General features: G+C 46.7%; 64 protein-coding genes, 2 tRNA genes and 2 pseudogenes. 39 read left to right on the top strand and 29 right to left on the bottom strand.

Features of this window, described 5'->3' with window-relative positions:
* Positions 1 to 695 precede the first annotated feature (695 nt).
* A complete protein-coding gene (locus tag ACQ4M4_RS12570) occupies positions 696 to 866 on the bottom strand; it encodes a hypothetical protein (protein ID WP_430684823.1) in 171 nt (56 codons plus the stop codon).
* Entirely contained in the window at positions 866 to 1,099 is a 234-nt protein-coding gene (locus ACQ4M4_RS12565; protein WP_430684822.1) for a hypothetical protein, read from the bottom strand. Before ACQ4M4_RS12565 ends, ACQ4M4_RS12570 begins: the two co-directional genes overlap by 1 nt.
* A 470-nt stretch (positions 1,100 to 1,569) precedes the next feature.
* Here ACQ4M4_RS12565 and ACQ4M4_RS12560 point away from each other — a divergent pair, with 470 nt between their 5' ends.
* The gene (locus ACQ4M4_RS12560) at positions 1,570 to 1,875 is read left to right on the top strand and encodes a hypothetical protein (RefSeq protein WP_430684821.1); all 306 of its coding nucleotides are present in this window, start codon (positions 1,570 to 1,572) and stop codon (positions 1,873 to 1,875) included.
* Positions 1,876 to 2,107: 232 nt separating this feature from the next.
* Here the strand turns inward: ACQ4M4_RS12560 and ACQ4M4_RS12555 are convergent, their stop codons facing one another.
* The gene (locus tag ACQ4M4_RS12555) at positions 2,108 to 2,254 is read right to left on the bottom strand and encodes a hypothetical protein (RefSeq protein ID WP_430684825.1); all 147 of its coding nucleotides are present in this window, start codon (positions 2,252 to 2,254) and stop codon (positions 2,108 to 2,110) included.
* Between the two features lie 706 nt (positions 2,255 to 2,960).
* Here ACQ4M4_RS12555 and ACQ4M4_RS12550 point away from each other — a divergent pair.
* The 4 genes and pseudogenes from ACQ4M4_RS12550 to lepB all read left to right on the top strand — a co-directional run.
* Positions 2,961 to 3,575: a hypothetical protein gene (locus ACQ4M4_RS12550; RefSeq protein ID WP_430684820.1), complete on the top strand. Its 615-nt coding sequence runs from the start codon at positions 2,961 to 2,963 to the stop codon at positions 3,573 to 3,575.
* A 28-nt stretch (positions 3,576 to 3,603) separates the two neighbouring features.
* Complete coding sequence (locus ACQ4M4_RS12545) at positions 3,604 to 4,524, top strand: hypothetical protein (protein WP_430684819.1); 921 nt, start codon at positions 3,604 to 3,606, stop codon at positions 4,522 to 4,524.
* Positions 4,525 to 4,538: 14 nt separating this feature from the next.
* Complete coding sequence (locus ACQ4M4_RS12540; protein ID WP_430684818.1) at positions 4,539 to 4,817, top strand: helix-turn-helix transcriptional regulator; 279 nt, start codon at positions 4,539 to 4,541, stop codon at positions 4,815 to 4,817.
* A 427-nt stretch (positions 4,818 to 5,244) separates the two neighbouring features.
* Positions 5,245 to 5,730, top strand: a pseudogene (lepB, locus tag ACQ4M4_RS12535) (signal peptidase I); the annotation flags it as partial.
* Between the two features lie 123 nt (positions 5,731 to 5,853).
* Here lepB and ACQ4M4_RS12530 read toward each other — a convergent pair.
* Positions 5,854 to 6,927, bottom strand: a complete 1,074-nt coding sequence (locus tag ACQ4M4_RS12530; protein WP_430684817.1) for an AlbA family DNA-binding domain-containing protein — start codon at positions 6,925 to 6,927, stop codon at positions 5,854 to 5,856.
* A complete protein-coding gene (locus ACQ4M4_RS12525) occupies positions 6,928 to 7,611 on the bottom strand; it encodes a hypothetical protein (RefSeq protein ID WP_430684816.1) in 684 nt (227 codons plus the stop codon).
* A 206-nt stretch (positions 7,612 to 7,817) separates the two neighbouring features.
* Here ACQ4M4_RS12525 and ACQ4M4_RS12520 point away from each other — a divergent pair.
* Positions 7,818 to 8,539 (top strand): IS1 family transposase gene (locus tag ACQ4M4_RS12520; protein ID WP_430684714.1). Its coding sequence is split into 2 segments (ribosomal slippage): positions 7,818 to 8,115 and positions 8,115 to 8,539, totalling 723 coding nucleotides; the frame shifts between segments, so codons are not numbered across the junction.
* A 2-nt stretch (positions 8,540 to 8,541) separates the two neighbouring features.
* Here the strand turns inward: ACQ4M4_RS12520 and ACQ4M4_RS12515 are convergent.
* Together ACQ4M4_RS12515 and ACQ4M4_RS12510 are read right to left on the bottom strand one after the other, a co-directional pair.
* Positions 8,542 to 10,347 (bottom strand): sacsin N-terminal ATP-binding-like domain-containing protein, encoded by a 1,806-nt coding sequence (locus ACQ4M4_RS12515; RefSeq protein WP_430684815.1) that lies wholly within the window; start codon positions 10,345 to 10,347, stop codon positions 8,542 to 8,544.
* Between the two features lie 362 nt (positions 10,348 to 10,709).
* Positions 10,710 to 10,982, bottom strand: a complete 273-nt coding sequence (locus ACQ4M4_RS12510; protein WP_430684814.1) for a sensor histidine kinase — start codon at positions 10,980 to 10,982, stop codon at positions 10,710 to 10,712.
* A gap of 234 nt (positions 10,983 to 11,216) precedes the next feature.
* On the opposite strand from ACQ4M4_RS12510, the gene drmD reads away from it, so the two are divergent.
* Genes drmD through ACQ4M4_RS12485 form a run of 5 tightly spaced genes read left to right on the top strand, consistent with a single transcriptional unit; the run spans position 11,217 to position 22,118 of the window.
* Positions 11,217 to 14,360, top strand: a complete 3,144-nt coding sequence (gene drmD / locus ACQ4M4_RS12505; RefSeq protein WP_430684813.1) for a DISARM system SNF2-like helicase DrmD — start codon at positions 11,217 to 11,219, stop codon at positions 14,358 to 14,360.
* Between the two features lie 37 nt (positions 14,361 to 14,397).
* Positions 14,398 to 15,762, top strand: a complete 1,365-nt coding sequence (locus ACQ4M4_RS12500; RefSeq protein ID WP_430684812.1) for an AAA family ATPase — start codon at positions 14,398 to 14,400, stop codon at positions 15,760 to 15,762.
* Positions 15,759 to 16,478: a hypothetical protein gene (locus ACQ4M4_RS12495; protein ID WP_430684811.1), complete on the top strand. Its 720-nt coding sequence runs from the start codon at positions 15,759 to 15,761 to the stop codon at positions 16,476 to 16,478. Before ACQ4M4_RS12500 ends, ACQ4M4_RS12495 begins: the two co-directional genes overlap by 4 nt.
* Positions 16,479 to 16,484: 6 nt before the next feature.
* Positions 16,485 to 20,681 carry an Eco57I restriction-modification methylase domain-containing protein gene (locus ACQ4M4_RS12490; RefSeq protein WP_430684810.1) on the top strand — a complete coding sequence of 1,399 codons (4,197 nt, stop codon included), beginning with the start codon at positions 16,485 to 16,487 and terminating at the stop codon, positions 20,679 to 20,681.
* Positions 20,682 to 20,717: 36 nt separating this feature from the next.
* Entirely contained in the window at positions 20,718 to 22,118 is a 1,401-nt protein-coding gene (locus ACQ4M4_RS12485; protein WP_430684809.1) for a HEPN domain-containing protein, read from the top strand.
* Between the two features lie 38 nt (positions 22,119 to 22,156).
* On the opposite strand, the gene ACQ4M4_RS12480 is transcribed toward ACQ4M4_RS12485, so the two are convergent.
* The 3 genes from ACQ4M4_RS12480 to ACQ4M4_RS12470 all read right to left on the bottom strand — a co-directional run bounded on the left by ACQ4M4_RS12480 (position 22,157) and on the right by ACQ4M4_RS12470 (position 27,161).
* Positions 22,157 to 23,551, bottom strand: coding sequence for an N-6 DNA methylase (locus ACQ4M4_RS12480; protein ID WP_430684808.1), 1,395 nt, complete (start codon positions 23,549 to 23,551; stop codon positions 22,157 to 22,159).
* Positions 23,552 to 23,624: 73 nt separating this feature from the next.
* Complete coding sequence (locus tag ACQ4M4_RS12475) at positions 23,625 to 26,126, bottom strand: S8 family peptidase (RefSeq protein WP_430684807.1); 2,502 nt, start codon at positions 26,124 to 26,126, stop codon at positions 23,625 to 23,627.
* A 9-nt stretch (positions 26,127 to 26,135) separates the two neighbouring features.
* Entirely contained in the window at positions 26,136 to 27,161 is a 1,026-nt protein-coding gene (locus ACQ4M4_RS12470; protein WP_430684806.1) for an AAA family ATPase, read from the bottom strand.
* A gap of 193 nt (positions 27,162 to 27,354) precedes the next feature.
* Between ACQ4M4_RS12470 and ACQ4M4_RS12465 the strand changes: the two genes are divergently transcribed.
* The 9 genes and pseudogenes from ACQ4M4_RS12465 (at position 27,355) to ACQ4M4_RS12425 (ending at position 49,251) form a co-directional block, all read left to right on the top strand.
* Positions 27,355 to 29,445: a UvrD-helicase domain-containing protein gene (locus ACQ4M4_RS12465; protein WP_430684805.1), complete on the top strand. Its 2,091-nt coding sequence runs from the start codon at positions 27,355 to 27,357 to the stop codon at positions 29,443 to 29,445.
* Complete coding sequence (drmA, locus tag ACQ4M4_RS12460; RefSeq protein WP_430684804.1) at positions 29,442 to 33,437, top strand: DISARM system helicase DrmA; 3,996 nt, start codon at positions 29,442 to 29,444, stop codon at positions 33,435 to 33,437. Before ACQ4M4_RS12465 ends, drmA begins: the two co-directional genes overlap by 4 nt.
* 8 nt (positions 33,438 to 33,445) lie before the next feature.
* A complete protein-coding gene (gene drmB, locus ACQ4M4_RS12455; protein WP_430684803.1) occupies positions 33,446 to 35,317 on the top strand; it encodes a DrmB family protein in 1,872 nt (623 codons plus the stop codon).
* Positions 35,314 to 36,156, top strand: a complete 843-nt coding sequence (gene drmC / locus ACQ4M4_RS12450) for a DISARM system phospholipase D-like protein DrmC (RefSeq protein ID WP_430684802.1) — start codon at positions 35,314 to 35,316, stop codon at positions 36,154 to 36,156. Before drmB ends, drmC begins: the two co-directional genes overlap by 4 nt.
* Positions 36,157 to 36,537: 381 nt before the next feature.
* Entirely contained in the window at positions 36,538 to 41,913 is a 5,376-nt protein-coding gene (locus ACQ4M4_RS12445; protein ID WP_430684801.1) for a hypothetical protein, read from the top strand.
* A 275-nt stretch (positions 41,914 to 42,188) separates the two neighbouring features.
* A pseudogene (locus ACQ4M4_RS12440) lies at positions 42,189 to 42,620 on the top strand (hypothetical protein); the annotation flags it as partial.
* Positions 42,621 to 42,626: 6 nt separating this feature from the next.
* Positions 42,627 to 43,307, top strand: coding sequence for a hypothetical protein (locus tag ACQ4M4_RS12435; protein WP_430684824.1), 681 nt, complete (start codon positions 42,627 to 42,629; stop codon positions 43,305 to 43,307).
* Positions 43,300 to 46,416, top strand: a complete 3,117-nt coding sequence (locus ACQ4M4_RS12430) for a hypothetical protein (RefSeq protein ID WP_430684800.1) — start codon at positions 43,300 to 43,302, stop codon at positions 46,414 to 46,416. Before ACQ4M4_RS12435 ends, ACQ4M4_RS12430 begins: the two co-directional genes overlap by 8 nt.
* A gap of 3 nt (positions 46,417 to 46,419) precedes the next feature.
* The gene (locus ACQ4M4_RS12425) at positions 46,420 to 49,251 is read left to right on the top strand and encodes an RNaseH domain-containing protein (RefSeq protein WP_430684799.1); all 2,832 of its coding nucleotides are present in this window, start codon (positions 46,420 to 46,422) and stop codon (positions 49,249 to 49,251) included.
* Between the two features lie 93 nt (positions 49,252 to 49,344).
* On the opposite strand, the gene ACQ4M4_RS12420 is transcribed toward ACQ4M4_RS12425, so the two are convergent.
* Both ACQ4M4_RS12420 and ACQ4M4_RS12415 read right to left on the bottom strand, forming a co-directional pair.
* Positions 49,345 to 51,954 carry an AAA-like domain-containing protein gene (locus ACQ4M4_RS12420; protein ID WP_430684798.1) on the bottom strand — a complete coding sequence of 870 codons (2,610 nt, stop codon included), beginning with the start codon at positions 51,952 to 51,954 and terminating at the stop codon, positions 49,345 to 49,347.
* The gene (locus ACQ4M4_RS12415) at positions 51,955 to 53,253 is read right to left on the bottom strand and encodes an AAA-like domain-containing protein (RefSeq protein ID WP_430684797.1); all 1,299 of its coding nucleotides are present in this window, start codon (positions 53,251 to 53,253) and stop codon (positions 51,955 to 51,957) included.
* A gap of 552 nt (positions 53,254 to 53,805) precedes the next feature.
* Here ACQ4M4_RS12415 and ACQ4M4_RS12410 point away from each other — a divergent pair.
* The 10 genes from ACQ4M4_RS12410 to ACQ4M4_RS12365 all read left to right on the top strand — a co-directional run bounded on the left by ACQ4M4_RS12410 (position 53,806) and on the right by ACQ4M4_RS12365 (position 64,007).
* A complete protein-coding gene (locus ACQ4M4_RS12410) occupies positions 53,806 to 54,216 on the top strand; it encodes an integrase catalytic domain-containing protein (RefSeq protein ID WP_430684796.1) in 411 nt (136 codons plus the stop codon).
* Between the two features lie 40 nt (positions 54,217 to 54,256).
* Complete coding sequence (locus tag ACQ4M4_RS12405; protein ID WP_430684795.1) at positions 54,257 to 54,805, top strand: Mu transposase C-terminal domain-containing protein; 549 nt, start codon at positions 54,257 to 54,259, stop codon at positions 54,803 to 54,805.
* Between the two features lie 24 nt (positions 54,806 to 54,829).
* Positions 54,830 to 55,258, top strand: a complete 429-nt coding sequence (locus ACQ4M4_RS12400; protein ID WP_430684794.1) for a Tn7 transposase TnsA N-terminal domain-containing protein — start codon at positions 54,830 to 54,832, stop codon at positions 55,256 to 55,258.
* A 3-nt stretch (positions 55,259 to 55,261) separates the two neighbouring features.
* Positions 55,262 to 55,939, top strand: coding sequence for a hypothetical protein (locus ACQ4M4_RS12395; protein ID WP_430684793.1), 678 nt, complete (start codon positions 55,262 to 55,264; stop codon positions 55,937 to 55,939).
* Between the two features lie 182 nt (positions 55,940 to 56,121).
* Positions 56,122 to 57,684, top strand: coding sequence for a Mu transposase C-terminal domain-containing protein (locus ACQ4M4_RS12390; RefSeq protein ID WP_430684792.1), 1,563 nt, complete (start codon positions 56,122 to 56,124; stop codon positions 57,682 to 57,684).
* Positions 57,684 to 58,739 (top strand): AAA family ATPase, encoded by a 1,056-nt coding sequence (locus ACQ4M4_RS12385; RefSeq protein ID WP_430684791.1) that lies wholly within the window; start codon positions 57,684 to 57,686, stop codon positions 58,737 to 58,739. Before ACQ4M4_RS12390 ends, ACQ4M4_RS12385 begins: the two co-directional genes overlap by 1 nt.
* A 55-nt stretch (positions 58,740 to 58,794) precedes the next feature.
* Entirely contained in the window at positions 58,795 to 59,964 is a 1,170-nt protein-coding gene (locus ACQ4M4_RS12380; protein ID WP_430684790.1) for an AAA family ATPase, read from the top strand.
* 36 nt (positions 59,965 to 60,000) lie between these two features.
* Entirely contained in the window at positions 60,001 to 62,307 is a 2,307-nt protein-coding gene (locus ACQ4M4_RS12375; protein WP_430684789.1) for a TniQ family protein, read from the top strand.
* 14 nt (positions 62,308 to 62,321) lie between these two features.
* A complete protein-coding gene (locus tag ACQ4M4_RS12370; protein WP_430684788.1) occupies positions 62,322 to 63,710 on the top strand; it encodes a TniQ family protein in 1,389 nt (462 codons plus the stop codon).
* Positions 63,711 to 63,722: 12 nt separating this feature from the next.
* On the top strand, positions 63,723 to 64,007 hold the full coding sequence (locus ACQ4M4_RS12365) for a hypothetical protein (protein ID WP_430684787.1): 285 nt from the start codon (positions 63,723 to 63,725) through the stop codon (positions 64,005 to 64,007).
* Between the two features lie 272 nt (positions 64,008 to 64,279).
* Here the strand turns inward: ACQ4M4_RS12365 and ACQ4M4_RS12360 are convergent.
* A tRNA-Ala gene (locus ACQ4M4_RS12360) sits at positions 64,280 to 64,352 on the bottom strand.
* Between the two features lie 118 nt (positions 64,353 to 64,470).
* Here ACQ4M4_RS12360 and ACQ4M4_RS12355 point away from each other — a divergent pair.
* Positions 64,471 to 65,550: a RuBisCO accumulation factor 1 gene (locus ACQ4M4_RS12355; RefSeq protein WP_430684786.1), complete on the top strand. Its 1,080-nt coding sequence runs from the start codon at positions 64,471 to 64,473 to the stop codon at positions 65,548 to 65,550.
* A 49-nt stretch (positions 65,551 to 65,599) separates the two neighbouring features.
* Here ACQ4M4_RS12355 and ACQ4M4_RS12350 read toward each other — a convergent pair whose 3' ends face one another.
* From ACQ4M4_RS12350 to ACQ4M4_RS12340, 3 genes are all read right to left on the bottom strand, one after another.
* Positions 65,600 to 66,160, bottom strand: coding sequence for a pyridoxamine 5'-phosphate oxidase family protein (locus ACQ4M4_RS12350; protein WP_430684785.1), 561 nt, complete (start codon positions 66,158 to 66,160; stop codon positions 65,600 to 65,602).
* 42 nt (positions 66,161 to 66,202) lie between these two features.
* Entirely contained in the window at positions 66,203 to 67,354 is a 1,152-nt protein-coding gene (locus ACQ4M4_RS12345; protein ID WP_430684784.1) for an MFS transporter, read from the bottom strand.
* Between the two features lie 254 nt (positions 67,355 to 67,608).
* Positions 67,609 to 67,965, bottom strand: coding sequence for a DUF4870 domain-containing protein (locus tag ACQ4M4_RS12340; RefSeq protein ID WP_430684783.1), 357 nt, complete (start codon positions 67,963 to 67,965; stop codon positions 67,609 to 67,611).
* 665 nt (positions 67,966 to 68,630) lie between these two features.
* Here ACQ4M4_RS12340 and ACQ4M4_RS12335 point away from each other — a divergent pair.
* The gene (locus ACQ4M4_RS12335) at positions 68,631 to 69,314 is read left to right on the top strand and encodes a hypothetical protein (protein ID WP_430684782.1); all 684 of its coding nucleotides are present in this window, start codon (positions 68,631 to 68,633) and stop codon (positions 69,312 to 69,314) included.
* Positions 69,315 to 69,334: 20 nt separating this feature from the next.
* Positions 69,335 to 69,937, top strand: a complete 603-nt coding sequence (locus ACQ4M4_RS12330) for a hypothetical protein (RefSeq protein ID WP_430684781.1) — start codon at positions 69,335 to 69,337, stop codon at positions 69,935 to 69,937.
* Positions 69,938 to 70,203: 266 nt separating this feature from the next.
* Here the strand turns inward: ACQ4M4_RS12330 and ACQ4M4_RS12325 are convergent.
* Positions 70,204 to 70,285: transfer RNA gene (locus ACQ4M4_RS12325), tRNA-Leu, on the bottom strand.
* A gap of 302 nt (positions 70,286 to 70,587) precedes the next feature.
* Here ACQ4M4_RS12325 and crtH point away from each other — a divergent pair.
* Positions 70,588 to 72,135, top strand: coding sequence for a carotenoid isomerase (crtH, locus tag ACQ4M4_RS12320; protein WP_430684780.1), 1,548 nt, complete (start codon positions 70,588 to 70,590; stop codon positions 72,133 to 72,135).
* Positions 72,136 to 72,612: 477 nt separating this feature from the next.
* Here the strand turns inward: crtH and ACQ4M4_RS12315 are convergent, their stop codons facing one another.
* Positions 72,613 to 73,446, bottom strand: a complete 834-nt coding sequence (locus tag ACQ4M4_RS12315) for a peptidoglycan-binding domain-containing protein (RefSeq protein ID WP_430684779.1) — start codon at positions 73,444 to 73,446, stop codon at positions 72,613 to 72,615.
* Positions 73,447 to 73,712: 266 nt separating this feature from the next.
* Between ACQ4M4_RS12315 and ACQ4M4_RS12310 the strand changes: the two genes are divergently transcribed.
* The 3 genes from ACQ4M4_RS12310 (at position 73,713) to ACQ4M4_RS12300 (ending at position 77,163) form a co-directional block, all read left to right on the top strand.
* Complete coding sequence (locus ACQ4M4_RS12310; protein WP_430684778.1) at positions 73,713 to 75,662, top strand: FAD-dependent oxidoreductase; 1,950 nt, start codon at positions 73,713 to 73,715, stop codon at positions 75,660 to 75,662.
* Positions 75,663 to 75,706: 44 nt separating this feature from the next.
* A complete protein-coding gene (dtd, locus tag ACQ4M4_RS12305; protein WP_430684777.1) occupies positions 75,707 to 76,189 on the top strand; it encodes a D-aminoacyl-tRNA deacylase in 483 nt (160 codons plus the stop codon).
* A gap of 113 nt (positions 76,190 to 76,302) precedes the next feature.
* The gene (locus tag ACQ4M4_RS12300; RefSeq protein WP_430684776.1) at positions 76,303 to 77,163 is read left to right on the top strand and encodes an HAD family hydrolase; all 861 of its coding nucleotides are present in this window, start codon (positions 76,303 to 76,305) and stop codon (positions 77,161 to 77,163) included.
* Positions 77,164 to 77,376: 213 nt separating this feature from the next.
* Here ACQ4M4_RS12300 and mreD read toward each other — a convergent pair whose 3' ends face one another.
* The 3 genes from mreD to ACQ4M4_RS12285 form a co-directional block, all read right to left on the bottom strand.
* On the bottom strand, positions 77,377 to 77,979 hold the full coding sequence (mreD, locus tag ACQ4M4_RS12295; protein WP_430684775.1) for a rod shape-determining protein MreD: 603 nt from the start codon (positions 77,977 to 77,979) through the stop codon (positions 77,377 to 77,379).
* A 22-nt stretch (positions 77,980 to 78,001) separates the two neighbouring features.
* Complete coding sequence (mreC, locus tag ACQ4M4_RS12290) at positions 78,002 to 78,760, bottom strand: rod shape-determining protein MreC (RefSeq protein WP_430684774.1); 759 nt, start codon at positions 78,758 to 78,760, stop codon at positions 78,002 to 78,004.
* A 169-nt stretch (positions 78,761 to 78,929) separates the two neighbouring features.
* On the bottom strand, positions 78,930 to 79,973 hold the full coding sequence (locus tag ACQ4M4_RS12285) for a rod shape-determining protein (RefSeq protein ID WP_430684773.1): 1,044 nt from the start codon (positions 79,971 to 79,973) through the stop codon (positions 78,930 to 78,932).
* Positions 79,974 to 80,935: 962 nt separating this feature from the next.
* On the opposite strand from ACQ4M4_RS12285, the gene ACQ4M4_RS12280 reads away from it, so the two are divergent.
* Positions 80,936 to 81,298, top strand: a complete 363-nt coding sequence (locus tag ACQ4M4_RS12280) for a single-stranded DNA-binding protein (RefSeq protein ID WP_430684772.1) — start codon at positions 80,936 to 80,938, stop codon at positions 81,296 to 81,298.
* Positions 81,299 to 81,454: 156 nt separating this feature from the next.
* Here the strand turns inward: ACQ4M4_RS12280 and ACQ4M4_RS12275 are convergent, their stop codons facing one another.
* The 8 genes from ACQ4M4_RS12275 to ACQ4M4_RS12240 form a co-directional block, all read right to left on the bottom strand.
* Complete coding sequence (locus tag ACQ4M4_RS12275; protein WP_430684771.1) at positions 81,455 to 82,240, bottom strand: intradiol ring-cleavage dioxygenase; 786 nt, start codon at positions 82,238 to 82,240, stop codon at positions 81,455 to 81,457.
* Positions 82,241 to 82,296: 56 nt separating this feature from the next.
* Positions 82,297 to 82,944, bottom strand: coding sequence for a TraX family protein (locus ACQ4M4_RS12270; protein WP_430684770.1), 648 nt, complete (start codon positions 82,942 to 82,944; stop codon positions 82,297 to 82,299).
* Positions 82,941 to 85,457: an ATP-dependent DNA helicase RecG gene (gene recG / locus ACQ4M4_RS12265; RefSeq protein WP_430684769.1), complete on the bottom strand. Its 2,517-nt coding sequence runs from the start codon at positions 85,455 to 85,457 to the stop codon at positions 82,941 to 82,943. The genes ACQ4M4_RS12270 and recG overlap by 4 nt, the downstream gene beginning before the upstream one ends.
* Positions 85,458 to 85,466: 9 nt before the next feature.
* The gene (locus ACQ4M4_RS12260; protein WP_430684768.1) at positions 85,467 to 86,594 is read right to left on the bottom strand and encodes a hypothetical protein; all 1,128 of its coding nucleotides are present in this window, start codon (positions 86,592 to 86,594) and stop codon (positions 85,467 to 85,469) included.
* A 94-nt stretch (positions 86,595 to 86,688) separates the two neighbouring features.
* On the bottom strand, positions 86,689 to 87,351 hold the full coding sequence (tsf, locus tag ACQ4M4_RS12255) for a translation elongation factor Ts (RefSeq protein WP_430684767.1): 663 nt from the start codon (positions 87,349 to 87,351) through the stop codon (positions 86,689 to 86,691).
* Positions 87,352 to 87,470: 119 nt separating this feature from the next.
* Entirely contained in the window at positions 87,471 to 88,250 is a 780-nt protein-coding gene (gene rpsB, locus ACQ4M4_RS12250) for a 30S ribosomal protein S2 (RefSeq protein WP_430684766.1), read from the bottom strand.
* A gap of 279 nt (positions 88,251 to 88,529) precedes the next feature.
* Positions 88,530 to 89,195: a Pr6Pr family membrane protein gene (locus tag ACQ4M4_RS12245; protein ID WP_430684765.1), complete on the bottom strand. Its 666-nt coding sequence runs from the start codon at positions 89,193 to 89,195 to the stop codon at positions 88,530 to 88,532.
* Positions 89,196 to 89,288: 93 nt separating this feature from the next.
* Positions 89,289 to 91,355 (bottom strand): sensor histidine kinase, encoded by a 2,067-nt coding sequence (locus tag ACQ4M4_RS12240; RefSeq protein ID WP_430684764.1) that lies wholly within the window; start codon positions 91,353 to 91,355, stop codon positions 89,289 to 89,291.
* Positions 91,356 to 91,555: 200 nt separating this feature from the next.
* Between ACQ4M4_RS12240 and ACQ4M4_RS12235 the strand changes: the two genes are divergently transcribed.
* On the top strand, positions 91,556 to 92,266 hold the full coding sequence (locus ACQ4M4_RS12235) for a RibD family protein (RefSeq protein ID WP_430684763.1): 711 nt from the start codon (positions 91,556 to 91,558) through the stop codon (positions 92,264 to 92,266).
* The last annotated feature ends 148 nt before the right edge of the window (positions 92,267 to 92,414 follow it).

Raw genomic sequence — 92,414 nt, 5'->3', positions numbered from 1 at the left:
ACAATCGGGCAAGCTCAGCAGGTCAGTAATCTGATGGATGAGCGCTCTAAAATCATCCAACTTTTGGGCCTACCTTACTGCCGTTACTACCTGCTTAATTAATTCCCAGCAACCTGCGGAATATCGGCTGGAAGATTGCTTCGTGACCGTTGGACTAATCACGTTCGCTTGAGCTTATTGATAACCCAGCACTGGTAAACCCTATTCAGGATAGACTCGAAATTGTCCTTGGAGCGCATTCGTAACTTAATGACAGTTACAACATGCGGGGCAACAATCTTAAAGCAATAAATTTGACAACTTACCTATTGCCCAAAGTGATCGCTTAGATCGTTATCTGACCTTGAGCACACAACCATAAGTTGAGCAGGCTACAAGGCATAAGTTGAGCATAATCCAGAGAACTGGGAGCCTGAAATCCCTATCTCTCCGATCTCAAATTCTAGTCAGTTTCGCCCAAAACAAGCATAAAGTGAGCATAATTCAAAATACAAGCCATAAAGTGAGCATAATTTGAGAACCTCTGAAAAGCTTGCTGCTACTGGATTGTAGCAATCAAACTTCCGACATAGAAAAATAATCGGCAGAATTAGATGTGGCACAAGCCTATGTAGCCTCCCCAATCGCCCAGTAAACAGTCCCTAAGCCTCTTACCCTATAGCTGGCTTTATAAGGTGAATCAGTTGAGCTATCCACTATTCCAGCTTCTGTAGGATCTGCTGCCATTGCTCAATTTGCCGCTGTAACCCAATGGCACGCTCGTTAAGGGGGGATGCAGGAGAATCGCCCTCTGCTGATTGGTCTTCCAACAAACCTGCTTCAGTTGATTCAGTCAATTCAGCTTCGGCTTGAGCGATCGCCTGCATCAGAATTTTCCCAGGCTAAGTCTCTCCTCTATAGATAAGGGCACTGTTCCGGGAGGCGCAATCAGTCCACGAGCAAGACGTTCTACAACTTCGCTGCGGCTGATGCCGATTGATTTAGCCTGCTGATCCAGGCTTTCTCTTGCTGTTGGTGTCAAGGACAGCAGAGTGTCTACCTTGACCTCATCATAAAATTCGCCAACCCCTTTACGGCTCTTATGCCCCTTCTTTGCCATAGCTTCGTCCGCTAACGTCAATAGGTGACATATGCCACCTATTGACGGAGCCAGAGAATTGACTTATAAGGTGGTATATGCCACCTGAATTCCAGGTGGATGTTCATTTTGTTTAAGCCAGTGTTTAGATTTGCCGTCTCACACTGGCTTAATTTCTCCCGCCCTTTCGGGGTTGGAGTTCTTACCCATCATGCGGCACAAGAGACTTTCTGGCAAAGGTTTAATCGCTGGGTAGTGTTTTGTGTGTCAAGTTGGATGCCTGGCTCTAGCCTGGCTCTGGTGCTTCCTGCTGAACAAAACGGTAGAAGTACCACAAAAACAAGTTCTTACTTGACTCTGCTATTGAGCAGGTAATTTTTCTCTGCCTAATTCAGGGAATGTTTTGGTGCAGCAAGTTGGATAGTGGATCGTTTTGCGGTAGAGGCGATCGCTCACTAACCCAAATCAATAGGAGGAATTTTCCCGGCTCAATGTCCGAAATATCATCCCATCTCCATCGCCTGGATCAGCTACGCTACCTTCCAATGGAGCCTACTGATTATTGCGAACGTTGGGTGACCGCTGAGTCAGGGAAGGGCTATCTGAAGGTTTGCATCAACGTCCTTGCCGAAGCAACAGGGTTAAGTCCTGGCACCATTAAAAATTGGGGAACTGACTTTCATCGCCGACCACAGTACGTGTTGCGATTATTGCGGCAAGCAGACCTATTGAACCAAATTAAAGCACTTGAACAGGCAGGACATCTGACCATTTCTGAGGACTCACTACGAGACTAAACAAATTGGTCATAGATCGTGAGTAAGTCGCTCTAAAACCCCTTGTATCTCTTCTATGACTTGTTTATTCTCCTGAATGCATTAGTGCGGGCGATGCCTTCAACAATTTGAGGGCGATCGCACCTGCCACCTCCAAAACTAAATCAGGAGCAGTATCCAGACTGGTGTTACTTCCGGCTATGCCTCAGTTTTGGTAAGGGAATGTTCTTAGCCCTTCTCCATCCAGGCAGTCTTAGGCTGAAATGCCAGACTTCTGAATGCTGCTTATGAATTGATCACGCTCTGTACAGTAGTGTTCAGAATATGTCCCACCCTCTATTTGGAATCTATCAATCTTTTCTGCGAGCTTCTGTTGTTCGCCTCCATCCTGAACTGGAATTGCTATGGCAACTGAACGACAACCTACAGGATGCCCCGTTACCTCCCCTGTCGTCCATTGTGACTAAACTCTCCCTTTGCAATGAGGTGATTGAAACGGATACCACTCGTGTGCTCGCGATGCCCGACTTTCATCTCTTTTTTCAAACCTGTCTGAAAAACTTCCGTGGAGCCTCCCAAGCCAAACTACTTTCCATTGACCCTGATCCAGACAACTGGGGTCTTCACGATTTCAGCGGGCAGATGGAACTCTTTGACTTTGAGCTATCGACCCAGCGTAGTGTGGATGGGAGTGGCAGGGCGTGCGTTATTTATTTTTATGCACTATCCGTTCGCCTGCATGAGTTTACCGCAGATCTCGAAGCCATTCAGATGGGGCGGTTGTATGAGTCCCCGTTCAGTTTTGTCAGCCAAGACTTTAAGTATCAGCAAGAAGAGATTGCTCGACAATTAGAAACTCAGTTTTCCCAACAGGATGTCATCCTACCCCAACTATTGGAGGAAGCTAGTTGCATTATTTGCTATGCTGCGCTTGCTTTTACTTTGGAGGCAAGAGTTGAGGCGTTTTGGCAGCACAAAGATGCCCCTCTGGAACAACTCCTCTCCGCGTTTACCCAAGTGCATACTTGATCCTGATTGTGCCCCTTAGTCTGTTGGTCAAAATGGTGTCTGAATCTCTCGCTCATCTCCTTACGGTTCACCATGCTATGCAAGTTCAGTGTGATGCTGTGGTTGATGAACAATTGATGGAACTTTATAGCCGCATTGCTCAACAAATAATGCAAATACGACAGATTGAAGCTCCCTACTTGGAGCAGCGATCGCAGTTATTGGAGCAAATTCGTCCTTACTTGGAGGATGATGCACGCTCTATACTGCCATTACCTGAATTTCAGATTTTCGTAGAGCAATTCTTGGCTACCTGCAACTCTAGCCTTAGAGTGGCTGATCATCCACCGATTATTTCGGTTAATCCTTCCACTTGGCTCTTAAACGGCATCCCATTTCCATTGCAGTTAAGCCACTACCGCTCGATTCAACAACCCAGATTTTATGCTTTTCAACTGACGGCGAGATTAGAAACTTGGCAACAGACATTTGCTGTAACGATCGCCCGCCCAACTGCTGATGGAAGTGAACTTGATTTTTTTGGAGTCGATAGACAATGGGCGGAAATTCTCGCTCAAATCCGGTTAGATACTGCAAGCCTTCATGTCTTTGAGCAGGACGCTCGGCTGGCGCAAGAGGTCGGATGCTTAATTTGTTTTGTTGGTTCGATATTTGAATTAATTTCTCCAACTGTTTGGTTCACGTTCCCTTAGACCATTCCTATATTTGATTGCTAGACAAATGTTAATTGCTCAAGTGCCCCTCAACTTAGATCAATTTCTTCAGAAGTATCCTATCCTTTTCAAAAAACTCTGTTTTTGGGCGCGTAGACGCGGTGTTGAAAATCCGGCAGCACAGGTACAGGAATATTTGACCGAATTGATTATTGAGGCAGACGAGGATGGAGACAATACCCTTCTGCTAAAAAAATGGTTCAGTGTGCTTTCCCCACAAGAACGAGTTGAATTAGTTCACCGCAGCCCTATTACAATTTCAGACTATCCAAATGGTGATTCCTGGTATTCCTTTAATTTAGGAGAGTACAGCGTTGTTACTGAACCTGTTCTACAGGAGATTTATTACAAAGGTCAATTGCAAGGTTTTATCACCCGTAATCGGTACAACTGTGAAGTGCTTAACTGCGATCGCATGTTAATTATCGACGTAGATATCTGCTCACCCTGGAATGATGAAATTCAAGACTGTGCTAAAAGCTCTCAAATTGCGATGACACAGCGACAAGCGATCGCAGCAGTGAAAAGCCTTACAGAACAGTTTCCTAAGTTAGGATTTAGAGTTTACAGGACACGAAACGGGTTGCGCCATATTTGTACAACACAACCTTTTGATCCACTTGATCCTGCGACCCATCGATTAATGCAGAGCTTCTACGTCGATCCACTATATGCTCGGTTATGCAAGTTTCAATCTACCTTTCGTGCTCGATTGACTCCTAAACCTTGGCGAGTCGATGAAGATTACGCAGAAAGATTTGTGTACGATCGCGTGACTAGACTAGTTCTCCCAGAGCCGAGCAATTACGCAGTTTGCTATTTGATTGACATTATTGGAAACCAAAAGATTATTTGTGAATTTGAGCCATTAATTCAGACCCATGACTCCTACTGCCATGTAAGTCATTTGAGTTTGGAACTGGCTTAGAGAGATGATTACCAATGCACGATGAAATCCAAGAAAACTCCATTATGAATCAAGAACTAACAGCGGATTTACTACCGTGGAGAGGTGGTTCTAAACTTCGTCAAGCCAGGATAAGAATGGGATACACACAAGCTGAATTTGCTCAGAAGATTAACTCAGCAGAAAGTACTGTGCGTTACTGGGAAAAGAATAAGCGCGTTCCGAAGTGGAATCGAACCAGAAGAGAAGCTATTGCACAAATCTTGAACCTGCCCATAGAGGAGATCTTGACCTGGTTTGAAACGGAAATATAAGAAACTGGCGATCGCCATGCTGAGTTCTCATTGTGGTACGTGACTCTAACCAAAAGGATTTGCCCACTGATGTTTTCCATACCTTGTAGCAAGCCCAACTAACTGCCCAGCAGCAACGCAAAAATTTTTTGGAATTGCCATAAGCAGGATGGATGGTTTCGCCCACTTTGCAGGGTGGCTAGAGTGGCTTATGAATGATTTGCTGACGATCACAGGTGGATTAGAACTCTGGCAGATTCTCCTGCTCGGCATTGTCCATTTGGGTTCGCAATTCTGTTATGCCCTAAAACTAAAATCCGCTGGACTTACAAAGCACTTTTTGTTGTTCTTGTATTGATGAGTACATTGCTGTAATGGTCTTACACTCAACTCGACCCCAGAAAGAACTTCCCAACCCGTGAATTAATTCCACAATACGGTTGCTGTTGGCTTGCTGATGGCATTGAGCATTCACACCTTCATTGCTGAGTTGCGCTACATTCCTTCTGAGTCAATGGAGCCAACTCTGGAAGTGAGCGATCGCCTTTGGTTGAGAAACTGAATTTCCGTTTTCGTCTCCCTCAACGAAACGATTTAGTAGTATTCAAAGCCCCTCCTTAATTAGAGACAATTAGAGACACAAAACCTGCATGATGACCTGATTAAACGTGTGGTTGGTTTACCAGAGGAGGAGGTGCAAATTCATAATGAGCAGATACTCGTTAATGGTAAGCCCGTTGCAGAACCTTTGAAGGAAAAACCAGCTTACAACTACAAACCTGTAACTGTTTCCATCACCAGTACTTTATTCTTGGAGATAACCGAAATCACAGTTATAGCAACTATCTTTGGGGAACTTGTACAAGAGCGAAACATAATTAGTCGGGCGGCTCTAAGAATACATCCTCTGCTTCAGTTTGAAGTATTACTGTAAAGATGGCTCAAGGCAATAAAAGCAATTCAAAAATATTTGTCTTAGTTCAAAATCCCTTGTTAGGAGTGAAGTATCTGCTTACAGAACTAAAGCCTTTAAGAAATAATTGTCAAAAGACTAGAATCATTTATCAATTTGCGCTAATTTGTATTTAGCTATTGCTGCTAAATCAACAGCATCGATAATCTCAGCCAAGTAACACAACGTGTCGCAAACTTCACTAATAGACATTTGATGTTCTGAGTTTATGGTAAATTTACCAGCAAAATATTGAAGAAACTTTTCATCTACAGATCCATTTCTGTGGGAGTATAGATGTCTTATTTGAAGTATTTTCTCTATCTCATTCTGCTTTGTTTCATCAAGTACACCCAAATCATTTATTTGTCTATTCTCTTTGATGAAGCCCTTCACGCTTCCTTTTTGTAGTTTACCAATTTTCTCCTTTGACCAATACTTTATAAATTCTTGTAAGTCTGAACAATTCAGAACCTCTTCAAGAGTAACCTGTTGTTTAGATTTTAATGTAGCTGGATTTGCAAGAAATATTTCGTACAACAAGTCAGAAAGGTATGTTTCAAAATTATCTACAAAAGACGAGAACAATATTCTTGTTAGGATTTTTCCCTCTTGGTTAGTTGTGGGTACATCCGCATCCACTGGGTAAAGAATCTGACTGAGATCGTCTAATATCTTTAGAATACTTTGATAATGACCAACTACTCTTATCTTGGAGTTTGTAGCTTTTTTCTTGTATTCTTCGAGTTTCTGATATATATCTTTTATCTTTAAGTATCCATCAGGCTTGAGCTTAACTTCGGTAGGATTTAGAAGTCTAACTGTAGAGCCAGCCCTTTGATAAATTTTATCTTCTACAGCAACTAACTCATCTGATTTCTCAACTTTGATCGCATAAAGTTTTTTCCCCTCATACACAACGTACTGGTAGTATACTTTGGGCTGAGGTGAAAGAAGATCTAAAGCTTTGTGAGTAATTGCATTGGCATGAAAATCTTCACTTAAACCATTTATCTCAAGGTTTTCTGATACCCCTAAAATAATATATCCGCCGTTAGCATTGGCAAACGAACTTATTAATTGAGCAATATTCCTTGAAGGTGGCAAAACTGCTTTATATTCAAGTATAGAACTTTCCGCTTGCCCAATAATTTGAGCTACTTCGTTTGTAATATCCATTTAATTAACGGGAATTCTATTAATACCTGTTGTCTTAAGGATTTTACCTAAAGTTAGTCTTTTAGGTTTATCAACTCCATTATCAGTCCACAACTCTGCATTAGAGGTATCTAGTGCATCTTTTTCAGAACTGTAGTAAATAATAACTTCTCCGTTATCTGATGGTCTCACAACAACATAAATAGGCAAGCCATCTTTCTTAATACCTCCAATCACAGTAGTGGCTAATTCTTCTAACTCACTGCAATCATAGGCTGAGAGAGATTTCAAATAACTTATTACATTAGCTTTTGATCTCTCGATCAATCTTTGAACAGCAAGAAACATTTCAACAGTTGGTGTAGATTTATGTGTGAATTGGGCTGCAATACCTTTATCTCGTAAGGCTTCCTCTAATTCTTCAATAGAAGTTACCCCTAAACTCAGTAAGGTTTCTTGAGTAATTTCTATTTTATTAGAGTCGTCAGCAAGAACATTTTGAGCCAACTTAAGCATACTCTTCAAAGCTGATATGTTCTCAGCTTTGAATTCTTCTAAGAGACTGGTTAACTCTTTTGCCTCTTGAATTCTTTCAATGATTGAAGAGTCATCTTCAATAATCTTTGCAACGTCAACAAGCTTAGACAAGTCTGTACAAGTTCGCATCACCTTGTAAAGGCTTTCCTTATCTCGTATCGTGTTCATAAAGATTTCAGCACGTCTACGATATATTTCTGGAAACAGTTCTTGCCCTTGCTCAGGATTCTTTTCAAACCATTCAGATAACAGACTAATGGATTTTACAAGGTTGGTAGTCCTAAACGTGTAAGGATGACTAATTTCTAGCTTGAGTAGGGTACAGCGGTAGCTGCTGAAATGCTATGTCTAATCTGCTGCGCTCTAACTTAGCCATGCCCTTAACAGTCCCCTGCTGCCCTAGTTGCCGCTCAGAGCACGTGGTCAAAAACGGCAGAATCCATAACGGCAAGCAAAACCACAAATGCAGCGACTGCGGTCGCCAGTTCGTCCAAGACCCGCAAAACAAGGTCATCGACGAAGGCACTAAACGCCTCATTGACAAGCTGCTGCTCGAGAAGATCCCACTCGCCGGGATTGCGAGAGTCACCGACGTTTCCGAACTATGGCTTCAGCAATACGTCAATGCCAAATACGAGCAGGTGCCCCGCCAAGTCACGGTGAGCACCAAAAAAAGGGGCGCTTGACCCTGGAATGTGACGAGGCGTGGTCGTTTGTGGGTCACAAAGGGAATAAACAGTGGATCTGGTTGGCGCTTGACCGCAGTACACGTGAGATCGTAGGCGTACATATTGGTGACCGGAGCCAGGAAGGTGCTCAAGCCCTTTGGGAGTCTTTGCCAGCGGTCTATCGCCAGTGTGCCCTCTGTTATACCGACTTTTGGCAGGCATACCGTGCGGTCTTACCGCCCCAGCGGCACCGTTCTGTTGGCAAAGAAAGCGGACAGACCAATCACATTGAGCGCTTTAACTGTACGTTACGGCAACGCGTCTCACGCTTGGTTCGCAAGACCCTTTCGTTTTCCAAGAAACTGGAGAATCACATTGGAGCAATTTGGTTTTTCATTCATTACTACAATGCATCCTTACCTCTTTAGCACTACCCAAGGTTTTCATTATTTTCATAGAAAGGTTTCTTTAGCTCTCTATTCAAAGTTTCTGTTATTCTGACTGCAATATCGCTTTTCTTTTTTTCCTTAATATGTTCTCTTATAAAACTTACATTTTTATGAAGTAGAATTTCCTTCCAGTCATCACCTAGTAAGGCTAAAACATAAATTAGCTCATCATCTTGTACAGCATCAATGTACAGGTTTATTTTCTTCTCAAAAGCTCCATTTTGATTAGGAATAGCCAGAGTTTTTTCAAAGAGTATGAGGTTACTCTCATTATTAAGAACAAATTCACCGAATGAGTTTAGCCATTCAAAAGTATCTTGCTCGTTTTTTCTTAAAACCAGACCAAGCTTACTAATATTTTCTTGTTTTGCTAAACCATTTACTAGCACTCGGTAATCTACTATCTTCCACCCATCCCACGATATATTACACCAATCATGAATGTGAGCTTTTCTACATACTGCATGTGGAGCTAAATCAAAAACAAACCCCCAAATTTTCTCTCTTATGGCTTCCGAGAAATCTTTCTCTGGAAAGCATAAATCCTTAATTGCGCTTTTTTCAGAGGTATCATCTTCAAGCTCAACAATTTTGACACTATAAATAAAGTCTCTAACTGGTTCTTGGATAGATGCCTTATACCATTGCTCATCAAAATATCTACTGTCTGTAGAAGGTACTCTAGTTTCTACAATATTATGTAAATCAAAAAAATCCTCCTCTGCAATTTTAGAAACTAGTTCTTGATATAATTCAATAGCACTTTCTAAAAGCTTTTGATTTTCTTCTACTTCATCATCAATACCTTTTAACCAAATTCCATCTCTCTCTGTTTGAGGATTGAAAAAGAAGCTATTGACAACTACAGGAAAATGAAAATTCTCAGTTCCGATAAGAGGGAAGTCACAAAACAGTTTTGGGAACCCTTTTATGCTCTTGATTAAGTAGCCTTTTTCAACTTTCTCAACATTAGAAGCAATTGCAACTTTTTCATTAGAGAGACACAAAATTAAAATATCAGCTTCTTTGCCATTTTTTATTTGTGAAATATGCACTATGGAATCATCACCTGATTCCCTTCTATTTTCAAATGAAGTAGTGCTTTTACTAATATTGTCTCTAATTTCAATTTTTTCTATCTTGGGAACAAACGCTAAAACGAAAGGGATTAGTTTTGAAAATTCTTCTACTCCAATTTTGGCAATTCTTTTTTGTTCTTCTGTTTCTAAATGGTAACAAAAAGACGTATTAAATCCGTTTTTATTGTAATCAGTGTTTATTTCTTTAATGGATTCACGAAAATGTTTCCAGGAATCTGCAATTCGAGGCATAAGTTGCGTTGTTGTTCTGCCTCGCCGATCTAATAAAAATTCAAACTCATAAAAACTTCTATCGGGTGCTTCTAAAATTCCCTTAATGTTAATTACCCTTGAAAGCAGGTGTGTTGTAAGAAAACCTGTTCCAAACCTACCTGTTTTTTTAGTTTGTTGTCCTTCTTCAACTTCTTTAGAAGAAATTTGGCTGATTAGCCCTACTACATCTGCATCTGTGAAATGGGTTCCATTATGCCTAAATTCAACACTTTCTTCATCAAGCTGTATCTGGACAGATACAGTTCTGCTATCATCCTCCGCTATACTGTCCTTCGCATTTTGCAAGAGTTCCCAAGCCCAACGCCCTTGGTTATTCTCAACAGTTTTTTCTAAATCATGTAAGCGTTTTACTATTTTGTCAGCAATTGACCGATCTCCAGCTTCTCTCCTGCCATCTTCAATTGATTGAATCATAATCACTTCTGACGATTTGCAAAATCAGGGCTACCTACAAATGGCTTAGATTTCACCACAAAATCTGATAGCAGCCAATAAATACTTCACATTCTACTGTGGTCTTTAAAGCTACCTTAATTTCTTCAATGTTTCTTCAGACCACTCCACCTTACATTTCACAAGTACAATCGAGACTGGAGTAAGTTTTTCCTTGTCGGTTTCCATTAAGCATTAATACTTGGCTTGTGGCAGAGAAAATCGAAATGTACTCGCCCCAAATCGCTTTCTATCTCAATTCGACCAGACTGAGATTCTACTAACCGTTTGGTGAGTATCAACCCAATCCCTAATCCTTCCTGCCGCAGTTCCCTCGATCGCCCTCAACGCCGAAAGCGATCGAATTCACGCGATAAATCCGCAGCAGAGATGCCAATCCCCGTATCCGTGATACTAACCCAAAGGTACTTCGGGTCATAACTCACCGAAACCGTGACGCTAGTCTCCAGCGTACAGTTCAACGCATTCGTCACCAGATTGACCAGAATTTGCTGGGTGCGATCGGGGTCAGCAAAGATCGGGGGAAGAAAATCAGGGCAATCGAGGGTTAAACGACAAACTTCCTGACGTTCCTGAATGGCTAAGGAACGGACCACCTCTGTATTAAGGGTTGAGGTTGAACAACCAGAAAGTTTAAGTGGAGGAGTTCAAACTCCAGCGTGGTTAGCTCAATCGACTCGACTGGTGTACCAAGAGTCTTCTGAGCCACCACCTAGCGGAGATCGTGTACAGAGCGCGACCAACATGGCTTCATTAAGTTTTAACGAAGTCTGCTGAGTATTTACGCGGAGTGGGAACTATATATAAGGACTCTGAAAATTAGGCGTATCATGTCTCCCCCTGATCAAGGTCAACTCGTTGATGTCCGGCAGCGTCGCTATGTCGTTACAGGAGTCCAGAAGGCAACTTTACCGAGTAGTCCTCTCATTCAAGGAATTCAGTCAGCCCACCACCTCGTCACTCTGACTTCAGTTGAAGATGATGCTTTAGGAGAGGAGTTGCAGGTCATCTGGGAACTGGAGCCAGGGGTTTACGTTCACGAGAAAACGGAACTTCCTAAGCCAACCGGATTTGATTCTCCTGAACGCCTTGATGCGTTTCTGGATGCAGTACGGTGGGGTGCTGCCTCTTCTGCGGATATCCGCACGCTTCAGGCTCCATTCCGTAGTGGCATCGATATTGAGGACTATCAGCTTGATCCAGTTGTACGGGCAATTCAAATGCCCCGTGTGAACTTGCTGATTGCTGATGATGTGGGATTGGGCAAGACGATCGAAGCTGGATTAGTTGCCCAAGAACTGATTATTCGCCATCGCTGTCGCCGAATTCTAATCGTCTGCCCATCTGCCTTGCAAATCCAGTGGCGGGATCAGATGCGGGACAAGTTCGGTCTGGATTTCCGCATTGTCGATAGCGCGTTGATGAAGGACTTACGGCGGCAGCGGGGGATTCACGTTAATCCCTGGGTTCACTTTCCCCGGCTCATTACCTCGATCGATTTCCTCAAGCGCGATCGCCCCCTCCGCCTGTTCCGGGAAGTCCTACCCGCTGAAGGTGAGTCCCTCTACCCTCGCCGATTTGACTTGCTGATTGTGGATGAAGCCCATAACGTGGCTCCCTCTGGCAGTGGGCAGTACGCGATCGACTCCCAGCGAACTGCCACGATTCGGTTGCTGGTTCCCCATTTTGAACACAAACTGTTTTTAACGGCAACTCCCCACAATGGCTACCCAGAGAGCTTTACGGCACTGTTGGAACTACTGGATGCCCAACGGTTTGCCAGAGGCGTTGAACCGGATCGAAACCAGCTTCAAGTGGTCATGGTGCGGCGATTGAAGCAGGAGATGCAGAACTGGGACGGTTCTCCCATGTTTCCTGGTCGCAAACTGGAGGCGATTGCCGTTGATTATCCCCAGGCGGAGCGAAAGGCTCACGCCGCGTTGAAACGGTACACGGAACTGCGGACGAAGGGAGTTGACGACAACGTTGAGAAATACGCCACAGAGTTTGTCTTGAAACTGCTGAAGAAGCGGTTGTTTTCCTCACCTCAAGCCTTTCTGACGACGCTGACTCAACACCAAGAGTCATTATCAACTGCCCGTCGTCGTCAAACCAGCAGCCTGAGTGCTAAACCCACTGAGGGTATTTTGCGGCGACAGCTAGAGCAGGTGGAGGAAGAATTTGCTGACGATGAGGTGTACGAATCAGCAACGGATGAGTCGGTTGGTAACACCAGTCGGTTGTTTCGGACATTGACCCCGGAAGAACAGAGCTTACTGAAGGAAATGCTGGATTGGGCGGAATCCGCTTCCCGGCAACCTGATGCGAAGGCAACCCAACTGCTCAATTGGATCAACGAGACGATTCGCCCCAATGGGCAGTGGTCAAACGAGCGGGTGATTATCTTTACTGAGTACCGAGCAACTCAGAAGTGGCTCTATAACCTGATGGCATCAGAGGGGTTAGTGCAGGGCGATCGCCTCATGACTCTGTATGGCGGGATGAATTCAGACGATCGCGAAGCGGTGAAGGCAGCGTTTCAGGCACATCCGGATGTTTCGCCTGTACGAATTCTGCTGGCGACTGATGCGGCTTCTGAAGGTTTGGACCTGCAAAACTTCTGTTCAAGGCTGATTCACTACGAAATTCCCTGGAACCCCAATCGGATGGAGCAGCGGAACGGGCGGGTTGATCGTCATGGACAGCGAGCAACCGAGGTCAAAATTTACCACTTCGTCGGTAAGGACTACCAGGAGCAGGCAACCAGCGGTGCTCGTCCCGGTGATTTGGAAGGGGACTTAGAGTTCCTGATGCGGGCGGCGCTGAAGGTAAACAATATCCGTGAGGATCTGGGGAAAGTAGGTCCGGTGATTGCCGCGCAGGTTGAGGAGGCAATGCTAGGGCGACGGATGACGCTGGATACCTCCAGGGCAGAGCGGGAGTCAGAACCTGTGCGACGGATGCTGAAGTTTGAGCGTAAGGTACGGGAGCAAATTGAAAAGCTCCGCGAGCAACTGCATGAAACACAGCAAAATTTACGCCTGACTCCAGACAATATTGAGTCAGTGGTACGGATTGGGTTGGAGTTAGCAGATCAACCCCCCTTGATTGAGACAGAAGTTGAAGAGATGAAAGGGCGTGCCTTTCATCTGCCTCAATTAAAGAGTAGTTGGGCAGCTTGTGCTGAAGGGTTGGAGCATCCCCACACCAAAGAAATTCGTCCGATCGTGTTTGATCCCGATGCGGCTCACGGACGCGATGATGTGGTGCTGGCTCACCTGAATCATCGGTTGGTGCAGATGTGTCTGCGGCTCTTGCGGGCTGAGGTCTGGTCTACCGAGAACCGGAAGAATCTCCATCGGGTTACTGCCAGAGTTGTGACATCCAAGGCAGGGATAGAAACCCCGGCTGTGGTGGCATATGGACGGCTCGTGATTTTAGGGAGTGACCAACAACGGCTCCACGAAGAGGTGATTACGGCAGGTGGGGTGTTGAAGGAAGGGCGATTTAGCCGTTTGGGAGTGATGCAACTGCAAGCCGCATTAGGGGCAATCACCTCTGGCTCTATTCCCGACACGATGCAGCAGAAGTTGGCAGAGATGTGGGACAAGTATGCCGACCCATTGATGCAGGCATTAGAGGTACGCAGGGGCGAACGCAGCACGAGCCTGCAACGGGATTTGCAGAATCGGGCAGAAAAGGAGATTGCTGATATCACTGCTGTTCTGACGGAATTGCAGAAGAGCATCCTGAAGGAGTTGGAGGAACCGCAGGTCGAGCAATTGACCCTATTCAGTACACCGGAGCGGGAGCAGTTTGAGCGCAATATGAATAGCCTCAAAGCCAGGGCAGAACAAATTCCCAGGGAGATTGAACAGGAGACCAACCTGATCCGTAAGCGGTTTGAGAACCCGTCAGCACGACTGTTCCCATTGGCAGTTATGTTCCTAGTTCCGCAGAAACTGGCAAGATAGATGCGTATTATGAGAAATCTACCGAATAGGTTCAAATATGTGGGTTGAAAACATCACGCTCGAAAACATCAAGTGCTTTCAGGCGCAAGAGATTTCCTTTACGAGGAATGATACAAATCGCCGTGATAGAGCTAAACCCTATAAGTGGATTACCTTACTGGGAGAAAATGGAGTTGGGAAGAGTACTTTACTTCAAGCCTTAGCATTGCTTCTAGCTGGTCCTGAAGCTGCAAAGGAACTTCTCCCTCGCCCTACAGGTTGGGTGCGTAACTCTGCTACTCCAGGAAAGCTAAGTGCAACTTTGCACCAAGAGGACGGGGATTTAGGAGTGTTTGGAGATAAAAAAATCCGTAGATCATTCTCCTACTCATATTTTGTTACTGGTACACAAGCCGTTCAAGTTGGCACTGGCAAAGAAAAGGAAACTTATACTGAGCCTGCTCTAATCGAAGAAACCTCAAAGATTCTTAGTTGGCTAAGGACAAACGCTTTTGCTTCCAACAGTCAAGGCTGGTTTGCTGTTGGCTACGGAGCTTTTCGCCGATTAACACGAGTGAGTCAAGTTCTTATCCCCAGCCTTGATCAACCAAAGCGTTCTAGTAATTTCATCACTCAATTTAATGAGGATAGTGCATTGAACTCCTTTGAGAGATGGATGGTTTACTTAGACTACCGATTAGCAAAAAACCCAACAGACTCACGAGCCAGTCAAATGCGCGAGGTGGGTGAAAAAGCAATTACAAGACTGTTGCCAGGAGATGTGAAAATTACTGAGGTAACAGCAGATGGACTTATTCAGTTCAGTGTCGATGGTCGGAAAGTACCAACTGTTAGTTTGTCCGATGGCTTTAGAAGTGTGATTGCTTTGGCTGGTGATTTAATTTGGCGACTAATTCAAGCATTTCCAGATTTGGATGATCCAACACAAGCATCGGGAGTTGTCTTAATTGATGAGCTAGATATTCATTTACATCCTTCTTGGCAAAGGCAAATTGCAGGATGGTTACAAGAAGCTTTTCCAAAACTACAGTTTTTTGTGGCAACTCATAGCCCACTAGTTGCTGCTGGCGGTGGAGAAGATGCTCTCACACTTCGTTTAGATATTGAAAGCGGGGAAATAAGAATTACTCAAATTGACGATTTATCGGCTCTTGATGCCGATCGTATCTTGCGGAGTCCAGCATTTGGTCTTGAATCCACTCATTCGCCCGCAACTGACAGAAAGATTAAGCGTTACCACCAGTTAAGAAGAAAGCGGGATCATCTCACACCCGAAGAGCAGCAAGATTATGAACAGCTATCTCTTTTTATGAAAGAAGCCCAACCTCTTAGCATTGAACCTGAGCCAGGAACCTTAGAAGCAAGGATTAATGCTTTTCTTGAGGAGACGTTACCTCAATGATTCCTGTGCCAAGAACACCTCAACCTAGCGCAATCACGAGGAATAGTGCTAAGTGGTTGAGAAAGGTAGGAGAAGCAAGAGCCAACTTAAATGCCACACTCGCTGATCCTTCCAAAACTGAGAGTGATATCAAACAAGCTCAGGGTAAGCTCAAACAAGCCCTAGAAAAATACAGACATGATGATATAAAAAATGCTCTTATAGAAATGTTTTCAGGTAAGTGTGCATATTGTGAGAGTAAAATCAACCACATAACTTATGGTGCTATTGAACACTTTCGTCCCAAAGGCGATCCAGCGTTTGAACACTTAGCTTTTGAGTGGACAAATCTTCTTCTCTCTTGTGATATTTGCAACGATGCTGGACATAAAGGAACGAACTTTCCTGTTGATTCTGCTGGCAATCCATTACTAATTGATCCAACAGATGGAATAACAGATCCCAATACTCATCTCGACTTTTCCTGGGATAAGGTTGCTGGGCTAGCAAGTGTTTATGGTCGCGATATTAGAGGGCAAGAGGTCGAACGGATTTTTGAGTTGAACCGTAAAGAACTACTGAAGATTCGTAGTCTGCATGTTAAATCGCTAATTGCTCTACTTGAGCTTGCTAAGACCGGACATATAGAAGCAGTAGCCCTTTTGAAAGAATCTTGTGAACCAGACGCTGAGTATAGTGCTTTTGCTCTCATTCACATTCAACCTCATATTCCTTAACCTTCTATGTCTACTGCACGTCATCACGCTGAATGGTTGTCGCTGGTTGAAGCATCGGGTCCATTTTTGAGTCTGCCCGTACTGCTCAAGACGTTTCCTGCTGGATTGGATGCCCATGACCCGGAGCATTTAAAGCTGTTGCGATCGGCGTATGAGGAGTGGCAAGATAATCAGCTTGGGCTAAAGCCAGAGCCAGCCATTCATAGAGCGTGGGTAGAGTTTGTCTTGAAGCAAACCCTGGAACTACCAGAGGAAGTGTTGCGGAGTGGGCAGCAGATTCCATCAGGGTTGAATGTGGCGATCGCTGAACAAAACGAAACGCTGCGTCCAGATTGGGTGGTTGTGAATCCAACAGGGACAGCGGATGCAGGAAAGCCTCGATTATTGGTGCAGATTGTTCCAGCCGAGCAGGGGTTAGAGAAGCCGTTGAAGGGGTCGCGGTGGGCAGCGAGTCCAGCGACACGGATGATGGAATTGCTGCACGCCTGCAATGTGCGGTTGGGGCTGGTGACGAACGGCGAACACTGGATGCTGGTGAATGCGCCAAAAGGAGAAACCACCGGGTTTATTTCCTGGTACAGCACGCTTTGGGTGGAAGAGCATCTGACGCTACGAGCGTTTCGGAGTTTGCTGGGGGTGCGGCGGTTCTTTGGGGTGGATGACTCCGAGACGCTGGAGGCACTGCTGACCCAGAGCTTGACGGATCAGCAGGAAGTCACTGACCAGTTGGGCTATCAGGTGCGACGGGCAGTGGAGGTGCTGGTGCAGGCGATCGCCCGCCTCGACCAAGACCAGAACGGAACTTTGCTGAAGAACATCCCTGAATCGCAGCTTTACGAGGCGGCATTGACGGTGATGATGCGACTGGTGTTTCTTTTTTGTGCCGAAGAACGGGGACTGCTGCTGTTAGGCGATCCGATTTATGACCAGCACTATGCGGTGTCTACGTTGCGGGAACAGTTGCGATCGCACGCGGATCAGCATGGGGAGGAAGTATTGGAGCGGCGATCGGATGCCTGGTGTCGGTTACTGGCGACGTTTCGGGCGGTGTATGGTGGCATCTTTCACGATACGTTGCAGCTTCCAGCCTATGGGGGAAGTTTGTTTGACCCCGATCGCTTTCCGTTTCTAGAGGGGCGAGTCAAAGGGACGGAGTGGCAGACGAGTGGGGCTGACCCACTGCGGATTAATAACCGGATTGTGTTGCACTTGCTGGAAGCGTTGCAGATTCTGCAAATTCGGGTGCAGGGTGCAGGGGTGGAGCCGCGTCGGTTGTCGTTTCGGGCGTTGGATATTGAGCAGATTGGGCACGTCTATGAAGGCTTGCTGGATCACACGGCGGTGCGAGCGACTGCAACAGTGTTGGGGTTAGTAGGAACTCGCTATGAGGAGCCAGAGGTTGAACTGAGTGAGCTAGAGCGGTTTCAGGCGCAGGGTGAAGCGGCGTTGCTAACCTGGTTGAAGGAGCAGACGGGGCGATCGCCTGCTGCGTTGAAGAAAGCGTTGAGTGCAGAGATTGAACCACGCGACCAGCAGCGATTGCGGACAGCTTGCAACAATGACCCGCAACTGTTCGATCGCGTCCTTCCCTTTGCGGGGTTGATCCGGCAAGATACGCTGGGCTATCCGGTGGTGATTCTGGAGGGGTCGGTGTATGTGACGGAGGGGGTCGATCGCCGTCAGACTGGGACGCACTACACACCGCGTAATCTAACGGAAGAGATTGTGCAGTACACGCTGGAGCCGTTGGTGTTTGAGGGGGTGGCAGAGGGTAAGCCGAAGGAACAGTGGCGGTTGCGATCGGCGGCGGAATTGCTGCAACTGAAGATTTGCGATATGGCGATGGGGAGTGGCGCGTTTTTGGTGCAGACCTGTCGCTATCTGGCTGGAAAGCTGGTGGAGGCGTGGCAACAGGCGGAGGCAGAGCATCCGGGGCAGGTGGTGATTGCGCCAGAGGGAACGCTGTCGGGGGCACGTCCAGAGGAATGCCCGATTCCAAAAGATTTGGATGAGCGGTTGCTGGTGGCGCGACGGATTGTAGCCGATCGCTGCCTCTATGGAGTAGACAAAAACCCGTTAGCCGTTGAAATGGCAAAGCTGTCGCTGTGGCTGGTGACGTTGGCGAAGGGGCGACCATTTACGTTTCTGAATCATTCGTTGAAGTGGGGTGATTCGCTGTTGGGGATTACTCGTGCTGAACAGATTGAGTATTTGAATCTGAATCCAGACAATGAAGTGGTGCAGTATCCGATCGCTTCCCAAATTTGGCGACCGATTTTGCAGGATGCGATCGCCAAACGCCGCAAGTTGGAAAGTTTTAGCGTCAATGGCATTGAAGATTTACAGGAAAAGGAACGGCTGTTTCAGGAGGCAGAACGGGCGATCGATCGGCTTCGGTTTGTGGGGGATTATTTGATTGGTAGAGCGTTGGCAGATGCCGGGAAAACGTCTGATTTGACGACGGAAGATTTGATGGTGGTGTCGCAGCGAATTGAACAGGAATTAGCAGGAAAAGCAACAGAAGAACAAACGCGAGACATTACGGCACTGAAGGCAAGTGCAGAACGAATGTTAAACCTGGGAAATCCAGTAAATCAACCGCCACGAAAACCATTTCATTGGTTGTTGGAGTTTCCTGAAGTGTTTTTGGAAGGTGGAACGAAGGGATTTAGTGCGATCGTTGGGAATCCACCATTTCAAGGTGGTTCTAAGATTACAGGTGTCTTGGGTACAGACTATCGAGATTTCATCGTTAAATTTATTGCATTTGAGAAGCGAGGTAGTGCAGATTTATGTGCCTACTTCTTTTTACAAGCAAGCTCCCTACTTAACGACTCTGGAGGATTTGGCTTAGTTGCAACAAATACGATCGCTCAGGGAGACACCCGTGAAGTTGGATTAGATCAGCTAGTTGAGAATGGAAACGTGATTACTCGCGCTGTATCGAGTCGTCCCTGGACTGGAAGCGCAAGTTTAGAGGTATCTTACGTTTGGATACAGAAACAGAAATGGCACAGTGAATACATTTTAGATTCAACTTCTGTCACTGGAATCACATCTCTCTTAACGAAAGTAGGTAAGGCGACAGGTAGCCCCTATAAACTAATTATTAATCAGGGAAAATCCTTTTTAGGAAGCAAGCCATCTGGAATGGGATTTGTCTTAACGCCTGAAGAAGCGCAAGCTCTCATTGAGAAAGACCAACGAAATAAGGATGTGTTATTTCCCTATCTTAACGGTGAAGATTTGAACTCACGCCCCGATCAATCTGCAAGTCGTTGGATCATTAACTTTAAGAACTACCCTTTGAGCGTAGAACATGATGATCTAGAAAAGCCAAAAGGTGAGCCTTATGCAACAAATTATCCTGACTGTTTATCAATCATAGAGGAAAGAGTAAAGCCTGAAAGAGATAAAAAAGCCACAGGTAACGCAACAGACCGAGATGAAGCAGAGCGATGGTGGCAGTTCAAAAGACCAACAACAGTACTTTATGAGTCAATTGCACCTCTGAGTCAATTCTTAATTCGTGCGCGTGTTAGCAATATCAATTCAATTGCTTTTGTTTCAACTAATATGGTTATTTCGGAAGCAACTGTAGCTTTCGCTTTTGAAGAATTCGCCGCCTTTGCAGTCTTACAAGGAGCAGTACATACAGAGTGGTTGAAATATTATGCATCTAGTATGAGGACTGACATTCGTTATACTCCCTCAGACTGCTTTGAAACCTTTCCCTTCCCCACATTCGATCCCTCAGACCTCAGCACCCAATTCCCAACCCTCAACACGATTGGCGAAACCTACTACACCCATCGTCAGGCAGTCATGCGCGATCGGCAGGAAGGGCTGACCAAAACCTACAATCGCTTCCATGATCCCAACGAGACAGCAGAGGATATTCATAAATTGCGAGACTTGCACATTGAGATGGATCGGGAGGTGGCGATCGCCTACGGTTGGCAAGACCTCGACTTAGGGCACGATTTCCACACCACCAAACAAGGCATCCGCTTCACCATCAGCGAAACGGCAAGGCGCGAAGTGCTCGATCGGCTGTTGGAGTTGAACCATCAACGGTATGCCGAAGAGGTTGCCCAGGGTTTGCACGATAGGAAGGCAAAAGGCAAGGGGAAAAAGGCAGCAAGCAAAGCAAAGCCTTCTAAAGCAGACTCAGAGGAGCCAATGCAGGGTAGGTTGTTCTGATAAAAAACTTCTGAGGTTATGAGATGAGGTTATGAAATGCAAGAATTAGAAGAAGTAGGCATTTGGTGGATTCCGTCTGATCCAGACTTTCAAGTATCTGGTCTATTGAAATTTTCTAGTTCAACTGGTATCCGACTAGAACTAATAGGCTCTTTTCAAGAATACCGCAAGGTAGATTGTCCAATTATTTTGGGTGTAACTCAAGGTAAATTAGTTACGCTTTGTGGAAATAAGCCCATTCATTCACGTTCATCTTCTCCTGGATTTGAGAGCGAGAAATACTCTGTAAAGACCGCTTTTATTGGTGCTCATTTTTCTAATCTTGATGAAATGAAGTTTCATCGAATAGCAGTTGAGTATAGTTACTTAGCTGATTGGGCTAATCTTCCTTTAATTAGAAGACAGGAAGAACTTGAAGAAGATAACTATAACATTCGAGGATTTGATTTTTCATATACTCGCCCTGAACCTATTCGAGGCAATACAAGTCAGGGTGTTCTCTCACTGGTTTATACTTGGCATAATTCTGGGTTGCCATTTCAAATAAACTTTAGTCAGTCTGCAACATTTGAAATTAAATCGCAGGAACACTTATCTTTTGAAGAGTGGATGTCAAAGCTTATCTTCACACTTCAAAATTTTATTACTTTAGCAACTGATAGACCCAACTCTGTGACACGAGTTCTAGGATTTTCTCCCTATGGAGATCGAGCAATTGAGGAGACTCCCCATTTCACCAAACAAGATGTTTCCATTGAAATTATCTACCGCAGTGTATATACCGAAACAAGACAGAAGGATCGTTTATTGCGAGATGATCTTCTGTTTGAACTAAAGGATATTCAAGAAACCTTTGGAGATACGATGGCGCAATGGCTTACAATTGCGGCTGAACTAGATAGTGTATGCAACCTTTTCTTTAGCACTCGATACAGCCAAAGAATGTATCAGGAGAACCACTTTCTTAATATCGTTCAAGCAGTAGAGTCATATCATCGGAGAAGGCGATCCAATCGCATATTACCTAAGCAAGAGCATGAGAAACGCATCAACAGAATAGTCAATAATGCATCTGAAGGGGATAAAGAATGGCTAAAACAGAAACTAGCCTTTAGCAACGAACCGAGTTTAAAGGAACGCCTTGTATATCTGGTGAAAGAGACACGAGAGATTATTGCACCACTAGTGAATGACGAAGAACCGTTTATTAAACAGGTGCGAGATACTCGTAATTATTTAACTCATTATGATAAATCACTTCAGAAGAAAGCTGTGAAAGGGGGAGCTTTGTATTGGCTTACCTATACTTTAGAAATTCTTCTGCAAACCTGTTTTCTCAAGGAATTGGGCTTCTCCTCTGAACAATGTGTTGCTTTATTCGACAAAAATGAGCGGTATCAGTTTGCAATACGAGAGACAAAAGGAACTAACAATTAAGTAGATGGCGATTAAACTTCTACTTTAGAGTAATTGAATTATGAAATTGAGATCTGGACAGGTAAAGTCTGCATAGTAATGCGAAGAACTTCTTCCCTATCGGAAAGACCAAAACTTTGAATTATCTTCCAAAGGCTTTCAGGATTCCATACTTCGATCTCAATGCCAAGCTTATTGGCACGTTCCTTAATCTCCAGTAGAACTTTAGTGCATTTGGGAGGTAAATCTTCATTTGAGTTGTGGACAAAGATCCATTTCTTAATTAAGAGATGACCCCATTTTTCTAAAGCCCGGTCAAAATTCTCCTCCATCTTTTTTGCAAACACGGAATCTTTAATAGAGTGGGGAGCATAACATTGGAAAAAAGTGTTGTCTCTGTAAGAGATTCCATCACAAGCCCAGTCACCTTGCTTGCCACCAAGTTTGATTTTCTGAAAACTGTCATCGTATTTCTTCATGATTCTCTCAAACCATGACTGAAATTCTGAAGCTCTAATTTCGTAGCAGAGCAATCTAAATCGTGCGTAATGGAAGTAATCAGTTGCAATTAAGCAGTACAGATCAAGTTCCATTCTACTCAGTGAGCCGCTTACGTCGATTAAGCGAATTTCCTGACTGGAGTTGTAGAAATTCAATATCTCTTGATCTGTAAATCTCCTCAAGTGCAGTAACCAAACATCTGTTTGAATTCCACACAAGTTCAAGGGATAAATCTTAGAATCTAAAATTGCTGAGTTGGCTTGGCAGTACTTCAAGATTGTTTGGTTATCAGACAAATGGGGTTGTAGTATCAGTCCAAGCCTTCCACCGTCTTTAGTCCAGCCTAGACGCTTTCTAATCTCAGATATTGCTGCGGCTGGGGGAGTCAGCGTTTTCGGATAAATTAGTTGCCAGGGAGGATTCCCAATAACAACGTCGAACTCTGAATGCTCCTCCCTCACTTTAATATTGTTGAGTAAGAAACGGCTTTTAGCTAAAAGTGAAGGATTAGTTGTTGAGAATGTCTCGTAACGAAGTTTTGTGCGTTCCTCGCTGTTTCTGCACTTTCCCATTAAGTGGTTGTACGCCTCAAGAATAAATTCACCGCTGCCGCAGCAAGGATCGTAAATCTCATCCCCAATTTGTGGATCTACAGCACGGATCAACCATTTATTCAATTCACGGCTTGCAAGTAACTCTCTTGCGGAACCAATCGCAGGTATGGACTTGTCTACAGGGGGGCGCAAATAGAAGTCGAAAGAATCAAAATCGTCTACGTGCTCTTCCTTACCTAAAAGATTGTCAATCCAACCCTCAGTTCCTTGCAGCAATGCTGCTGGTAAGACTTTCGTTTCGATGAGTAATCTGAGGAGTTGATTGACGGCAAGTTTCCCCGAAGCCATAACTATCTGGTGCGTTTGTACTTCTTTATTTGTGAGATCAGAGTTTAACACGAAACGAATTGCTTGAAACCATAACCTTTGGAGAAGACAGGGTATCTAAAGCTACGATGAGGATAAATACTTATCAGGCTCTTATCCGAACACGAGTAGCTCTCAAAGCAACCCGATTTTGCAATGCTTGGTAAAGCTCAATCTGTTCTGACTCATGCCAAAACACAATAACTAAGCCATACCTTTGCAGAGAGTCGTCTGCTGGGAAACGTTGTTGGCATCGCACCACAAAATGAAGAACAGATTCAGATTCACCATTGGGAAGCGATAATGATGGTCTCCTTTGCCAAGTCTTGCTGCGAACTTGAAGCGTTGACCATTGAAGCTTACTCTTCGTTGGGCGCAGATCTATTTCTGCACTAGAAGGTAATGAGGAGGGTAGCGAAGATTCATCCTGCTCCTCCTGCCTTGCCCGGTAAAGCTCTACCTCCTCAGTAGTCAAACCCTGAAGCACTTCGACCAACATCGTGCGTGCCAAATATTCACGACGACTAGCACGTACTGGTGGATCATACGCCAAAGCAACAGTAACCCCCCGCTTACCCCGCGTAGCCAGAAAAATCTCAGGAACTTCAATCCGATAAACGTGCAGTTTATTATCTTCGATCGCATCCTCAGCAATGAGCCTCACTCGATTCTTGCGAGACCAAATTAAGTCTTCAGTTGAGCAAACCCCATAGCCAACCAGACGCAAAATGTCGTTCTCGTCACCCAACCACCCCTCTGGGCAAGACGGTAAGGTTGCTGCACTGGCGACCAATGCTCGGATTAAGTTGGCTGAGGGCATTCGCCCCAGGGAGGATTGCAGGCTTGCCATTGCGATCGCGGCTGCATGAGCGCCATGAGGAGCCGCAAACGAAGTACCAACACTTGTCCCAATAAAACGTCCATTTTGTCCTAAACAAAGCGTTGGTTCCCCCAAGTTCAGGTGAACTCGTGTCCATCTTGGATCACCCCCAGCAATAGTTTGCAGTGCATAATTGCCCCCGTAATCTACTAAATCTGGCTTTACTGGTGGAGAACTGGAATTCGACGCATAGCCAGGTCCAACACGAGTAAACGGAGGCGGGGCAGCCAGTGGTGCGGCTGCGAAAGCATCGCGCAACCTTACTCCACTTTCCGAATCATCCCGCCCCAGTGCATCTGAACTGGCGATCGCTCCCACTGTCAAAGCTAATGCTGCCGTTGCCGGGTTACACAGCCGTTGTTCTGCATCATTAAGAAGGCGATCGCGCACCACTTCCTGAAATTGCTCACGAGTCAACGCACCGTCTGGAATAGGAGGATTACGGCGATTTCCAGAAGAGACAACAATCACAATATCAAGTTCTCTTGCTAACTCATCTAACTTCTCTGCCCACGCAAACTGTCGTCCATCTGCATAGACCTCGCATTCCGTACCCAACGAAAGATTAAATATCTTGCACTGTCGCTCTTGAACGAAATAGCGAATTGCTTCTTCAGTAATTGCTTCAACCCGCCGCTCGTCAGGAAAAACTGGATTGTTGAACTCATCGTTCCGCAAGACTTTGGCACTACAAATCCTGACCCTTGGCTCCCACGTTTGCGTTTCTAAACACTCCGCAATACTGCCATAAACTACCAATCCAGCAACCGCTGTACCATGCCCGTTTAGGTCTGTTGGGGTTTCTTCACCTGTACCAAAATCATTCTCCTCAATGACCCAATTAATCAGAAACGGATGCCCAGACAAGACACCACTATCAACCACACAAACCATTGGATCATCTTCAGTAGGCAAAGGCAGATTTGGTGGAGGAACTGTGTTGAGAATCTCCGTGTAAGCAGGTGCAAGGCGTGGAGGCAAGTCTACCCGTGCGACAAGATCTAGATCGAGCAATGCTTCAGCCAACTCTCGATTCGCTCGAATCTTTGCCAACAAAAGGCTTGAGGTACGCACATCCTCAAGTACGCTGCCGTTTAAGCTGCGACAAAGCGTCCGAACCTGATTTCTCAATTCCTGTGTTTCCTCGTTACTGGGAGGATGCCAAAAATCAACGTCAAGATAAAACGGCTCTTGTTCAGGAAATCCTTCTTGTCGTAAGCGAATACCAGTGCGCTCATCACGGGAGGGCGGGCGGATTGGCAGTTGCAGTGCATCAAAAAAATTCCGCCTCATCCCTGGCGGTAACGTTACACTCTCTTCTGATTCGGTTGAGTAAAGTCGCAGATCATCAAGAAAGAGTTGACGCGACGTTTCTGTTGGAAACTGAACGAGAAAACGGTAGTTTTCATCCTCTCCATCTTTCGCAGAATACTCCTCAACTACCCAGGCTTGATAACGCTCAATGATTTCCCGTAGGTCAAGGTTGACACTATTAAACTCCAGCACAAAGAGCCGACTAGGATCAATACCAACCCGCATTCGAGTGGCAGCAACTTGCTCATTTGCCTCAACAAACCCAACATTAACCTCCTGAGCATGGGTTACGCGATCGCTTGGGGTTGGAGGTCTACGAGGGGTAAAGCCACGAGTTCTGCGATTGGGTTGTAAATCCGGTACTCGTTCAAACCGTATATGAGAGAATTCTCCCTGGCTCGGCTCAATAGGCATTGCAATTAATTACTCCTTATCAATCGTTGGCGTAGCCCCTGTAATTGAGTGGTTGAGAGTGTTCCGTCGATAGGCATACCGGGAGATTGCATCTGCGACATCCTGTTTTTGAACCTTGCGTATTCCTTGCATAGCACAGGATTTACGAATATCGAGACAAGCTCGCTCTGCATCGGCGTAGGTTGCCCCATTGAGTCCATCAGTTAACTCATTGATATGAGCATTATCAAACTGTAAAGGTTGTAACCGTTTTTTAATCAGAAGCTTAAGCTCCTCTGAAGACGGTTTTTCAAAGCGAATGATGTCATCAAATCGCCGCCACACAGCCGGGTCAATAGCCTGCTCAAAATTTGTTGCTGCTATGACGAGAGACCTCCCCCGGAAGTTGTCTAGGATTTGCAGAAAAGAGTTAACGACTCGTTTAATCTCACCATGCTCAGTGGGATCATCACGAGATCGTCCAATGGCATCAAATTCGTCAAAGAACATGACCCATTGCCCACGTTGAGCATAGTCAAACACCTTTCTCAGGTTGGTAGCGGTCTCACCGAGTAGGGACGATACAACCGAATCAAAGCGGACATATAGCATTGGTAAACCAAGCTCTGAAGCGATCGCTTCGGCGGTTGCTGTTTTACCACATCCCGACGGTCCACAGAATAGAATGCGCTGTGTGGGCTTTAAGCCATTTGCCTCCAAAATCTCCCACGATCGAAATTCCTCTACTAAGCGGTCAATTGCTTTACGAATCGGCAATTCTAAAACTAGCTCTTCCAAGTAACGCTCTGGATTCCTCACCTCAAGCAAGGGAATTCCTTTATCGGAATCCTGGGGAGGGCGCTCAAGGGCATGAAGACCATTTGAACCGTTTACAGCCGAACCATTATTCAAAAGTTGCTCTAGCTCATTAGCTAGTACAGGGTGATGCTTCTTCCGCTCCTCCTCAATAATTTGAACCACAATTTCTCGAAAGGCACGTTCGTCACCCTTCTTGTGGCTCAAAATTAATTTTTTAAGGACATCGGCTCTAGTCATGACTTACGATGATTAGCACATACCTATACAGTCAGCAAAAGAAATAGTTTTTATTTATGGTTCAATTGTACTATTTTTGAGGCAATGGTCTCTCCTTCATTAGCACACCCATGAACATTGTCAACTATTTGCTGGGCATCCTAATAGCTGGTGAATAAATTAACAGTGCTAAATTTTGCCAGAAGTAGCCCAAATGCCCTTCGAGATCATCCACAAGCCCACCTTCACCAACCAACTCCTCGCCATTCCCAAAGAGCGAGTCGTTCAGATATTAGAGAAGATCGAAGTTCTGCGGGATGATCCCAAGCCCCACGGTAGCCTGAAGAAGAAGCTACACGGCTACAAGGGCGATATTTACCGCCTGCGCTCTGGTGATTTTCGGATCATCTACACCTATGGCGGTGGTTGGGTTGCTCTGCTTGGGGTCGATGCTCGTAAGGATATTTACAAAGGCGATAAATTGGTCGCCGAGGACACTGAGGTTGATGTCACTCCTTTTTCTAAGCTTGACGACCTCCTGACCCCTGAAAAAACGTCTGTCCCTCCCCCAAAACCCTCTCAAACCGAGAACCTACTTCCGGTTAAGCTAACCGAAGACCTCTTGGATCGCCTGCTCATCCCCAAAGCTTGCTTCCCTACACTCCTCGCCTGCCGCACCTTCGATGATTTGCTCGAAGCCGATGTTCCTGACGGTGTGCGCGATCGCCTCTTTGACTGCATTACGGCTCCCAACTTCGATCAAGTCCTAAGCCAACCCAGCTTTGTTACAGGCACCCCAGATGAGCTACTGCGCTTCAAAGAAGGAGACTTACTCGGTTTCCTGCTCAAACTCAATCCCGAACAGGAAAAATTTGTGACCTGGGCAGTCAATGCAACGGGTCCTACTCTACTAAAAGGCAGTCCCGGCACGGGCAAAAGCACTGTTGCACTTTACCGTACCCGTGAGATTCTAAAACAGCTTCAGGCGAACGGCACTCGTCAACCCCGAATCCTCTTCACCACCTATACCAACGCCCTGGTCACTTTTTCTGAGCAACTGCTGCAACAGCTTTTGGGTCAAGAGGCTCAGTTTGTGGAGGTGAAGACTGCTGATGCTCTCATGTCCTCACTGGTTCGCCAATCCACAGGTCAGCCAAAAATCGGAACGACTAAGGAACTGCTCAAGTTCATTCAACAAGCTGTACCCAAGGCGATCGCCACCTTGGAGGGAAACGTCCTGCAACAGCAAGCCCAACGGCTCATCCTGCAACGACTCCAACCAGAGTATCTTCTGGAGGAACTGACCGAAGTTATTGATGCTAGAGGTATTGAAACCTTAGAGGATTACCAAGCCACCCCTCGCACGGGTCGCAGCATTCCACTCAATAAAACCCAGCGACAGGCAATTTGGAAGCTCCGACATTATTTCAATGAGCTTTTGGCGACTCAGGGCATTGAAACCTGGGCGCAAATGCGAAACCGTGCCTTAGCTCTCCTTCAGTCAACACCCCAGCCCCCGCTTTACGATGCCGTCATCATCGATGAAGCTCAGGACCTCAGCCCCACCATCCTAAGATTCCTGATTCAACTATGCCGGGAATCCAACCGCTTCTTTATCACTGCTGATGCCAATCAGTCTATCTATGGCAGCAGCTTCCGCTGGAGTGACGTTCATGAGTCGCTCAAGTTTGTGGGGCGTACTGGCATTCTCAAAGTGAACCATCGCACCACTCAAGAGATCGGGGAGGCTGCTTACTCCTACCTGCAAGAAGGCAAACTGGACGAGGATGACAGCGATCGGCTTTATATCCACACGGGTCCACCGCCTGCCGTTCGTGCCGTTGCCGATCGCAATTCTGAAGGCAACCTCCTAGCTCAGTTTTGCCGTACTGCTGCCCATGAATTTCGACTGGGGCTAGGAGCTTGTGCCATCCTGGTTCCAACCGAGAAAGTTGGGAAGAATATCACAGGACAGCTTAACTACCTGGGGATTGAGGCTCAGTTCATGACGAGCAAGGATCTAGACCTGAACAGCAAAGGCGTAAAAGTGCTGCCCCTTAAGGCTGCAAAAGGGCTGGAATTTCCCATCGTGGCGATCGCAGGTTTCCTGGAAGGTGCCTATCCCACCATCCCCAAAGGGACTGCCCCGGAAGCTGCCACTGAAATTCTGAATCGGGAACGACGCACTCTATACGTCGCCATGACCAGAGCCATGCGTGCCCTTCTGGTTCTCGTGCCTGCCAAGAAGCTTTCCCCACTTCTCCAAACCTTCGATCCTCACCTCTGGAACCTCGGCAACTCATGAAGATCATCAAGCTCCCACCCATCCTCCCCGGTGACTTAGACTTGGCAGCCGTCAACCAGCAATTGCGCGATCGCACCGCCCAGTTGGATTGGAGTTCTGTCGTTTCAGCTTCTGAGCAACATCTTGCTATCTTGTTCGCAGGACTTGACCTCTCCAATGATGCCGATGTTCTGGGAGACAGCACCTTGTCAGAAACGATCGCCGCCAAAGTGGTACAGGCGCTTGAGGCATTACCAGAACAGCCTAAAGTCTCTCAATCAAAATCTACTGCACCCAAAGTTACCCCTGCGATTTGGGAGCAATCGAGCTTAATCGAATCTCAGTACGTTGCAACCTCCGAGAACAAGGGCGAAGGGCAGGGCAAATTGGTTGAGATCCAGTTTGTTCCGGTTAATCCCTCAGCAGATCAACCCTCTACAGCCCAGGCTAAGGCTCCACCGTCTCCTTCGGAACCAGTCATTCTCACCCCCCCTTCTCACTACCAAATTCGAGCCGAGCTAGAACAAGCCGTTCTTGCTGACCTTCTGGGTCCAGCCGGGGGAGAGTACGAAGAAGTCGATGAAGCACGAGTGAGCGATCGCTATTTGGTTGGCTTACTCGCCCCGTTACACCGCCGTAACAGTCCTGACCAACCGGATGACCAGCTAGAAAAGACCGATGAACTGGCAGCCGCCAAAACAGGAACAGTTGAGGAAGGGACAGAACAACTGGATGACCTGGCGATTGGTGGGACAGGCACGATCGATGACGGCGCGACTGAAACGACCAATCCGGCGATCGAGACTATGTTTCCCTCGTCGCTGGGTATGAGTTTTTGTGTGAGCGGGACTGCCAAAGCCATTCGCATCAAAGCGGGCTGGGGACAATACGAGCGTACAAAGAGTGAATATCTAGAAACACCGACGGGCGCACCGAAAACGGTTTGGCGCAGATATCCAGTTGTGGGACAATCCCCCGTGATTCCCCTTGAAACAGGTGGAATTGATCCCTGGCGCGTTGACCCAGATCGAGACGTGTGCGTGCGTGGGCAGGTTCGCCCGTGCGGAGATGATTGGATCATCAGTTTGTTCTTAGTGAACGAACAGCGGGAACCCGATCGCTCTCCTGACCAGGCATGGCTGTTTCAACCTGAATTGAGTGTCGCATCCGCTGATCCCAATCAACCGGATATTTTCTTGCGGAAAGCTCAACAGCGATCGCTCGGCAAACTTGACCCAGTGCAGTATGCCGAAGAACAAGCGATGGAAATGCTCTATCGGCATCAGGTGGAATTTGCCGTTGGACATGGAACAGGAGTTCATGCCGAATTAGCCCAAGGCAGTACCGACCGGGCAATTCGTCTTCGGACCTGTGTTGTACCGACCTACGAAGTCCCCAAGACCGATGCTCCTACCCCCGATGAAATTCCAGGACTGACAGGACTAGTTTTGGATATGAAGGAGTTAGCCGAGTCTCCGGCAACTGACCTGATTGGTAAACTTACTCCCTTGGTCACAGCTTATGCTGACTGGATTACCCACCAATCGACTCGTATCACTGATTCAACGGCTAAGTTGCAGGGGTATGAGGCGATCGCCCACGACACCTTAGCCAACTGCACCCGTGCGTTGGAGCGAATTAGAACAGGGTTAGACCTCCTGCGATCTAATCCACAAGCCTTAGAATCGTTCCAATTCATGAACCGGGCAATGTGGCAGCAGCGGGTTCATTCAATCCTTTCTGAGCAAAAGCGTCGGGGCGAGGAGGTTGAACTAGACACGGTTGATATTCCAAAAAACCGTTCCTGGCGACCATTCCAACTTGCTTTCATTCTGCTGAACTTACCCAGCATCACTGACCTAAACCATCCCGATCGCAGCCATGAAACTGGGGCGATCGCTGACCTGCTCTGGTTCCCGACAGGCGGTGGTAAGACAGAAGCTTATCTGGGATTAACCGCTTACACGATTGGACTTAGGCGATTACAGGGAGTCATTGCCGGACGCTCTGGAGAATCGGGTGTTGCCGTTCTGATGCGCTACACGCTACGACTCTTAACCCTCCAGCAGTTCCAACGGGCAACCGCACTCATCTGCGCCTGTGAAGCCATCCGCCGAGAGAACCCCGTCAAGTGGGGTAAAGAGCCGTTTCGTATTGGCTTGTGGGTGGGTCAGAAAACCACGCCCAACCGCACAGAGCAGAGTGAGGAGTTCCTTAAACAAAAGCTGGGACAGTATCAACCCACTAGTAGTGGTTCTCCTCACCAACTGACGAATTGCCCCTGGTGTGGCTCCAAGATTGACCTTGGTAAACAGCATATTAAGGTAGAGTCGTTTGCCAAAGGACAGGCACGCACTTTGATCTACTGTGGTGATGCGCTGGGTCGCTGTCTATTTACTCAAAAACAATCACCCACTGAAGGTTTACCAATTCTGGTGGTGGATGAGGAGATTTATCGTCGTTTGCCAACGCTCCTGATCGCAACCGTCGATAAATTCGCTCAGATGCCCTGGAACGGGGCTGTTCAAATGCTGTTTGGACAGGTCGAAGGCTACTGTCAGCGACACGGGTTTGTCTCACCTGAAGTTGAGGATTCTCCGAGTCACCCTGCCAAATACGGTCAACCCCTTGCGAAGACTCTCCCCCACAATCCTTTACGTCCACCCGATTTGATTATCCAGGACGAGTTACACCTCATTAGTGGACCGCTGGGAACACTGGTCGGTCTGTACGAAACTGCCGTCGATAAACTTTGCTCTTGGACAGTAGACGGCAAAACTGTACGTCCTAAAGTGATTGCTTCAACCGCCACCATTCGCCAAGCTCGCGAACAAATTCATCACCTTTTCCTGCGTCAGGTACAGGTCTTTCCACCGCAGGGCTTGGATGTCACCGATAATTTCTTCTCCCTTCAGCGCGAACCGAGCGAGGAGTACCCCGGACGGCGCTACCTGGGCATCTGCGCCACAGGACGCAGGCTCAAAGCGGCACTGATTCGGGTTTATACCGCTGTACTTGCCGCATCCCAGGCACTCTACGAGAAATATGGAGAAGCCGTTGACCCTTGGATGACGACCGTGGGCTACTTCAACTCCATGCGAGAGTTAGGCGGAACCCGACGACTCGTGGATGACGACATCCAATCGCGCCTGGGCAAGATGGATCAACGGGGCTTGGCACGGCGATCGCGCATTGAAGTCAAAGAACTCACCTCCCGTATCGCCTCCACCGATATTCCAATTGTCCTAGATGCCCTGGAAGTCCCCTTCAACCCAAACCGAGATAAGAAAACTGATCCTCGTAAACCCATCGACGTTTTGCTGGCAACCAACATGATTTCGGTGGGTGTAGACGTAAGGCGGCTAGGGGCAATGGTTGTGACAGGTCAACCAAAGACAACGGCGGAGTACATTCAGGCGACTTCCCGTGTCGGACGAACCTTTCCTGGCATCGTGTTCACCGTTTACAACTGGGCACGACCAAGGGATTTGTCCCACTACGAGCAGTTTGAACATTATCACGCCACGTTCTATAAACACGTTGAGGCGCTTTCCGTCACACCATTTGCCCCCCGTGCGATCGATCGGGGTCTAGCTGCACTACTCGTCTCGTTGGTGCGATTGAAGGGTGTTGAACTCAACAAGAACGACAAGGCTGGACGAATCGATCGCAACCATCCTTTCATTCAAGAAGCGATTGAAACGATCGTGACTCGTGCTGCCAATGTGGATGGACTTAAAACCAGAGATCTCGTCAAGCAGGAATTAGAAGCCAAGCTGGACTACTGGTTGGAGCAAGCGGACAACCTGGTTGGTGGAGCCGTACTGGGCTATCAACCCCAGAGGGACGGCATTACTCAGGGATTGCTGGAACAGCCAGGGCAGGGGGATTGGCAACCCTTCACCTGTCTCAACTCCCTGCGAAATGTGGAACCGACGATCGGACTCATTCTTGACGATCGCATTCCCGACGATGACTTTCGTTCTCCCCAACCCATGCCCAGTTCACCCTAAGAGGTTTTATGGCACAAGCACAAACTCGCAACAAAGTCGGTGAACTGCGTCCCAGCCAAATTCTCTTTTCGGCTGGTATTGGCTCTGTCATCGATCTACCCAACCTTTCCACAATGGTGATGGGGCTGGATGACTGGGATATTACCCATGCCACAGAATTAGGCGAAGAACGGTTACTCGCAGCCGTGAAGCGATCGCTCAGTCATTCGGTCAAACGCCTGCTGTCACCACCCCTGCCACCTGAGTCCGATAGCGTTCCTAATTTACTAGACGAAAGCCAGCGGGTTGGTATCCCAGTGTCTCCTTTTCCCACCTGGATGCTCTGCCCAAACTGTCGCTTGCTGGCTCCACTTCAGTCAGGACTGTTTGATCTAAAGACCGATCGCTTCCGCCCCGACCAAAACCGCTATATCCACACCAACTGTCCGAGAGGCAAATTTCCACCCACCGTGATTCCTGCCCGATTTTTGGTGGCATGTAAGCACGGGCATTTGGACGATTTCCCTTGGCGGTATTTCGTTCATCGCGGGGGTGATTGTGGAAGCGGTACATTGCGACTGAACGAGTATGGTGTGTCTGGTTCTGCGGCAGATATTGAAGTGAAATGCGACGGTTGTGGTGCAAATCGCCGCATGTCCGATGCCTTTGGTGAACCAGGCAAGAAGTTTATGCCTCAGTGTCGCGGTCGCCACGTTCACTTGCGGAATTTTGATGAGGGCGGCTGCGACCAGCAGATGGTGGGTATTTTGCTGGGTGCGTCTAATAGCTGGTTCCCGATAACCCTCTCTGCCCTCTCGATTCCAACCGCCGTGGATAAGCTGGCGCAGTTGGTTGAGAAGCACTGGACGGTGTTGGAGAAAGCCTTCAGTCTGGAAGTTCTAGCAGCTTTTCGGCTGATTGGGCAGTTAAAGGAGTTTGCCAAGTATTCGGATGCAGAGCTTTGGGCACAGGTGCAACAAAAGCGATCCGCACCCTCAGATGATGGGGACGATGAAGCAAAGGATATTAAAACTCCAGAGTGGCAAGTGTTCTCCAATGCCGATACGAGCCTCAATTCAGCAGATTTTTGGCTCACACCCGTTGCCCCACCTAAAGGCTATGAATCCTATTTCAATAAAGTGGTGTTGGTTGAACGGTTGCGAGAAGTTCGCGCCCTGGTTGGATTCACCCGCATCGAATCTCCTGGAGATTTTGTGGAAACGGGTGAGATTCCTGAGGACTACTGGGCACCGTTAAGTCGCCAGGAACCAAAATGGGTGCCAGCCACAGAAGTGCGGGGTGAAGGACTGTTTATTCAGTTCAGTGAACAGGCGATCGCCCAATGGGAAGCGTTGCCACAATTGAAGGAATACAAAAAGCAGAGCGTAGAGGCACATCAGCGTTGGCGGACAGCACGATCCCTTGATCCCAATGCCAATTATCCCGGTGTCCGCTACATCCTGCTGCATTCCTTTGCCCATGCCCTGATGCGACAGCTAGCGATCGAGTGTGGCTATACCGCAGCTAGCCTCCGAGAGCGGATTTACTCGAAATCTCCTCAAGATGATAACGGACCAATGGCAGGGATTCTCATCTACACTGCCGCGCCTGATAGTGAGGGAACACTGGGTGGCTTGGTGAGTTTAGGTGAACCTGCTACCCTGGGTCGCCATATTGATCAGGCATTGGATCAAATGCGGCTATGTGCCTCTGATCCGTTGTGTGCAGAGCATAGTCCTTTACAGAACCCGAATGTTCTCCACTGGGCTGCTTGCCATGCTTGTCTCTTCAGCCCAGAAACGTCCTGCGAACGGGGTAACAAGTATCTCGATCGCACGCTGCTCATTCCGACAGTCAAGACCGAACTATCCTCGATCGCCTTCTTCAAGGATCTGATGTGACCACCTTTTCACCCAAGCTGCTGGAACAAGTTCGCCAAGTCACTCAGGAGGTGCCCACCTCAACCCTGGACTCCCTAATTAAAGTGCTAATGGGAGTGGAGCGGTGTGAGCCATCCCAGATGAAACCCAAACTCCTGCAACTTCTACCCAGAGGATCATGGCGACAGGCGGTGAGCAACCTGGTTGATGTGTGGCAGACGGAAGCCAGTGAATTGGATGGGAAGGTAATGGCGATCGCGCTCTCCACTGCTGCTCATTGCCAAACCAAATTGCACCAAGAATTATCAGCAGAGTTAGTTTGGACAGGACCGAATCCCGCATCACTTCCAATGCGGCGAACGGATCAAGCGTTGCTGCAACTGATTCGAGCCGCACAACAGGATCTCCTGATTGTCAGCTTTGCCATTTACAACATTCCTGAGATTGTTAAGGCATTAATGGCTGCGATCGATCGAGGTGTTAAGGTTCGCATCGTTGCTGAAACACCAGAAGCGAGCAATGGCAAGATTGCTTATGGTATGGCAGCCAGCTTTGGTTCTCAACTTCTAGAACGTACTCAGGTCTATATCTGGCATAAAGACAAGCGCCCAGTAGATGAGCAAGGACGATACGGTTCCCTTCATGCCAAATGTGCAGTTTGTGATGGTCAACACCTGTTCATTTCTAGCGCGAATCTTACTCAGTATGCGATGTCACTCAATATCGAGATGGGTATTTTGATCCATAATTATGGGCTTGCAGAACAAGTGATACAGCAAATGGATCAACTTATTGCATATGGAGATTTAGCTCTTTTGAGAAGCAACTCTTCGCTGCTCAAGGAATTTGAAGAGCATTAGCTTCAGAAGAATTGTTGTTGCAGCCGTCTCGAAGGAAACTCTCGAAAGCTGTACATCACTTCGCCTTCTCATTAATATGACGGCAGAGTTTTGCAATATGCGAGATTGTGCATTCATTTAGTATGCGGTTATTCATCCCGTCATTCGAGCCGTGGATGTCTATCGGCTGCAAGACAAGCTAAAGCTACAGTGGTTGGTGATCGAGAATGAACTGGATGGAGAGAATATTATCTAAAGCCCTAACACCTTCTATTATTCAGAAGTATAATATAGTTCAATTGAACTGCTATAGGTACTGAAGGATTGCTAGTGCTCCAGTAGCAGCATCAGTGAAGGATTAAAATCTCCAACTCTAGTACCTGCAAGCGAAATCAATCACAAATGATGAACTCAGCAACAGAAGAACTTGAATTATCTATTCTCTCTCAGCTCGATAAATTGAGAAATGAATGGGAGCAGCAATATCCTGCGCGAGCAGAAGGTGGTCAAGTTGCTTTAACTGGGTTTAATCATCAATTTCTTCTAACCTTATGGAAAATTGTTGTTAAGTGGAAGGCATCAGACGAAGCGAATCGCCAGAATCTGAGCAAAGCTCACGAAGTTCTAGCTGAAGCAATTTCAGACATCACGGAGGCAGGAAAAGTAGTTACCTTTACCCAGGTAAAGAGAACTCTTTCAGAAGAAGCACTCAGGAAAGGACTTGAAGAACTTTGGTTAATTTTTAATCTTGCATTTGATTGCACACCTGAACTTGCAGAACATCTTCAATTTGTAATTTCAGGTCAGTATGAGGGTGAAGAAAACCCTGAACAAGTTATTCGAGGTTGGAGAACTCGATCCCCAGAATACCCCCAGGAAAAACTAGAGATATTTAAAGATCGTGTTTACTATCAGATAGTTGCTAACCCGAAAGAAGATTTGGCTGCTGAGTTGCAGGCTCTTGCACGGGATGAAGGCTCTGAGACAACGATCGCTCGGTGGCTAGGTTACCTACTTCAGATTGGTTCGGGTTTTTCTCCTGAAAGTATAAGCACTTTTATCTGGAAAGAGCTTGCTAATGATGGAAGTATAGAGGCGTTTCGAGCGACACTTGCAAGATTATTTAGCCTATCTCACAACCGACTTTGTGCTATTAGAGAGACGCTCGGTGATCACATCACTTTTCCGAGAGCAAAGCTTTTAGATTTACGAGCATCTTTACTAGAGAAGAGTATTACGCTTCTCATCGGTCCATCTGGCTCAGGAAAATCAGCACTTTGCAGGATAGGTATTCAGCAAGATTTTAAGAAAAATTTTGACTGCTTATTTCTTCATGCGTCTGATATTGCCTCTTTCACAGAATCTTCTGATGTAATTGCTAATCGAGGGCTAAGAAGGCTTGATGAGCTTTTAATTGCTCGAATTACTCAAAAACCAATTCTCGTCGTCATTGATGATTTGAGTGATGTAGAGGATCAGCATTTCGATGCTGTTTTGAATTTACTTCATAATACGTTAACTGCTAGTACATCATCTAATGTGCGTTTTGTTCTTGTGGCACATATAGATGCTAAGCACCGTATCTGTGAAAAGATTTCTGCTCAATTTGGCAATAACTTTGTATATGCTGACGTTGAGTTACCACAACTTCCTATTGAGGAACTTGAGTCTTCTGAGGAATTGCCAGACAGTATTATTGGTTTGATTCAACGGCATCGCGAATTTGGTCCTGCTCTAAACTTGAAGTTGATCGATTGGTTAGTTCGTAGTGTTCAGAGGGATCAGGTTGATGTCTCTGCTTTCAGGAATGACTTAGATTTACTAACTTGGTTTTGGTGTAGCCATGTTCAAGATGGTCAAGATTTCAATGCTCTAGGTCAAGCATTGACTAAAATCGCTGAGGAATTGGCAAATAGGTTTACACCTGACCTTCCATGTTATTTTGACTCGTTAATTGAAAATGAAACCTTACGCGCACTTGTGCGGCGAGACTGCCTTCGGATTGTTGATGGGCGGATTGCTACTACCCATCGATTTGTTGGAGATTGTGCAAGGTTCTATTATCTTCGAGCGAACTGTCGAGAGATTGAGAGTGAACATTTAGTGGAATGGTTGCAAAATCCATTTTGGGTTCAACCTATTCGCTGGTTTGCACTACAGCTTGCACTGGAATCAAGCGCAGGCGAAACTTGGCAAGAATTATTATGCGAAGCTTTAGAAGGTGACCATCTGCAACTGTTGGATTTACTTCTGGACGGCGCAATTCTCAGTAAGCAACCAGGCTCTGTTCTTCAGGGATGTCCTGATGAAAATTTGCCATTTGTAATTGAGCGTCTCATTACTCGCCTTTTGGCGATCGCAACAGAGCCATATCCTTTTCATGCAGACGGTTTTCAATCCACCCCTCTCCGAACACGCATTGCTATTCAAGAACAAATAACAGGAATTCCAAAACCCGATTTGTGGGAACCCGTTTGGCATTGGCTACTATCCAAAACTCCAGAAACTGTAATCGAAGCTTCTTGTATAGTCTTCAAGGCGGCTGAGGCTTGGCTAAATTGGAGTGACTACGCAGAGGGCTTCTCACTTCGGTCTGAAGTAGCAGAATTCATACTCGATCTTGCACAAAAGCTACTGTTACCTGATCCTGCTCCGAAGACACAAATTATTGATCACAGGGAAATTGATGAGATTATTAAGCTCAGACAGCAAGGGATACTGCCAGAGCCTGAGCCATTTAGAAAAAGAAGCTATGATTTAGGCGGCTTTAGGTCAAATGCTTTTTCCTGCATAGTTTTTTCCCTCAAAATCATTCCCGAACGTTCAACTTGGTTCTTACGAGCGTTAGCAGGTCGGGAAATTGTTCCGGCTAATAAACTAGAACCAACCGAGATATCCTCCCTGCTTAGTAGACCTGGTGTTGGAATACTTGAATCTCCGTACCCACAAGGTCCGTTGGGACGTGTGAATCATGAGTTTCGTAGATTCATGCTTAAACAGGGTGGTCTGTACCTCGATTGTGTAGTTAGGATTGCTCCGTTACTTGGGGTTGAACTGTTGCTGGCATTAACGATTGAGCCACCTCGCTATCGATATGAATCTGATGAGGATTTTGACAGCTTAGAAGATGATTTTGGAACGGAAGGATCTCACGATATAGATGTTGTAACGTTCAAATTTTTACCACTCATCTCTCTGCTAACAGCTAATGAGGAGCTTGGAATTAGTACAATATCAACTCTTTGTAAAGTTGCAACAGGTCGTTGGCATAAGCTTCGGTGGCAACGGCTTCATCAAGGAAAGACTGATCAGGAAGAGTCTGATGCAGCTATCCTGCAAAGCGCTATGGAAACAGACATTGACGGGATAGTTCTTCTTGTTGATGGTAGCAGGAAGTATTTTCAAGGTGGTCGTAAATCTTTGTACTGGCACCGTAAATTACCTTCCGCACCGCAAATTGTTGCATGTTTCCTGATGACTTTGGAGAACTGGCTTTACAACCGTCCAACAATGGCAGCAATTGAACACTCTGTGTCGCTTATTCTTAAACATGCTGACACAGTGGCACTGGTTGGAGTTCTTATTTCATTCGCAAAATGTTATCCAAATCTGTTGACTAACCTTCTGTTGCCACTTGTTTCATCGATACAGTTATTTATTTGGCTTGAGTTCGAGCAAATTGATCAAGGTCAAGATTATGCTTTTGATTCAATTGGAGCGCAAAAGTTATCTAAAGAAGATCGGCAAGAACTCTATGAGTTTCAAAAGTTACAACATCGCTATAATCCTTTGTTGCAAATTGCACTTCAACTGTGGCTAGAGGAGAAAATTCCTCCTGAAAGAGCTTCTAAAATTTTGAAAGATTGGGATACATACCAAATTGGTCTAGTTCCAGATGTCAGTCAGTATAGAGCTTTGAGACTCAGATCTTGGTTTGATCGCGCAAATTGGAATGTGATTGAGGATGGGAAAGGTAGTCGTACCTTTCAGTTCATTAATAACTTACCTGATAATCCTGAAGTTGATGCTAAAGCTGAGACTGCATTGAATAATCTCCGGCACTATCAGATTATAATGACCTGCCGAAACATTTTGGATGGTAAAGAAGGAAAGACACTAGAGTTGCATAATCAATTAACAGAGCTTTTATCAAGTGAAGAGCAAATTAAGTTTTTTGAGGAGACTCTTGAACCTCAAGCTTTTAATAATTTAATGTGGGCAGCAATCGCAGTTCTTTTAGAGCCTTCATCCAACGCTCTAGACCAGGAGCTAGAAACTGATCTGAGCAATTTGGCTGAATCTTTTATAAATCTTTCATTTTCTTTAGATAATTGTAGTCGTTGCCAAGCTTACAACTTGGATGCTAGTGCCTTCATTGCTCACGTATCTCCTAAATTAATAAGAGGACTTAAGTCTGATAACTCAATTGGCACAGCTGCTTTTCGATGCTTAATCAGTAAGCGAAATGAGAGTACTTCCGCTTTTATACGAATGTGGATCAGAGAGTACGGATTGGAACACCCACTTACTCAACGTCTTGTTAATGCTGTCCCTCTCATATCTCGCCTTATATCACTAACCCGTGCATTTACTTATATTAAGCATATTGAGAAAGTTGCTCAACCAGATAGGTCCTATATAGTCCCACGTCCTGAAGAGATTGACTATGAAATTAGCAAAAGAGAAGATTCTCAAATTGAAGAAGCTTGGCTTATCTTACAGAATGATTTTACTGAAGGTAGATTGCAACTAGTATCAATTACTGATTCTTTTGGATGGATTCCAGAGGTATTAGTTCAACCTATTCAGCAAACTCCCGACTGGCTACAGAAACGCTTTATTCAAAATTCTTTGGATTGGGAGTTTTTAACTGCCGCGTTCATCCCTATATTGGAGATGAGATTGGAAGGTGATGAGCCGCGAGAATTTTTTATTGGTTTGTTTGAACAAGTATTTCTAGCTTTTTTACAGGAAAGAGAAAAGATTTATGTAGAATACAAAGCTAGTCAAGAAAAAAAGCAGAGTTCAGAACAATTTTATCGTTACAAGAGTGTACGTATAACCCTTAGTCAGATTCAGTCTCGTCTTTTAGATTCAGTAATCCTATCTCATCATGGAAATGCTCTAGAGAAAATTAGTAATCTCATTCATTTACTCAAAAAATCTAATTTAATAGATTGTATTCTGCTAGAAAATGTGATTGAAACCTTAAGTTATTGTATTGATGATAGTAATGCAGCAATAAGTGGCAGCTCATTTAAGAGCCAAATAGCTCTTTTAATTGGAAATTATCTTTTTGAATTTAAAGACCAGTCAACTTCTGATTTTAGAATTCTTGGTAACATTAGCGATGCTTGGGAGAAACTAATTGAGCTACTGTTACGAAAATCAAAGCACTCCGAGAATATAGAAATTTCAGATCAGCTTCTTGTACAATTTTTCAATCGTTTTGAGAAGGTTTTATTCCCTTACTGGTCGTTGAGAAGGAAACTTTATCGTGTAGCTAGGGCATCAGGGTATAAACAGTTTCGGCGCAGTATCTTTCAAGCGATCGTCAAACACTCAGATCTTCTACCCGATGACAGGAATGATGAAAGCGAGAGCTTAGTTCAAGTGCTTGCTGAGTTATGGGATTCTGATTACAGTTGGATTATTTCTAAGCAATCGCGGTGTCAAGATTTAAGGGCTTTGCTTGGGCGGTTGCAAGAAGTTGACGCACTGGGGGCAAGAAGTTTAGCAGATCAGGTAGCCAACTCTCTATCGAACTCTTCTAATTAAGTAGGAAGTTGCATTAGAGAAAACTTCTGGTCAATAGACTAGCCTTGCTTTAAGGGTAGAAACTTGAAAGTGGTAGTCTAATTCTGCTGATTTTGTGGATAACCTTCTTTACTCCAAGTGAGCCAAGATTAGCGCAAAGTCATACGTAGAGCAATTGTTAGAAACTTACAAGTATTGATGAATACATCAAGGTACTGCTCTGATTAAACCTACAGCACACTTTTTTAATTCCACAGTTATAATTTAGTTCAAATGTTCGCTTTGCATCTCATCTAATGTATATGGTTCAAGCGATTCAAATCAGTTCAGAGCAGTTAATTCGCAACCTTGCTACAGGCATAGTGCAGCATTTTGGAAATCTTGAAAAATCAAGATACTGGGAATTTCCACGCTCCCTTCATCGAGCCGTTGAGCATCTTCAGATCCTATGTCTGGCTCAAGGGACCATAGGAGTAGTTGGCGTTCCTCAGTTTCTTTACTCTTGGGCACAAAAACCGATTTTTGAATGGGGAGTTGCCCTGGAATTACCTGATGATTGGGCTAATGAAACACTTCTCGAACAAGGTTCACCTAGTCCATTCTGCATCGAAATTCTCCCTGAATTGAGTGAGGATGAGCAAAGCCAAAGGGCTTTTTTCGATGCAGTTTTTGCGCGATCGGCTACTCAACCCAGTCGCTACAGTGATCTGCGGTGCTTTATTAATGAGAATCCTGTGATTCGGCTGGGTGAATTGGAAATTCGGCGCATCACCGAGCTTGAGGAGTTTCAGGATTTACTTGCTCCACACGCAGAATTGAGCTATGAATCTGCTCCAGAGTCTTACCGCTATGAGGGTAAGTTTTGGTGCTGCGGACACTGTGGAGGGCTGCTACATCGCATTTCTAGTGCAAAGGGGCTTGAGTCACTTCGCTGTGAAAATACCTTTTGTGCTCAATACCAAAAACCTCCTTTGCCATTTGAGAGCGATGAAAAAGACCAGGTGTTGCGCCTAAAGCGGTATTTGCGGCGCTCCTGGCATCGCCCTGGTGTGGCTGAGCTACGACTTGCAAGGCAACTCTGTCAGCTAGGAGTAGACGTAATCTTGTACCCCGATCGTGACGCTTACGACTTGCACCTGACATTTGGTGATGGTTCCAGTTGGGCGGTTGATGTCAAGTTTTGGAAGAAAGCTTATAACCTTGCAAAATCAGTGACGCAGCCTATTCCTCAAATCGAGTTAATACCTCACCAAAAATCATTTTTTGTTTTTGCCGATGAGCTAAAGCATGAGGGAACAGCGTACATCCGAGAATTTCTCAATATCTGCTCCGTCAAGCTGTTACCTGAGCAAGTGCAGTTTGAGTCCGATTTTATCCAGTTAGTCCGGCAGCAACAGAGGAAATCCAATGCGTAGAATTACAGCGTGGCAAGACCGCTTAAAAGCCTCGATTCAGTCGCTGCCGGAAAAAACGCAAGTACGAGAATTGCTGGATGCTGAACTGGGGTTATTTCTGCTGAGTCAAGTAGCTGACCAGGAAGAGCCTGCAACTGGAGTGTGGGTATTGCTCACTGGGTATCCCCATGATGCTATTTTCAAAAATCTTTCCGACTCACAAAAGCAGGCGATCGCTATTGCAAGACATTTGCTAGTAAGATACCGTCGTCCCTATAGCTGGAAAGAACTGCTGAAAACTTATCAGGCTTTCCCAGAATCCGTTCGAGGCTACGACCTATCTCCTGATTGTACCGTCTATAAAAGGCGGCAGAATTTTTCGGAAGCCCTCGATCGTTTTGAAATTTACGAGCAAACGCTCAGTGCTGAAATTCCGTCTATTAACCGTTCCATCACCTGGGCAACCGCAGGAGATTATGAGTGTGAGGTGAGCGGCATCAGGCAAACCCTTCACTTGCCAGCAGAATTTGTTGCGACACCGCCACGATCGCATAATTTAGCAGGCACTCCATCCAGAAACCCCATTCAAATACCCTGGCATGAATTGTCAGAAACAGCACAGTGGATGGACGACCAGCTTACAAAAATTGGTAAGACTCCCGAATGGGTCAATCGCTTTGCTGGTTTACGCTTGAAGACCTTTGATGTGGGTGATAACTTGGAGGTCAATGATGTTTTGGTGATTGATGGTCCGACCCACATTGGTGGTCAGCTAGGGGTTGGAAAATCCAACCTCATGAAAATATCGACCTGTCATCAAGCCAGAGGTGGCAAGCGAATTGCGATTGTGGTTGCGGATGTAATGCAGGTCTTTGATCTCTGCAACTTTTTTCAAGCATTGGGGCTGTCAGTCGCACCAATTTTAGGCAACTCAAACCGCGAAAATCACCTAGAACGGCTCCTCAGAGCGCCTAAAGGACAAACACCCCAGGAAATATTAGACCATTACAGCAATCCAGCTTTTGATTGGGTAAGTACAACCTGTCCTCTATCTGCACTAATTCAGGAAATGGAGGTGCCTTTTGCTCCCGGAGAACAGCCGTGTCGTTTCCTTAAACCCCTTAACAGTAAAGCTGAAGAAAAACACGCTTGCTCTCTCTACTCAGTCTGTCCCTACCACCACAAAGATATAGCTTTAGTTGACGCTCAAATTTGGATTACGACACCTGGTGGCTTAGTCTATAGCCGAGTTCCTGCTCAAATCAATTCAGAGAGCCTGACTTACTATGAATTAATTCACCGATGCTGCGACTTGGTAATTATTGATGAGGTGGATCAGGTTCAGAAGAACTTAGACACCCAATTCTGCCCCCATGAAACTTTTTATCGCCCTGGCGGAAGTGCCTGGTTTGATCAACTTTTCCGCACTGTACAGGCAGAATTAGATCGTCAAGAACGTAAACCACTCCGAAATCAAAAGATTTCTGACTGGTGGGCGGCATTGCAAAAAGCAGATATTGCGAAGGATCGTATTTATCGTCTAGCCTACCCAGAATTGAGCGAGTGGCAGGAGCGGGGGGAGTATTTTACAGATTGGATGATCTTCAATCGAATTGCCAAAGACCTCACTGAAGATGAGCAGGCAGCCGACGAGTTCATGCTAAAACACTTCCAGCCTTTTCTGAATTCTGATTTTCAGACAGATCCCTGGTTACGAGATCTAGCTAACGAAGCACTTGATCGCGATGTTAACACCGATTTGCAGGAATGGATTCGGCAACAAATTCCGCATCTCAGTCAAGCTCGAATTCAGCAAGCAGCCATTAAATTAGAATTTGCGCTACTGGTCTGTACTTTGCAGAATAAGCTTAATACGGTCGTTACTCGTTGGTTTGATGTTCAGGATGATTTGAATTTAGGTGGTGACTCAAAATGGTTCCAATCCCCGCCATTGGATTACAGTACACTTCTCCCCGTATTTCCAATGGGTAACCAATTAGCTTTCCAGTACACCAAAATGCTGAATGAGGAAATGGGAAGCTTGCGGTTTTTCCGTTGCATGGGCTTGGGTAGATGGCTGATTACAGGCTTCAAGGATATTTTTCGAGCCGACAACCTTGCAGCACCTCACGCTTTGCTACTTTCAGGCACGAGTTGGGCACCTGATTCTCCGACCTACCATGTTGATATTCCGATCGAGAGTGTCCTTGTTTCTGAGGCAATGGATGTACCAGTAGAAATTCACTCAAAAATTCTGCCGATGCGTGATCTGCGAACAGGTGCAGCAATTTCGGTATCTGGTACTGGGGCTAAGAAGGAAAATAATCTGAAAACGATTGTTCGACGGTTGATTGAGGATGAGTATTTGGAGGATGCCTTTGATTTAATTGGCACTCGAAAAATCGTCCTTTATGTCCCCAGCTACGAACAAGGGGTATGGGCAGCAGACGTTGTAAATGAAAGTGAATATGCAGATCGTGCTGTGCTTCTGGTACGGGACGATTCTGGACAGAGTAATTTGGGTAAAATTTTGCGGTTGCCTAGAGGACAGGTTGAGCAGTTTGCTACTTTTTTAGATCGGGATATTTTAATCGCACCCATATCTGCAATGGAGCGAGGTCACAATATTACTGATAGCCAGGGAAATGCTGCCATCGGTGCCATTTTTATGCTGGTTTTTCCGCATCCAGTGCCCGATGATTTCAGCCATCCTGTGCATTTAATGTGTCGGTGGGCAATGGATCACTACAAAACAATATCGGCTGACACCGTTGTTAACATCGGACAGGAATTTAGCGATCGCGCATTTTCAGAGTGGCTCTCTCTGCTGCGGCAGCCCATAATTCTGCGGCAATTAAGCCCTAAAGCTTTGGCTCAACAGGCTTGGGATATAGCAATTCAACAGTGGCAAGCAATGTCTAGAGCCACGAGAAACTGCAATCCTGCCTGGATCTATTGGTGCGATGCAAAATTCACTGAGGAAAATCCAGTTCAATTACTGGAATTAATCACGCAAAGTCTGAGCTTTTATTTTGACCCTGCCTCAAAAGCAACAAAGCGCGATCGCCAGATTGCTCAAGCCCTTTATGAACCGTTTTACCTCGCCCTCAAAAATACCTCACGGCTCTGATTTATGTACAACGAAATCCGGCTGCTTTCATTACGCCTCAAAAATCCGTCTGCGGTGCAGCAGACCTACTCCTGCCTCAAATTTCCTAAAGATGCAGTAGCCAATCTCAAGACACTCAGCGCGATTCGTGATAATCGAACAGAAAATACGGTTAACCTTCCGAGTACTTCTTTAGTTCATGCAGTCCGGGCTTGTATTCCAGATATCGCAAGTATTCTGCCTGGACTTGGCTTAACGGGCGGTAGAAATTCAGATGGCTGGATTTTTTCATCTGCTCCCATTTCAACCCCTTATTTTTCGGTATTTTTCCGGCACTGGTTGAATGTGGAATATCCATCCGAGAACTTGCGAGGCGATTGTCGAGAAGAACAATTAAAAAATGGAGCGATCGCAGCATTTACTCCGGATGCTCTGGAAAAATTGACGGGCGAGGTAATCTTAGATGCAGCCCAATGGGGACAATGGGAAAACGGTACAGCCAAGCCTGATTCGCTGACTTTTAACCTTTTGCCTGATTTCCTAGCAACGCAACTAACGGCTCCTGGTTTGCGATTTAAACTACAAGGCGAGTGGATCAGATTCTACCGTTGTAGCTCAAAGGAGGGGCAGGCGGAATTAATTTCGTTTCCTCCCCTCAAAGCATCATTAGGCAAGCAAGAAACTGATTTTTATTATTCAATGGCGATCGCTATTGATGTTGAAACTGTGCCTTTCCAGGCTGAGCCAGAAGCTAGATTCAACATTAGTGTACGGCGTTGGGTAAGCAGTGAAGTCAAAAAATTTGTTGGGAATCATGCTGTGTCGGTTTATTTCCGCAATCCACTCGCTTGGGGCAAGGCGATCGATTCTGGTAAAAATACTGGCTATTTTCAAGTCGCACCGCTTATCTGGCGAGGAGACTACCATTGGGATAGTAATTTGTTGCCCCTGCTAGAGCAATTTAATCCTCTGTCCCTAAAACCTGCCGAAATTTGTGCTGATCCGGTCAAAGCTCTTAATCTAAAAGGCGATCGCAATATTGCCCTGACTCACGCTGACGGGATTTATCCAGTCCACCGCGTTGGTAAAGGTTGGTTTACTGAGGATTGTCGGCAAATTACCGAGCAAATTATTGAGCTTTTACAGGACGATTGGGCACCGATTAATTACCTCCGTGTCTCTGTCCCTAAAATCGCCAAATCCTTTGCTACGCCTTACCATTCGCCGAGACCAAACAAAAATTCTTGGGATGCGACTCCACCAAAACGACTGAAGGATGAAGACGATGCCACATATCAAAAGCGGGCAGAAAAAGTTGGCAAACAGAAGTACCATGAACGCTTGATTGAGGCTAAACGCTTGCGGGAGGGGATTGTCGCCTGCGTCGGCAAGCATTTAGTTTTAGAGATTTGGTATCAAAATACCTCTAGCCGAGATACCTGTGCCCAAGCAGTTTGGTTTAATTTAGGGCGGGAATTATTGGAGGCAGATACGAGTCAGAATTATCCCGATGGCGTGGTTGTAGACACCTGCTATTTCCCAGAGGAGGATTTAACTGTCACCCTACTTAAAATTGAAGCCAGAGGGATTCCATCTGCTCTTGCCCTAAAATCAGACAAGAAGCCAAACGAACGTGAAATTTTAGCAGCATTCAAAAGGCGGCAGGAAGAAATTTCTCAAAGGATTCGGGAACTTCCAGAGGTTCCAAAAATCTCTGAAAGAGGTGCAATTTTAGAAATCGCAGGGCAAGACCAGTGGGAAAAATCATGGCTTGACCCCTATAAAATTTGCCGAGCAGTGTTCGCATCCGAAGGGAGGCTGCTGCAATATATTACTCAGGAGCATGAAAGGGTTCCGAAAAATGAGGGCGACAAAATTGGGATCGCGCGGGCAAAGGAAACACTAAATTCCAGAGCCACATCATCCGTACAAGACGTACTGCGGGCGCTGGGAGTTCAAGCTGTACCACCCAAAATCGTATTAAAAGGAGCCACACTCCCCGACCCATTGGTTTATGTTGGCGTTTGGCTTGTAAACCGCACCTCAGAAACCACCATCAACGGAAAAGGATTACAGTTACCGATCGCAGTTATGCTGCGCTCTGACTCAAACCAAGTATGGATTACTTATCCAGGAGCAAAGCAGAATGGCTCAATCTGGCTTCCCTACAGTACTGGGCAATTAGAGATTGCGTCAGGGATCACGCCTATTGCAGCGGAAACAGCCCCAGAAAAACGGAAAGCCCTACAGAAATCTGTCACAGATTTTCTTGCTAATGTTTTACAAAGTAAGGAAATTCGTCGAAACCAAAGTCTTATTACATTTGATGCCTGCAATTTCCGTCAGGCTCTACCCTGGCTACAAGACAGAAATTTAATTAAAGATGCTCTTCAAATGGGTGATGCACCTCCGAAAACACCAGACAAACTACGCATTGTTAGGATTCGTGAAGGAGAGGAAACCCCTGATTGGTACGGAATGCATAGCAAAGTAAAAGATTTAATTTCGATTTTTGACCAAACAAAAGAGCTTCCTAAAGCGTCTGAGATGGTGCAGGGTTTATTTTGGAATGGTGTGAACGATCGCGTTTTCCTGAGCATTGCTCAAAAAGCGTCTACAATGCCTGCTCTTAGAGGCGGCTACAGCAAATTAGACCGCCCTGAAACGAGTTGGTCTAGCCCTCAAGCAGTTGAACTTACGATGGCACACCTTCAACCTAATGATGAGCCAAGTCATTGGGCATTTCTAGCGCATCAACTGCGATCGTATTCACTGGCTTACAACGACAATTTGGTTTATCCAATCATGCTCAACTTAGCTCGGCAAGCAAGTGATTATGCTTTGCTAGTCAAATAATTTCTGTTGCGATGGCGTAAATACTTGTTTTACAGGTGAGAAGTAGAAAGAACAACTTGTTGAGTAGGGTCTAGAACACAACCACACGTGCAACTACTTAGCTCCTTTGCAGACCTGTAAGTTCTGTAAACTGTCAGGATGAGTAACAAAATAATCCTTAAGCCAAAGGCAACCATTATCCAGCAACTCATCTAAGCTTATATAAGCTTCAACTTGTGTATCTACTGTTGATCGCTCAAAGCTGCGGCTGAGATTCCAAACTCTTACCGTACCATCCCATTCAGCCGTAACAAGGGTTTTAGTTGCTGAATTGAAATGCAAATTTCTTACAGCACCTTGAGGTCCCCTAAATTCAGCTATTTTCTGCCCTGATATTCGCCAAAGCCTTATCATTCCGTCTCCGACTGTAATTAACTCCTGGCTGTTGGCACTAAAGTTCATAAATGAAGTGTCGCTCCAGAATATCTTTAACTGAGTTACCAAATGCCCTGAAGGGCTTATTATTTGCACTGAATTTTCCGACCCTGGCAAAGCTAAATACTTCCCATTTGGGCTAAGACTTACACTACGTGGTAAATCCAAAGTTTGTGACGTTTGCCATTCAGAAATTAATCTTCCAGTCATGTCCCAAGTTCGGATAGTGCCTAGTTTTCCCGTGGTTATAAGATGTTCTCCGTCTTGGCTGAAGGTAATGCCGACAATTTGCTCGTTAAAGTTTGAGAAAGAAACGAATTTTTGACTTGAGAAATCCCAGATAACGACTTTACCATTCTGGCTGGAAACAGCTAAAGACTTACCATCTGGGCTAAAAACAAGATTAGTAACAGCATGGTCTTGTTTAAACTCACCAATCTGCTTACTTGATAGAGAGTCCCACATTTTAACCAGACCATCTACTGAAGCAGTAGCTATCATCCGTCCATCTGAACTAAAGGCTAAAGCTAAAACGTGAAGATGGGGTAGTTCGGATACTTGAACTCCTGCAAGATTCCGGATGGATACTACATGATGACCATCGGTAGTGGCAAAATAACGACCTTCTGCATCAAAAACTCCATTCGACCAGCCTCCTGAAATCTTGAATTGATTGACTTCACGAATATTCTTAAGAATCTCCTCTAATGCCTTGATCGGACCTGTAGCTGGATAATCCGAAGAAGAAGCATTTGGAGCCATCAACTGCAAATCCTGTCCCACCTTAATCGCGTCATATAACGATTCAATCTCCTGCCCCCCTGTATAGAACCGCTGAAGTGCATTAGCAGCTTGTCCTTCTAACTCAAAAGCAGCCTGCACTCTTGCCTGACTTCGATAAGCAGCACTCCCCGTCACTAGAGTTAGTGCCGCACCAAGTACAGATCCTATTATTAAAAATATGAGAATCCATAGAAGGTGTTCTCTCTGTTTAGAAAAACTTTCAGATTCTGCTTCTAAATTCAGAGCTTGGCTCGCTGTCAAAAATTGATAATCTTGAGTGCCTAAGCTTCTTTTATCAGCCCAAGCTAGAGTATCCCGTAGGGCTTCGCCTTGGAGCAATTTTGACTCGTCTTGACAGTTGGATGCCAACCAATCAGTAAGCTGGCTATTGTAGGGGCGCACAGAAAATAATGAATTTTCTATCCAGGATTGATCAAAAATGGATTTATATATACGGTTGTAAACTTTCAACTTTCCACTACGCTTGACGACTAATCCCGTCAACTGTAATTGCATTTGCTCGTAACTATCATCGGCTTCAACTTCCCCGTTCTTCAAAATCTGCTTATAAATATCTAACAAGCAGATAGCGTATTGATCATTGCTTCGCAATCGATTAGCGATTGTTCGGAAATGTTCTTGTCTATCGTTGATTTTCCAGTTTTCAATCATCCTTAGCCTTACAATACCTTCTACCCATTCTGCTTCACTTCCTTCCTCTAGTTCTAATGGATACATTAGAATTAATTCACACAGCCATTGTGTGAGAAATGGTTGTCCACCAGTTCTATCTATAATTTCCCTTAGTACAGCCTTAGGGTTACAAACTCTTCCAGCCAACCCTCGCTCTAGTGGCTCTAACTGATCTAATTGAAAACCTGCCAACTCAATTTCCTGAAGTTCTATGTTAAATGGTGTGCGTTTTGATGTTGCTGAAATCAAGTCAGACGGTGTTGCAACTCCCAAAAGTACAAAGGTAAGACGATTGTATTGTGAATAATCTGCGCGTTTGTTAAATAAGGAACGAATCAAGATGAAGAAGTCATCCTTAAATTTATGATTAAGTAAGTGATCGACTTCATCGATAAATATAACAATGCTGTTTGGAATTTGCTGAAGTAAAACATTTTCAATAAATCGAATAAGTCTCAATTTTATCGGAATGTGGCTACGGGTATACCACCAGTCACTATCAACACTCAACTCACAACTACTAATCAGGCTATAGACAAAAGCTCCATAAAAATCCTCCTCTGTCATTCCAGCTACGCATAGCTCAAGTACATCCATGACAATGCAAGTGTACCCTTCGGAGCGGAGGGATTCCGATACACGGACTCGTAAACTAGATTTCCCCATTTGCCGGGAATTCAAAACGGTGCAAAACTTCCTATCCTTAATGCTTCTATAAAGTTCTAAATCCGCCTGACGAACAACATAGGTTGGAGCGTCAGAAGGCAAACAGCCCCCTACCTGATACTGATCACCAGAGGAGGTGTGATTCATTTAGCCTCCTTTGAGTTGAGATTTGAAGTAATTATGGTATAACTCATAGCGAAGTATTACACCGCTAGCAGATAGATTTACAAGCCCCAAATCATTGAGCTTAACCAAATTGTCTTGGTCAAACTCAGAACACAACTCCACTGGTTCCTCAGATAGAACAATCTTGCTTAAAGTCTTTAGTAGTTCTGGTTGATTCCTCAGCTTATTCCAGTGGTGACGTAAGTATTCGTTGAAAGCTTTAATTCTTACTGGATTAGAAACAGCACTAATAATTTCCTCATGTGTTATTTCTTCCTGTGCAATCGCAATTAAAGCTTCTTGAATTAAGTACGGGTGCCCGCCTATTGCTTGCATTAGTTTAGCAATTTGAGTGGAACTCAAACTAAGGTTATACAGTCTAGCTAATTCTTCGATTTGAATTGCATCTAAATCTGACACTCTGACTTCCTTCCCAGCATTGAATGGTGACCGATTTGCATCAATCTGAATATAAGTTTCTGCGTAGGTTACAACAAGTCGAAGAAGTCCCCAGGTCTTGCTGGCTTTTGCATCCTCATGTCTCGATCGCAGCATACCCAGAAATTCTTCAGCTACTTGTTCATGTGGAAAAAGGCGATCGAGATCATCTAATATAAGAACCAAAGGCGTATTTTCAAAAAGCAAATACTTTTCAAAGTATGTCTTGCATTTCAGCTTTGGGTTAGCTGAAATCTTTCTCCAATGCTGATCTACCGAATCTAAGTAACCCTCATCTAAAAGCTCAACAGTAATCGCTGTACATAGCCAACGTAAAAAATTATCTAAACTTTCAAGATTGTCCAAAGTCACATCTCTAAGCTTTAAAAATACAGTTCGATAACTTTGAATATCCTGACTATGTAGAAGTTGTGCAACCATGCTAGTTTTTCCCATTTTTAATGGTGCCTGGATACGCAACAAACAACCAGGAGTTGTAATTGCTCTACAGCAAATAGTTTCTATGGATGATCTTTTCAGATAAAAATTATTGGCTTGCTCCAGTGGAGCAGAAGAAATGTAGGGCTTATTAATCAATTCGGGCATATTTTCTTGAATTAGCTTATATAGAAGCTTACGCTTCTGATGGCGTTCATCAGAAAAATCGTTTGTGAACCCAAACGCTTCGCAGATATTTTGAATATTCTTCCTTACAGTTACCTGCTCTATGCAAAGTTCTTGAGAAATATTTTGATCTGATTTGCCAGACAAGAACAACTCTAAAACTTCTTTCTGTCGCTTGGTTAGGTCATTAATAATCTTCTGAATTTGCTGCTTTTGCATAGGTTATCAATTCAGAGGTAGAATGTTCACGTTGTAGGGACTCTAGGAAGTTAGTTCAAGTTTAGCCAAAAAGCTACTCCCTGGGGCAGTTTGGGGTGAAATAGAGATAATAGGTCATCTACCTCGAATATAGCCATTTTTGCCCTCGCCCTAAATCCCTCTCCCGCTGCACGAGGGACTTCCGATCTTCCGATCCGGCTTCTCTTCTTCCCAAGAAGAAGGCACTGGTCTTGATATTCGTGATCGGCTGTTTTTTCGTCTAAGAATACCTTGCTGGTTGGGAGTTTCAGCAACCATCCCGAATTAGCAATCCAGTGCCAAGAAGAAGGGGTTAGGGAATGAAAGCTAATGGCAACGCTCATTTGGCTAATGTATATATCAAGATTCATGAGTAAATGAAACTTTGTGCATGCGGTGTGAACTTGCCACTCAAAATATTCACAATAATTCTGGACTTTGTGTACGCGGTGTGAATTAAAGTTCTGCGAATATTGACTCATGGATAAATGAGAAAACAAACTCATGTCCAAGAGATATTCAAGGGAGAAAGTCATGAAAGCCAATCAAGAGAGAAGGTTACTAACCGATCAATCCTCCGAATCCACTACCATTGACCACACTTTGCTCGACATTGAGGTTTGTAAAGCTTTGAACGGAGAGGTGTTGGGTCGCCCCTACTTAACTGTAATGTTCGACACTCATACTCGAAAGATTGTCGCAACTCATTTATCTTTCAACAATCCTGATTACCGTTCTTTTCTCAGTGTACTACGTGATTATTTCTATCGCTATGGGAAGCTACCGAAATCTATTTCTATTGATTCTAAAAAAGAATTTCAAACTCTCCGAATAGATCAAGTAATCTGCCACTTCGGGATCGTCATGAATTTCTTTTCCGATTCTTCCAAAGGAAAGGTAGAAACCATTTTTCAGCAGTTTTCACAGTTCATTTCTAAGTTCTAAATTTGGCTCAAGTGTCTTGAAAATAACTTGGAGGCAAAAAATGCTAACACTCACAGAATTGCATGAACTGTTATGGGAGTGGATTGACAACCACTATAATCAGCAGACTCACATTTTTGGGAAACCCCAACAATCTGTTGACATCCACTCTCCCGAATTTTCATCCGCTCATCAATCAGCTTTGCCTGATGTGGTGGAGCCTTTTCTAGCTCCGTCAATTTCGTATAGAGTTATTGCTGCTCAAGGTGTGAAGATTAACTATTTGTACTACTGGCATCCGATATTTAGAGATTTGGAATTGCAAGGACAACAAGTTGAGGTTAGATTTAATCCCGAAAATTTGGCTGATGCTTGGGTTTATGTCCAAGGACAATGGCTCCGGTGCTTTTCTAAGTACCACTCAAGCTTCGCAGGGCTTTCAGAGATTCAAGTTCAAGAATTAAGCATTAGAATCCGTGAACAGCATTGTCAAAGTATCAAGAAATCTAGACAAAATTTATCCGTATTTCAGGAAACTTTAATCGAAAACGAAGCCTCGCGATCGCTTCCGGCTAGACAGAACAATCACAACAACATTGAAAATCAATAGACATCTACTAGGTGTGAAGATTCTATGCTGACACAGAACGAGTTTAATGATTGGTGTCTTCGTTTAGAGATTTCTAATGAAGCAAAATTGCTAATTGATAAAATTCGCTCCTCTAATCCCTCACGTCGTGTTGGAGGTGGTAGGAAGAATGTCACAGGACGTTATCCAAGCCAAAAAATGGGCTTCACTATTCAATTTGAATCACATCGCAACGAACTAGCTCGAATCTACGAGTACGAATTTGACGAAGACGTTTTGGAATATTATGATCAACCTCCCCCAATTGAGCTTGATTATTTGAGCAAGAAAGGACGGCGAACTCGACACCAACATACGCCTGACTTCTTTGTGATTCGACGAAACTCTGCGGGATGGGAGGAGTGTAAAACACAGGACGACTTATTCAAGTTGTCAGAAGAAAGTCCAAATCGTTATCAACTTGAGGAGGTCTAAAGGATGCTTTGGCATTGCCCGCCAGGAGAAGCCTATGCTGCTCAAGTCGGTTTGTACTACAGATTGAGATCGTCTGCCGAGACAAATTGGATTTTTCAGAAGAACTTTGTTTACCTTGAGGATTATCTGAAGAAGCCTATTTCTGTCAGGGAAGAAATTGCAGCAACGGTTCTCTCTCTTGTAGGAGCCGATCCTGGAGTTTTACTTTCAGATCTACTTGAAAAGATCGCAGGCGTAACTATTGATGATCTCAATTTCATGATCGCAGTACGACAAGTTTACGTCGATCTAAACTCATATGCACTGGATAAACCCGAAGAGGTCAAAGTTTATCTTGATAAGGAGATTGCTCTAGCTTACAGCAGACTGCTTGAGGTTTCTGCACCGTCTGCTTCGGATTCTGTTCGATTAGTTGATGTTAGAGTTGGCACTTGTGTTTCATACGATGGGGAACTCTGGGAAATCATTAATACTGGTGAGACAGCAATTGCGTTACTGCGATCGGACAAACATTACATTGAGTTGCCAAATCTGCTATTCAAGCGTTTGGTTAAAGAGGGGAAGATTGTTGGATTGCAGAAAGTGGAGAGCATTGATCTTGACCCAAAGTTAAGAAAATCCTTAGCAGCACTAGTACTGAGGCTTTTAAGGAGGCTAATGCTCGGTATGAAATTATTGTAAATTACCTGAACGGTGAAGCAACTGATAAACCAAACAGCACAGTACGCCGCTGGATTGCAGCCTACCGTAGGGGAGAAGCACTGTACCGTCGAGGTTACATAGAACTGCTACCCAAACACTCAAGCAAAGGTAATCGCCTGCCAAAACTGGATGAACGGGTTCAGAACCTGTTTGAGTGGTTTATGGAGAACAAATACAAAGATGTCAAGAGCCTGTCAATTCGTGTAGTGCATGGTCTCTTTGCAGAGGAGTGCGAAAAACAGGGATTAAAACCTGTGAGTTCTGAATGGTTTCGTCAAACAGTGAATCGAGGCGATATCCATGAACAAACTACGAAACGGAAAGGTCGGCGAGCAGCCTATACTCACGAACCTTTCTACCAAGGCGCAGAGGAGGAATACCCATCACCACACGGCTCGCGTCCTTTTGAAGTTGCCCATATTGACCATACTCAAGTAGACGTAGAAGCCCTCAGTTCTGCTCTTGAAGATTTGGGAGACAAGTTTACGCAATCAATATCAGTTAGTGGTGAAAATTTAGGTAGACCGTGGCTGTCAGTCATGATTGATACAAATACTCGCAGAGTACTTGCAGCCTACCTAAGTTATGAGTCACCCAGTAGTGTCTCTGTCATGATGGTCTTGAGAATCTGCGTTAGAAAGTATGGAAGATTCCCTCAAATCATAACGGTTGATGGAGGTAAGGAGTTTGACAGTATCTACTTCGAGACACTTCTTGCGTACTTCAATATCACCAAGAAGCAAAGACCACCAGCAAAAGGTAGACATGGTTCAATTATCGAGGCTTTCTTTGGAGTTCTGAACAAAGAGCTTTGGCATAACCTGTTGGGAAACACAAAAATCATGCGTTGTGTACGGCAGGTAACAAAAAGTGTAAATCCTAAGAATTTAGCCATTTGGACACTGGTCAAGCTTTTTCGTATTCTCCACGAATATGTTTATGAGGTTTACGATACCTGCCCACACCCCGCATTGGATGGACTCAGTCCACGAGAAGCCTTTGCTACTGGTATTGCACGAGCGGGGGAGCGCAACCATCTACAGGTTTCTTATGAAGAATTTCTCCTATTGTCGATGCCCTCACCAAAAGGGAAGTTCAGAAAGATCCAGTCAAGTGGGATACGAATTGGCTACCTCGATTACTGGCACTCATCCTTTAATCATATTGCAGTTCGTTACACGTCTGTTGAGACAAAGTACGACCCATTCGATGTTTCTGTTGCATATGCATTCGTTGAGGGGACATGGGTTAAATGCTATGCCAGCAAGTATGTACACGAATTTAAGGGACGTACAGAGTTAGAGATTGAAGCTGCTGCCGCTGCAATACGCAAGTTGAACGGGTTTAATACTCGGAAAGGCAATGAGATTACTGGAAAGAAACTTGCTCAGTTCCTCAATTTGATTGAACAAGAAGAAGTTGCACTTACGCAACAAATGCTTACAGCAAAGCAGCATGTTCTTGGTCAACGCCAGTTAGATTCTGAGGTTAGAGAGATTCACAAACTTATTGAAGGTGAGGGGAATCAGAAAGATCATCTACCAACAATTGAAGGAAGCATAACATCGAAGAATGATGACATTGAACGGTCGTTACAACTTGCTGGTCATGGTTCAGCAGAAACCGATGAATTGTGTTTACCCAACAAATCTGATCTTTTAGACAAAGCTAAGACGAGTATTGCAAATGATTTAACTGAGGATGAAGTATTAGAGGAATTGTAATGGAGCTTCACACTGATCAACTTCCTAGTGATTTGTTTGAACAATCAAATCAACAGCGACTAGACTTCTTCAAAAATGATCAATATGCTATATCGCATCGGAACTTAGATCAGGCAGTCAATGTGCTTTTACAACGAGCTTGTAGTCGATCGCAGAGTGAGCTAATTCTTGTAGTTGGACCGTCTGGAGTAGGTAAAAGTATTTTACTGCGCCTATTAGAGAACTTGGTCATTAGGGAGGTACTTCCTGAGTTGATTCACAATCCTGGTTTAATTCCGTTCATAAATATCGAAGCGATGGCAACAGGGCAAGGAAAATTTATGTGGGATGGTCTTTACAGGCAAATACTTGTTGCTCTGGGTGAGCTTTATATTGATCAAAAAATAGACTATGGGACAATCCAAGATTCTTTAAAGCGTAAAAAACCATCTTCAGGCAAAAGGGCATCTGAAATTACGCTGCTTAATGCTTTGCTCACATCCTTATCTCATCGCAAACCCTATGTAGTGGCTATTGACGAAATGCAGCATATCATTAGAACAGCAAGTTCAAGCACATTAGAGGACTATGGAGAGCGTATCAAATTTTTGATGGAAGGTTCTCAAGTTGTATGGGTCGGATTTGGAACTTATCAATTGCTCAGGCTTCTTAACTCCGACCTTCGATCCAGCGGAATTACGAAAATCATTCACTTCCCACGTTATCACTATGAAGTGGAGCAGGATGCCCAAGAATTCCAAAGAATTTTGAGCATATTTCAAAGCCGAGTACCATTGCCAGAAACTCCGTCTCTGTGTGAATGCTGGGAGTTTTGCTACGAACGATCCATTGGCTGCGTGGGTATTCTTAAAGGCTGGCTCACCCAAGCAGTTGCTTTGGCTCTAGAAGAAACAGCAAACACCTTGTCTATCAGCCATTTAGAACGCACTGCCAAATTAACTTTTGAATGTCAACAGATGGTTAAGGATGGAATTGAGGGTGAAGCCAGAGTAGCTGAATACCTAGCTGAACAATCAGGGTTGTTCCCAGACTATCTACAGGGCAACGAAGAGTAAAAAGTACGCTGAACCAGTCACACAATCTTTACCTTTTACCTTAGGTTTTAGTGCAATGGTAACTTCTCGAAGATTTCCACAAGAACTGCTGAATCAATCAAAACGTGCTCGTCTCAGATTCTTTAAGAAGTTTGAGAAAGCCATCCTACACCGCAACTTGAAGATCTGTTACCAAAATGCTAAACGAGTTATTTATGAGCCTGCTGGAGCATCTGTGATCATGGTAATTGGTCCTTCTGGAGTTGGCAAAACAACACTGCTAAACTTAATCAAGAGAAAAATAAAAGAAGGAGTTTTTCTAGAGCAAGCTGAAGAAAATGACCGTATTCCGTTTGTGGATGTTGAAGCGGTAGCCCCCGGAGCGACAACCTTTAGATGGAAAGACTTTTACAAGCGCACTCTATTGATTGTTGATAAATTGCTTGGTGGCTATATCGATTACGACATTGAGGGAATCCGTCGTAATCAAGGTAACCTCCTAATTGCTAGCAGAGTTTCTGAATCTGAGCTAAGAGAGGCACTAGAGAAAGCGATTTCTGAGCTAAAACCTCACGCACTGGCAATGGACGAAATGCAACATATAGGAAAAATGACGAATTCTCAGACACTGGAGAGCCATATGGACTGTGTCAAGTCAATTGTAAATCTTACAAAAGTACCGTGGGTAGGCTTTGGTACTTACCAACTACTCGATTTTTTGAAATTAAGTCCTCAACTCAGTCGGCGTAGACAAATTATTCACTTTCAACGGTATAAAACTAACAAACAAGACCTTGAAGAATTTCGACGAATTCTCAAAAACTTGCAGTTCAAGTTTCCACTTCTAGAAGTGCCAGATCTTAGTGCTGAGCACTGGGAGTTTTGTTACGAACGATCTATTGGATGTGTGGGAACTTTGATAGATTGGCTGACTCAAGCCTTTGCTCTTGCACTAGAGGAGGAAGCTAATACCATTACTGCCACACACTTGGAAAAAACAGCTAAGTCAGTCGCCGAATGTGCACAGATGCTGGAGAATGCAATGGAGGGTGAGACAAAATTACAGGACTCTCTTGAGGAGCGTGATCAGCTTCGTTCTCTTCTCGGTCTTTCACTAATTCAAAAGGGAAATGTTCAAACAGACGACTCTATAACTTCTCAGCCAGATGAAGAGTCAAAATCGTTGCCACCTAGACGACCAGGTACACGCAATCCAGAGCGAGATCCTGTTGGAGAACTCGCGTAATGTTGCTCCTGTACACAGTGAGTATCTGAGAAAAATATGGCTAGCTCACTACATTCTGAAATTTGGTGGAATTTAGCTCTGCATGAATTACCACAGCATAGTCGTTTGAATCACCAAAATCCCGTAGGTATTGGAACTCCGTATGTCGAGAGTTTAAGTAGCTATATTCGTCGGATTGCTCGAAGCCATTGTCTGTATCCAGGTACGATCATCTACGATGAAATAGCGCCGCTATCCTGCCGAAAGTCTCAGCAGTTGAATTCAGTTTTTAATACGTTGGGTAGAGCAGTTAATGGACTAGGTGCTACGGCAAAGGATTTTGTTCAAGCACTTGAGACACTAACTCTCCGTAAAGACTTACACCTCCTCACATTGATTCCTCTAGCAGAAGTCTTTCACGCTCGGAAACTATCTCGCCTTAACCAAGCTTGGTGCCCAATGTGCTACGAACATTGGCAATCAACAAATCAAGAAATTTACGATCCGTTGCTTTGGACAATAGAAGCTGTCAGTATTTGCCCGATTCACTACCATCCTCTTGTAGATACTTGTCCTCATTGTAAACAATCGTTTTACCCACTAGATGGCTTCTCGAATCCTGGCTACTGTCCGAACTGTGGTCAGTGGCTTGGCACGATATCCAGTTATAAAGAACAAGAGCTAAAAGCAGAAGAAGTAGAAAAGCAAGTTTGGTTTGCAACTAGTCTTGGAGATGTGTTTGCTATTCTTTCAGATCTTCAAGGCATGATTAGCAAAGACAAAGTAGTTGCAAAGTTGGCTGAATATATCAATAAGACTGCGGACGGCAACATTGTTAAGTTTTCACGCCTGCTTGGGTTTAGCCCAGGTACAGCAACACACTGGTTAACAAAAAGGCATTTCCCGTCTCTAATTTCACTACTTGAAATTAGCTTCTACTTCAAATCTTCTTTGACAAATATTCTAACTGGCTTGTGCGAAGAATCAAATCTTGTAACAGGCGGTATAGTACCAGATCAAGCGAAAACTACAGTCATCGGTACGAAGGGAAGAAGCCAATTCTCAACGGAACAACTAGAAGAATTACAGGCTTATCTCCAGCAGGTTTTAGAGAGTGGTGACAGTGCTTTACCTCTTAAAGAAGTTGCTAAACATCTTGGAACAACATCAAACACTTTACATAAATATTTTCCAACTTTATGTGATGCAATTACAAAGCGTAATTTTGCTACCGATGTAACTTCGCTATCTAAAGAGAGGATTGAACAATTCCGAATAGCATTAGAGAATACTTTAGCGAGCGATGCTGATCTACCAGCCTTGTACCAGCTTGCTAGTTGCTTAAATACTACACCGAGAACACTTTGGAAGTATTTTCCAGAGTTGTGTAACACCTATATTGCCGAAAGGGAAAAGCGTAAATCTTATGTAGGCACAACACTCCCCTTAGCAAAAAGATTAGCAGAAGTGCAAAGTCTTTTAGAGGCAGCACTTGCAGGTATTAATACTCCTTCAGCCGTGTTTGTAATTGCCAGAGACCTCCATGTAAACACCCCAGCGCTCCGCAAAGCCTTTCCAGATTTATGTGAAGCTATCACAGCTCGTAGGGAACTTGAGCAACAAAACGTGAAAATAGAAAAATTAGACTTTATTAGAGAGGGGTTAGAGGGTATTTGTAACAGTGATGATTGCCCTCCGACGATAGCCAGTATTGCAAGACAATACAGAATAAGTGGATTAGACTTTCAGAGAAAATTTCCAGATTTATATCAAACAATAAAGATTCAACGGGCTGAGTTTAAAGAATTACAGGCAGCAGAGAGACTACAAAAACTAGAGAGTGGATTAAAGACGTATCTTGAGGGTGAGAAGTGCCCACCTCCATTAGCCGAGATTACTAAATCTCTTCAGACAGACGAATCAACCGTTCGTAATTACTTTCCTGAGTTATTAGATGCTATTTTGCAAAGACGTTATGAGCATAAGCAAGGACTCAACCAGCCTAGCTTGATTGAGTTAGAAGATATTTTGAAACAAATTCTCAATGACGAAAGCGATTCACCCTCAATGAGAGAGGTGGGTAGAAGGCTTGGTTATTACACACAAACCTTAAACAGCTATTTTCCAGATCTTTGCAAAGAAATATCAGAGAAATTTCTTGATTTTCAGCATACTGCTAGCCAGAAAAGAATACAGGATGCTTGTGAAGAAGTGAAACAAGCTGTCGCAGCCCTAGTTGGTGAAAAGGTTTACCCTAGCGGTGATCGTGTTAGAAATCGTATGAGTAAACCTGGCTATTTTCGGTATAAAGAAGTGCATATTTCTTGGAAAAATGCCCTACAAAGTTTTGGATTTAGAACATAGGAGCAATAAAAACAGTGTTCCCATTATCTTTGAAAAATAATTTTAATTCTCAGGACTATACTCTGGAACGCACGAGCTTCCCTCACCGTAGTTGTCTAAATCATTTAGAAATTCAAGGCATTCAAACTTTCTACATAGAGAGCCTTACAGGATACTTAAGCCGTTTATCTCAATCTCACAATCTCCCTGTAGGTATCCTAATGGAACGAGAGCTAGCGTCTCTTGTAGGAAAGCAACATGGAGGTGCAAATTTGCACAAGATATCCAAGTTTACAGATGCATTGAATGGAACAGGGGTCATGGCATCAGAGCTAACTGATGCTCTCCAGCAACTGACATTAAAGAGTAATTTGAAGTTCCTAACTTTAGTTCCTCTGGCAGAGGTTCTTCCACATAATGGGTTATTGCGTCCAGATAGGGCATGGTGCCCTGCTTGTTATGAGGCATGGCAAGAACAAGGACAAATAATCTTTGATCCTCTGCTTTGGACATTGGATTGTGTCAAAATGTGCCCTTATCATCAGTGCCAGTTAGTTCTGGAATGTCCACATTGTTGCCAAGCTAATGCTCCTTTAGCCTGGCGATCGCGTCCGGGTTACTGCTCAAGATGTGATGGTTGGCTCGGTTCCTCTACAACATTAGAGCGGGAGAGTGATCAAGCCTGGAGTAAGGACAATTGGGATTGGTTTACTTGGACCGCAAACGCTGTTGGAGAATTACTGGCTGAGCTTCCCCAACTAGTTGTCTCTTTTTCAAGAGACAACATCTCTAGGAATCTACGAGTAATCGTAGATCACCTTTGTGAAGGCAACATTGCTGACTTTGCTCGCCATCTTCAGATGCCTAAAAATACTGTCTGGTTGTGGTGTAAGGGCAGAAATCTTCCCAAACTTAATGCACTTTTAAGAATCTGTTATTGCCTACAATTACCCCTAAAGAGTCTTCTAGTGGGACTTGATGAGGGTAAACTTAGTTGGAGCATTCAGAGAGATAATCAATTTCAAAAGTCCTCTAGGAATGAGAGTAAACCTTTTGAGTCCGACCGAGTACGAAGCTATCTTGAGTCTATAGTCTCAAGTGAGGAATTACCACCTCCATCAATGGAAGAAGTAGCTAGGCGTTTGGAATACGATAGACGGACAATCTACCGCCACTTCCGGGATTTGTGTCAAGCAGTGTCCCTTAAATATAAGAGATATCGCCAAGAGTCCCATTTAGATATTGTTGAGCAGGTTTGTTTGGAGATTGAAGAAATTGTCAATCAACTCCATACTGATGGAGAATACCCTTCCGAAATGCGTGTTTCAGAATACCTCAGTAAACCAGGATATCTTCGCTACAGAAAGGTACGTAACAGACTTGAGGCTATAAGAAACGAAGTTTTATCGCAACCCATAGATTGATGGAGTAGTACTGTGGATTCCTCATCATTTCCTGTAACCAGGGCAGAAGTATATTGGTACGTCTTTGATAAAAGATCAGCAACCGCGCAAGAAGTCGCCCTCGGTACTCGCATGGCAAAAAATACCGCTCAAGGTCACTTAGCCGCATTGGAGCAGATTGGTATTTTGTCGTCTATAGGAAAACCCAAGCTTTATAGAGTTCAAGAAAATTTTCCCGAAGAGTATAAAATTGTGCTAAGAGAATTAGAGTCTCTTGCCCGTTCTAGTTGGCGACTTAACGGTATTGAGCCAGTATAGTTTCAAGAGTAGATAGAATTTAAGTGCTTAATTGGATTCGGGTAAAAGGGGGCACGCTGCCGTGTCCCCTTTTACCCGATTAGAGCATTAAAATCCTCCGCAAGCGGATAGCCAAATAAAATATAAGCAAAAATACCTAAAATCTATGTTGGCGCAACCCAAGTTACAAGCATAAGATGAGCAGCGAAAAAAACAAGCATAAAGTGAGCATTTTGCTCAACTTATGGTTGTATGCCCAGACCTTCCAAAACCTTGCCTGAAATTTGTACTTATGGAGATAAGCGGATTCGAACCGCTGACCCCTTCAATGCCATTGAAGTGCTCTACCAACTGAGCTATATCCCCGTTGCGCGTTTTTAATAATGCCTGAAGCGATAGGAGAAGTCAAGCATTTTCTGAAATAAGATTTATCGGGGCAGGAAATGCGCCAAAATGAGATTGCACGTTGAGATGCGAAAGTTTTATGACTGGACCTACACCCGACCGTTCTGCGCCATTGAGCGAGGCTGAAGTCAGCAATGTGTTGTTGTCGTTGCGCCGAAAAGAAGGCCATTGGCGGCTGTGGGGCGATCGCTGTCAGCAGTTGCAAAAGGCTGGTTTTACGCCTCAGCGCATTTTTGAGGAAACAGGGTTTGAGCCGATTCATCAAAATCAGCTGGTAGTGGCAGCCCAGGTTTACAGCTCAATGGTGGGCGCAGGATTGTCGGATGCGGTGCAGGCTCGATTTGAGAAGACGGGGAGCGATACGCTGTATGAGTTGCGGATTTTGAACCAGAGCGATCGCGTGGCGGCGGCAACTTTGGTCACGGAGAAGGGCATTGATTCAGAAGGGGCGCGGGATGTTGCCAAAGCGCTCAAAGATTTTTCTCGATTTGCAAATTCGCCGGAGGAGTTTCCTCAGTATCCCGAAGATGCCGTGGCCTATTACTACTGGAAGTTAGCCAAGCAGCAGCGAGATTTACAGGAGCGATCGCGACTCATTGCTCAAGGGTTGAGATTTGCGGCCAGTGCCAGTGCCCGCCAGCAAATTGAAAAGCTGCTAACGGACTTTTCAGTCGCGGCGGTTAAAAAAGTGCCGTTGCTCCCCACCTATCGTTTAGAAACAGAGAGTGAGGTACCCCGGTTGCTACCTGTAGCGGGCAAACTGCCGATGACGTTGGCAGATTTGAAAGCTGTGCCCATGGTTGAGGCAGAAGAACCGTTCAATATTGTCAAATTTTCTGGGGAGGGTGCTTGGGTACCCATGCCAGGTTGGCAGATTGTGTATGCCGCAGAAGATCCTGTTGTATTGATTGCTTCTAGCCATGACTTGCCCAACTTTCCTGATGAGGTGGTGGAAGATGTGTTGGTCTTGGTGGATCGGGGCGATCGCCAGTGGAATGAGTTCAGCTACTTTTTAATCAACCATGAGGATCAGTTGCAGGTTGAGTGGTTAGCTGAAGCTGGCAATGCCCAGATCATTGGTCGTGTGGCGTTAGTGCTGCGGTCCAAAAAGGTCTTGGATGAGGGCTATAACAAAGAGCCATGGCAATTGGATGAGTAGCCATGGCCGTTTCTAGGAGCGTTGTTGGGCGGATCGGGCTGAACAATCCCTATTCGCCAAGATACGCCATGAGGGGGGTTGGTAATCCATCAATACTGACTCGATTTTTAAGTTGGTGGTACTCTTTGAGTCCGGGTTTGCCTTTTTTTGTGGCCCAATCGGTCAATAGCTCTCTCTGCTCAGCAGATTCATACATGGGCACTCCCATGCCACAGGAGGTTTGCACCCGTTCAACCTGAACCAGGATGATTTGCCGGGCACCTGCCAGGGGTGGGAAATGGGAAGCAAGGTCGTTCCAATAGGCGGAGTTGGGCAGAATGACTTCTCCTTGTCCGTAAAGGCGCAGGATCAAGGGTGAGCCTGAAAATGCGCAAAACATGAGGGTGATGCGACCATTTTCAAGTAGGTGGGCTGAGGTTTCGTTGCCGCTGCCAGTCAGGTCAAGATAGGCAACCCGATGTGGAGAGAGTACCCGAAAACTATCTAGCCCTTTTGGAGAAAGGTTGACATGCCCTGCATTGCTGAGTGGAGCTGTTGCAACAAAAAACATCTGTTGCTTCGCAATGAAGCTGCGTAGCTCGTCTGTAATATGGTCAAACAGTTTTGCCATGAAATTTTTGCTCTGGTTTGGCTAGAAGATTGCTTCAGAATACTAGCTAGATTGGTTGCCGTTCCACCACACAAGTAGGGCGATCGCACCTAACAACGCCATGAATGCACCAGCAAAACCGTAGGTTGCACCTAAACTTGTGAGCTGGCTGAGGGGTTGGCTGACTAGGGGTGACAAAAATTGTCCCAAAAAGAAACTGGTTGTTAGGCCACTAAGCACGCGACCCCGCACGGCACTGGGGACAATGGAGGTTAAGCAAAAATTCATGTTTGGCATGAGCAGGCCCAATCCCAAACCTGCGATCGCTAAGCCAAGCAATGCTGTCACCAACCCTTGGGCAAGTGCAATGATGATATAGCCAACAGCCATGTTGATAAATGACAGGGCATACATTCCAATGAATGTTTGACCGGATTTAATACGTTGGTAGGATAAAGAGCTGATTGCGGCAGAGAATGTTGCAAGGGCGATCGCCAAACCACTTTGGGACGCGCTGGTGTTGGCGAGTTGTTGAAGATAAAAAGGTAATTGAGTGGGAATGATGTAGAACACGATTTGCGATGCAAGGGCGATCGCATAAGTCAACCACAATAGCTGCGTTGGCAATGTTTGGGGTTCATCAAGCGTAATCACAGTTGCATCGGTTGCTGCATCAGAATTTTGAGGCTCTGGTAATAAAAAGAGGACGAACGGAACCAAGCCCCACGCTGTTAAATAAATCAAGAATGGCATACGCCAATAAAAATCGGCGAGGAACCCTCCAACCGCCAAAAAAAATACGCCCCCCAAGGCCATAAATGCTGACTGCAAGCCTAAAAACTGACCCCGTTCGTCGCCAGAATAGTAGTCTGCAATTAGGGCAATTGTGGTGATCATAACGCCTGCAACGCTAATACCGAGCAAGGCGCGGCCTACCAAAATTAGCCCGATGGAATTTAGCCATGTGCCGGAACTGCCAGCCAATCCGTACAGCAGCAGAGATGCAAGTAGCAATGGTTTTCGACCGAGGCGATCGCTAACAACTCCCAAAAATGGTGCCCCAATGGCAATACTCAGCGCAGGAATCGTGAGTATGAGCCGGACTAAATAGGGCGAATTAGGAATATTAGCAAAGTGAAACTGCATTGCCGGAAGGGAAGGAGCAATCGTGGCCCCTGCCATAACGGTGAGCGTGCTCACAACCAACAGGGTCATTTTAACTGGAAAATAATAAACAGACTGAATGGCATTGCGCATTACAAGCTCACCTGCAAGATGCCTATCTTAGTGCTGGTTATTGTGGCATCTTATTCCAGTTTTTGCATATGTCTAACGCATGGCTAATACCCGCATCTACTTACGGGGTTGTGTTTCACAGATGCAGGAGGTCTAAATTCTTTTGGGTGTGGTGAGGGCGATCGCGGTCATTCACCGTAGAGCGGTCATGTATCACCCGATTAGCGCTCGTTTTACACGAAGCGCATCACAAAGGGATATCGATACGGAATATCGGGCATTGTCGCAGCCCGAACAACTGCAAAAATAGGCAACATCCAACTGCCAATAAACAGCAGAACAAACAGGGAGATACCTGAAATACCAAAGACTACGATCGTCAGGATTAAACAAATAATTGCGTAGAGAATAACACTGATTGCAAAGTTAATCGCTTCCTTGGCGTGAGCTTGAACAATTGGGTCTTCTGAAATGATCAAAATGATAATGGGAACGGCAATCGAGATTGCTAAGGAGCTAAACAGCTGCGAAGCATGGCATAAAACGGCTAAAATCTTCCGGTTTTCTAAGTCTGTTTTATCGTTCATCATACTGCTGCAGTATGCTCCTTTTAATCTATTGCCATCTGTGAAGAAATCGGTGCTGTATCTTCAGCGTAGCCTCTTGCGCTGAATGTGAGGCTGAGTCAGTGACTTCTGAAATGTGACGTTGTGGCTGAGGGATGGTAGAGATGCAACCCTTGTGCGATCGGAGCTGATCTTAAGGCGATCGCACGATTTGGTTACGGTTCACCTGTTTAGAACATCACCCAAAATTGCAGGAGGTTATTTAAGGAGATCCAACGGAGAAGTTTGGATTTACGGAGAAACCGGTTTTTTACCAAGTGTAGATCAATCGTTGGCGGGATTGGTTGTCACTGGGGTGAATGTGTCGTTCTGTGCAAAGTTTTGTGCTTTAGTGTCTTGTGTTTCAGTTCTGGCAACCATTTGCTAAAACCTAGCAATCGCGAACACATTAGAAATTAAGAGAACTTGAGGGCAGCAGAAACACTTGCTCATCATCCATACTGAGTCATCTCCACCATAGCTGGTGTCTCTCCATCTGAGTGTACTGATGTAGCAGGTGTGATGTAGCAGGCGTCGTGGAGTTCCTGGAAATAGTTGATTCAGCAATGACATTTGCTTGGCCGCTTCATTCCCCACTGCCTCTTCAACCTGTGCAATGTCAAACCTGCGTTATTTTCTGGCGTTACTTTATGAAACAAATGATTCGCAACTCGACTTTGGCCGCAGTGATGTTGCTGACCAACGCTCTTATGGCCTGTTCGGAGAATGTATTGTCACCTCCTCAATCGAACAGGTTTGAAATGGAGGTCCACTCAAGCTCCAATGCCTCATCTACCAACTTGACTGGTTGGAGCCCTATTTTGGAGCCAACCTCTGCCCCCCAAAATTGGCAAATTGCACCCTGCGAGAATCCGGTGCTGTTATGCGTGTACGCCAACGGTGAGCGGATCGGCACGGTAGAGCGCTTTCGCTATCCTGCAAGCGAGGCGGCGCCGCTCAATGAAGTGGCTCTTATCCAAGGTTCGGAGCTGTCGTTTTTGCAGGCTTTGGTCGAAAACCACTATGTTGCCTTTGAGCAAGATCGCCGCATTGCAGATCCAGCTTTAAGGTTTTCGGCAGATGCACCAGAAGCGATGGTGGTTGGCGGTTTGCCAGGACTTAGCTTTGGATACTTGACGAGCCATCCCAATGGAACCAGCTTTGAGCGTATGGTTGGCTATATGGCGACTGATGGTGAGATGGTTTATGTGTTTTCGACTGGTGTGATGAATGGTGATTCCACGGGCTTGTTCACCAATGAGGTAGATTTTCGTCTGTTCGAGCCTTATTTGGATGACATGATGCAAAATTTGTCGCTGTTGCCTGGCTTGTAATACCTCTCTGGAGTTGGCGTATGTCTCGTGTTGCTGGGCGATCGCATCCTGCTCAATGGCTGGCTGCTTGGGTTGGGGCCAACTTTGTGGGTGGCTTTCTCGTTGGCTTTTTAGAAAATCATGGGTTACAGTTTGCGGCAACCCTCATCCTGACGGGCGCAATTTTAGGATCAGCGCAGTGGATGGTATTTTGCTCAACCCGACGCTTTCGGTGGTGGCCGCTGGCAAGTGCTGTGGGTTGGATCGCCAGTACGTTATTACTAGCAGCAAGCCAGGGACTTTACCGCCCAGCGGTTGATGCTTTATGGCAACAATTTGGCTTGTGGGAGGTCTTTTGGCTCAATTTGGTTACAGGGCCGCTCATGGTGTTTGGCATGGCGATCGCCCAAAGCTTGGTTCTGCAACTCCGAAGCTATGGCACTTGGGCTTGGATTCTGACCAGCGTGCTGGGTGGGATGGCTCAAGGGGGTGTTAGCGCTGGGCTGTGTGCAGCGGCTTGTCCTTGGCTACCCAGTTGGCTGGTGGGTATTGTTAGCGGTTGTGGTTGGGCTGCCTATGGCTTCATCACAGGGCTAGCGCTGATAAAACTCAACCTTGCTGCGGAAGCTGATTCGCATGATTAAGCCTGATGGATGCAGGACTGACGCACTTCATCCGAAAAAACAGGGGGTTGAATGATGTTTGGGGCATTTAGCACTCCAAACATCATTCAACTGCGTAAAGTCCTGTGATAAATAAAGGCTGCCAGTCTTAAACGCGAGGATGCTAGCCTTGCAAAAACAAGCCAATAGCCATCCCGCAGGTAAAGTGTTTGCCTTTAAGGCGAAATTCGCACCCATGGCTGATGGTGTGCGAATTTCGCAGGATTTATGTGTGGGTGTTTATTTCATGCGGATGAAAGGACTTGAACCTTCACTCCGTGAGGAACTAGAACCTAAATCTAGCGCGTCTACCAATTCCGCCACATCCGCGAGTGCTTCACCATAATAGCAAACCAAGGCCACGGGTTCACCAATTTTGCAAAATGAGATGAAATTGCGATCGCCTCCAAAATTTAGGACCTCACCTGTTGACAATTATTTTCAACAAGGCTACTCTAATTTTAGTGTTCTCCTCTCAAAGGATCGGCAGGTGGGGTTAGTCCGGCAGACTAATCCCCCATTTTTTTTGGAGGGTTAAGCACAGGCTTCCTATACATTGGTTCAGCGTGCGAGGCTTGGCTCAGATACACTGAGTAAGGCGTCGCGTTTACAGTTGAGCGGTTTGGCTTTTCATGACGGTTAAGAGTGAGGCAGTTCAGGTAGAAGAAACACAGAATTCCAGTGGCCAAACGTGGGATGCCATTGTGATTGGTTCGGGGATTGGGGGGCTGGTTACAGCAACTCAACTTGCGGCCAAGGGTGCAAAAGTGTTGGTTCTGGAGCGGTATATCATTCCAGGAGGCAGCGCTGGCTATTTTGAGCGCGAAGGATACCGCTTTGATGTAGGGGCTTCGATGATCTTTGGCTTTGGCAGCCAGGGAACCACCAATCTGCTAACGCGTGCGTTGGATGCGGTGGGCATGTCGATTGAGACGATTCCTGATCCGGTACAGATTCATTACCATTTGCCCAAAGGTTTGGAGCTGAAGGTATACCGAGAATATGAGAATTTTTTGCAAGAACTGAGCGATCGCTTTCCTCACGAAGCAACTGGAATTCGCAAATTTTATGACGAGTGCTGGGCTGTTTTCAATTGTCTGAATGCGATGGAGTTGCTGTCGTTGGAAGAGCCGCGTTATCTCACTCGGGTCTTTTTTCAGCATCCGTTGTCGTGTTTAGGATTGGTCAAGTACTTACCGCAGAATGTGGGCGACATTGCCCGACGTTACATTCAAGATCCAGAGCTACTGCAGTTTATTGACATGGAGTGTTATTGCTGGTCGGTGGTACCCGCAGACAAAACTCCCATGATCAACGCGGGTATGGTGTTTAGCGATCGCCACTATGGCGGTATCAACTATCCCAAAGGTGGTGTAGGGCAAATTGCTCAAAAGTTGGTAGAAGGGCTGGAAAAAGCTGGCAGTACAATTGAGTACAAAGCCCGCGTGACTGAAATTTTGATGGAGCAAGGGCGGGCTGTTGGCGTCAAGTTGGCTAATGGAAAACGCTATTTTGCCAAGCGCATCGTTTCCAATGCCACCCGATGGGACACGTTTGAAAAGTTGATGCCAGCGGATACTATGCCGCGCAGTGAGCGAAAATGGCAGCAGCGTTACCAAAAATCGCCCAGCTTTTTTAGCATGCACTTGGGGGTTAAAGCCGAAGTATTAGCGGCTGGTACGGAGTGCCATCACATTGTTTTGGAAGATTGGGATCGCATTGAAGCCGCTCAAGGAACGCTGTTTGTTTCCATTCCAACGCTGTTGGATCCGTCTTTGGCACCCGCAGGGCATCATATTATCCATGCTTTTACCCCCGATTGGATCGAGGACTGGCAACATCTTTCTGCAAAAGAGTACGAGGCCAAGAAAGAAGTAGTTGCCGCTCAACTAATTGAGCGATTGGAAGCAATTTTTCCTGATCTTGCTAATGCTTTGGATTATCAAGAGGTGGGTACACCACGCACGCATCGCCGCTTTTTGGGGCGGGCAGACGGAACCTATGGCCCCATCCCTCGCCGTAAGCTGCTGGGATTGTTGGGTATGCCATTTAATCGCACGGCAGTTCCGGGCTTGTATTGTGTGGGAGACAGTACATTTCCAGGGCAAGGGCTCAATGCTGTTGCGTTTTCGGGGTTTGCTTGCGCCCACCGCATTGCAACAGATCTGGGTTTGCGCTGAGCGTGAGTCTTTCAGGGCTTACGCAGTCGCATGATGTTTGATCCAAACATCATGCAATTCCCTGGTTTTTCGTCGGAAGTGTGTCAGTCCTATAGCTGTCGCCAGCTTAGTTGAGACAAGGAGATTTTTGAGGGATGGCGGAGCCATCCCTCAAAAATCTCCTAATCAAACTGGCGATCGCTATACCTTTAGTACAAAGAGTGGGGATCATCTCGATCCCCACTCTTTGTGGTGTTGGATTTTGTTCGGTGGCTTGACGATCAATGATTCGATAATCGGGAGACTTTCTGCATGAATTGTTGCGTAGCAGAACCGTGCAACAATTCATGCTTCCCCAAAGCCATTTGTGCAGAGCGCAGAGTGCCTAGGGATGAGAAGTCACGACTTTGCAATGGCTTGAGTAGGGGTTTGGCATGACCCAAATTCCTACTTGAGAAAGCGATCGCACCGATGATGAAAGTCTGCTTTCTAAGCGGACTACAGGTAAGTCCGATAGGTGACTCGGGCATCGAAGCCATTGCGGCGTAAAAGAGACGCAAAGTTTTCGGCGGCGTTGCGCTCTTGGAATGCGCCTGCATTCACGAAGGCTCCCTGACTCGCCTGATCCTGAAAGGCCCCATTGGAGAAACGGCGCACCCGAAATAGAAGATCGGAACCACTGCCCGGTACGGCAACAACGTAGGGACCAATTTGGCTAATCGTGCCGCCAGGATAGGTAGGATAGCCGGGATCGCCAGGATAGTTGGGATAGCTTGGATCGGGGCCACCCGTATTGCTAAAAACGAGGTATTCGGAGGCGACCCATCCGCCCCCGGATAGTTCTGCCCAGCGGAAACCTGCCGCGCTTTCCTGCCGTCCAGTTAAATTGAGACGAACTCCGTTGTTGACCACGCCGACGACGTTCCCGTTGGGGCGATCGCGCACGTTGAGGACATCGCCAGATACTGTGCGAACAATGGCGCTGGTGCCATAGGCCGGCCCTGCTGGAATAGATGGCCCTCCCACATTCGTGGTGTTGCCCTCAATGAGATAGACCAGGCCAAGGGCTCTCAGCGTGGAAGGACCAACTTGCCCGTCCACCTGTAAGCCATTGCGGCTTTGAAACGCAAAAACTGCGTTTTCGGTTTCTAACCCGTAGACGCCATCCGCAGAAACGCCCAGCGCATTTTGAATGTCGCGAACGGCAGTACCGCTACTCCCAAAACTATAGACCTGGGCCAAGGCATCGCCAGTGGTGAGCAAAATGGAGGAGGCGATCGCCACACCGAACAATTTTGCTAAAGGGTTGGGGGCAAGTCCTTGAATCTCCATGGTTTGTTCCTTTTGCGTGTCAACGATATTTGGGGCTGGGATGAAAGCGCATGACTAGAAAACAGCATTACCGCCAGGGGGATCAGCGCTTTAATCTAAAAAGTTCTACAAATTGCCACAACAACAATGGTTCAAATTTCTGAAAATGTGTTGTACTGAACGAGTTGAGCGTTATCTCTTGCTCAATTCCGTGCTGTAATCCTCGATAAAACGAGAATTTGCAGCAAAATCTTTGTTTTTCTTAGCATAGCATCCGAAAATTCGGCATGATTCGATTCTTCGCCTCTCGTCCTTTAACCTGGCTCCTGCCGTTGTGTGGCTTATTTGCGGGTGCTGGTTCTGCTGTTTTTTTGACTGCGTTTGAACGTCGAGAACCTCCCTTGGCTACGAATTTGGCAGGGCAGGAAACTGTGGCCCCTGCGGAAATTGATTCAGGTGCGATCGCACCAGCGGTCTTTCTACCCAATGGACGTCCCTCGACAGCGGCGTTTCCACAAGCAGCCGAAGTCTGGGAATGCGAGGTGGCGGTCGTTGGCGGTAGCCTCGGTGGTATTGCCGCTGCCGCTCATGCGATGGAATCGGGCGCAAGAACCTGTTTGATTGAACTAACCCCGTGGTTGGGTGGGCAAGTCAGTTCCCAGGGTGTTTCAGCGATTGACGAGTCGCTGAAAATGCTGAATCTACAAAACTTCTCTCGCAGCTGGCTTGACTTTAAAGGGCGCATTGAGCAGCAAACCATTGCCCTGCCTGCGTTTACGGGACTGCCAGCAAATACCCCCGCTGCAAACACGAATAACTGTTGGGTGGGGCGTCTTTGTTTTCCACCTGAGGCTGGAGCCAACGCATCTCGCGAATTTTTGGAGAATGCGCTGCAATTTTCGCCAGGAAGCCGATGGGCGATCGCCACGGCTTTCAAGGGAGCCGACTTTAATGAAGCCGGAGATGAGATTACTGCGATTTACGCCGTTCAGCGGCGACCCCACGACCTGAACTACGTGCCATCAGGGCGGTTATCCGTCGAGCTTCAGTCCTGGTACTCCTGGGAAAGCGATCATCAGTTCCGCAAAGTTCCCATTCGCTTGCAGCCCCCCGCAGGGAAGCAAATGATGGTGATCGACGCAACCGATACGGGAGAACTGGTTGCGTGGTCACGGGTGCCCTACCGTCTTGGGTCAGAGTCCAAAGCGACCAGTGGCGAACCAAACGCCTCCAATTTCGATAATCCAGAGTGCACCCAAGCCTACACGTTTCCCTTTGCTCTCGCCCTACATAACGACAATGGCGAAAGCTTAAAAGGATTGGACTACATTAAGACCTTCTATCCCAAGCACGAGCACGATAGTGTTTACTCTATGGATGGCGCGCCCATGTTTGCAGGACGCAGCTTATTTAACTATCGCCGGATTGTCAGCACTACGTATTCCAATGCCTTTAACGGCACTCCAGCCATGGGCGACATTTCCATGGTGAACTGGACTCGGGGAAATGATTGGAACTGGATGAATCCACCGCTGATCTTGACGGAAGAAAAGCTTAGCCAGACGAACCAATATCAAAATTGGATGGGCGGGCTGTCGATTTTGTCGCTGCGCCACGGGGAAAATCATGCCCTCAGCTTTGCCCAGTGGTTGTTACAAAACCAGTCCACCGCTGCAATGCCGCTCACTTATTTATCTGGGCCAGGGATGCCCATGAACACAGAGTCCGGGCTGAGTATGGTGCCCTATTTTCGTGAAGGGCGGCGTATTGTGGGACGTGCGGCCTATGGCGACACCAACTTTATGATGCGCGAGCCTGATATTCGAATTGATATGGAGGGCCGCGATTTTAGCTCCACCTCGGTGGCGGTAACTCACTACGGCATTGACATTCATGGCTGCCGTTATCGCAACTGGGAACCAACCGGTGAGGCTTCTCGGGCTTCGGTTAAGGAACATTTGGTGCGTCCGATCCAAATTCCATTGGAGGCATTGATCCCACAAGGGGTAGACAATTTGCTGATTGGTGGCAAGGCGATCGCGGCCAGCCACATTGTGAATGCAGCCACCCGCGTTCATTACGGCGAGTGGAGCATTGGAGCAGCAGCAGGCTCCACAGCAGGGTGGATCGCTCGCCAAAACCAACCGGAACTGACTCCCGCTGCGATCGTTCCCAATCGCCTGATGCCTCGACTGTATGAGCACATGTCGGCTCAGGGAATTCGCACCCATTGGTAGCGGCAAAAGCTAACTGTTCGATGAGCGAGTAGGACGAATCAACGATGCGCGTGGTCGTTCAGCGAGTGACGGCTTCTCACGTCACGGTGGATGGAAAAGTTGTCGGCCAGATTGGTCGCGGACTGCTGCTGTTGGTGGGCATTGCCAAAACCGATACCGAAGCTGAGTTGGACTGGATGGTCCGCAAGTGTCTGGAACTTCGCCTATTTCCCCATGAAGACACTGGGCGCTTTGATGCGTCTGTTGTGGATCTTGGTGGTGAATTGCTGGTGGTGAGTCAGTTTACCTTATACGGTGATTGCCGCAAGGGCCGCCGACCGTCATTTGATCAGGCGGCCCCACCAGACATTGCAGAAGTCCGCTATTTACAATTTGTTGATAAGTTGCGGCACAGTTCTCTCAAGGTTGAGACTGGCCAATTTGGTGCGATGATGCAGGTTTTTATTGAAAATGATGGCCCTGTAACCATGCTGTTAGAGCGCGAAGCCACAGTTGAATTTGATTGTGAGAACTACAATGGAGAATAAAGGCTCCTATATAAGAATTCGTTATGCAAGCTGGCTCCATAGTTGTTGACGACTTATACGATGGCTGCTAATGTAAAGAAGTGTTTAAGAAATCGTATCCCTGGTAACAGTCTATGTCCGTTGCCACAGCCACTGACCGAGGTTTATCGTTCAAGATGCAAAGCTCTTCCACTCAGCGCTTTTTGGCGGCTCATGAACCTGATCTCATGCATCATTGGACTTCGCCTGGCTTGTCGGCATCTGATTTAACTGTGTTTTGTGATTTTGACGGGCCAATTATTGATGTCTCTGAGCGCTATTACCAAACCTACCAGCTGGGGTTGGCCGACCTGCAAGCGGTGTACGAGGCGATGGGAGAACCAATTCCGATTCATGTGCTGTCGAAGACTCAATTTTGGCAAATGAAGCAGGATCGGGTTCCTGATTTGGAAATTGCGATTCGCTCTGGGCTTCAGTCGCATCATGTTGATTATTTTTTGGAGCGCGTGACTGAGATTGTAAATCAGCCTGCGCTGTTGCACCAAGATCGGTTGCAGCCTGGTGTCCGCTGGGCGTTGTCATTGCTGCGATCGCAAGGGGCAAGGCTTATTTTGGTGACGTTGCGTTGCCAGGAGCAAGCTCTGCAAATTTTGGAGAGCTATGGTTTGGCTGATTTGTTTACGGATATTCGTGGAACGAGCGATCGCGATGCGGCCTATCGCAACCAGGCCGAGCTAAAGACAAGACTGCTGGCTCAGGTCATTGAGGACCACAGTTTCTCGGCCTCGGCCGTTGATGCGGCTGTGATGGTGGGAGATACAGAGGCAGATATTTTGGCAGGGCAGTCGGCAGGAATTTCTACGATTGCGCTAACTTGCGGAATCCGTAGTGCTAACTATCTCAAGCGATTTCAGCCCGATCGCATTCACCAAGATTTACTCTCAACCGCTCATTACCTTATCTATCAACAAGAGCTTGTTCGGGCTTTTTGCTAGGTGGCGCGATCGCCTTTTGGCTAAGTTCATCGTCATCCAGAACATCCAAAGTTCCTAGGATCGATGCAATCCAGCATTCATAAAAATTCTGTTGATGGATGCATCCGGCTAAGCGTTCCCATCTGTGTTTATGTGCACAGAACGCACTCAAAAAAGACTTGTCTGAAGATTGTGCGCTGGGAAATCCTCAGACAAGTCTTCAACCAAAAATATTTAGCGAACGGCTTTGGCCGAGACTGTGGGCGCTTTGCCTTGCTCTACGATCTCCATCATTTCCCACCAGCGATTTAGCGGGTAATACACAACAGGTGCCCACAGACTGCTGAGAATGGCAGAGCAGAGCGCGATTCGCTGGTGGTAGCGCCAAATTTCGCCGAGGGTTGGGTAAGCGGTGGAGAGACTACCTGTTAAGTTGCCTAGGCTGAACTGCACGGCTGTGACGGTTTCTGCTACAACAGCCATTCCAAACACAATGAGCGCAACAGAAATAAAGTCCTCTTGGATGAACCGTTGCTTTTGAATCCCTGCGGTTAGCACACCAACCACCACCAGACCTAGCACATGAGAGGGATAGGGCGAGGTCATGCCATCTTGAGCGAGACCCAGCACCACGCCTGCCAAAGCACCCTGCCAGAGCGATCGCTTAATGCTCCAAGCGACTACCCAAATCAGCAGCCAGTTAGGAGCGACCCCAAGTAACTCCATCCCTGGCAAACGAGCAGGCAAAATCAGCAAGCAGACCAGAACAGAAACGGTCGTCACAGTCCAGCTAACAAGCTGGCGAGCATTTGGGCTAAGCGTCCGTAACCAGCGCACAGGCAGTACCCCTGAATTTGTATTAAGGACGAGAACCAACAACGGTATGGGGTGTAATGGTGACCCACTCCAGGTAGCTCACTGGGGCAGATAATTCAATGACCGCTTCGGGGGCAGGGCTCTTGTTAAAATCGATCGATTCGACACGGCCAACGGGCAAGCCCGCCGGAAATAGTTCGCTGTATGCTGAGGTGGAGACGACATCTCCAGGTTTAACATCAGGAATTTTTTCAAAAAATTGCATTACCGCACGGGTGCCCGAGCGTCCTCGCATAAAGCCCATGACCCGAGAGCGGCTGACGGTCACCCCGATTTGGCTGGTGGGGTCGCTCACAAGCAGCACGCGGCTTGTGTTGGGCGTGACGCGCACAACTCGCCCGACAATGCCACCCGTTCCCGACACCACATCCCCTTCGGTAATGCCGTGATTGCTACCGCGACCTAGCGTGACTTGCTGCCACCAATGGTCTGCACTGCGCCCCACAACGGGCGCTACCACGCCGGGCTTGGCTTGGACCGCGTTGTAATCTAGCAGCTGTTTCAGTCGTTGATTTTGGTTTTCTAGCTCAATTAATCGCTCTTGTAGTTCAAGACTTTGGGCTGTTTCAAGGGCAGCCGTACGCTGGGCTTCTTGAGTTTGAAACGGGAGGGTGATCAGTCGATAGAGTTCGTATACGGCAGCACCTTGAGTCTGTCGCAATGCCCAAGCGCTAGCTATGGCCAGTGCGACTAGCCCAATTCTTAAACCATGACGATTCCACCAGCGACGAACTGCTAGCATTCAACTCCTCTACTGCGTCCCCAGAAACAGGGAGAACGACGTTAACCCTGTTTAATTGCTTTTAGCGATGCTTTGGGCGATCGCCATTGAGTCCCCCAAGCTGATCCGCTCCTATCTTCCTTACAGTGGTCAAGAGACATGCGCAGGAAGATTAGAAACAGAATTTGGCTTAGAAATTGCGCGAATGCCCACTGAAGACTCGCTCAAGCTGCTTAAAGTTTTCAAGTACACGACCTGTACCCAAAACCACACAGCTCAGGGGGTCTGCAGCGACATGGGTGACGATGCCAGTTTCATGACTGATGAGGGTGTCGAGACCTTTGAGCAAGGCTCCACCACCAGCCAACATGATGCCTCGATCAATAATATCAGCAGCGAGTTCGGGAGGAGTGCGCTCTAGGGTTCGCTTCACGGCTTCAATAATGACCGATAAAGGTTCGGCCATGGCTTCACGGATTTCGGGACTCTTGATGGTGACCGTACGAGGCAGACCCGACAGCAGGTGCAAGCCGCGAACCTCCATAATGACTTCGTTATCATCATCAGAAGGGTAGGCAGATCCAACGTGAATCTTGATTTCTTCGGCGGTTCTCTCACCAATGACCAGGTTGTGAACCTTCTTCATGTATTGAGAGATCGCTTCGCTTAGCTCATCGCCTGCAACCCGCACCGATTCGCTCAACACGGTGCCCTGCAAACTGAGCACGGCAACCTCGGTTGTACCACCCCCAATATCAATGATCATGTTTCCGGTGGGCTCGGCTACCGGAAGACCGGCACCAATGGCAGCGGCTACAGGCTCATCAATGAGATATACATCGCGGGCACCGGCTTGGGATGCGGCTTCCATGACGGCACGGCGTTCTACACCAGTTACGCCACTGGGAATACCAATGACGATGCGGGGAGATACCAAGGTACGGCCCTCGTGCACTCGACGGATGAAGTGCTTGAGCATGAGCTCGGCGGTGTCGAAGTCTGCGATTACCCCATCTCGTAGCGGGCGCAGGGCAACCACGTTTCCGGGAGTTCGTCCCAGCATTTTTTTGGCGTCTTCTCCCACGGCTAAGGGAAGCTTCTGGTTTTGGTCGATCGCTACCACTGAGGGCTCTTGCAGCACGATGCCTTTGCCAGATACATAAACCAGCGTGTTTGCAGTACCTAAATCGATACCCATGTCACGCGAAAATGAGAAACGGCTTAATAGTCCCACGAGTCTACTTTTCTCCTGATGCTAGATAAAGATCCCTAAATGACCCCGTTCTAGACTCAACGCTAATCGATGTGGATTTTATTATGTTTTGTGTCAACAGTCTAGCGTAGAGGTTTTTTAGGGATATGAGGAAACGATTAACGGCGTACAGATGAAGGCAAAAGAAGGCACAAAACCACTGCGAATGAGGCGATCGCTAACAAAATTTCAGGTTGTTCAATAAGCATACTGGATGATTTTAGCGACGATCATTTAGATATGCTTGTTTCTCATTTTTTGTTTTGAGCGATTGACTTATCCTGAGGGGCTTTAGGGCTTTTTAAAGAGCGGGGTTGTTGCACTCGTGATGAGAGAAATTGATTGTGAGAAGATGGCCAGTGTTGGCGATCGCACCGCATCTAGACCTTACTTTCCGCTTGAATAAGCCAGATAAATTGACCCGCAGTCTGAAGTAACTTGTAGGCTTGAAACACACTCAAGCTAAGGGAATGGGCGATTTAACGCTGCCCACCTTTGTACTAAATTTGTACTAAAATAGAAGGGTCGTTCATGGTTTTGTGAGTTATTTGGTCTCCTAATTTTTGGAACTGGGTTCATGATGCGATCGCTCGATGCGGTTTAAACGCTAGACCTTGCTGATCATACATGAGGATTTTGTAGGAAAATTTTGTGGTTTGGTGTTATCAATTGCGGCTGGCAAACTATTTTTCGAGTTTTCGAGACGATAAGGTTAAAAGTTTGGGCAGCGATGAGATGGTGATGAGAAACAGCCATCTTTCCTCAACCCTTTTGTCGGAAACGTGGCGATACTGTTGAGCCGTCATCTTTGTGGATGAGGAGCTGTTGCAAGACTTTGCCTTTTGCGAAAAAGATTGTTTTTTGTTGTGTCTTACACAATTTGAGACTCAAAAAACGATGTGTTCTATATAAGCTAAACATGGCGGTAAGCGTTTGAGGTTGCTATGAGCATTAACGTTGTGACATTGGTTGGACGGGCAGGTCGCGATCCTGAGGTGAAGTATTTCGAGTCGGGAAATGTGGTGTGCAACCTGACTTTGGCCGTCAACCGACGCACCCGCAACAGCGATGAGCCCGATTGGTTTAATCTCGAAATTTGGGGAAAAACGGCTCAAATTGCTGCTGATTATGTGCGGAAGGGTAGTTTGATTGGGGTGACGGGTTCTCTCAAGTTTGACTATTGGCAGGATCGAAGCACAGGTGTGGAGCGATCGAAGCCGGTGATTCGAGTTGATCGGCTGGAGCTGCTGGGCTCGAAGCGGGATCAGGAGGCTGCTATGCCCGATTCGTACGATAGTGAGTTTTAGGAGTCTGCTTTGGGAGCGGGCGATCGCCGATTCATCTCACCGTTCAATTGATCTAGTCAAACCATGTTCCTGTTCAATCGGGGCACGGTTTTTGAAGGAACTGACTGGGTTTCCGATAGTCTTGGCAGCGGTTCCTGGTCGCATATCAGCGTTGCACTAGGTCCAGTTCAGGCCAATAGGAAACGTTGCAGTATATCCTGCTGTGGTTTGGGCCAGTTGCAGCATCAGTTGGTCCCCTCCGTTGCGAAAGATCCCGTCCTGATGGTTGGGTGTGCGTTGTCCGCCTCTGGCGTAGGGTGGCTGCGCATAAACCTGATCTGTGACAGCATCATCAAAGTAAAGCTGCGAGGTAAACTCGTAGCTCTGTTGAGCTGTAGAGTTGGCGCGGATCTTGAAGTGGATGTGAACGGTTCTGCCGGGATACCAGCCCGGATAGATGGTCGAAAACTGGGCGATTCCGTTGGCATCGGTGGTTTGGTAGCCGCGCAAAAACTTTTGCCCAACGGTGTTCGCTTGGCGATCGCTCACATCGGAGTACACGCCTTCAGCATCGCAGTGCCAAATATCAACCATGGCATCACGCAAGGGGGTGCACGTACCATTGCCAACCTGCGAAACCTGAACGGTAAGCTGCAAGGGCACTCCTTGCTTGATCAAACCTGTCGATGGATCGGAGCGAATGTCGGAGCGGTTGAGCCGTTCATCCACAAAGTAAGGGCCTTCGGTTTGCTCGGGCTTAACGACGCAATTGGGCGTTGTCGCGGCCAGGGTTGGTGCACCTGTGGATTGAGATGAGGTGGATTGCCCTTGGGAGCATCCCACGAGTGAAACGGTCGTGAGACCTCCCAGAAACCTCAACACCTCTCGACGACGGAGCGTAGCCGCAGTTGTGGGACGAATTGCAGGACGGGTTATGGGACGGTTTATCGAGTGCTTGTTCATGGTATTTCTGTCCGATTGACTGCGGGTGTATTACTTCAAACGATAGAAGTGGTGGATTATGCAGTTGGAATAAATTCCACTCGTAAGTACCAAAGGATGGCCAAATGCACTGGATAAAACAGGTAGAACCAGCGGGCTTTGGGGCCGAGCTGGTGGTTGGCTAACATAAAAATACCTGGAGTGATGACAGCAGGAAATTGGCTTGCCCCATATTCAATCCAGGACAAAAGATGCACGGCGACCCATGCACTCCACCAAATGGGACTGTTGCGATAAAAGCGAATGAGAGCGATGACGCCAATGCCGTAAGCGCCATAGTTGACACGCAGCAGTTGGGCGATCGCCGCTCCAAGCACCCAAATGATGAGTTGAGTTGAGGGGTAGCGTCGGGCTCCTCTCAAACACGCCAGCCCAATCAGCAGCGTGAACAGAATGTTGAGATCTAGCGTAAAAATTTGAAAGGTGTACTGGTAAATGGGCTGCGAGATCACTGCGAAAATGAGCAGTCGAATGCCATAGCGCCAAATATTTCGGGTGTGAGCCTCTCCTTGAACCAAGAGCCAAGCAAATAGGGGAAAGCTCAGACGACCAATTAGCCGCATCGTTGAATTATTGTCCACTAGAACATAGCCCACATGGTCAATGACCATAAATAGAGCTGCCAGTAGCTTGATGTGATAATTGGTCAGGGCTAGCCTGCTCACGTCAAAATCGCGCCTCCCATGAGTTTGGTATATCGGTAGGTTAATTCAGCTTTCATTGCGGGCCAACGATCTAGCGTTGGATCTTTGGATAGGGCAGTTTCGGCGGCTTCGCGAGCTAGTTGCAGCACTTCTTGATCTTCAACCAGACTGGCTAAGGCAAAATCGGGCAACCCAGACTGGCGAGTGCCCAATACCTCGCCAGGTCCCCGAAAGCGCATGTCCATTTCGGAGATGAAAAAACCATCCTGAGATTGCTCCAGCACTTTGAGGCGTTGGCGCGCTGTTTCAGCTTTGCTGCTGCTCATGAGTAAGCAGTAGGATTGGGCAGCGCCTCGGCCCACACGACCCCGGAGCTGGTGCAGTTGGGAGAGGCCAAACCGCTCGGCGTGCTCAATCAACATCACGGTGGCGTTGGGTACGTCTACTCCAACCTCGACAACAGTAGTAGAGACGAGGATTTGGGTCTCGTTGTTGCGAAATCGATTGATCGCCTCATCTTTTTCGGCGGAGGTCATGCGGCCGTGCAGCAGCCCGATTTGAAATTCGGGAAAGATCATTTCCTGCAACCGCTGGTATTCGTCGATCGCCGATTTCAGATCAAGCTTTTCGGACTCTTCCACAAGGGGCAGCACCACATAAACCTGACGACCCTGAGCAATTTCGCGGCGAATCAGATCGTAGGCGTGCGATCGCTCTTTTGCTCCCAAAGCCGTCGTTTGAATTGCTTGCCGTCCGGGCGGTAACTCATCGATCTGGCTCACATCCAGGTCGCCGTGGAGCGTAAGGGCTAGGGTGCGGGGAATGGGTGTGGCGGTCATCGTCAGTACGTGGGGATGATTGCCTTTCTGTTGAAGACGTGCCCGCTGCTGCACGCCAAATCGATGCTGTTCATCGATCACGACTAGCCCCAATTGTTGAAACTGCACCGGATCTTCGATGAGCGCGTGGGTGCCCACCAGTAACGGCAATTCCCCCGTTTGCAACTCGGCTAACAGCTGTCGCCGCTTTGCCGCTTTGGTTGAGCCCGTGAGCAACTCTACGGGCAAATGCAGCAGATTGAACCACTCCACAATCTTGCGGTAGTGCTGCTCGGCCAATACTTCGGTTGGGGCCATGAGTGCGGCTTGATAGCCAGCCTGGATTGCCGCCAAAATCGCAACGACGGCAACGACGGTTTTACCAGAGCCTACGTCGCCTTGCACGAGCCGATTCATGGGGCTGGGGGTTTGCAAATCGGTGAGAATTTCGTTAACGACCCGCTGTTGGGCACCAGTTAGGGTAAAGGGGAGTACCCGATAGAATTCGTCGATGAGCTGGCCTGTGGGTGCAAGCACGGCTCCGGTTTGCTGTTGGCGTAGGGCTTGCCGCCGTTTTAGCAAACCTAGCTGCAGATAGAAAAATTCGTCGAAGACAAGGCGATGGCGGGCTGCGGCCAATGCTTCGCCATTGGGAGGAAAATGAATGTTGGCGATCGCTGCTTGAATGTCGGTTAATTCATACTTGGTGCGTAAGCCATTGGGAAGTGGCTCCTGAAGTTGGGCACCCGCCGGAAGCGCGCTGACGATCGCCTTGCGAACCAAGTCGGCGGGTACGCCCTCGGTGAGGGGGTAAATAGGCAAGACTCGACCCACCTTCATGGAGTCGATAGAAGCATCGGAGTGATCGATCACCTCAATTTGGGGATCATCCAGGGTGACGCCATACTTGCTGTCCTTAACCAACCCCGAAGCTGCGATGATGGCACCGGGTGGATACAGGCGGCGCTGCTGCTCTTGCCAACTGCGGTTGCGGAACCGTTGCCCTGCGTAAAAGCGGCTGAGGCGCGTTTGGCCGCTGCCATCGCGCACCACCAGTTCTAGAATGGTGAGTTTGTCGTTGCGGGGGCTGCTAAAACAGGTGCAGCTTTTCACGGTACCGATGAGGGTAACCGTTTCCCCAGCTTTCATTTGGCGAATGTTGACTTGCCGTGCATAGTCAATGTGGTCACGGGGATAGTAAAACAGCAGATCCCGAACGGTGAAGAGACCCAATTTGGCAAGCCGCTCGCTATTTTTGGGGCCAATGCCTGGAAGGTAAGTAACAGCTTGCTCCAGATCCAAACGGTTGCTCGTCTTGGCCTGCACTAAGGGGACAGTGCGGGGCGTTTTCGTTTTTGTGGCGGTGCGGGAAGAACTGGTGGTTGGGGTGGTGGAGTTAGCCAAGTCTGCTGGGGAATCGTGCTGACGATCTTCGAGCGATCGCTTGGTTTGGTAGAGCGATCGCCGCGTCTCAGCGACAAGGTGCTGCCGTTGAGCAAAGCTCATATCGCTGTACTGGCCGTACTGGCTGGCAATTTCTTTTAGTTTTTGCTGCTCGGCGGGCAATAGGTCCGTTGGCGGCTGGCTGAGACTGAGGCTCAGAAACTCGCTGAACCGATACTGTTTGCCTAGCAAATCGTTGAAGCCCTGTTCTGCTTCAACAGCCAGAGCTTTTTGCAATCGAATCCAATCCATGGATGGCGGCAGGTTGCTCATCTGCACAGCCTATTCATCAAACCAGCTGGCACGCCAGGCAAGCTCTGCCTGGGCGGTGGCTTTTTCTTTGCAAGTTTTGCGGTATTGGCGACCCAGTTGATTGAGCTGGCTGGCAAGAGATCTCAGTTGCGATCGCCATGTGGCTAAGGTTGTATCCCCAAACTCAATTTCCGAAAGCCGTAGCCGCACCGCAATAAGCCGCAGCATCTCGGATGCATCGGTTTGCACATGTTTGGCTTCAATCACCAAATTCATCAAATTGGGCGGACTGGCTGTGGGTTCAGATACGGCCCCTGCCTTTGTGGCAATTTCCAGAATGGGTTCTGGAACCCGATTGGGGAGAATTTCGGCATGGTGTAACAGCTTGTTGGCAGATTGCGATAGGGATTGGAGTTCGTCTTGAATGCCCTCTTCCACCCGCTTTTGCCAGCGGACTAACTTATCCAGCGGCGTAAGCGATTTGGGGATGGGTTCCATTCCCGATTTCAGACTAGCAATGATCATAGCTGCCAGGTCCCGCTCTTCGACTTGGCGCTGAGCGGCGATCGCAATCTGCTCTAATTGAGCGCGCTGTTCGGCATCGCTGGCTGATGTCTGTGATGACTTCGGTGATGGCGTCTGTTCCGATGGATTGCCGGAGGTCGCTAGGGTTTGCTCATTCGAGGCTTGCTCATTGGCCAAGGCTTCTGCGATCGCTTCGGGTTCGGCTAGCTCCATCTCAGCCGTTGACGGTTCTGACGGCTCGCTAAGGAACGACTCTGGGGGCGAGTCTTCGAAGAGGTCTGCTGTGTTTGCCGAAGTTGTTGCAGGATCGGGGTCTGCTTCGGTTTCTACTTCGGGTAAATCTGCAAGTGGCGGCGGCTCAATGTGAGCGAGGAGATGGTCTTGGGTTTGCTTCGCCAAGTCTCGAACGCTTTGCTGAAGCGCCTGCTGCTGGCTATAGGAGAGGTGGAGAAATCGCTCGGGATACCCCTGAGTACAAACATGGTACGCCGCCGAAATGAGCTGGCGACGTACGCTATGCCCCAAATCAGTCAGATATCCGCGATAGGTTTCTTCATACTTTTGGGCGATCGCTTCAATCGATTGCTGCAATTCAGCGATCTCCTGGTCAATACGCTCAACAGTTCTAGCCATAGCTCCAACCTACACAAAAGCAGGCCCACCGAATTGGTTAGACCTGCTTTTACCATACCTCACGACAACTCAAGCCATGGTGCAAACAGTTCAATTAAGCCTTCGCACCCGTTTGAGCAGCCACTTCAGCGGCGAAATCCGCCTCTTCTTTCTCGATGCCCTCACCCATCACAAAGCGTACAAAGCGACGAACACGGATGTTCTCACCGAGTTGAGCAATCTTTTCTTTGAGCAGATCTTCAACGGTGATGCTTTGGTCTTTGATGTAGGCTTGATCCATTAGAGAAAGCTCTTTTAAGCGCTTCTCAATTCGACCGGAAACAATCTTTTCCCGAACAGCTTCGGGCTTGCTACCGAGGTCGTCTTTGCCCATTTCTACTTCTTTTTCGTGGGCGATCACATCTGCGGGAATGGCATCCACGCTCACGTACTCCACGTTGGGGCAAGCCGCGATTTGCATCGCAATGTCGCGTACCAAAACTTGAAACGCGTCGTTACGAGCCACGAAGTCAGTTTGGCAGTTCACTTCGACCAATACGCCAACGCGGCCTCCGGTATGAATATAGCTGCCAACAAGTCCTTCAGCGGTGATCTTGCCAGCCTTCTTACCAGCAGCAGCAAGACCCTTCTGACGCAGCCAGTCCATGGCTTTGTCCATATCGCCATCGTTTTCGGCGAGCGCTTTTTTACAATCCATCATGCCTGCGCCTGTGCGATCGCGCAGTTGTTTTACAAGCTTTGCCGATACCTCTGCCATTGTTCTTTAATCCCAGTGTTAGAAGTTCAGGGTTTCAGTCAGGGTTATGCTACTCATCCTTAAAATGAGTTTTGAGAGAGTGCTCCCTCAAAACTCATAACGCAAAACGGGTCACTTGCCTACTCGGCATTACCGTCTGCTTCGCTATCTCCGTCGCTATAGTCGAGTTCTTCTTCAGCGCCGTCGTAGTCTTCAAAATCCTCTTCACCATCCATTTGGCCGTGACGACCTTCGTAGATTGCATCTGCCAAGCGGCCCACAATCAACTTGATGGAACGAATTGCGTCATCGTTGGCGGGAATGGGAATATCCACCACGTCGGGATCACAGTTGGTATCCAACAATGCCACGATGGGAATTCCCAGCTTTTGGCATTCTTGTACCGCGTTGTACTCACGACGTTGATCCACCATAATCACCACATCGGGCACCTTGCGCATTGCTTTGATGCCGCCCAGATACTTCTGTAGCTTCTCCATTTCACGACGAAGCATCGAAGCTTCTTTCTTGGGCAACAGGTCAAGCTGTCCGCTCTCTTCGCGACGCTCCAATTCCTTGAGGCGATCAACCCGAGTTTTGATGGTGGCCCAGTTGGTGAGCATGCCACCCAGCCAGCGCTGGTTTACATAGTAAGATCCGCAGCGAGCGGCTTCTTGAGCAATAATTCCAGCGGCTTGGCGCTTGGTTCCCACAAACAGGAACTTTTTGCCTTGCTCGGAAGCAGTACGAATATAGTCGTAGGCTTCTTCAATCAACTCGGCGGTTTGCACCAAGTCAATGATGTGAACCCCATTCCGAGACGTGTAGATGTACGGCGACATCTTGGGGTTCCAGCGGCGAGTCTGATGGCCAAAGTGAACCCCAGACTCAAGCAATTGAGCCAAACTTACAACAGGCATGCGATTTTCCTCTTTTCGGGTTAATCCTCCATCCGGCAGTATTTTGATGCGATCGCTCAAAGGTATTGGTGAATCACTTCATACCGCTAAACGATGATTGGGTCATCAAAACACCCGAAAGCCCGGATGTGCGTTTTTTCACAACTTTACTAGCGTAACATACCCAAAGCCCGCTCAACTCTCCTTTTTGCAGCGAGTGCTAAATTTTGAAATGCGCTAACAAAGAATGTGCTAACAAAGACCCTTGAGCATGGATATGGGTGGATTGCTAAACCATTGCTAAACCATATGGTCAGAGGGAAGCCCTGGTTTTTTCAACTGGCTAATGCCCACCAGCAAGGCCGAAATCACCCAAAATCCTATCAAAATCAGCATGATATTGATGCCGACTTGCCAATAGCCCAACTCGTTTACTTCGATGAAGGGATAGGGATAAACGCCAGAGATGGCTCCTCGCAACAGTACATAGATGGCGTAAATCACTGGATAAATACTCCACCGTGGAATGTGGCTCCAATGAATGCTGCCCTTGGGCACGGTAAACCACCAATACACCAATACCAAAATGGGCATGATGTCATGAAGTAAGCGATCGGCCAGGAGCTGCAATCCCTGGGGATCCCAAATGTGGCGCAACAGTAAGGAATAAACAATACCAACGGCGATCATGGCGGCGGTCATTGCTGTGATGACGCTGGGTTGAAGGAAAAACCGACCTGGAGCCGAGCGCGGAAAGGCGACTCGGGCAGACAAGGTGGAGGCCGCAAAAATGTTGGTCAAAATGGTGAAGTAGCCAAAGTATATGAAAAGGCCCCAGCCAAATCCTTGATTGTTTCCTAGGGCTGAGTTGATCGACAAATAGAATTGCAGAATGAGGCCATTCCACCCAATGAGGGCCGACACCCAGGTAAAGGGAGTAAAAAAAGATGGATAGGATTTAGCCATTGTTCATGGTGACGCGTTGCTGCAAATTTTTGGCGCGTTCATGATAACGAAGAAATCCATGCAAAAAATAAGGGACTGTAGGGCTAGCAAGCCCTAAGGGCTGCTAACGGGAATATGCTCTGGGTTGGAAGGTAGGATGACTTCTTCGAGCGATCGCTCAGACAAGCGTCTCAAATTATCGACCCCTTCCATAATCGGTAAGGAAACCTCAACCGTGGTTCCCGAGTTGATTCCATCACTGCTCAAACTGATCTCGCCACCCATGCGTTCGATCAAATTACGAGAAATCGCCAATCCTAAGCCAGTTCCTTCATGCTTGCGAGTGGTTGAGCCATCGGCCATGGCAAACGGGCGAAACAGCTTCTTTTGCTGATCTGGCTCAATGCCAATTCCTGTGTCTTTTACTGCAACAACCACCCAGGCCTGTAGATCTTCTGGATCAATTGAAGAGGCGCTATTCCCGTGATTGCCGTTACTCCCATTGACATGGCTGTGATTCTCGGCGGGCTTTGGGCCTTCGCTGGATGGGCTGACGCCGACCAAGCTGCGATTTTCTAAGCGCAACTCCAGCAGAATGCAGCCTGCATCAGTAAACTTAACGGCGTTGGATACAACGTTGGTAAAGACCTGCTTGAGGCGCTGGGCATCGGCCTTGACGATGACTGGATGGCTCATTTCGGGTGCTAGAAGGTGCAGACCTTTCCGTTGCATTTCAACAACTTGAAGATCGAGCACTTGCTGTAAGATTTGGCAGAGATCCACTGCTTCAATGTCGAAGTGCAGTTTTCCTTCTTCGATGCTGCGAATGGCCAAGAGATCGTTAATGATGCGGACGAGCCCTCTGGCTGCTTTGTGAGCCTGACTCACCATGTCTTTTTCTTCTTCGCTGCTGTCGCAGTAGCCATCTTCTACCAGGCTCAAGCAGCCAATAATGGCATTGAGCGGAGTTCTCAATTCATGAGATGTGGTGGCTAGGAATTCGGTTTTGAGGCGGTTTGCGGCTTCTGCTTCTTGCCAAGCATTCTCTAAGGCTTCGGCCCGTTCTCGCAGGCTGTGCACCATGTTGTTGAGGACATCGGCAAGCTGGTTGATTTCCCGAACTCGAAAATCCTGAGGAGATTGGTATTCGGCAGATTTTCGCTGCAAAGCCTGGGCGTATTTGCCCAATTTTTCGATGGGGCGCGCTAGATCACGGGCCGTGTACAGCATGGTGAGCAGATGCGCCATGAGTAGCCCTGCTGTGAGCATGAGCAGGGTTTGGGTAATGTCTTGCAACCCTTGTAGGGCGTGATCCAGCTTGGTGACGGCCAGAACGGTCCAGGTTTGCTCTTCATCGGGGGCAACGGAAACGGTAGCTGGACTAAAGCCCGCTAGCCATTCGGTTTGATCTCCCATGAAGTCAAACAGATGCCGAACACCGCGATCGCCCCGTTGTGTGTTTTTCAGCACATCGTCGTAGCGAACATCGTCGCCTTCTAGCGCAATCCGACGACCAACGCGATCGGGCAGCGGATGGGACAAAAAGGTGCCGTTGGGATCAATCACGACGGTGTAGCCTTGCAGCGACCAGGGATCGGCGCTTTCCATCTGCTGAATGACGGCTTGCACACTCAGGGTGTATCGCAGTTGCCCCTGAGCATCGTAGACGGGCGTGCTAATGACGACATCGAGATGGCTATATAACTTGATGAGGGGACGCGGCCGAGGCGGCAATGGGTTCACCACAAACCGATTGAACAGATCTTGCTTGAAGACGGAGAGCTGAGAGGGCCAGCGAAAATCAGAGATGCCAACAATTGGCTGTTCGTTGCAGGTGCTGGCCAATACAACCGTCGTGTTGGGCTGGGTGAGCTGAACGCACTGGGCCCCATCCAACTGCGCTCTAAGGGCTTCAAGAAATGATTGGGAGGCTTCGAGCTCGGCGGTTTGTAGCGTGCGAGTTTGGGCGGCGATCGCCAGCCCAGTTTGTAGGGAGCGAATCGAGTTTTGAATACCTTCTGCCTTACGGACTGCGCTTTCGGTCAAGTTTTGCCGAGCAGTCTCAAGCAAGCTGGAGCGCGCTTTGCGGAAGGTAACCGCAACCCCCAAGAGCAGGATGGGGATGCTGAACACCAGAATGCGTGTGAGTAAGAGACGGCGGAAAGATGTCTGACCCGACATAGGACTCAGTTAATGATCAGCGAGGGCAAAACCCACCTTCAAGCCATTTCATATTGACCTACGTTACGGTACTTTTACATCCGTGGGTTGCGGCAATGAGGCAGGAACCGATGATACAGGCGATGAAGTGGCTTGAATGAAAGAACGGTAAGAGACGCTGAGACGGAATTAGATTGGGCGTTGCGTTGTAGAGAAATTGTGTGAGTAGACCCTACGTTACGGTTGTGTTGGCGATGAGTGCGGATGGCAAGATTGCAGATGTGGCGCGATCGCCAGCTCGGTTTGGTTCGTCTAGCGACAAGGCCCATTTAGAACGACAGGTGGCTCATGCAGATGGCGTGTTGTTTGGGGCTGAAACGCTGCGCGCTTACGGTACAACCTTGCCAGTTACCAGCCCCGATTTGCTGGCTCAGCGGGAGGAACAGGGCAAGCTCCAGCAACCAATTCATATTGTGTGTTCGGCTAGTGGACAGCTAGATCCCACGCTAAAGTTTTTTCAACAAGGAGTACCACGATGGTTGATTACCAGTGAGTCTGGGGCAGATCTATGGCAAAATCAAGACTCCTTTGACCGTATTCTCATCGGTTCTTCATCATTTGAGGTGGATTGGCACCAGGCTTTACAGAAACTTTATGCAGAAGGAATTGAGCGATTAGCGGTAACGGGAGGGGGGCGCTTGGTGGCGGCACTGTTCCATCTTGGCGCAGTGGATGAGCTGTGGCTTACCGTGTGTCCTCGGATTTTGGGTGGGGCGATCGCCCCTTCTCCCGTTGGTGGAGACGGTTTTTTGGAGATGGAGGCTCCGTATCTGGAGCTGCTGTCGGCAAAAACAGTGGATCAGGAGGTGTTTTTGCATTATCGGGTTGTGCGTTCGACCCAGGAATCTGCACAAAATGTTGAACAACGCTAAATTCTGAAAGGACCTTGCAGAATTTTTCTGTGCTTTGGTCTGGTCAATGACTGGATACCGACTGGCTTCAGTGCTTCTGTACTGCAAAGCGCTTAGGATTTAGTTTTTGATTTTAGGTTCGTGTCTTGGTTCTTACGTTGCTTTTACG

It is taken from the genome of Leptolyngbya sp. AN02str (assembly GCF_050565595.1).
In the GTDB taxonomy this organism is placed as follows: Bacteria; Cyanobacteriota; Cyanobacteriia; order Elainellales; family Elainellaceae; genus Kaiparowitsia.
This window is presented reverse-complemented; position numbering and strand designations above follow the sequence as displayed.

Excerpts from the sequence above, each read along its gene's own strand:
- ACQ4M4_RS12570 (WP_430684823.1), bottom strand. The coding sequence starts at position 866 with ATGCAGGCGATCGCTCAAGCCGAAGCTGAATTGACTGAATCAACTGAA.
- ACQ4M4_RS12565 (WP_430684822.1), bottom strand. The coding sequence starts at position 1,099 with ATGGCAAAGAAGGGGCATAAGAGCCGTAAAGGGGTTGGCGAATTTTAT.
- ACQ4M4_RS12560 (WP_430684821.1), top strand. The coding sequence starts at position 1,570 with ATGTCCGAAATATCATCCCATCTCCATCGCCTGGATCAGCTACGCTAC.
- ACQ4M4_RS12550 (WP_430684820.1), top strand. The coding sequence starts at position 2,961 with ATGCAAGTTCAGTGTGATGCTGTGGTTGATGAACAATTGATGGAACTT.
- ACQ4M4_RS12545 (WP_430684819.1), top strand. The coding sequence starts at position 3,604 with ATGTTAATTGCTCAAGTGCCCCTCAACTTAGATCAATTTCTTCAGAAG.
- ACQ4M4_RS12540 (WP_430684818.1), top strand. The coding sequence starts at position 4,539 with ATGCACGATGAAATCCAAGAAAACTCCATTATGAATCAAGAACTAACA.
- ACQ4M4_RS12530 (WP_430684817.1), bottom strand. The coding sequence starts at position 6,927 with ATGGATATTACAAACGAAGTAGCTCAAATTATTGGGCAAGCGGAAAGT.
- ACQ4M4_RS12525 (WP_430684816.1), bottom strand. The coding sequence starts at position 7,611 with ATGAACACGATACGAGATAAGGAAAGCCTTTACAAGGTGATGCGAACT.
- ACQ4M4_RS12515 (WP_430684815.1), bottom strand. The coding sequence starts at position 10,347 with ATGATTCAATCAATTGAAGATGGCAGGAGAGAAGCTGGAGATCGGTCA.
- drmD (WP_430684813.1), top strand. The coding sequence starts at position 11,217 with ATGTCTCCCCCTGATCAAGGTCAACTCGTTGATGTCCGGCAGCGTCGC.
- ACQ4M4_RS12500 (WP_430684812.1), top strand. The coding sequence starts at position 14,398 with ATGTGGGTTGAAAACATCACGCTCGAAAACATCAAGTGCTTTCAGGCG.
- ACQ4M4_RS12495 (WP_430684811.1), top strand. The coding sequence starts at position 15,759 with ATGATTCCTGTGCCAAGAACACCTCAACCTAGCGCAATCACGAGGAAT.
- ACQ4M4_RS12490 (WP_430684810.1), top strand. The coding sequence starts at position 16,485 with ATGTCTACTGCACGTCATCACGCTGAATGGTTGTCGCTGGTTGAAGCA.
- ACQ4M4_RS12485 (WP_430684809.1), top strand. The coding sequence starts at position 20,718 with ATGCAAGAATTAGAAGAAGTAGGCATTTGGTGGATTCCGTCTGATCCA.
- ACQ4M4_RS12475 (WP_430684807.1), bottom strand. The coding sequence starts at position 26,126 with ATGCCTATTGAGCCGAGCCAGGGAGAATTCTCTCATATACGGTTTGAA.
- ACQ4M4_RS12470 (WP_430684806.1), bottom strand. The coding sequence starts at position 27,161 with ATGACTAGAGCCGATGTCCTTAAAAAATTAATTTTGAGCCACAAGAAG.
- ACQ4M4_RS12465 (WP_430684805.1), top strand. The coding sequence starts at position 27,355 with ATGCCCTTCGAGATCATCCACAAGCCCACCTTCACCAACCAACTCCTC.
- drmA (WP_430684804.1), top strand. The coding sequence starts at position 29,442 with ATGAAGATCATCAAGCTCCCACCCATCCTCCCCGGTGACTTAGACTTG.
- drmB (WP_430684803.1), top strand. The coding sequence starts at position 33,446 with ATGGCACAAGCACAAACTCGCAACAAAGTCGGTGAACTGCGTCCCAGC.
- ACQ4M4_RS12445 (WP_430684801.1), top strand. The coding sequence starts at position 36,538 with ATGATGAACTCAGCAACAGAAGAACTTGAATTATCTATTCTCTCTCAG.
- ACQ4M4_RS12430 (WP_430684800.1), top strand. The coding sequence starts at position 43,300 with ATGCGTAGAATTACAGCGTGGCAAGACCGCTTAAAAGCCTCGATTCAG.
- ACQ4M4_RS12425 (WP_430684799.1), top strand. The coding sequence starts at position 46,420 with ATGTACAACGAAATCCGGCTGCTTTCATTACGCCTCAAAAATCCGTCT.
- ACQ4M4_RS12420 (WP_430684798.1), bottom strand. The coding sequence starts at position 51,954 with ATGAATCACACCTCCTCTGGTGATCAGTATCAGGTAGGGGGCTGTTTG.
- ACQ4M4_RS12415 (WP_430684797.1), bottom strand. The coding sequence starts at position 53,253 with ATGCAAAAGCAGCAAATTCAGAAGATTATTAATGACCTAACCAAGCGA.
- ACQ4M4_RS12410 (WP_430684796.1), top strand. The coding sequence starts at position 53,806 with ATGAAAGCCAATCAAGAGAGAAGGTTACTAACCGATCAATCCTCCGAA.
- ACQ4M4_RS12405 (WP_430684795.1), top strand. The coding sequence starts at position 54,257 with ATGCTAACACTCACAGAATTGCATGAACTGTTATGGGAGTGGATTGAC.
- ACQ4M4_RS12400 (WP_430684794.1), top strand. The coding sequence starts at position 54,830 with ATGCTGACACAGAACGAGTTTAATGATTGGTGTCTTCGTTTAGAGATT.
- ACQ4M4_RS12395 (WP_430684793.1), top strand. The coding sequence starts at position 55,262 with ATGCTTTGGCATTGCCCGCCAGGAGAAGCCTATGCTGCTCAAGTCGGT.
- ACQ4M4_RS12390 (WP_430684792.1), top strand. The coding sequence starts at position 56,122 with ATGGAGAACAAATACAAAGATGTCAAGAGCCTGTCAATTCGTGTAGTG.
- ACQ4M4_RS12385 (WP_430684791.1), top strand. The coding sequence starts at position 57,684 with ATGGAGCTTCACACTGATCAACTTCCTAGTGATTTGTTTGAACAATCA.
- ACQ4M4_RS12380 (WP_430684790.1), top strand. The coding sequence starts at position 58,795 with ATGGTAACTTCTCGAAGATTTCCACAAGAACTGCTGAATCAATCAAAA.
- ACQ4M4_RS12375 (WP_430684789.1), top strand. The coding sequence starts at position 60,001 with ATGGCTAGCTCACTACATTCTGAAATTTGGTGGAATTTAGCTCTGCAT.
- ACQ4M4_RS12355 (WP_430684786.1), top strand. The coding sequence starts at position 64,471 with ATGACTGGACCTACACCCGACCGTTCTGCGCCATTGAGCGAGGCTGAA.
- ACQ4M4_RS12350 (WP_430684785.1), bottom strand. The coding sequence starts at position 66,160 with ATGGCAAAACTGTTTGACCATATTACAGACGAGCTACGCAGCTTCATT.
- ACQ4M4_RS12345 (WP_430684784.1), bottom strand. The coding sequence starts at position 67,354 with ATGACCCTGTTGGTTGTGAGCACGCTCACCGTTATGGCAGGGGCCACG.
- ACQ4M4_RS12340 (WP_430684783.1), bottom strand. The coding sequence starts at position 67,965 with ATGATGAACGATAAAACAGACTTAGAAAACCGGAAGATTTTAGCCGTT.
- ACQ4M4_RS12335 (WP_430684782.1), top strand. The coding sequence starts at position 68,631 with ATGAAACAAATGATTCGCAACTCGACTTTGGCCGCAGTGATGTTGCTG.
- ACQ4M4_RS12330 (WP_430684781.1), top strand. The coding sequence starts at position 69,335 with ATGTCTCGTGTTGCTGGGCGATCGCATCCTGCTCAATGGCTGGCTGCT.
- crtH (WP_430684780.1), top strand. The coding sequence starts at position 70,588 with ATGACGGTTAAGAGTGAGGCAGTTCAGGTAGAAGAAACACAGAATTCC.
- ACQ4M4_RS12315 (WP_430684779.1), bottom strand. The coding sequence starts at position 73,446 with ATGGAGATTCAAGGACTTGCCCCCAACCCTTTAGCAAAATTGTTCGGT.
- ACQ4M4_RS12310 (WP_430684778.1), top strand. The coding sequence starts at position 73,713 with ATGATTCGATTCTTCGCCTCTCGTCCTTTAACCTGGCTCCTGCCGTTG.
- dtd (WP_430684777.1), top strand. The coding sequence starts at position 75,707 with ATGCGCGTGGTCGTTCAGCGAGTGACGGCTTCTCACGTCACGGTGGAT.
- ACQ4M4_RS12300 (WP_430684776.1), top strand. The coding sequence starts at position 76,303 with ATGTCCGTTGCCACAGCCACTGACCGAGGTTTATCGTTCAAGATGCAA.
- mreC (WP_430684774.1), bottom strand. The coding sequence starts at position 78,760 with ATGCTAGCAGTTCGTCGCTGGTGGAATCGTCATGGTTTAAGAATTGGG.
- ACQ4M4_RS12280 (WP_430684772.1), top strand. The coding sequence starts at position 80,936 with ATGAGCATTAACGTTGTGACATTGGTTGGACGGGCAGGTCGCGATCCT.
- ACQ4M4_RS12275 (WP_430684771.1), bottom strand. The coding sequence starts at position 82,240 with ATGAACAAGCACTCGATAAACCGTCCCATAACCCGTCCTGCAATTCGT.
- recG (WP_430684769.1), bottom strand. The coding sequence starts at position 85,457 with ATGAGCAACCTGCCGCCATCCATGGATTGGATTCGATTGCAAAAAGCT.
- ACQ4M4_RS12260 (WP_430684768.1), bottom strand. The coding sequence starts at position 86,594 with ATGGCTAGAACTGTTGAGCGTATTGACCAGGAGATCGCTGAATTGCAG.
- tsf (WP_430684767.1), bottom strand. The coding sequence starts at position 87,351 with ATGGCAGAGGTATCGGCAAAGCTTGTAAAACAACTGCGCGATCGCACA.
- rpsB (WP_430684766.1), bottom strand. The coding sequence starts at position 88,250 with ATGCCTGTTGTAAGTTTGGCTCAATTGCTTGAGTCTGGGGTTCACTTT.
- ACQ4M4_RS12245 (WP_430684765.1), bottom strand. The coding sequence starts at position 89,195 with ATGGCTAAATCCTATCCATCTTTTTTTACTCCCTTTACCTGGGTGTCG.
- ACQ4M4_RS12240 (WP_430684764.1), bottom strand. The coding sequence starts at position 91,355 with ATGTCGGGTCAGACATCTTTCCGCCGTCTCTTACTCACACGCATTCTG.